Annotated in this window: 50 protein-coding genes and 8 pseudogenes (2 of these 58 cut by a window edge); 42 read left to right on the top strand and 16 right to left on the bottom strand. The window is 66.8% G+C overall.

Annotated elements, in window-relative coordinates; all coding sequences use genetic code 11:
• Window positions 1–65 carry the 5' portion of a LysR family transcriptional regulator gene (locus OHB12_RS08315; protein ID WP_327117715.1) on the bottom strand. The gene continues 904 nt to the left of window position 1, outside the view, so the window shows 65 of its 969 coding nt (coding positions 1–65); the start codon lies at window positions 63–65; its stop codon lies beyond the left edge, outside the window.
• Window positions 66–186: 121 nt separating this feature from the next.
• Here OHB12_RS08315 and OHB12_RS08310 point away from each other — a divergent pair, with 121 nt between their 5' ends.
• Window positions 187–1,473, top strand: coding sequence for an MFS transporter (locus OHB12_RS08310; protein WP_327117713.1), 1,287 nt, complete (start codon window positions 187–189; stop codon window positions 1,471–1,473).
• On the opposite strand, the pseudogene OHB12_RS08305 reads toward OHB12_RS08310, so the two are convergent.
• Together OHB12_RS08305 and OHB12_RS08300 are read right to left on the bottom strand one after the other, a co-directional pair.
• Window positions 1,440–1,619: pseudogene (locus OHB12_RS08305) on the bottom strand (ATP-binding protein); the annotation flags it as partial. The gene OHB12_RS08310 and the pseudogene OHB12_RS08305 sit on opposite strands and share 34 nt — an antisense overlap.
• 83 nt (window positions 1,620–1,702) lie before the next feature.
• Window positions 1,703–2,809 (bottom strand): fatty acid desaturase family protein, encoded by a 1,107-nt coding sequence (locus tag OHB12_RS08300; protein ID WP_442799991.1) that lies wholly within the window; start codon window positions 2,807–2,809, stop codon window positions 1,703–1,705.
• A gap of 604 nt (window positions 2,810–3,413) precedes the next feature.
• Here OHB12_RS08300 and OHB12_RS08295 point away from each other — a divergent pair.
• Window positions 3,414–5,423, top strand: coding sequence for a polyprenyl synthetase family protein (locus tag OHB12_RS08295; protein WP_327117709.1), 2,010 nt, complete (start codon window positions 3,414–3,416; stop codon window positions 5,421–5,423).
• 226 nt (window positions 5,424–5,649) lie between these two features.
• Here OHB12_RS08295 and OHB12_RS08285 read toward each other — a convergent pair.
• Window positions 5,650–6,273 (bottom strand): annotated as a pseudogene (locus tag OHB12_RS08285) (FAD-binding protein); the annotation flags it as partial.
• 18 nt (window positions 6,274–6,291) lie between these two features.
• Complete coding sequence (locus OHB12_RS08280) at window positions 6,292–7,176, bottom strand: class I SAM-dependent methyltransferase (protein ID WP_327117707.1); 885 nt, start codon at window positions 7,174–7,176, stop codon at window positions 6,292–6,294.
• Between the two features lie 718 nt (window positions 7,177–7,894).
• Here OHB12_RS08280 and OHB12_RS08275 point away from each other — a divergent pair.
• From OHB12_RS08275 to OHB12_RS08205, 15 genes are all read left to right on the top strand, one after another.
• A complete protein-coding gene (locus OHB12_RS08275) occupies window positions 7,895–13,351 on the top strand; it encodes an ATP-binding protein (protein ID WP_327117705.1) in 5,457 nt (1,818 codons plus the stop codon).
• A 414-nt stretch (window positions 13,352–13,765) separates the two neighbouring features.
• On the top strand, window positions 13,766–13,918 hold the full coding sequence (locus OHB12_RS08270; protein WP_327117703.1) for a hypothetical protein: 153 nt from the start codon (window positions 13,766–13,768) through the stop codon (window positions 13,916–13,918).
• 43 nt (window positions 13,919–13,961) lie between these two features.
• On the top strand, window positions 13,962–14,189 hold the full coding sequence (locus OHB12_RS08265; RefSeq protein ID WP_327117701.1) for a hypothetical protein: 228 nt from the start codon (window positions 13,962–13,964) through the stop codon (window positions 14,187–14,189).
• Entirely contained in the window at window positions 14,186–14,614 is a 429-nt protein-coding gene (locus OHB12_RS08260; RefSeq protein ID WP_327117699.1) for a nitroreductase/quinone reductase family protein, read from the top strand. Before OHB12_RS08265 ends, OHB12_RS08260 begins: the two co-directional genes overlap by 4 nt.
• Window positions 14,615–14,733: 119 nt before the next feature.
• Window positions 14,734–14,892: a hypothetical protein gene (locus tag OHB12_RS08255; protein WP_327117697.1), complete on the top strand. Its 159-nt coding sequence runs from the start codon at window positions 14,734–14,736 to the stop codon at window positions 14,890–14,892.
• A gap of 178 nt (window positions 14,893–15,070) precedes the next feature.
• Window positions 15,071–15,193 (top strand): hypothetical protein, encoded by a 123-nt coding sequence (locus tag OHB12_RS08250; RefSeq protein WP_327117695.1) that lies wholly within the window; start codon window positions 15,071–15,073, stop codon window positions 15,191–15,193.
• A gap of 288 nt (window positions 15,194–15,481) precedes the next feature.
• Window positions 15,482–15,655 (top strand): hypothetical protein, encoded by a 174-nt coding sequence (locus OHB12_RS08245; RefSeq protein WP_327117693.1) that lies wholly within the window; start codon window positions 15,482–15,484, stop codon window positions 15,653–15,655.
• The gene (locus OHB12_RS08240) at window positions 15,648–16,211 is read left to right on the top strand and encodes a hypothetical protein (RefSeq protein ID WP_327117691.1); all 564 of its coding nucleotides are present in this window, start codon (window positions 15,648–15,650) and stop codon (window positions 16,209–16,211) included. Before OHB12_RS08245 ends, OHB12_RS08240 begins: the two co-directional genes overlap by 8 nt.
• Entirely contained in the window at window positions 16,148–16,897 is a 750-nt protein-coding gene (locus tag OHB12_RS08235; RefSeq protein WP_327117690.1) for a bestrophin-like domain, read from the top strand. Before OHB12_RS08240 ends, OHB12_RS08235 begins: the two co-directional genes overlap by 64 nt.
• Before the next feature lie 37 nt (window positions 16,898–16,934).
• A complete protein-coding gene (locus tag OHB12_RS08230) occupies window positions 16,935–17,771 on the top strand; it encodes a hypothetical protein (protein ID WP_327117688.1) in 837 nt (278 codons plus the stop codon).
• 346 nt (window positions 17,772–18,117) lie between these two features.
• Window positions 18,118–18,282: a hypothetical protein gene (locus tag OHB12_RS08225; protein ID WP_327117686.1), complete on the top strand. Its 165-nt coding sequence runs from the start codon at window positions 18,118–18,120 to the stop codon at window positions 18,280–18,282.
• 302 nt (window positions 18,283–18,584) lie between these two features.
• Window positions 18,585–18,800 (top strand): hypothetical protein, encoded by a 216-nt coding sequence (locus OHB12_RS08220; protein ID WP_327117684.1) that lies wholly within the window; start codon window positions 18,585–18,587, stop codon window positions 18,798–18,800.
• Complete coding sequence (locus OHB12_RS08215) at window positions 18,797–20,698, top strand: RiPP maturation radical SAM C-methyltransferase (RefSeq protein ID WP_327117682.1); 1,902 nt, start codon at window positions 18,797–18,799, stop codon at window positions 20,696–20,698. Before OHB12_RS08220 ends, OHB12_RS08215 begins: the two co-directional genes overlap by 4 nt.
• Window positions 20,695–21,282 (top strand): DUF5825 family protein, encoded by a 588-nt coding sequence (locus tag OHB12_RS08210; protein WP_327117680.1) that lies wholly within the window; start codon window positions 20,695–20,697, stop codon window positions 21,280–21,282. Before OHB12_RS08215 ends, OHB12_RS08210 begins: the two co-directional genes overlap by 4 nt.
• A 443-nt stretch (window positions 21,283–21,725) precedes the next feature.
• Entirely contained in the window at window positions 21,726–22,073 is a 348-nt protein-coding gene (locus OHB12_RS08205; protein ID WP_327117678.1) for a hypothetical protein, read from the top strand.
• A gap of 542 nt (window positions 22,074–22,615) precedes the next feature.
• On the opposite strand, the gene proS is transcribed toward OHB12_RS08205, so the two are convergent.
• Window positions 22,616–24,055, bottom strand: a complete 1,440-nt coding sequence (proS, locus tag OHB12_RS08200; RefSeq protein WP_327117676.1) for a proline--tRNA ligase — start codon at window positions 24,053–24,055, stop codon at window positions 22,616–22,618.
• A gap of 297 nt (window positions 24,056–24,352) precedes the next feature.
• On the opposite strand from proS, the gene OHB12_RS08195 reads away from it, so the two are divergent.
• On the top strand, window positions 24,353–25,156 hold the full coding sequence (locus OHB12_RS08195; protein WP_327117675.1) for an aminoglycoside adenylyltransferase domain-containing protein: 804 nt from the start codon (window positions 24,353–24,355) through the stop codon (window positions 25,154–25,156).
• A gap of 401 nt (window positions 25,157–25,557) precedes the next feature.
• On the opposite strand, the gene OHB12_RS08190 is transcribed toward OHB12_RS08195, so the two are convergent.
• Window positions 25,558–26,985 (bottom strand): short-chain fatty acyl-CoA regulator family protein, encoded by a 1,428-nt coding sequence (locus OHB12_RS08190; protein ID WP_327117673.1) that lies wholly within the window; start codon window positions 26,983–26,985, stop codon window positions 25,558–25,560.
• Between the two features lie 154 nt (window positions 26,986–27,139).
• On the opposite strand from OHB12_RS08190, the gene prpD reads away from it, so the two are divergent.
• From prpD to OHB12_RS08150, 8 genes and pseudogenes are all read left to right on the top strand, one after another.
• Window positions 27,140–28,645: a 2-methylcitrate dehydratase PrpD gene (gene prpD, locus OHB12_RS08185; RefSeq protein ID WP_327117671.1), complete on the top strand. Its 1,506-nt coding sequence runs from the start codon at window positions 27,140–27,142 to the stop codon at window positions 28,643–28,645.
• Window positions 28,642–29,556, top strand: coding sequence for a methylisocitrate lyase (gene prpB / locus OHB12_RS08180; protein WP_327117669.1), 915 nt, complete (start codon window positions 28,642–28,644; stop codon window positions 29,554–29,556). Before prpD ends, prpB begins: the two co-directional genes overlap by 4 nt.
• The gene (locus OHB12_RS08175) at window positions 29,556–30,680 is read left to right on the top strand and encodes a bifunctional 2-methylcitrate synthase/citrate synthase (protein WP_327117667.1); all 1,125 of its coding nucleotides are present in this window, start codon (window positions 29,556–29,558) and stop codon (window positions 30,678–30,680) included. Before prpB ends, OHB12_RS08175 begins: the two co-directional genes overlap by 1 nt.
• Window positions 30,681–30,757: 77 nt before the next feature.
• The gene (locus OHB12_RS08170) at window positions 30,758–33,727 is read left to right on the top strand and encodes an AfsR/SARP family transcriptional regulator (RefSeq protein ID WP_327117665.1); all 2,970 of its coding nucleotides are present in this window, start codon (window positions 30,758–30,760) and stop codon (window positions 33,725–33,727) included.
• 371 nt (window positions 33,728–34,098) lie between these two features.
• On the top strand, window positions 34,099–35,412 hold the full coding sequence (locus tag OHB12_RS08165; RefSeq protein ID WP_327117662.1) for a S8 family serine peptidase: 1,314 nt from the start codon (window positions 34,099–34,101) through the stop codon (window positions 35,410–35,412).
• A 10-nt stretch (window positions 35,413–35,422) separates the two neighbouring features.
• Window positions 35,423–35,656, top strand: coding sequence for a hypothetical protein (locus OHB12_RS08160; RefSeq protein WP_327117660.1), 234 nt, complete (start codon window positions 35,423–35,425; stop codon window positions 35,654–35,656).
• Window positions 35,657–35,686: 30 nt separating this feature from the next.
• A pseudogene (locus OHB12_RS08155) lies at window positions 35,687–35,938 on the top strand (SDR family oxidoreductase); the annotation flags it as partial.
• Window positions 35,939–36,111: 173 nt separating this feature from the next.
• A pseudogene (locus tag OHB12_RS08150) lies at window positions 36,112–36,487 on the top strand (enoyl-CoA hydratase-related protein); the annotation flags it as partial.
• A gap of 73 nt (window positions 36,488–36,560) precedes the next feature.
• Here OHB12_RS08150 and OHB12_RS08145 read toward each other — a convergent pair.
• From OHB12_RS08145 to OHB12_RS08135, 3 genes are read right to left on the bottom strand one after another with little or no spacing between them, the layout of a single operon-like run.
• Complete coding sequence (locus OHB12_RS08145) at window positions 36,561–36,689, bottom strand: hypothetical protein (RefSeq protein WP_327117658.1); 129 nt, start codon at window positions 36,687–36,689, stop codon at window positions 36,561–36,563.
• A 56-nt stretch (window positions 36,690–36,745) separates the two neighbouring features.
• Window positions 36,746–37,807, bottom strand: coding sequence for a tartrate dehydrogenase (locus OHB12_RS08140; protein ID WP_327117656.1), 1,062 nt, complete (start codon window positions 37,805–37,807; stop codon window positions 36,746–36,748).
• Window positions 37,804–39,276: an NAD-dependent succinate-semialdehyde dehydrogenase gene (locus OHB12_RS08135; RefSeq protein WP_327117654.1), complete on the bottom strand. Its 1,473-nt coding sequence runs from the start codon at window positions 39,274–39,276 to the stop codon at window positions 37,804–37,806. Before OHB12_RS08135 ends, OHB12_RS08140 begins: the two co-directional genes overlap by 4 nt.
• Before the next feature lie 200 nt (window positions 39,277–39,476).
• Here OHB12_RS08135 and OHB12_RS08130 point away from each other — a divergent pair, with 200 nt between their 5' ends.
• Both OHB12_RS08130 and OHB12_RS08125 read left to right on the top strand, forming a co-directional pair.
• Window positions 39,477–40,718, top strand: coding sequence for an aspartate aminotransferase family protein (locus tag OHB12_RS08130; RefSeq protein WP_327117651.1), 1,242 nt, complete (start codon window positions 39,477–39,479; stop codon window positions 40,716–40,718).
• A 10-nt stretch (window positions 40,719–40,728) separates the two neighbouring features.
• Window positions 40,729–41,226 carry a DUF3830 family protein gene (locus OHB12_RS08125; RefSeq protein WP_327117649.1) on the top strand — a complete coding sequence of 166 codons (498 nt, stop codon included), beginning with the start codon at window positions 40,729–40,731 and terminating at the stop codon, window positions 41,224–41,226.
• Window positions 41,227–41,521: 295 nt separating this feature from the next.
• Here OHB12_RS08125 and OHB12_RS08120 read toward each other — a convergent pair.
• Both OHB12_RS08120 and OHB12_RS08115 read right to left on the bottom strand, forming a co-directional pair.
• A pseudogene (locus tag OHB12_RS08120) lies at window positions 41,522–41,923 on the bottom strand (LuxR C-terminal-related transcriptional regulator); the annotation flags it as partial.
• Between the two features lie 221 nt (window positions 41,924–42,144).
• Window positions 42,145–43,689 (bottom strand): MFS transporter, encoded by a 1,545-nt coding sequence (locus OHB12_RS08115; protein WP_327117647.1) that lies wholly within the window; start codon window positions 43,687–43,689, stop codon window positions 42,145–42,147.
• A 329-nt stretch (window positions 43,690–44,018) separates the two neighbouring features.
• Here OHB12_RS08115 and OHB12_RS08110 point away from each other — a divergent pair, with 329 nt between their 5' ends.
• The gene (locus OHB12_RS08110; protein WP_327117645.1) at window positions 44,019–44,672 is read left to right on the top strand and encodes a hypothetical protein; all 654 of its coding nucleotides are present in this window, start codon (window positions 44,019–44,021) and stop codon (window positions 44,670–44,672) included.
• Between the two features lie 81 nt (window positions 44,673–44,753).
• Here OHB12_RS08110 and OHB12_RS36195 read toward each other — a convergent pair.
• A pseudogene (locus OHB12_RS36195) lies at window positions 44,754–44,903 on the bottom strand (nSTAND1 domain-containing NTPase); the annotation flags it as partial.
• A gap of 445 nt (window positions 44,904–45,348) precedes the next feature.
• Here OHB12_RS36195 and OHB12_RS08105 point away from each other — a divergent pair.
• Window positions 45,349–46,245 carry a hypothetical protein gene (locus tag OHB12_RS08105; protein WP_327117643.1) on the top strand — a complete coding sequence of 299 codons (897 nt, stop codon included), beginning with the start codon at window positions 45,349–45,351 and terminating at the stop codon, window positions 46,243–46,245.
• A 473-nt stretch (window positions 46,246–46,718) separates the two neighbouring features.
• A complete protein-coding gene (locus OHB12_RS08100) occupies window positions 46,719–47,555 on the top strand; it encodes a glutamate ABC transporter substrate-binding protein (protein ID WP_327117641.1) in 837 nt (278 codons plus the stop codon).
• A gap of 204 nt (window positions 47,556–47,759) precedes the next feature.
• On the opposite strand, the gene OHB12_RS08095 is transcribed toward OHB12_RS08100, so the two are convergent.
• On the bottom strand, window positions 47,760–50,354 hold the full coding sequence (locus OHB12_RS08095; RefSeq protein ID WP_327117639.1) for a DEAD/DEAH box helicase: 2,595 nt from the start codon (window positions 50,352–50,354) through the stop codon (window positions 47,760–47,762).
• A 640-nt stretch (window positions 50,355–50,994) separates the two neighbouring features.
• Here OHB12_RS08095 and OHB12_RS08090 point away from each other — a divergent pair.
• From OHB12_RS08090 to OHB12_RS08075, 4 genes and pseudogenes are all read left to right on the top strand, one after another.
• A pseudogene (locus OHB12_RS08090) lies at window positions 50,995–51,501 on the top strand (zinc-binding dehydrogenase); the annotation flags it as partial.
• A 43-nt stretch (window positions 51,502–51,544) separates the two neighbouring features.
• Window positions 51,545–52,372, top strand: a complete 828-nt coding sequence (locus OHB12_RS08085; RefSeq protein ID WP_327117637.1) for an SDR family oxidoreductase — start codon at window positions 51,545–51,547, stop codon at window positions 52,370–52,372.
• A 320-nt stretch (window positions 52,373–52,692) separates the two neighbouring features.
• Window positions 52,693–56,121 carry a protein kinase domain-containing protein gene (locus OHB12_RS08080; RefSeq protein ID WP_327117635.1) on the top strand — a complete coding sequence of 1,143 codons (3,429 nt, stop codon included), beginning with the start codon at window positions 52,693–52,695 and terminating at the stop codon, window positions 56,119–56,121.
• Between the two features lie 37 nt (window positions 56,122–56,158).
• A complete protein-coding gene (locus OHB12_RS08075; protein ID WP_327117633.1) occupies window positions 56,159–56,446 on the top strand; it encodes a hypothetical protein in 288 nt (95 codons plus the stop codon).
• Between the two features lie 231 nt (window positions 56,447–56,677).
• Here the strand turns inward: OHB12_RS08075 and OHB12_RS08070 are convergent.
• Window positions 56,678–58,057, bottom strand: a pseudogene (locus OHB12_RS08070) (IS1380 family transposase).
• A 108-nt stretch (window positions 58,058–58,165) separates the two neighbouring features.
• On the opposite strand from OHB12_RS08070, the gene OHB12_RS36190 reads away from it, so the two are divergent.
• Window positions 58,166–58,546, top strand: coding sequence for a bifunctional DNA primase/polymerase (locus tag OHB12_RS36190; RefSeq protein WP_442799990.1), 381 nt, complete (start codon window positions 58,166–58,168; stop codon window positions 58,544–58,546).
• A 47-nt stretch (window positions 58,547–58,593) separates the two neighbouring features.
• Entirely contained in the window at window positions 58,594–58,878 is a 285-nt protein-coding gene (locus tag OHB12_RS08065; protein ID WP_327117631.1) for a helix-turn-helix domain-containing protein, read from the top strand.
• 27 nt (window positions 58,879–58,905) lie between these two features.
• On the opposite strand, the gene OHB12_RS08060 is transcribed toward OHB12_RS08065, so the two are convergent.
• Window positions 58,906–60,555: an IS1182 family transposase gene (locus tag OHB12_RS08060; protein WP_327120843.1), complete on the bottom strand. Its 1,650-nt coding sequence runs from the start codon at window positions 60,553–60,555 to the stop codon at window positions 58,906–58,908.
• Window positions 60,556–60,645: 90 nt separating this feature from the next.
• Here OHB12_RS08060 and OHB12_RS08055 point away from each other — a divergent pair, with 90 nt between their 5' ends.
• The 5 genes from OHB12_RS08055 to OHB12_RS08035 all read left to right on the top strand — a co-directional run.
• Complete coding sequence (locus OHB12_RS08055) at window positions 60,646–61,494, top strand: IS630 family transposase (RefSeq protein WP_327117629.1); 849 nt, start codon at window positions 60,646–60,648, stop codon at window positions 61,492–61,494.
• A 445-nt stretch (window positions 61,495–61,939) separates the two neighbouring features.
• Window positions 61,940–63,490: a hypothetical protein gene (locus OHB12_RS08050; protein ID WP_327117627.1), complete on the top strand. Its 1,551-nt coding sequence runs from the start codon at window positions 61,940–61,942 to the stop codon at window positions 63,488–63,490.
• A gap of 41 nt (window positions 63,491–63,531) precedes the next feature.
• Window positions 63,532–63,891, top strand: coding sequence for a hypothetical protein (locus OHB12_RS08045; RefSeq protein WP_327112622.1), 360 nt, complete (start codon window positions 63,532–63,534; stop codon window positions 63,889–63,891).
• A 3-nt stretch (window positions 63,892–63,894) separates the two neighbouring features.
• Window positions 63,895–64,386, top strand: a complete 492-nt coding sequence (locus OHB12_RS08040) for a YbaB/EbfC family nucleoid-associated protein (RefSeq protein ID WP_327112624.1) — start codon at window positions 63,895–63,897, stop codon at window positions 64,384–64,386.
• Between the two features lie 146 nt (window positions 64,387–64,532).
• A protein-coding gene (locus tag OHB12_RS08035) for a GNAT family N-acetyltransferase (RefSeq protein ID WP_327117624.1) crosses the window boundary here: on the top strand, window positions 64,533–115,343 show its 5' portion. Its footprint extends 46,539 nt past the window's final position; 50,811 of the gene's 97,350 nt are visible here — the first part of the coding sequence; it begins with the start codon at window positions 64,533–64,535; its stop codon lies off the right edge, out of view.

Below are 115,343 nucleotides of genomic sequence, written 5' to 3'. Positions count from 1 at the left end.
GCCGCGTGTTGCAGCTGTCCGAGCTCGGCCGCGCGGACGAACGATCGCACCGCCTCGGTATCCATTGCTCCAGCTTACGCATGCCCAACTGATCGTTGTGGCTCGCCGGGAGTTGGTTGTTTGATCCCGCGACGATGCGGCTGATGTGATTCAGAGAGCCAAACATCGGTTGTCGCGAGGAGTCGCATGCACGTGCAGTTGGGGCGCAGTTTCGGTTGGCTGTGGTCGGCCTACGCCGTCAGTACCTACGGCACGTGGATTGCCTTCGGAGCGCTCCCGCTGATCGCGGTTCGAGTGCTGCATTCGCCGGCATTCGCCGTTTCGCTTCTGGAGGCGGTCGGGCTTGCCGTCGCGGCGATTGTCGCGGTCTCGCTCGGGCCGTGGGTCGAGCACCGGGCCAAGCGTCCGGTGATGATCGCGATGGACCTGACCCGGTTCGTCGCGATGGTGAGTGTTCCGATCGCGTACGTCCTCGGCTTGCTGTCCTACGGCCAACTGCTGGTCGTCTCGGTGATCTCCGGGACCGCGAGCATCGCCTTCACTGCCGCATCTGGCGCGTATCTGAAATATCTCGTCCGTAGCGATCACCTCCTTGTGGCGAACGGGAGATTCGAGGGCACGAGCTGGGTGGCGACCGCGGTGGGCCCGCCCCTCGGTGGCGCACTCATCGGGTTGCTCGGCCCGGTCATCACTGTCATGGCCGACGCCCTCAGCTACCTGCTGTCCGCGCTCGGGGTCCTCCGCATCCGCGGAGGCGACGTCGCAGCACCCCGCGACCGGGCCACCAGGTTGCGCGGAGCCGACTTTCTCGGCGGCTGGCGGTTCATCCTCCGCGACCGCGCACTACGGCGCCTGTTCCTCAACTCGATCCTGGTCGGCGGCCTGATCATGGCGACCGTCCCGCTCCTGTCCGTCCTCCTGCTGGGCCAGTACCACTTCCCGGCCTGGCAATACGGTCTTGCCTTCGGCATCCCGGCGCTCGGCGGCTTCGTGGGTGCCCGCCTCTCCGCCCGCCTCGTGACCCGCTACGGCCGGCACCGGGTCATGATCGTCTCCGGCTGGCTGCGATCGCTGTTCCCACTCGGTCTCGCGTTCATCCGTCCCGGCATCCCCGGATTTCTCACCGTGATCATCGTCGAGGGCCTGCTGATCACCTGCATGGGCATCTTCAATCCGATCTACGCAACAGAACGCCTGCAACGCACTCCCGCGGATCGTGCTGCCCAAGTCCTCAGTACCTGGAGCGGCAGCAGCAAACTGCTACAAGCTGCCCTGATGGTGGTCTGGGGCATCCTCGCCACACTCACCAGCCCGCTCGCCGCGATCACCATGTCTGGCGTTCTCCTGCTCGCCACCCCGCTCTTGCTGCCCAAACGGACACACTTGTCCGACCATGAGCCCGCAGCGTCGGCCGAAGACGTCCGGGCCGCACGACTCATGCCGAGCTCGCATAAAAGATCCACCCGGTCGTAGCGGGCGATGGTTTTGGTCAGCTGCTTCTCGTCGGCGGCCTCGACAAGTTCGTTGACCAGCTTGGTCGCCAACGTGCACTTCACTCGATATCCGGCCATCGCGGTCTCGGTACCCAACGCGATCAGAAGGTGGCTTTTGCCGGTGCCCTCACTGGCGCATGGCGGTAGCACCTCAAACCTGCAGAGCCGCTACCACAGGTCGTCGCTCTGTCGCGAGATCGCTTGAAAGCTCATCTTTTCTCGGTTCTGTCTGTGGTTGTGTCCAAGTGGGATTCACCCGGTTGGACCGACCGCGTCGCCGACTCGGTGTGCTGGTCGATCAGCCGTATCGGTGGGGTGAGCCGGCCGACGGCATGGAGGTGGCGCAGCGCATGGGCGTAGGAGTCGAGGAGGCTGGTCTGGCAATAGGGCAGCCTGAGTTCGGCGCAGAACTCTGCGACCATCGGCTGGGCTCGGCGCAGGTTGGGCCGCGGCATGGATGGGAAGAGGTGATGTTCGATCTGGTAGTTCAGGCCGCCGAGGGCTGCGTCGACGAGTCGGCTGCCGAGGACGTTACGGGACGTGAGCACCTGACGGCGCAGGAAGTCGGTGGAGTCGCCGACCGCCAGTACTGCCATCCCTTTGTGGTTGGGTGCAAAGGTGCAGCCCATGTAGAACCCGAACAGGCCCTGCTGCACAACGATGAAGGCCACCGCTTTGGCCGGGGAGAGGACCAGGAGCACCGCGCCGAGGTAGCCGGCGGCGTGCGCGGCGAGCAGCACCGCCTCCCAGGTGCGGTGTGGGATCGCCCACCGCATCACCGCGCGGACACTTGCGTAATGCAGGCTACCGGCCTCGAGGAACAGCATCGGAAAGAACAGCCAGGCTTGGTAGCGGAAAATAAGCCGACGGATACCCTTTCCGGTCCGTGCTCGATCGCCGGAATGGGCCAGCACCCCCGTGATGTCGGGGTCCGAACCCTCGGTGTTGGGGTGGGCGTGGTGCCGGTTGTGATTGCTGGTCCACCAGCCGATGCTCAATCCGATACCGAGATTGCCGGCGATCACACCGAACAGGTAGTTCGCTCGCCGGGTGCCGAAGATCTGTCTGTGCCCGGCGTCATGGCCGAGGAATGCGATCTGAGCGAACACCACCGCCAGGAACGTGGCGGTGCCCAGCTGCCACCACGAGTCGCCGACAAAGAAAAATGCCGTCCACCCGGCCGCCAATGCCCCTGCGGTGATCGCACTCTTCCGACCGTAGTACCGCAACCGCCGGTCCAGCAGCCCGGCCTGTCGCACTCGACGCAACAGCATCGCATACTCGCTGCCACGCACCGGGACGGCATCAGACGTCACCTGCAGCCAGCTCTCTGCCGTCGACATCGGAGGGAGTTGCACCGCTTTCTGCCGGTCCGGATCGATGCACTCGACCGCATCTGCGACCGCACTCGTCGTGGAAGCAGATTCCTGCGTCACGCGACCGGTAGAACTTTCCGATACCACGGGGCGCCTACCGTCCTGCTGTCACTGTTGTTCGGACTCTCACTGTTGTCCTCCAAACCTTAGCTGACTACAGGGAGTCCCATAAAAAGCCGGCGAATGGCGGGCTCGCCTGTCTCGACTACAGAATGCCGCGACGAGACCACCACCAGGTGAACGGGTGCGCGGATCGGTGACACGTCTGCGTGACGATTCCGCCCTGGCGAGCCGACAGATAGACGGTTCCGACGTTGCTCACGCTCAATTGCCGCCACTGACCCGGTCTGCGTCGCTTCACACGCCGACATCATCATCGAGCCGAACAACCCGCGCGATGTCCGCGATGAACTCCCGCGGCCTGGTTCAGTGACGGTGACGTCAGAATTGGCCGATATCAATATCTTCCGCGTATCGGTGGTGTCAAATTTCACTGATCGACGGTGTATGTAGATGACCGATGTACCCAGTCAGGAGTGCCCGCGTGCCACGTGAAATCGATTTCGCTGTCTTCCCGCACCTGGATGCGGACCTGGACCGCGTCCGTGACGTTCTCGGACCCGTGCAGTTCCGGGGCAGGCCAGAGCTGACCGCACTCACCGACGAAGGGGTGGACACCGCTCGCCGCCTGGTCCGTCCCACCTTGACCTTGCTGTCGTACTACCTGCTTACCGATCCCGCGGCCCCGGCCGACGACCGTACGGTACGCGCCGCTGCTGGGGTGGAGTTGGTGCACCTGGGCTCGCTCTACCACGACGACGTCATCGATCACGCCTACCAGCGTCGAGGCATCCCCAACGCCAACGCGGTGTGGGGATCGCACATGGCCGTATTGGGTGGAGACTCCGTGACGTCCTCGGGCACGCGCATGCTGGCCGAACTCGGCCAGCGCGAAGTTCTCGTGGGGGCGATCGCGAGTGAGCAGATGTGCGAAGGCATGGTGATCGAAGCCGCCGACCTCTACGTGGCCTCCCGCAGCGAGCAGTCCTACCTGGACGCGATCGACGGCAAAACGGCGGCGCTGCTGTCGCTGGCATGCCGAGTTGGCGCGATGCAAGCCGGCCGCCCCGAGGATCAGGAAGAGGCGTTGGCCCTGTTCGGCCGCCACTTCGGGCTTGTCTACCAGCTGTATGACGACATCCTCGATCTGACCTCGACCGCCGACGAAATGGGCAAGCCCGTCAACACGGATCTGCGCGAGGGCATCTACACACTTCCGGTGATCCGCGCGGCTGCCCGCGACCAAAGCCTTGCACGCCTGCTGCGCAGGGCGATGACGGGTGAGCAAGCCACCCGCGCCCGCGAGCTTGTCATCGCCTCGGGCGCCGTGGACGAAGCACAGGCGATGGCCGATGAATTCATGGACCAGGCTGCCGGTCAGCTCGCCGCTGTGCCTGCTGACTCGCGCGCCCGCCACGCGATGATCGCTTACGCCCGGTCCATTCTCGATCGGCGAACTCCTGGTCCCGCGGTCCTCCCACCGGCGACACCGCCACCCGAGGCCCACCGCTACGCGCTCCCGCCGGAGGTCACGCGATGGGTGAGTAGCTGGATGGTGGACACCGGCCTTGTCCTCTCCCCAGCCGAGTTCGACCACCACCATCGATGGGCAGGAGTGCTCCGGTTACAGTCGGCACAGATCTTGGCCCCGGCGGACGCGGCCCGTGAACAGACCACCGCAGGCCTTGCCATGCTGTCCTTGGTGTGGGACGACCTCTTCGAGGATCCGCGGCTGAAGGACCCGGAAGCTGTCACCGCGCTGAGGCGTGGCCTGGTGGCGACGCTGCGCCAGGACCCGGAGACACCGTGGAGACCCGGCGCGATCCCGACGGCGTGGGCGAGTTTGTGGCCGCGCCTGCGCGAGGGCCGGACCACCCGCTGGCAGGAGCGGTTTCTCGGCAGCTTCGAGGAGTGGTTCGAAGCCTGCGAACGCGAAGCGCACCATCGCATCAACGGCTACATCCCCGCCACGGCCGACTACCTGCCGCTGCGGATGTCGACCAGTGGGATGGAAATCGCCATCGCCTGCATGGAGGTGCATCAGGACCGGGAATTGCCGTCGAAGCTGCGCAACCACCCCGTGATCCGCCGTCTCGAGGAGCTCGCCTTCTGGGTGACCTTCGTGGAGAACGACCTGGTGGGGTTGGATCAGGACGAGGCAGACCAAGTCCCCTACAACCTGGTGCGGGCGGTCCGTCACGAGACCGGGTGCACCCGCCGCGAAGCCGTCGAGCAGGTGAAGCGCCAGGTGGCCGAGCATCGCGCCCAGATCGACGAAATGATCCGCTACCTCCCCGTGCTCTTCCGCATGATTCCCGGCTTGTCGGGCCGGGGGAAGGAATACCTGTCGATGTACGAGATGACAAGCGTGGCGCTCCGAGGGCATCAGAGTGATCGGTACACGCAGATCTCTGCTTCCGCAGCGCCGGACTTGGAACGCCTGCGCCGTGAGATCTACTACCCGGCCGACGAACCGGCTACTACCGCGCCGTAAGCCTCGCAGTCGGCAAAGCAGGGTGTGTTCCGCGCGATCCATAGTGGTGGGTCGCGCGGAACACACTTTTAGTCCCGCGTGCTACACGGAAGTAAGCGGCCGTTCTCGAGCCGATGACAGCGCCGCCGTAGCAGGCCACGATGATCAACGCCGCAGATGCTCATCCGGCAGGACCACCGGTACGACACCGTCCCGTCGAGGTAGTCCTTGATGTAGTTGAGGCGATCTCGATATTGGCGTTGGTGGTGAACGGATACACCCGGCCGCAGATACCAGTGCACACGATGACAGCGCTGGCGAGAATGGTTTCGACGCGTCCGGTGGGCAGTTCTATGGCCACGACGCCGCACACCTTGCCGTCGTCGACGAGCAATGTTGTGGCGAACCACTCGTCGTACCTGACGATGTCCTGATACGACAGTGCGGTCTGGAACAGGGTGTGCAGCAAGTGAAAACCGGTCTTGTCGGCTGCGAACCAGGTGCGGTTGTTCGTCATGCCGCCGAACGCCCGTACCGCGATGTGCCCGTCCGGCCTGCGGCTCCATGGGCAGCCCCAACGCTCCAGCTGGAGCAACTCCCGCGGTGCTTCCTCGACGAAGGCCTCGACAGCATCTTGGTCACAGAGCCAATCGCTGCCGGCGACCGTGTCGTATGCGTGTTCTTCGAAGCTGTCGGCGCGGCCGACGACTGCGGCGGCGCCACCCTCGGCGGAGACGGTGTGGCTGCGCATGGGATAGACCGTGGAAACGATCGCGATACTCAATCGCGGGTTGTGCTCCGCGATGGCGATGGCCGCCCGCAGGCCCGCACCGCCCCCACCGACGATCACAACATGGTGAAAAGCGGTCACGGTGGCACCACCCGGGCGCTACGAGGCAGGGCTGTCATTTCGTTCGCGTTTGCTGCCGAGTGAAACGGCCCGCACCACATGCGGTCCGGCCTCGCCGCCGGTGCTCGGCGCGGGCCGCTCGAGGTAACGCGCCACCAGGACCGCCCCTGCGTGGTCCTCGACTTCGTCGAAGCCGAGTGTCCGCAGCTGGTCGGCGAATTCTTCGGCGGTGAAGAAGCTGAGCCAGGGTTCGCCGATCGCGGCGACCCGGTCGACCCTGGCCTGCTGAGCCGGATCGTTTGTGGGCGGGTACAGGTAGTCGATGACCACTCGCGTCGGCGCCGACTGCCCGGCCATGAACCGCAGGATGGCGACCGTCGAGTCCTTTGTCAGGTACATCACCACGCCGAGCCAGACGAACACCACCGGCTGACTGCGATCGAATCCGGCTGTGGCCAGCCCCTCGTCGAGGGTTTGGCTTTCGAAATCGACCGGAGCGAAGGTCAGCGAGTCCGGAATGTCGATCCCAGTGGCGGCTAAGCGTTCGCGCTTCCACGCCTGCGTGTCGGGGTGGTCGACCTCGAAGAGCCGGAGGCCGTCGTAGGGGTTGCGATAGGCGAAGGTATCGAGCCCCGCGCCCAGAATCACAACCTGCTGGACACCTTCTGCGACAGCTGTGGCGAGGGTTTCCTCGGCGAAGCGGCTGCGCGCGGCCAGGAACATCCGACGTCGACGTTGCAGGATCGGGTCCATCCCGGCCTCGTCGAGGATCGCGGTGCAGCGGTCGATCAGTTCGTCCGGACTGGCGCCTGTGATCCGCACAGCCAGTGGATCGACGAAGATACGCGGCTCCGGGGCGATCTGGTGGTACGCGCGGGAAAATGCAGTAGCCAGCGCTGTTCGGCTGGGTTCACCGACCTTCATTCGTACGAACCTACCCCGCTGACGGGACGTACGCGCCTTTGCGGTCACGCGATTCGGATCACCGCAGCGACGAACAGCATCTCCTCGTTCGTCGTTCCGTAGGCGACCCGCGACAGTCACCCCACCCCGAAGAAGTCGACGTTCATCTGTCGGTCCAATTTCGCTTTGTCCGTGTAGATTTCGCTGCCGGCCTACGCGCGTCGCACCTCAGCAGCACGTTCGGTGGAGCGTCCACCCGTGTCTGGGTTCCAAGCCCGCCAGCAGCCCCGCCACACACTTGCGCGCCCGGACCCGCGGCTCCGACGCTGCCATCGGTAGCAGCGCCGCGCCGGACGGGAAGGCGCGGTAGCCGAGGACTTGCTACAGGTACAGGTTCAGGAAGGAGCACATCGGTGCCCACACAACAGCTGAGCGATATTGGTGGCGGCCGGATTCGGCGCACGGAAGATACCGCACCCAGCAGATTGCCACATCGCCATCGCCGTGCGCGAAGTGGTGCGGTTCGTTCCGACCTGGTTGGGAAGGCAGGGGAGCAAGGGCTTAGCCTGTGGGTTGTGGGCAGCTCTTGTAACGCATTACGCGGCGGGCGATACCACTGTCGGCGAGCGCACCCCAGCGACCTCATGACAAGCTTCTCCAGACAAATTCGCCAGCGGGGCGCGTGGGATGTGTCGCGTCGGCCGACCGGGCTAGTGCATTACATAGGAAGGGCTGTCGAGTGTTCAGACGTATCGTGATCGTCAACCGAGGTGAGGCCGCGATGCGGCTAATTCACGCTGTCCGGGGCCTAGCCGCGGAGACCGCGACATCGATCGAAACCGTCGCCCTGCACACCGACGTCGACTGCAATGCCACGTTTGTGCGAGAGGCGGACATCGCCTACGACCTCGGCCCCGCGTCCGAGCGCCCGTACCTGGACCTGAAGGCGCTTGAGCTCGCGCTGGTGGAGACCGGGGCCGACGCCGCGTGGGTCGGCTGGGGCTTCGTGGCGGAGGACCCGGCATTCGCGGAGCTGTGCGAGAGGGTCGGAGTCACCTTTGTCGGACCGAGCGCGGAGGCTATGCGCAAGCTCGGCGACAAGATCGGTGCGAAGCTGATCGCCGAGAAGGTCGGTGTGCCGGTCGCGCCGTGGAGCCGCGGTGCGGTCGCGACCTTGGAGGACGCGATGGCCTCGGCGGCCGAGATCGGATACCCGCTGATGTTGAAGGCGACCGCGGGTGGCGGCGGACGCGGCATCCGCGTGATCACGAACGAGGCCGAGCTCGTCGACGCCTACGAACGCACCAGCCAGGAGGCCGCGCGGGCGTTCGGCAGCGGCGTCGTGTTCCTGGAGCGCCTGGTTACCGGTGCCCGGCACGTCGAGGTCCAGGTGATCGCTGACGGCGAGGGCACCGCGTGGGCGCTCGGCGTCCGCGACTGTTCGGTGCAGCGGCGTAACCAGAAGGTCATCGAGGAGTCGGCATCGCCGGTGCTCAGCCCGGTGCAGACGGCCGAGCTCAAGGCGTCGGCCGAACGGCTGGCCGTCGCGGTCGGCTACCGCGGTGCGGCGACCGTCGAGTTCCTCTACCACCCTGTCGACAAGCAGTTCGCGTTCCTCGAGGTCAATACCCGCCTGCAGGTCGAGCATCCGATCACCGAGTCCACCACCGGGTTCGATCTGGTCAGGGCGCAGCTGTGGGTGGCATCCGGTGGCAGACTCGAAGGTGAGCCGCCGGCGGAGCGCGGGCACGCCATCGAAGCCCGGCTGAACGCCGAAGACCCCGACCGCGACTTCGCGCCCTCCCCGGGCCGCATCGTGCGCTTGGACCTGCCCACCGGGCCGGGCATCCGCGTGGACACCGGCGTCAGCGAGGGCGACACCATCCCCGCCGACTTCGACTCGATGATCGCGAAGATCATCGCCTACGGCCGCGACCGCGACGAAGCCCTCGGCAGGCTCCGTAGGGCGATGGCGCAGACCACGGTGATCATCGAGGGTGGCGCGACGAACAAGAGCTTCGTGCTCGATCTACTCGATCAGCCGGAGGTGATCGACGCCAGTGCCGACACCGGCTGGATCGACCGCGCCCGCGGCGAGGGCAGGCTGGTCTCGCATCAGCACTCCGCCGTTGCGCTGGCGGCAGCCGCCATCGAGGCGTATGAGGAGGAAGAACGCGTCGAGCGGCAGCGGCTGCTGTCGACGGCGTTCGGTGGCCGCCCGCAGGTGCAGCACGAGAGCGGACGGCCGCTCGATCTGAAGCTGCGTGGCGTTGGTTACCGCGTGCGCGTCGCGCGGGTCGGCGCGCATCGGTTCCGCGTCGGCGTCGAATCGGGTGGCGACGTCCGTGCCGCCGACGTCGAGCTCGAGCGCTTCGACCGGCACACCGGGCGGATCGTCGTCAACGGCACCCGATACCGCCTGCTCACCGGCACGCACGGGCCGATCCACCTGGTCGAGGTGGATGGCGTGACGCACCGGGTCAGCCGAGACGAGGGCGGCGTCGTCCGCTCGCCGGCGCCCGCGCTGGTGGTCGCCACGCCGCTCGAGGTCGGCGCCGAGGTCGAGGCGGGCGCCCCGGTGCTTGTGCTGGAGAGCATGAAGATGGAGACGGTGCTGCGAGCGCCGTTCAAGGCTCGGCTGAAGGAATGTGCCGTGTCTGTGGGCAGCCAGGTGGAGACCGGTGCACCGCTACTGCGGCTGGAGCCGCTCGTCGACGACGACACCGAAGCCGAGGACACTTCAGCCGTCGGGTCCGTCGAGCTGGACCTGCCCGCCGCGTCCGGGAAGATCACGGTGCGGGAGCGCACCTCGCGCGGCCAGGAGGACCTGCGCAGCCTGCTGCTGGGCTTCGACGTCGACCCGCACGACGAACGCCGGGTGCTCGACGACTACCTCGTCGCGCGCCGCGCGGCCACGGATGAGGGCCGCCGGCCGCTGGCCGAGGAGCTCGAACTCCTCGACGTGTTCGCCGACCTCGCCGAGCTGAGCCGCAACCGGCCTGCGGGCGAGGACGTCAGCGGCCACGTGCACAGCGCCCGCGAGTACTTCCACACCTACTTGCAGAGCCTCGACGTCGAGCGGGCCAGGCTGCCGGAGTCGTTCCGGGCCAAGCTCGCCAAGGCGCTCGGGCACTACGGTGTCACCGAGCTGGACCGTTCCCCCGAGCTCGAAGCCGGAGTGTTCCGGATCTTCCTTGCTCAGCAACGCGGGTTCGCCACCGCCACGGTGGTCGCGACATTGCTGCGCGCGTGGCTGCGGGAACCGATGCCCGACGAGACGCTGCGTGAGCCCGCCGGTCTCGCGCTGGAGCGGCTGGTGGCCGCAACGCAGGTCCGCTACCCTGTGGTCTCCGACCTCGCGCGCGGCGTGGTGTTCGCCTGGTTCGGCCAGCCGTTGCTGCGCCGCAACCGCGCCCGCGTCTATGCCGATGTCCGTAAGCATCTGCGCCACCTGGATGCGTACCCGGACACGCCGGACCGCGCCGAGCGAATCGCCGAGATGGTGCGCAGCACCGAGCCGTTGGTGCGGCTTCTCGGTCAGCGGCTGATCCGCCACCACCTGGACAGCGCGGTCATGCTGGAAGTGCTGACCCGGCGGTACTACGGCAACAAGGGGCTCACCGGCGTCTGTACCGCAGAGGTCGCTGGCTGCACGTTTGTGGTCGCCGAGCGTGTGGGCTCGCGCGTGGTCTCCTGCGCGGTGACCTTCGAAGCGCTGGGCAGCGCGCTGCGCGGGCTCGCGGAGCTTGCGGGCGGCGGTAACCCCATCGACGCCGACATCTATCTCGCCTGGGAGAAGCAGCCGGAGGACTCCGACGCGCTGGCGGCTGCGCTGCACGAGGTCGTCAGAACGCATCCGCTGCCGAACCAGGTGCGCAGACTCACCGCCACCGTCGCGGGCCGCGGCGCCGCGGTGATGCACCACCACGTCACCTTCCGCCCGTCGACGACGGGGATGACCGAGGAACGACTGATCCGCGGCCTGCACCCGTACATCGCGCAGCGGATGCAGCTTGATCGGCTGAGCAAGTTCGACCTCACCCGGCTGCCGTCGCTGGACGAGGAGGTCTACCTCTTCCAGTGCGTGGCGCGGGAGAACTCGTCGGACGACCGCCTTGTTGCGTTCGCACAGGTGCGCGACTTGACCGGGCTGCGCGAGCACACGGGCAGGCTGATCGCGCTGCCGACGGCCGAGAACACCATCGCTACCTGCATCGACTCGATCCGCCGCGCGCAGTCGCGGCGGCCATCGAAAAAGCGCTTCAACACCAACCGGATCGTGGTCTACATCTGGCCGCCGAGCGACCTCACCCGCGCGGAGCTGGAGATGATCACCGGGCGCGTGCTGCCGACGGCCGCAGGCGCAGGGCTGGAGGAGATCCTGTTCATCGCGCGCCAGCGCGACCGGAAGACCGGCGAGCTGACCAAGCTCACCGTGCGCATCTCCTTCGACGCGACCGGCGGCACCGAGCTGACGGTCGGAGAACCGTCGGCCGAGCCGGTCGAGCCGGTTGACGACTACCGACAGAAGGTGCTGCGCGCGAGCAGCCGCAACACCGTGTACCCGTATGAGTTGACCGGCTTGCTCGGCGACTTCGTTGAGCACGACCTCGACGACCACGCGCTGGTGCCGGTTGACCGGCCGAAGGGCCGCAACACCGCGGCGCTCGTCGCCGGCGTGGTCACCACGCCCACCCTGCGGCACCCGCAGGGCGTCACCAGGGTCGTGTTGCTCGGCGACCCGACGAAGTCGCTCGGCGCACTGTCGGAACCGGAGTGCCGCCGTGTGATCGCGGCACTGGACCTGGCCGAGCGGATGCAGGTGCCGCTGGAGTGGTACGCGCTGTCCTCTGGCGCCCGGATCTCTATGGAGTCGGGCACGGAGAACATGGACTGGGTGGCCGCGGCGCTCAAGCGGATCGTCGAGTTCACCCAGGACGGCGGCGAGATCAATATCGTGGTCGCGGGCATCAACGTCGGCGCGCAGCCTTACTGGAACGCTGAGGCGACGATGCTCATGCACACCAAGGGCATCCTGGTGATGACGCCAGACTCGGCAATGGTGCTCACCGGCAAGGAAGCGCTCGACTTCTCTGGTGGCGTGTCGGCCGAGGACAACCTCGGCATCGGCGGCTACGACCGGGTGATGGGACCGAACGGGCAGGCGCAGTACTGGGCGCCGAACCTGGCCGCCGCGCGGGATGTGCTGATGTCGCACTACGACCACACGTACATCGCACCAGGCGAGGAGGCGCCGCGGCGGGCGAAGACGACCGACCCCGTCGACCGCGACGTCTCCGACTTCCCACATGCCGTGGTGGACAGCGACTTCACCACCGTTGGCGAGATCTTCTCCGCTCAGGCGAACCCGGACCGTAAGAAGCCGTTCGACATCCGGACTGTGATGCGGGCGCTCTCCGACCAGGACCACCCGGTGCTGGAACGCTGGGCGGGCATGGCCGACGCGGAGACCGCAGTGGTGCAGGACGTGCATCTCGGTGGCATGCCGGTGTGCCTGCTCGGCATCGAGTCACAGTCGGTGCCGCGGCGCGGTTTTCCGCCCACCGACGGCCCGGACACCTACACCGCGGGCACGCTGTTCCCGCGGTCATCTCAGAAGGCCGCGCGGGCGATCAACGCGGCCAGCGGGAACCGGCCGCTGGTGGTGTTGGCAAACCTGTCCGGCTTCGACGGCTCCCCGGAGTCGATGCGGAAATTGCAGCTGGAGTACGGCGCCGAGATCGGCCGCGCGATCGTGAACTTCCGCGGGCCGATTGTGTTCTGCGTGATCTCGCGGTACCACGGCGGCGCGTTCGTGGTGTTTTCGAAGGCGCTGAACCCGAACATGACCGTGCTTGCGCTGGAAGGCTCGTTCGCCTCGGTGCTCGGCGGCGCCCCTGCCGCCGCGGTGGTGTTCTCCGGCGACGTCAACGCCCGCACCGCGGCCGACCCGCGCGTGCGGGACCTGGAGGCCCGCGCCGCGGCCGCCTCCGGGGCCAACCGCGGTGCGTTGACCGCGGAGCTCGACGAGCTCCGCTCGTCGGTCCGCGCGGAGAAGCTCGGCGAGGTGGCCGCGGAGTTCGACCGCGTGCACAGCATCCAGCGCGCCATCGAGGTCGGCTCCGTCGACGCGGTCATCCGTGTCGCCGAACTCCGCCCCCGCATCGTTGAGGCCATCGAGTCCCCTCTGCGTTAGCCCTGGGATCATCCGACGCCCGAGCCGCCCGCCCACGGACTTCCCGAAGTCCCTGGGCGGGCCGGCTCGGTACAGCCGTGAACGCGTTTGCCGTGCTCGACCTCGAAGGCGGTGGGGTCGGCTGCTGGTCTCGGTGAACCGAACCGCGGCGCCCTGACGGATCACCAAGTGCCGAAGTCCTTGTGCCACATGGGTTTTCCGACTCCGACCGGTCGATGGAGAACTGCCGATTCACCGACCTGATTCCACCTCGACGCCGAGCGAGAGACCATCAAGATCGGCGGGCACAGCTATCGCGGTCAGGAACGGCTCTACATTCGCCACCTCCGCGTCAAGCCGCACGCGGCGTTCGTTGTCGACGACCTCGTCACCGAACCGACATGGGCACCCCGCGGGGGGACTATCAAGGGTGAGGTGCTCATACAGGAGTCCGGCGGCGAAGTCCTCGGCGGCGGCTTCGGCCCACGCTGGATCGAATTGATCCCGAACTGGGTCAACTCATGGGGTATCGATGCAGACCCGTTCACGCCGACGGACCCGCGCAAACGCACCCCGGACAATTCCTGAACTGGGGTCCAGCCGCAAGGTCGGGCCCCTCCGGCACATCGCCGTGCTGCTCCGCCAAGCCGACGCGCCGGGCGACTTCACGCTCACCGCCCAGTTCCTGCTCGCCGGCCTCGACGACAACTCGGTACTGCGTCAGACCCGCACTCAGGACATCTCTCTCGAACAGATCGCGGACAACTGGGAACCGTCGTCTGTAGCCTCACTACCCGGTGAACCCACGAGCGTGCCGAGCACCGCACGCCCTGCCGTGACAGGAGAATGCACAACATGACCAAGCCTCACGACTGGAACACCAAGATCATCGCTGAATTCCGGGCAAACCAGGGCCGGGTCGGCGGCCCGTTCGAGGGCGCCCCCGTTGTGCTGGTACACAATCGCGGTCGCAAGACCGGACGCGAACTGGTGAGTCCGATGATGTACCTGCCGGATGAGCAGGATCAAGATGTTATCTATGTTTTCGCCTCCAAGGCAGGAGCGCCGACCAACCCCGACTGGTACTACAACCTGATCACGGCCGGCACGGGTGAAGTGGAACGCGGCACCGACACCTACCCGGTGGCCGTCACCGAGGTGACCGGAGCCGAACGGGATCGGATCTACGCCGAGCAGGCTCGCCGCTACCCCGGCTTCGCCGGTTACGCGCAGAAGACCGAAGGCATCCGCACAATCCCCGTCCTGGCCCTGCGCCGAGCCTGACCGACGACGCTACGGACTTACTCCCGGACCTGGCAGCTGCGATATTCCGATGCGGGACGTGGCGCCCGGTGTAGCGGCCGGGCGCTACACCATCACGCCCGGGACGGAGCTCAGCGTCGATGCTCATAGGCACTGTGATCAGCGCTATGTGGATGGTCCTCGAAGGGCACCAAACCTGGCGGGAGGCCGGGGCGGCGCTGTGGACGCTGCAGATCGTGCCGGCCCTCGTCTTCGCCGCGGCCGGCGCGATCAAACTCGTTCAGCCTCGCGAGCCATGATCGGAAACCGCAGGTTGTGCCATCTGCGCTGGTTCCCGTGCTACATCTCCGACCTCGACATCGAGGGAGCCGAACTCGAATGCCGATTTGCCTACAACGCGGACTCCGAAGTGTGTCGGCATCGGATGTGCGTGAACCGCTCTACGGGACATAATCTTCCCCGTTACGGACCGGTGAAATGCCCGGCGTCGTGGAGGGTTTCGCCGCAGCAGCCGTCCGGGCGCGTGAGGCCGGCCGCGAAGGCGTCCAGATCTACGCCGTGCACGGCTATGTTCAGGCGTTGTGGCAGATCTTGACTTGACGGCATGCAGCAAGGCCGTCGACAGCAGTTGGTCGCCCGGACCGCCTGTAGTTCCTGCGAAGTCTGGAGCAAGTTCTCGCCGTGTCCACGCAGAGCTGATGTCACACTGGGCGTGCCGGGCCGATCTTGTTGGGACAGCACGGTGTCGAATCGTTCGCACGGTATGGGGAGCGTGATCGTTTGTCGCAACAGTCTTTTCAGTCCGGATCTCGAGGCGATGACGCCGTGCTCTTGGCGGCCGGTCCAGCGGATTCAGCGAGGAGCCGCGTCGGCCCGGTGGTGGGCCGGATGCGGGGGCTGCTGCGGCGGTCGGATGTGGTCGGGCTGGCGGGCGACGCGGAGAGGGATTTGAAAGCGCGCGGTCGGCTGGCGCTGGACCGGTATGCCACCGTGCCGTCTGCCCACCTGGAAATCCTCGCTCAGCGGGTGCTGGCGCGACGCGCTGCTTCCGGCGATGTCTGATCGATACGATCCGGGTGCGTTCAAGGTCCGCATCGACGCCACACTCGGTGACTTCGTCGCGCAGGAGAACGACCAGCTCTTGATGATCGATCCCCGACTCTTCTACGCCTGGCGCGTCGTCGGCGCCATGCTCGGGGTCGATCAGACGCACGCGCCCCAGAACCTGGAATCCGCCGGGCAATTCCTCGATACATACCCGACGCGCTACATCGGCCCCAGCGAAGAAGGCGCCCACCTTACCCGCCAACTCACCGATCTCTACGAGGACGTCGTCCCGGGCGCCCTCTTCGAACTCAGCTCCCTGACCCGCGGTCGAGTCATGCGCTACGCCATTCCCGAACATTTGAAGAAGACTTCGGCGTCTCCTCCGCCCGGCTACGCGCCCGCCGCTGGACACCCCCACCCGCCACATGATCGTCGTCATCTATTGTCCCTCAACATAAGTCGTGATTGCATATGGGCGAACGGCTGCCCCGGGATAAGGAGCATCACATGGTTCTGCAATGGGCTCTGCCCGTTCTGTCCGCGCTCGTCGCGGTGTCCGTCCTCGTTCTAGCGAACCGGCTACGCCCGGAGTCGTGGCGTAAGAATGAGGAAGAGGGTGCCGACGGATTGGTCCTCGAGATCATCAGTACGTTCTTCACTGCGGTGGTCGCGTTGGTGGTGGTGATCGGCTGGCAGAACTACGACAACGCACACAGCCACACTGTTGCCGAGGCCAAGGCGCTGGTCGAAGTCCACTCTGCCGCGGACAAATTGCCGCAGGCGGAACGCGATCGGATCCAGGGGCTCGTGCGCGACTACACCACGCAGGTGTTGGGCAGCGAATGGCCGGTCATGGCCGAGAAACGCCAGCTGAGCGAATCGACCCAGCAGACGTTCGACAAGCTGCGCGCCGAGGCGGCGGCGCTGCGCGACGCGGACGATGAGCGCTCCAGCGTTTTGGCCGGGCTCGGCAGAGTCGCGCAAGCCCGGTACGACCGGGCGATGGATGCGAGCTTGTCGATACCCGGGTTCCTCTACGCCGCCCTGTGGTTCGGAACCGCTCTGTTGCTGTTGCGCATGGTGCTGGCAGACCAGGAAATCACCAGGCGGAGCATGCTCATGACCGCCGTGCTCGGTGTCGTCGTCGGTTGGGTGATCCTCGCGATCTACAACCTCGATCGGCCGTTCTCCGGCGGCAGCGTTGTACCGCGGGACGCCTTCGAACTGGCGTTGACCCGTTTCCGAAACGGGAGTTGACCAGCCTCCCGGTACGAGACAGATGAGGTATGCACACATGGCATCGCCGATCGACATCACGCGAATCCGTAGGGTCACCGCAGGATTCGCCTTCCTTCCACTGACTGCCGCAGCTGTTCTGGTGGCGCCACCTGCTGCCGCTGATCCGACGGCCTGGCCGTCTCTCGGCGATCTCACCTCCGGAAGTGCGACGGGCGGGACCTCGGTCACCGCAGGTGCTGACGCGGTCGGCACAGAGTTGGCGCTCGCACCGCCTGCCTATGCCGTGTCGGCTGCCACCGGAAGTGCGGTGCCACAAACGGTTTCGAGTGGCAGCTCGGAAAGTGCGGGCAGTCCATTGGCCCTCGGCCCGGTGCGGCCCGAAGCGGGTACCGCGGCGGTTGGTTCGAGCGACGCGCTCGGTCTCGAGTCCGGCAGCGTACAGGCGGCATGTACGGGCAGCGCCGCCTCCGGGAGTGCATTGATGACACTCGGATCGGCTACCGGCAGCTGGTGGTCCGAATCCGCACTCGGGAGTGCGGTCGTCGGCAGCGCGGTCACCGGAAGCGCGCTGCTGACCTGCTTGTTGCTGCTGCCGGGCGCACCGCTCCCTGATCCCTACCCTGATATCCCGCTACAACTCGGCCCGCCGCAGCCGGGTTCACCAATGCTTGCGGCACCCCCCGCGCCATCGCCCCCCGCTCCACCACCTCTACCGCCGACCGAGCCGCGGACTCCGGCCGTCATCGCAGGGGCCTCCACATACCAGCAACCGTTGGCACTACCGGTCCACAACCCGGTGGCTTGGAATGTGCTGCAACTGATCACCGTTATGGTGGTGGCGGTTCTCACGGCGGCGTGTGGCCGAATCACGCACGCTCGCAATCGTTCCTGAATCGGCTCCGACAATCGCGAGGTATTGGCGGGGAATGCCGCATGCGCAGCTTTGCTGGCACCGACGTTGGCGACCGCCGGGCTGGCCACCCAATGACTCAGGCCGCTGGCGGCCGAGATGGCATGGGCTGGGACGAACCAGGTGGGCTCGAAGATGCCTCGGCGGCGGTTCACGACGCTGGAAAGGACGGACCATGCCTCAGCTCTCACCTCTCGACAGCAGCTCAGAAGCCAAAGCGTCAACCGTCACATGAGACTCGACAAACTTCTATCGGTGATTCAACGCGCGATCTTGTGGGTAAGGCGGGGAGTTCTTATGATCATCTGACCCACGAGAGGAGTGTCCCATGACACATCATTCAGAAATCTTCGATTCGGATGCCCAGCTCGACGTCCCGGATCAGGCAGAGTCTGTGTTGTCGGTTAAAAAGATCCAGCAGCTCAGCGTCAAACCGACGACGCGCATCCTCGATTCGGATGTCCGACTGAAGAAGGACATCGAGACAGCTTGATACGGAAGCTCTCCGGCACGCGGGAGGGATGCGCACCATCAGGGCTTCCGCCGTGGCTGGAGCCATCCCTTCCGCTTCTCGGGGCGCTCACTGACGAGCAAGCTTTCGTCGCGGTGCAAGGAATCCGCGCGATCAGCTGGAAGTGGCGGTTCTGGTCGGTAGTGCGCAGGCCGCATCTACTCGGGGGCCTTGGGCGGCGTCACTATGGGGTCGCTGCTCAAGATGTAGACGACCGGCTGAGCGAGGCCATTCCCGGCATCGTGGTGTGCAGCCATGGAATGCGTTGCCCTAGGCACAGCGGCGTGGGCGGCGAATGCACTGGACGACTCAAGGTGCACTACGAGTTGGTGGCACTGGTCGTGCTGGCCGCAGCCCGGCACTTCAACAGCACGTTAACCGAGAATCGGGTGGACGCGCTGAGTAACGTGCCTCGAGTCCCGTCACACGCAGTTGAGGACTACTGCTATCACACGATCGCCACAATCCACCGCGCCGCAGTGCAAGGCGGTGACGTGTGAGTGTCGAGAGTTCGTCGCGCACCGTACTGGTGTGCATGCCGTGGCACGAGTTGAGCCGCCCGTCGCTCGCGCTCGGCGTGCTGAAGGCGAGTTGTGTGGAGCACGGCATGGCCGAACCCATCGCCTACTACGCCAATATCCGCTGGGCCGAAGTACTGCTGGACGCTGGGCTGACGGTGCCCGACTATCTCGAGGTCTCTGATGGCGGGTTCGTGCACGCGCTCGGCGAATGGGTGTTCGCCGGCGCGTTGAACGGCCAGGCATTCGGGATCGAGCAGATGGCGGACTACGCGCGGCGGCACCGGATCGCCCTCGATCCGATCTCACGAATGCGGGAACTCGCGGACGAATTCGTCTCCTCGGTCGCCGACGAGGTACTGGCCATGGATCCGGAAATAGTCGGGTTCACCTCCACGTTCAGTCAGAGCGTGCCGAGCCTGGCCGTGGCGAAACGGATCAAGCAACGCGCACCGGAAGTTCGCACCCTGCTCGGCGGCTATAATTGCGACGGGATCATGGGCGTCACCCTGCACCGGGAATTCGAATTCGTCGACCTGGTGCTGCGCGGCGAATCCGACGAGACATTTCCGGAATTGCTCGGCGCGCTCCGCTCGGACCACGGCGAACTCGGGTCGATTGCCGGACTGTGCTGGCGGGACGCCGATGGCGCGCAGCGGGTGAACGATCACAGGGGCACCCCGGTCGGTCCCGCCGACATGCGTGTCCCATTGTTCGACGATTGGTTTCAGACTTACGACAATAGTGTGGTCAGTGAGTTCACTGAACCGGAGTTGGTGCTGGAAAGTTCGCGTGGCTGCTGGTGGGGCGAGAAACATCATTGCACCTTCTGCGGCCTGAACGGGTCAACGATGACGTACCGGGCGAAGGAACCGTCCCGGTTTGTCACCGAACTCGACCACTTGGTGCGCAAACATCGCACACTGGACGTTACCGTGGTTGACAACATCCTTGATGTCTCCTACCTGCGTACCGCGCTCCCGGAGATCGCCACGATGGACATCGACTTGCGACTGCATTACGAGATCAAGGCGAACATCACCGCGGAACAGGCAGCGACTCTGCGGGCGGCGAAGGTGTGGCGTGTGCAGCCCGGCATCGAGTCTCTTGTGGATGATGTGTTGCGGAGAATGGACAAGGGTATCGGTGGAGTCCGCAACGTGCGCACGTTGCGGGACTTGGAAACCGAGGGGATCACCGTGGAGTGGAACTGGCTGTACGGATTTCCCGGCGAAAGCGCGGATGACTACCGCAGGATAATCGAGCAGGTTCCGGCGCTGGTGCACCTTCAGCCGCCAGGCGGAACCGCCCGGATCTTCCTCGAAAGGTTCTCGCCGAATTTCGACGATCCGGCCATCGGCTTCACCGAACGCGCTCCCGCCGAGCGATACCATGCAGTGTACGACCTCGACCCGAGGGTGCTCGCCGACCTCGTCTACGAGTTCGACACTCCCGATCAGGGCATCACCGACGAGCAGGTTGCCCCACTGGACGCCGCAATTGCTGTATGGCAAGCGCGTTATCCGGAGAGTTCCTTGCTGCGTAGCGATATCGACGGCGTGCTGATTATCAGGGATCGCCGGTTCGGTTGGGCAGCACACGACTACGTGTTCACCGATCCGAGGGAGCGGGAAACCTGGGCCGAATTGGAGCATGGCCGCACCATTCCCGCGTTGCATCGCAATCTCGCCTCGGCTGGATTCCCTTGGAATCAGGCGGAACTGGCGGAATGGCTCGCCGCGCAACTGGCCAACGGGCTGGTTTTCACCGAAGGTGGTCGCTGGCTCGGAGTGGCGACTACGCCGGGTGGGATCGAACGCTCGATCGTGCGGCCGGAACAACCGGAGCCGGTGCTGTTGCGCATCGAGGAGCCGACATGACCGATCCACTGGCACGGTGGCCGGAAACCGTCATCGCCGACCTCACAAAGCCGGACGAGACGGTCGCCGCCGCCCGGCGGCTCGGGCAGGTCGTCACCATCGCCGATCCGGTGCGATTCGGTGGTGGGGCGGACGACTTCGCAGTGCTGCGGTTGCTGGGTGCGGCGATGGAGGCCGGTGTTCGGATCGACTGGACACTCGGCTCTGCGGCGCCGCACGGACTGGACGGCGTTGTGCATTTGCCGCCACCTGCGCACGCGGAGGGCTACACCGCGAAAGAGACGCTGGCTCGGTGGCGGGAACGCCACCAGGTCGGCCTGTGTTCTTACCGGTACGGTCCGGATTTCGTCGCTATCAGGGACATTCGCCGAGCCGAAGCGAGCTTTCGCGCCACACTCGATGAGCCGCACACCACCCGGTTCCGTGCGCTGGCCGCGGCAACCCATGTCGATGCGCTGACCGGCGATGAATTGATACTGCTGGCCGCCTTGCGGGACAACGACCTTGTCTTCATCGACGGTGCGCATTTCCTGTTGTCACCATACCGAGTCCGAACCTTCCCCATTCCGTGTACCACCTTCTGAATTGACGACAAGCTGAATCACCCGGTGAGTCCGGCGGCTTACTCGCCTGGATCGACATCCAGCAAATGCTCGACTTCTTCGGCGGGCGGGGCGGCGACGTTGCCATATCCCCGGGCTCGGGTGCGTTTGTCGCCTAGCCCGTTGGCGAGGTCAAAGCTGAGCTTGATTACGAGTCGACCGGTTCGGAACCGATGAGCAAGCACCGTGCGCACAAGCACCCGTTCATCGTCCCTGAAACGTGGGCACGGCCGCCGACCAGGGGAAAGCGCTGGCGGCAGTTTGCGCTCAATCTCTGGTAGAACTATTGAGTCACAACAGGTTTCGTATCTACGAGCCAGGTGGTCGACAGTCGTGGCGCGGAAGCTCAGTGTGCTGGTAACGATTATTCGCCAGTCGTCGACAGCAGGGAACGAACCCTATTCCGCCAGTTAGGAGCAGAATTGATGCGTTCCGCCGTCCGCCGAGGACTCAGCGCTGCTGCGATTATCGCTGCGGGAATCACCGCGCTCGCGCCGGCTGCCGCCGCCCGGCCGACCTACTACGACCCGGTGATCACCCCGTGTAGCCACCTGTTCCGCGCGCCTCTCGAAGCGCCCCGCCCGCGTACCGATGTGTATTGGAGCCCGTTCGGCACCGCGAACATCGTGTGCTACGACGACGGAAGCGGGACAGAGAATTACTACCAGCGCGACCTGTGGGGCGGTTGGCACGACATGAACGAACTGGCTCCTGGCCAGTTCTTCTACGTGATCTTCAACTCGACCATGCCCGACCAAGCGACCTGGGGATGAGGGGCCCATCTGATGTCCGGCTCCTATAGCCACGCCAGCCGTCGACTCAGCCGTCGACTCAGCCGTCGACTCAGCCGTCGACTCAGCCATCGTCGCGACACTCGCGCCGACTGTGCTTGGTGGTAGCGCAGGTTCGGCGAGCGTGGAGGTGCGGGGAGGCGGCTGTTCCGCTCCCAATGCCCCGTAATTCCAATCGTGCCGCCATTCCGTGGCTGAACCCGCTCGACTGGCTGAGCGCTGAGTGGACCCGGCTGCCCAGACGGCGCTCGATCGCGTCGCGCACGGGTTGCGGCAGATCCTTCCATATGATCCGATTCGCGGTTTCCTCTGTCCTGGCCACCGCACCATCGTGGTGCTCGAGCGCCGGGTATCTCCAGTCGTTTTCGAGATGCACGGTGACGCGTGGCTACTTCTGGAGCCTGATTCCGTCGCCGTTGACGACCGACCTCGCGTTCACCAGGATCGTGCGAAAGCACCGAAATCAGCGCCACCACACCACGATATGCGCGGCGTCCGACCGAGATCAGGTGGGACGAACGTGATCAGTAGGCCCGCCCGAAGATCACCCGCTTGCCGTACGACGACAGGTTCGCGCACCGTACGCACGTCCCGGTCTCGGGTTCGCCGTCGAGCGGAATGCAACGTGGTGTTGCGGCGGTGACGGATTTGATGTCGTCCTCGCAGGCAGCGGCACCGCAGTGCAACGCCCGCGCCCACCCGGTGGACACGGCCGCCGTGAACTCGTCCCAGTCGTTCACCGACGCGGTGTGGCTGTCGCGGAACTCCGTCGCGCGCGCCAGGAGGAAGGCTTGGAATTCCTCCAGAATTCCCGGCATCGCCTGCGGTAGCGACGTCAACGGCATAGGCCGCTTGCGGTCCTCGCCGAGGCGTTTGACCATCATCGCCGACCCGGCCTCCAGGTCACGCGGACCCAGCTCCAGCCGGACCGGGACACCACGCATCTCCCACTCGTTGTACTTGAAGCCGGGTGTGATCTGGGGGCGGGCGTCGACATGAACCCGTACCCCCGTCTCGCGGAGCCGGGCAGCCAAATCCTCTGCCGCCGTGACCACCTCGGTGTTGCCGCCGCGCATGATCGGCACGATCACCACCTGATAGGGCGCCAGTCGAGGCGGAAACACCAAACCCTTGTCGTCGCCGTGGGTCATCACGACACCACCGATCATGCGGGTACTCATGCCCCAGGAGGTGGTGTGGCACCACTGCTGCTGCTCGGCATCATCGGTATAGCGGATACCGAACGCACGCGCGAAATTCGTACCCATGTAATGCGAAGTGCCTGCCTGCAAGGCCCGCCCGTCGCGCATCATCCCCTCGATGGTGAACGTCGCTGCCGCCCCCGCGAACCGCTCGCCGGGAGTCTTCTCCCCAGTGATCACCGGCATCGCCGCCAGATCCCGGGCGACCTGCTCATAGATACCCAACGCGAGCATCGTCTCGCGCCGGGCATCGGTCTCATCGATGTGGGCGGTGTGGCCTTCCTGCCACAGGAACTCGGTGGTGCGCAAAAACATCCGGGGCCGAAGCTCCCAGCGCACCACATTGGCCCACTGATTGAGAAGCAATGGCAGATCACGATGCGAGCTGATCCACTTGGCCATCATCTCGCCGATGATCGTTTCCGACGTCGGCCGCACGACCAACGGCTCCTCGAGCTCCTTGCCGCCGGCGTGGGTAACCACCGCAAGCTCAGGGGAGAATCCCTCGACATGCTCGGCTTCCCGGCTCAGATAGCTTTCGGGGATCAGCAACGGGAAGTAGGCGTTCTCGTGACCGGTGTCCTTGATGCGGCGATCGAGCTCGGACTGTAGTTGTTCCCAGAGCCGGTACCCATACGGTCGAATGACCATGGTGCCTTTGGCTGGGCCCCGATCGACGAGGCCGGCCTTGAAGACCACCTCGTTGTACCAGGTTGCGAAATCCTCACTCTGGGCGGTCACACCGCGCTCGTCCCGTGCCATGTTCTGAGAGGCTACCGGGAGGCGCCGCGGCATGATTCCCACCTTCATTGTGCACGGCGATCGCGATAGCGCCGTGTCCTACGAGATCGCCGCCGAGCGGCCTGAACCCGAGAGACCACAACTTCGCACACGGTCGTCGTGTTCGACTTCCGAGACCGGGAGGACGAAGCGATCGGGAAGACGGTCGTCGGCAGGCCGAGCAGTGCGCCGTGATCCATCGAGGTCGGTTCGGTTGTGCGCACTGGTCCGATTCGGTGCCGCAGTGGCGGTGGGGGAGCCCTGCTGGATACTGGCCGAATGACCGGCACTCTCGTGGACCCACAATCCCTCCCCACCGAGCTGCGTCCTTACCTGGCAGACCTTGTTCAGCGCACCGGCGCCGTCTGCGGGCCTCATCTCGTCAGCGTCTTCGCGGTCGGGTCCATCGCACTCGAGGACTATCGACACGGGCGCAGCGACGTCGATGTGACAGTCGTCGTCGACCCGTCTCTTCCCGGGCAGGCTGTGCGCGAACTGGCCGAATCACTCGCCCATCCCGCCCTGCCCTGTCCCGCGGCCGGGCTGGAGTTGGTGGTTTACGACTCGGACTTCGTCGTCCGTCCGTCCGATGAGGCCGGGTACCTCCTGGATCTCAATACCGGCCCGCTCCTGTCGAACCGCGCCAGCTTCGATTCGACGCAATCACCACCCTTCTGGTACGTCATCGATCGCTCCATCGCTCATCAGACCGGGTGTCTCCTCTACGGGAGCCCCGTGCGGCAGGTGATGGCAGAACCGAAACGGCGCGACCTCTTCGCCGCGATTCTGGCGTCGGTTCGCGAGCACACCAACGGGGAAGGCCACCTGCCCGACAACCAGGTGCTCAATGGCTGCCGCTCGGTAGCGTTCTGCCGCACGGGCCGCTGGCTGGCCAAGCGCAAAGCTGCACAGATGATCGCGACGTCCGAGAGCGATTTCCAGCCCCTCATCGAAACCGGACTACGCAGCTTCCAGCGCCCCCGCACGGCGGCACTCGCGCTACCCACCGCCGACGTGCGAACCTTCCTGCTCTGGGTAGGCGAACGTGTCGAAGAAACCGCCGCCGAAACAACCGCCACCTGACCGGACCACTCAGCAATGTTGCAAAAGTCTGGGTTGCTGTGCCGAAGTTGGTGGAGACCGATGCTGAATGCCGTAGACGAAGTCATCCAGAAATCTCATCAGGAGCGGGCCCGCGCGATGGGAGCGCTGGATTGGGAGCAGTGGTGGGCGACGGTGGCCCTCGACCCGGGTTTGGCCGAGGAAAACGCGGGTCTTCGGGTGATCGCCAGCCGAGTTTGTTTTGGATGCGTTGGGTGTTGGACCAGCCACGGATGTAGGCGAACAGGGCGTTCTCGGCGCCCTCGGGGTGCGGCGGTAGACCAGTTCGATTCGACGATCGCTCCGCGTGCCTTTCTGGGTCGTCCGGGCGATCGAGGACGACGCATCAGACGTCTGAGGATGTAAGCGCTGCGACGTTCTGGTCAGGGCCGGTGATCGGTCGGTGTGTAAGGAATGTTGAGGGCGTTGTTCTCGTCGACCCGGATGGGTCTGCCCAGTTGCGGAAACGCACGTTGGGCGCAGTCGAGGCGTTCGCATACTTTGCAGCCGGGACCGATCGGGATGGCAGTGCTCGGGTCCTCGATCGGCAAGCCGTGGGAGTAGACGAGTTTGTGCGCATAGCTGAGATCGCAGCCCAGCCCGATAGCGAAATCACGCCGGGGTGAGAGGTAGCCCGGTGTGCTCTCGTCGGTGGTGCGTGCCAGCCACACGTATCGGCGGCCGTCGGGCATTTGGGCGATCTGTGTGCGAATACGTCCCGGTGTCGCGAAGGCTTCGTGAACGACCCACAGCGGGCAGCTGCCACCTACCCGTGAGAAGTGAAATGCAGTGGCGGACTGACGTTTCGAAATATTTCCCGCGCGGTCGGTGCGGACGAACAGGAACGGCACACCGCGCTTGCCGGGGCGTTGCAGTGTCGACAGACGGTGGCAGACGGTCTCGAAGCCGACCTCGAACTTCGCCGACAGCAGGTCGATGTCGTAGCGCAGCGCCTCCGCGGCGTCGTGGAACGCGGTGTAGGGCAGGATCAGCGCACCAGCGAAGTAGTTGGCCAACCCGACCCTCAGCAGACCACGAGACCTGGCGGCCAGCGAATCCGCCTGTGCGATAACAGCATTGATGGTGTCGGATCGGGTCAGGAACGCCAGCTGGGTTGCCAGCTGGAATGCGCGCTGGCCCGCCGAGAGCCGTCGGGCCAGGGTGAGGATTCGGGTGTCGGGGTCGAAGGTGCGTTTGGGCCCAGGCCGGCTGGGGTCGTCGGTTCGGATCGCGACCGCGATTTCGTGCTCCTCCCGCAACAACCGGGTCAGCTGCAGATCCAATCCGCCCAGTGTGAGTCCCCTTCGCGCGAAAAGCTCTTCGGCTGCGGTATCGAGTTCGGGGATGTGGTTTCGGTGGTCGTAGAAGAAGTCGCGGACATCCTCGTACGGCATGGTGGTCGTCGAGTCGTGTGCCGAAGTATCGATGCCTGCCGAGACGCGTTCGAGTTGATCGATGGCGCCGCGTAGTCGGCGGTGCATGCCGACCAGGACCCGTGCCGCCGCCGGGATACGGGAGACCAATTCGTCGATCTCGGTGGTCGAGATGGACGCGCCTTCGGGGTCTTCGGCGAACACCTCCTGCAGGTCGGCCAGCAGACGCGCGTCGGTGTCGGCGGCAAAGAACTGCATATCCAGATCGAAGGTCGAGTTCAGTCGCAGCAGCACCGGCACGGTCAGCGGCCGCTGATCGTTTTCGAGCTGGTTGACGTAGCTGATCGACAGTCCGAGCGTTGCGGCCAGCGCGGTCTGAGTCAGTCCACGTTGCTCGCGCAGCGCACGCAGCCGTCCACCCGCATACATCTTCTGCATAACCCGAAATCTAGCACCACCGACTTACACAATTTTCACAACCTTGCTGATTCGCTTCCGCAAAAATAGGCATTTGCGAGGTGTTTCCGCAGCGATTAGTTGTGTGTAGCGTGCGAAATAGGTCACATGCATCGATGTCTGGAGGATTCCGACGGTGAAGAATCATCTCGTTCGCACCCACCGCTCCGCCGAGCAGTTCCCCCGCGAAGAACACCTCGCGTGGCGCGTCGCCGAGGTCGCCACCGACCCGGTCGAGGTGGGGCCGGAGACCGCGGAGATGATCATCAACCGGATCATCGACAACGCCTCGGTCGCGGCGGCGTCGCTGACGCGGCGCCCGGTCGCCAACGCCCGCGCCCAGGCGCAAGCCCACCCCTACCAGCCGGGCGCGGCGGTATTCGGTGTCGGCGGCAGCTACTCCCCGGAGTGGGCGGGTTGGGCCAATGGTGTCGCGGTGCGCGAACTCGACTTCCACGACACCTTCCTGGCGGCGGAGTACTCCCATCCCGGTGACAACATTCCCCCGATCCTGGCTGTGGCCCAGCACACCGGGCGCAGCGGCGCGGATCTGATCCGCGGCCTTGCCACCGGCTACGAGATCCAGATCGACCTGGTGCGCGCGATCTGCCTGCACGAGCACAAGATCGACCACGTCGCCCACCTTGGGCCCTCCGCTGCCGCGGGGATCGGGACCCTGCTCGGACTCGATACCGAGACCATCTACCAGGCCATCGGGCAGGCGCTGCACACCACCACCGCGACCCGCCAGTCCCGCAAGGGCGAGATCTCCAGCTGGAAGGCCTACGCGCCGGCATTCGCGGGCAAGATGGCCGTCGAGGCCGTCGACCGCGCGCTGCGCGGCGAGGGTGCGCCGTCGCCAATCTGGGAGGGCGAGGACGGTGTGATCGCATGGCTGCTCGGCGGCCGGAACGTCGAGTACTCGGTACCGCTGCCGGGTCCGGGCGAGCCGAAGCGGGCGATCCTGGACTCCTACACCAAGGAACATTCGGCCGAGTACCAGAGTCAGGCCCCGATCGATCTGGCCCGCCGCATGCGCGACCGGATCGAAGATCTGGATCAGATCGCTTCGATCGTGCTGCACACCAGCCACCACACCCACGTCGTCATCGGCACCGGCTCGAACGATCCGCAGAAGTTCGACCCCACCGCCTCCCGCGAAACCCTCGACCACTCGGTGATGTACATTTTCGCGGTCGCCCTACAGGACGGCACCTGGCATCACGAGCGCTCCTACGCGCCCGAACGCGCCGAGCGGCCCGACACCGTCGAGCTGTGGCGCAAGATCTCCACCGCCGAGGACCCGGAGTGGACGCACCGCTACCACTCGACCGACCCGACCGAGAAGGCCTTCGGCGCGCGCGCCGAAGTCACCCTGAAGAGCGGTGAGGTCGTCGTCGACGAGCTCGCGATCGCCGACGCACACCCCCTCGGTGCCCGGCCGTTCGCCCGCGAGCAGTACATCGCGAAGTTCCGCACCCTCGCGGAAGGGGTGATCGCGCCTTCCGAACAGGACCGCTTCCTCGACCTCGCCCAGCGCACCGCCGAACTGAGCGCAGCCGAACTGTCCCAGCTGTCGTTCACGGTGTCCGACGAGGTGCTCGCGCGCGCACCTCGGCTGCCGAAGGGGCTGTTCCGATGACCGGGATACTCGCCGCGGCGACCTCGGCCGCCGACAAACGCACGGCATTCCGTGCGGGCTTGGCCTCGGGCACGATCCAGCGGTTCCCCGGCGCGTTCAACCCGTTGGTGGCCAAGCTGATCCAGGAAATCGGGTTCGACGGCGTCTATGTCTCCGGCGCGGTGGTCTCGGCCGATCTCGCGCTGCCCGATATCGGGCTCACCACACTCAGCGAGGTCTCCGCGCGCGGGCAGCAGATCGCTCGGGTCACCGACCTGCCGGTGCTCATCGACGCCGACACCGGTTTCGGTGAGCCGATGAGCGCCGCGCGCACCGTGACGATCCTCGAGGACGCCGGGATCGCGGGATGTCATCTCGAGGATCAAGTCAACCCGAAACGCTGCGGCCACCTGGACGGCAAGGCCGTGGTGCCCACCGAGGAAATGGTGCGCCGGCTGCGTGCGGCCGTATCCGCGAGGCGGGATCCGAATTTCGTGATCTGCGCGCGCACCGACGCCGCCGGGATCGAGGGCATCGACGCCGCCGTCGAACGGGCAAAGGCCTACGCCGACGCGGGCGCGGACCTGATCTTCACCGAAGCGCTGTCGGACGAAGGCGAATTCGCGAAGTTCCGTGCCGCTGTTTCGACTCCGTTGCTGGCCAACATGACCGAGTTCGGCAAGTCCGAACTGCTCACGGCGGCCACCCTGGAATCGCTCGGCTACAACGCGGTGATCTACCCGGTTTCCACGCTGCGCCTGGCGATGTGGGCCGCCGAAGCCGGTCTGCGCGAAATCTTCGCCGAAGGCACCCAAGCCGGCTTGCTCGATCGGATGCAGCACCGCAGCAGGCTCTACGAACTGCTCGACTATCAGCATTACAACGAGTTCGATTCCGACATCTTCAATTTCAGCCTGGGAAGGAACCAGTGATGACGGAGACTGCCATACCGACGATCTACAAGGGTCTCGCCGGTGTCGTCGTCGACACCACCGCCGTCTCCAAGGTGGTGCCGGAAACCAACTCGCTGACCTACCGTGGCTATGCCGTGCAGGATCTGGCCGGACATTGCAGCTTCGAGCAGGTCGCCTATCTCCTGTGGAACGGCGAACTGCCCAATGACGCTCAGCTGGAACGGTTCTGCCAGCAGGAGCGCGCCGCCCGCCGCGCCGACCGGTCGTTGCTGTCGCTCGTGGCGAAGATGCCAGAGAACTGCCCTCCGATGGATGTGGTGCGCACCGCGATCAGCTACCTCGGCGCCGAAGACCCATCCGAGGACGACAACAGCCCGGCGGCCAACCGCGCCAAGGCATTACGGATGATGGCGGTGCTGCCGACCATCGTCGCGGCCGATCACCGCCGCCGCCACGGTCAAGACCAGATCGCCCCCCATTCCCATCTCGGATTCGCCGAAAACTTCCTGAACATGTGCTTCGGCAAGATCCCGTCTCGGGAATTGGTGCAGGCGTTCGAGGTGTCGCTGATTCTGTACGCCGAGCACAGCTTCAATGCCTCGACCTTCGCCGCACGGGTGGTCACCTCGACGCTGTCGGACATCTACAGCGCGGTGACCGCGGCCATCGGAGCGCTCAAGGGTCCGCTGCACGGCGGCGCCAACGAAGCGGTCATGCACGACATGCTCGAGGTCGACGATCCTGCCCTTGCCGAGCAGTGGCTGCGCAGCAAGCTCGCCAAGAAGGACAAGGTGATGGGTTTCGGGCACCGGGTCTACAAAAGCGGTGACTCCCGGGTGCCGACGATGAAGAAGGCCTTCGTCGACATCGCCGCCGCCACCGACGGCCACAAGTGGGTTCAGATGTACGAAATCCTCGAACGTACGATGAACGAGGCGACCGGCATCAAGCCCAATCTCGATTTCCCGACCGGTCCCGCGTATTACCTGCTCGGCTTCGATATCGAGGTATTCACCCCGATCTTCGTGATGAGCCGGATCACCGGTTGGGCCGCGCACATCATCGAACAGGGCGAGTCCAACGCGCTGATCCGGCCGCTGAGCGAATACGTCGGCGTGCCACAGCGATCGGTCGTCGCCTGACCCCTGCCCCCTGCCCCCTGCCCCCTGACCGCGGTCGCGGCCGGCCGGTCCGGCCCCCGGCCGCGATGTCTCGAGGCATGCTTGTCGTTGTGGATGTGCTGGTGCTGGGGCCGGTGCGGGTGGTGGCCGCGACAGCGGAAGTCACCCTGGATCGTCCGTTGGAGCGTGCCCTCCTTGTCCGATTGGCATTGGCGGCCGGGACTCCGGTTCCGGACGGCCAGTTGGCCGAGGACCTCTGGGGGCGGGATATCGAGCGGCCCGTGCAACGGCTGCGGGTGGTGGTGTCGCGGCTGCGATCCGCGCTGGGCCCGCACGCCGACCTGGTCGGGCGCACACCCGCCGGATACCACACCACGGTGACGGCCCGCGACCTAACCGTGGCACGGGCGGCGGTGGAGCAGCTGCACCGTGCCCGCCGCTCGGGCGACCACGCCGCGGCCGCGGCTGCGGCCGGGCAGGCGTTGGCACTGTGGCGTGGGCCGTCGCTCGGCGATCTGCGGGCAGTGCCGTACGCGGCAGCGGAGGGCGAGCGACTCGACGACTGGCGGCTGGAGCTGACGGTCGCTGGGCTGGATGCCACCTTGGAACTGGGGGCAGGCGGGGAAGTGCTCGCCGAACTGACCGGGCTGGTGGCGGGGCACCCACTGCATGAACCACTGTGCCGGTTACTGGCCCTGGCGTTGTATCGAGTTGGCAGACAAGCAGATTCGCTGGAGCGCCTGGCGCGGCTACGCCGGACTCTCGCCGACGAGTTGGGGGTGGATCCGGCTCCTGCCACCGCGGAGTTGGAGTTTCGGATCCTGAACCACGATCCGGATCTGATGCCAAGAACACGGTTCGTATCCACTGCGCCGGGGCCGCCGCCCACGCAGAACGAGGAGACGAACGACCGGGACAGGTCGGCCACCGGCTTCGTCGGGCGGGCGCACGAGTTGGCCACAGTCGCGGCCCGCGTGAGCGTTCCGGGGTTGACGACGGTGGTCGCGGTGGCGGGTGCGGGGAAGTCGCGGCTGGCCGTGGAGATCGCGCGCATCGCCGCCCGCGCCGGGCGCACAGTGGTATTCGTCGAGCTGGCACCGCTGCGTCGCGCCGAGGACGTGCCGCATGCGGTATCGGCGGCGCTGGAGGCGAGCGGTCTGGCCGTGACGGACAAGAGGGCAGGCGCTGATCCTGTGGCGGCCATGACCGCCGCCGTGCACGGCCTCGACCGCCCACTGCTGGTGATCGACAATGCCGAGCACCTGGTCGAGCCGCTCGCGGAACTCGCCGCCGCGCTGCTCGGCCATGGCGAGAATTTCGGTGGAACAACGGGACCGAGTCTGCTGGTCACCTCACAGCGGCCGCTCGGGCTGTCGGGGGAGTCGGTGTATCCGCTGGGCCCCTTGGATCGCGGTGTCGCCGTGGCATTGTTCGCGCAGCGAGCGGGCTTGGACAGACTGCTGACGGCGCAGGAGCGTTCCCAGTTGGTGACCATCTGCGCGGCTGTGGACTGGCTTCCCCTCGGCATCGAGCTTGCCGCGGGTCTCACCCGGGTGTTGACGATCTCCCAGCTGGCCCGGCGCATCGACGATCGGGTACGGCTGCTGGTGGGCGGACCACGGGACGCGGTGGCCGGCCGACACAGCAGCCTGCGGATGGCGCTGGACTGGAGTCATGAGCTGCTGGATGACCGGGAGCGGATGGTGTTGCGCGGGCTCGGCGTCTTCGCCGGGGGCTGCACGCTGGAAGCGGCCGAATCGGTGATACCTGACGGCAAGCTCGAAATCGGCGATATTGCACCAGCATTGGCGCACCTGGTGAACCGTAGCCTGGTAACTGTGCACGCCGATGGCGAGAATCGACGGTTCCTGTTGTTGGAGACCGTGCGAGACTACGCGCAGACGCAACTTGCCCGTGCTGGCGAGACCGAGGCGGCCCGAAGTCGACATCTCGACTGGTGTCGGGAGCTGGTGCGGGACATCGGTGAGCCGGAGGATTTCGCCGACGCGGCCGATGTGGCCGCCGTGTTCGCCGAATGGGCGAATATCTCGGCGGCACTGGAGAATTCCTCGGGCACCCCACGCGCCGCGGACGGCCTGCGCCTGGCGCTGGACATGCACGTGCCCTGGCTGGCCCGGGCCTGGTTCCGCGAGGCCCGGCGCCATTACGATGCCTTGGTCGACGCTCCCGGCGTCACCACCGCTGAGCGCGCACATGCTCTGAGCCACAACGGGTTTCACGCACTGATGGTGGGTTCATTGGACACCGCCGCGGAACTCCTGGACCGAGCCGAACAGCTCGCCGAACCGTCGGATGACGAGGATCTTGCCCAGACCGTGCGTTACTACCGGGGCATTGTCGACATCGAGCGGTGCAAACTGCCCGAGGCGGTCGCGAGGTTGCGCGAGGGGGAGCGGCTGTCTCCGCGCGCAACCCAGGCCGCGTCCTTCTCCGACGCGCTCGGCACGGCGCTGCTGTATGCGGGGGATTCGGCGGGTGCGCTGGCCGCCTATCGCCGGTCCATCGCGGTGGACCGGGCTCACGACGACGAGCACGGGCTGTCGCGGGGTCTGAGCAACGAAGCCAAGGCCCTGCTCGCGTTGGGACGGACCAAGGACGCGTTGGCGGCCGCTGCCGAATCCGACACCTACGCACGGCGACTGGACGATCGGCAAATCCTGCCGCTCAACGACCTCACCCGGGCCGCCGCCGCCTTGGCCGGCGGGGAGTTCGACGCCGCGGAAAGCTACTGCCGAGCCGCCCTCGCCCACGAGGAAGAGGCGATGGGACTGGCGCGCGTCGACCTAGCCGATGTGCTGCTGGCCGCGGGGGAACTGGTGCGGGCGCGCAAACACCTGGATGAATTCCGCGCCGCGGCACACAGTCGGATGGGTGAGCATTCGGTCGGTGTGGCCTGGTTGGCGCATCGAACGATCGAGGTGGCGCTGCGCCGAGCCGAGGGCGACCCCACCGCCGAACAGCTCGCCGACGAGGTCCGAACCGCGCATGCCACGGCAGGATTCGGCTGGCAGCGCTACACCGACAGATTGGCCCCGCCACCTCGGTAACTCGCGGCCCAGCCCGCCATCCCGGCGCGTGATCGAGTTTCTCCACCCGGTCCGCGGGCAGCAGACATGTGAGCCAGTGCCGCGCAGTCCGGTTCGGTAGGCGAGGCCAGTAGCCTGGTCCCGGCGGCCGAGCCTGGGCATGCGATCTAGGACGGACAGTAGCGCGTCGGTCTTGTCGGCGGTGAGGAAAAGGGGGATGGGCCGCTCGTGTCGTCTGGATAGACCCGGCCCGGACTGCCTGCCGGTGGTCGAGCCTGAGTTGCGGGTGTGCGGTGCGCGCCGCCGCAGTCGTCCGCACCGGTTTCATCCGGTTGCAGCGAGCTCCCGCAGTTGTCAGGAATTTCTTTGCCCGCAACGGCAGTATCTCAGTCATGCGCGTTTTGATTCAGCTTCGTCCCGCTGCCGAACTGGTTGCCGCAGTGGCCGATCCCGCTGTCACTGTCAGTCCTTCCGATGTCATCGACGAACTGCCCGGCTTCGTCCTCGATCGATCCTTCGCGCCCGTCGCGATGCCGCGGCCGACCGGCACCGATCAGCTGTCCTACTCTCTGGCACCGACCGACGCATCGGTGCTGGTGCGTGGCGAGATCGCCGATGACGAGGTCGCGGCGTTGTCCCGATCCCGCACGGTCACGGGTGTTTTCGCGGATCCGGTTATCCAGACCAGTCTCACCTGCGGAGACAACGCGGCGGTAGGCAACTGGCACGATGTCGGCTCGCTGCTGCACGTCGAGGACCTGGCGGCGGCCGGATTGACCGGCGCAGCAGTCGCATTGGCCATCGTCGACACCGGCATCAACGCGAAGCGTGTCACGGAAGTCCGCAGCGGGCCGGTGAACATCGACAAGAAGCGCAGTTGGAATCCGCCCGGAGTCACCGGGACGGCGGGCGAATTCCCCGTCGAGCACGGGACGATGTGTGCCTTCGACGCACTCGTCGCGGCACCTCAGGCCGCGCTGCTCGACATCCCGGTCATGCGCAGCGTGCAACGCGGAAAGTCCGTCATGGAGGGTTTGCTGTCGGACGCCGTCGCCGCCTACGCCCATTTGCGCACGGTTCTGACCGATCAGCCCGCCGCATCGCGAGCCCTGGTGGTCAGCAACAGCTGGGGATCGTTCTCACCACAGTGGGACTTTCCCGTCGGGCAGCCCGGCAACTACTCCGACAATCCGTCGCATCCGTTCAACATCATCATCGGCTCGCTGGAAGCCGCTGGTGCCGACATCGTCTTCGCCGCGGGTAATTGCGGACGTGACTGCCCGGACGGTCGCTGCGCCTTCCCGGACAAACCGATCACCGGCGCCAACTCGCATCCGAGCGTCCTGTCCGTCGGCGGCGTCGACACCACCGGCACGCGTGTCGGCTACTCCTCCCAGGGCCCGGGCCGCCTGACCGACCGCAAGCCCGATATCTGCGCCTACACCCACTTCCTCGGATCGACGGCGTTCGGCGCAGACGAACCGGACACCGGTACGTCGGCGGCCTGCCCGGTCGCGGCGGGCTTGATCACGGCGATCCGCACCGAATGGCCTGCGGCGAAACTGGCGCCGGCCCGACTGCGCGCGCTGCTGCAACGCACCGCGACCAATCGCGCCGCCGCCGGGTATGACTACGACTACGGGTACGGCGTCGCCGACGCCGACGCGATCCTCGCGGAACTGCGGCGCACGGCGACGCGCGCGTAGCGTTCAAGGTATGCCGTTGCTCACGATTCGACTTCCGCGGGATGCGACCCTGACCGCGGCGGTTCAGCAGTTGGGACTTGCCGTGAGCGATGTCGACGTCGCTTACGGCTTGGTCGCCCTCGATCCTGCTCGGGATCTCTATGCCCTGCGGGTGACCGACGCCATCGCGGCGCGTTTGGCGGCGGCCGACGGCGCGGGTATCGCCGTCTTCGCCGACCCGCGCATCGAGCCGAGCGCCGAGTAGCCGCCCCGGACTCAGCCGAAGTCGATTCGGGTGGACCGAACTCGGCTGTCACGGGGCCGTGGCTGTCACCGAGAGCGGACCGGTTCGAGCCGATCGCGGCGAAGTACCGAAGCGGCGTTGGAGTCGTTGACACGCACCTGGGCGGCCGAATTCGGCCCGGCGGGCGTCCGGGTCAACGCCGTCGCGCCCGGCCCGACTCGAAGCGAAATGTTGTTGGCCGTGGTCGGTGAACAGGTCGCGGCGCGAATGGCGGCCACCCCGCTCGACCGGCTCGCGGCACCGGGCGAAATCGCCCCGGAGCTGAGCATCTACCGCGTGCGGCAGCGCACCCTCTGCGGTAACGCTCTCGCTGTTTGTTTCCGGGCATGGCGTAGAGCACGTCACGCCGGTGTCGGGCGAGGGTCGGTCACCGACCTGCTCCAACGTCGAGGCCATCATCTTGGACGGGAACGGCGCGCGGCATCTATCCGTTCGGCAGCGCAACCATCCGCTTCCCGCGAGCCGCGGGTTGGGGAAACGCCATGTGGTGGATGCTCACCGCCGAGCAATTCGACACCACCGAGGCTCGCCGGATCGGCATCGTCCGAGCGGTGGTCCCCGACGATACCCATGTGCGCCGCGCGATCGAGATCGCCCAGGTTATCGCTCGACAAGCACCCCTCGGAGTCCGAGCCACGTTGCACAATGCCCGTCTCGCCCAGCGGGACAGTGTCGCGGCGGCCGAAGCCGAACCTCGTGCCGACCGTGCGGAAACTGTTCGGAACCGAGGATGCCGGAATCGGAGTGCAAGCGTTCCGCACCTGCACCCGAGCACACTTCGTCGGACGCTGAGGACGCCCATGAGAACAATCAACACTGAACGCACTCGTCGGAACCGAGCTGGGCGCCAGCCCCTGGCAGCAGATCACTCAGGAGCAGGGGCGACCAATTCGCCGATGCCGCCGGTGACCATCGGTGGATTCACGTCGAGGTCGACCAGAACGGTCGGCTGTCCCGTATCAGCACCGCGGCGCAGGAACACCTCAGTCGCCATGTCGATGACAAATCACCACGGTGCCTCCCGGGCTCGGACCAGCAAGCACATGCGGTTCAGCGGTCGGCCAGTTTCCGGGCGCGTTCGGCGATTGCTGTGCCGAGTTCGGTCGTAGTGTTGGTGCCACCGAGGTCGGGGGTGCGGATCGAGGCTTCGGCCAGTATTTCTGCCACGGCGTGGTCGATGGCGGTGGCGGCTTTGGTTTCACCGAGGTGGTCGAGCATCATGGCGGCGGCGAGGATCTGGGCGATGGGGTTGGCGATGCCTTGGCCGGCGATGTCGGGTGCGCTGCCGTGGACGGATTCGAACATAGACGGTGCGGCGCGGTCGGGGTTGATGTTGCCCGAGGGGGCGAGGCCGAGGCCGCCGGTGACCGCGGCGGCGAGGTCGGAGAGGATGTCGCCGAACAGGTTCGAGCCGACGATGACATCGAGGCGGTCGGGGTGCAGGACGATCTCGGCGGCGAGTGCGTCGACGTGCATCTGCCGGGCTCGTACGTCGGGGTATTCGGCGGCGATGCGGTCGAAGACGCTGTCCCAGTAGGGCATCGAGTGGATGAGCCCGTTCGATTTGGTGGCCGAGCACAGATCGCCGCGACGCTCGCGGGCCCGGTCGAACGCGTAGCGGATGATCCGCTCGCAGCCCGCCCGGGTGAATACGGACTCCTGGAGGACGAACTCCTCGGGCCGTCCGAGGTTGTGGATACCGCCGATCTCGGAGTATTCCCCCTCGGAGTTCTCCCGCACGATCAGGATGTCCAGATCCTCGGCGCGGCGGTCACGCAGCGCCGATTCGATGCCGGGTAGTAGCCGGACCGGACGCAGGTTCACGTATTGGCCGAAGGCCCGCCGCAGCGGGATCAGCAAGCCCCACAGCGAGATATGGTCGGGCACGCCCGGGAAGCCCACCGCGCCCAGCAAGATCGCGTCGAATCCGGCGAGCAGTTGCACCCCGTCCCGCGGCATCATGGCGCCGGTGCGCAGATATTGCTCACACGACCAGTCGAATTCGGTCCATTCGATGCCAAGGAGTACGGCGTCCAAGACCTTGACAGCCTCGGTGGTCACGTCGACGCCGATGCCGTCGCCGGGAATGGTCGCAATACGGTACGAGTTCACAGCTGTACCCCGATGTACTTGGTCTCCAGAAATTCGTCGATCCCGAGTAGGCCGCCTTCGCGGCCGAGCCCGGATTGCTTGACCCCGCCGAACGGCGCGGCGGGATTAGACACCACACCCTGATTCAACCCGACCATGCCGGTCTCGAGCGCCTCGCAGACGCGCAGGCCGCGCCGCAGACTCTCGGTGAACACGTAGCCCACCAGTCCGTACGGGGTGTCGTTGGCGCGGCTCACCGCCTCGCTTTCGGTGTCGAAACCGGTGATGCTCGCGACCGGTCCGAAGATCTCGGTGCGGCACATCTGCGCGTCATCGGGCACATCGACCAGAACCGTCGGGGGATAGAAGTTTCCGGGATCGTCGATCGGATCACCGCCGAGCAGTACCCGGGCTCCGCGTGCGCGGGCGTCTGCCACCAGACTGGTCACCTTCGTGACGGCGTCGGCGTCGATCAGCGGTCCGACGACGACACCCGGCTCGGTGCCGCGTCCCAGCGGCAGCGCCGCCATCCGTGCGGCGAGCCGATCGGCGAAGTCGTCGATCACCCCGCGCTGCACGAAGATTCGATTCGCCGCGGTACATGCCTGGCCGATATTGCGCATCTTCGCCGCCAGCGCTCCCTCGACGGCCGCGTCGAGATCGGCATCGTCGAAGACGAGAAACGGCGCGTTGCCGCCGAGCTCCATCGACGTGCGCATGACCGTCCGCGCGCACTGCTCGAGCAGCTTCTTGCCTACTGCGGTGGAACCGGTGAACGACAGTTTGCGGGAGCGTTCGTCGAGGATCATGGGCGTCATCAGGCGTTCCGGATCCGAGGTGGTGACTACGTTGACCACCCCGGCTGGCACTCCGGCCGCGTGCAGGATCTCGGCGAGCGCCAGGGTGCACAGCGGTGTCTGCTCGGCCGGTTTGATTACGCAGGTGCAGCCGGCCGCCAGAGCGGGCCCGATCTTGCGGGTGCCCATGGCCATCGGGAAATTCCAGGGTGTGATGAGCAGACTCGGTCCGACCGGTTGCCGCGCGACCAGGAACCGGGAGCCGCCTGCGGGCGCGGTCATGTAGCCGCCGTCAAGTCGCACTGCCTCCTCGGCGAACCAGCGGAAGAACTCTGCGGCGTAGCCGATTTCGCCGCGCGCCTCGGCGAGCGGCTTGCCCATCTCGAGTGTGGCGATCAGGGCCAGCCGGTCGGCGTCGTCGAGCAGCATCCGGTGCGCGCGCATCAGGATGTCGCTGCGTTCGCGCGGCGGGGTGTGCGCCCAGTCGTGCTGCGCGGCCGCGGCGGCGTCGAGTGCGGCCATACCGTCCTCCGGCGAGGCATCGGCGACCGCGCACAGCTCCCGTCCGGTCGCCGGGTCGATAACAGGCATTGTCGTCGCCGTCTCGCGCCACCGGCCGCCGAGGTAGAGGCCGGTCGGCACGCTATCGATCGCGGCGCGTTCGGCCGGGGTGAGCTCGACTTCCGTGAGCATGGTGTTCCCTCCTGACAACGGTCGGCATTGCCCGACCCCTCCACGTCATGCTATAGAGATTGTCAACAATCCTACAACGGTCGGCGGCGGATGCGGTCGCTCGCGGTGAATGCCCGAGCCGCCCGTCCCGTCTCCGACACGCAGGCGATGTCTTCGGACACCAGTCAGACACTCGATTTCGCTCCGGAAGGCGGATCACGATGACGGCACTTTCCCCCGTTCTGAAGCAGGCCACGCCGATCACCGTCGACCACGGCGAAGGTTGCTACCTCAACGCCACCGACGGCCGCCGCTACCTCGACTTCACCGCGGGCATCGGCGTGACCAGCACCGGCCACTGTCACCCGCGGGTGGTCGAGGCTGCCCGCGCGCAGATCGGCAAGCTCATCCACGGCCAGTACACGACCGTCATGCATCAGCCACTGCTCGCCCTCACCGAACGGCTCGGCGACGTCCTTCCGGAGGGCCTGGACTCACTGTTCTTCGCCAATTCGGGCAGCGAGGCGATCGAGGCGGCGCTGCGGTTGGTCCGGCAGGCCACCGGCAGGCCGAATGTGGTTGTGTTCCACGGCGGTTTCCACGGACGCACGGTCGCGGCCGCCACCATGACGACTTCGGGCACGCGGTTCTCCGCGGGGTTCAGTCCGCTGATGGCGGGCGTGCACGTCGCCCCGTTCCCGACCGCCTTCCGATACGGTTGGAGCGAGGAGCAGGCGACCGACTTCGCGCTGCGTGAGCTGGACTACCTGCTCACCACCCTCAGCGCGCCCGCGGAAACCGCGGCGTTCATCGTCGAGCCGGTGCTCGGCGAGGGTGGCTACGTCCCAGGCAACACCCGCTTCTTCCAGGGCCTGCGTGAGCGCGCGGACGCGCACGGCATTCTGCTCGTCTTCGACGAGATCCAGACCGGATTCGGCCGGACCGGAAAGTTCTTCGGCCACCAGCACTTCGAGGTGCGACCCGACGTGATCACCATCGCCAAGGGCTTGGCCAGCGGCTTTCCGCTGTCGGGCATCGCGGTCTCGCGGGAGCTGATGGCCAAGGCATGGCCCGGTTCCCAGGGCGGCACCTACGGCGGCAACGCGGTCGCCTGTGCCGCCGCCCTGGCGACCATCGATGTCATCGAATCCGAAGGGTTGGTGGACAATGCCGCCGAGCGGGGGCGGCAACTGCTCGACGGCGCCCGTTCCCGCGCGACCAAGGCCGTCGGCGACGTGCGCGGACTGGGACTGATGGTCGGGTCGGAATTCACCACCGCGGCAGGCGAACCCGACGCCGAAACCGCCGCGGCGGCACAACGTCTCGCTGTCGACAAGGGCATGTTGCTGCTGACCTGCGGCGCGTACAGCAACGTGGTCCGGATGATCCCGCCCCTGGTCGTGACACCCGATCAGATCGACGAGGCGCTCGTCATCTGGTCCTCGGTCCTGGACGAACTGTAGGAGGAACCTGATGGCCCGCCATATCACCATTACGCTCACCAAGGCTGGAGTGAGCTGCCGTGCCCGACTGCTGGACGACGAGGCCCCGCTCACGTGCGCGGCGGTCTGGGACGCGCTTCCGCAGGAGGGTGACGCGTTCCACGCCAAATACGCGCGCAACGAGGTGTACACGCTACTGCCCCGCATCGTGGCCGCGCCACACCGGGAAAATCCCACGGTCACACCGATTCCCGGCGATGTGTGCCTGTTCGACTTCGAACCGTGGGAGATCGGCAACCCGGCCTACGGCTATGAGCCGGGATCCGCCGCCCATCACGCCCAGGGCGCGGCGGATCTCGCGGTCTTCTATGGCCGCAATAATCTGCTGATCAACGGTGACCTGGGTTGGGTGCCCGGCAACGTATTCGCCACCATCGAAGACGGGCTCGCCGAGCTCGCGGCCGCATGTAACGCCCTGTGGCTGCGCGGCGTCGAAGGCGAAACACTCGCCTTCGCGCGTGCAGAATGACGTGTCGGGCATCCTCGGCAGGCGAAATCTCCGCGGGGGCGAGCGGCCGATTCGGTGGACGTACGTGAGTCTGCTCTGGGACGAGTAAGTGACGCTCGCCTTCGCCCGCTACGACCATCTGAGGAAGGTCACGCGGTACAACATGCTCGTTCCGAGCGGCGGATGGCTTATCGGGGTGGTTCGACACGCACCAGGCCTGATCGATAGGCGATGACCACGAGTTGGGCGATCGATAGGCGATGACCACGAGTTGGGCGCGGTGGCGGGCGTCCAGTTTCGTCATGGCGTGTTGGACGTGGGTGCGTACGGTCAGCGGGCTGAGATACATCCGTTCGGCGATTTCTTCGTTGGACAGTCCCTCGGCGACTTGGACGAGGACTTCGCGTTCGCATGCGGTGAGGACGTCGAGGGCTCGAGCCGCCGTGCTGTGCCGTTCCGGGTGCGCGAGAAAAGCGAGCGATGAGCGCCCGGGTCGCTGTGGGGACAGCAGGGTTTCTCCCGCGGCGATTGTGCGGATGGCACGAAGCAGCTCCGCCGGTCCGACATCTTTACCGAGGAATCTGCTCGCGCCCGCGCGGAGCGCTCGAGCCACATACTCGTCGAGCTCGAACGTGGTGAGGATCAGGACATGCGCGGCTCGCAGAGACTCGTCGCAGCAGATCTCCTTCGTCGCGGCCAAGCCATCGAGACCCGGCATCCGGATGTCCATCAACACGACGTCCGGTTGCATGGCTCGCACGGTTTTCCGTCTTCCGCGACGCCGACAACCTCCATATCGTCGGCGGAGTCGATCAGGAGTGCGACTTCGATCTGGCGTCGTATTCAGGCAATCCACCGATGCCCGCTGTGTGCTCTGTTCTCAATGTTGTTGCGGCCGAGGGCAAGCTGGATATTGCGGTCGAGAAGGTTACCTGCGATTTATGTGATGTCTGCTCGGTGGCATGCCGCATCGAGCGCTGTGAACGCCGCCGCGGCGAGGATCAACGCCGCCGAAACCAGCAATGCCACATCGAGTCCGTGGTGGAATGCCGTCTTTCCGGTATTGAGCACTTCGGATACCTTCGACAGATATTGGAGATACGGGGTGATGTCTGTGCCCTCGGGTATACGGCCACGTTCGACGGCGTCGATAGCGTTGGGCTGCAGGGCGGTCGGCAAACCCAGTTCGTTCATCCGCGCCTTCAAATCCGAGGTGAGGAACGAATTCACCAGTGCCCCGAGCACGGCGACACCGAACGCCGAACCGACCTGACGCATCGTGTTGGTCACCGCGGCGGCCATGCCCGAGTGCTCCGCAGGCACCCCGGACAGCACAGCCGACGTCAACGGCACTACAGCGATCCCGAATCCGGCCCCCGCCACCGCCATCGCCCCGGCCAGCGGAAGGTCGTGCAGTGGGCCGGCGAGAGTATGGCGGGTCAGCAGAATCCCGCCGGCACCGACCGCACAACCGATGATCATGGGAGTCCGCGCGCCACGACGCGCCACCCAGAAGCCCGCAGCCAGCGATCCGATGACGATCGCGGCGGCCATCGGTGCGAAGACCGTGGCCGTGCGTGCACCCGAATACGACTGCATCACTTGCAGATACAGTGCGGTGAAGAAGAAGATCGAGAAGATGCCGAAGTAGACGGCGAAGGCGACCACCAGCGCACCGCGCACCGCCGGCAGGCACAGATATCGAAAGTCGAGCATGGGAGCGCGGGCCCGTGCTTCGACTGCGACGAAAGCGACGAAAGCGATACCACCGAGCGCAAACAGCGCGATCACCGAAGGCGCGGTGTAGCCTCGATCCTCGCCGCTGGTCGCGGCGTAGATCACCGACCCGAGGAAGGTGGCGCCGAGCAGGAATCCGGCCCAGTCGATGGGCCCTGGGCGCGGGTCGGCGCTTTCCGGGACGGACCACAGCGCGGCAGCGAGCGCCGCCGCCCCGATCCCCAGGTTGAACCAGAAGATCGAGCGCCACCCGTACGCGTGGACCAGCACTCCGCCCAGTACCGGTCCGGCCGCCAGCGCCAGGCCGGACACCGCCGCCCACACGCCCAGTGCCCTCGCACGAGCTCGGTCATCGGGGAAGATGTGTCGCAATACCGACAGGGTGCCTGGTTCCGAGGCGGCTGCTCCCAAGCCCATGATCGCGCGACCGGCGATAAGCACCGGCACACTGGCCGCAAGCGCCGCAATCACCGATCCGGCACAGAAGATCGCCAATCCGACGATCATGACCCGCTTGCGACCCCAGCGGTCACCGAGTGATCCGCCCGCCAGCATGAGGGCGGCGAAGACCACGATGTAGGCATTGACCACCCACTGCAGCAGCGTCACGTCAGCACTCAGCTCGTGCCGGATATCGCCGAGCGCCACACTGACGACCGTGGTGTCGAGGAAGGTTACGAACAGTACGGCGGTGACCGCTGCCAGTGCGATGCCCGGTCGTGCCGCTGTCCTCGGTGCATTGTCCATCCGCCCCACCGGCACAGGCTACTGGCCGAGGCCGTTGGGTGCACAGCTATCGCTTCGGGTGAGTGTTCCGAGCTGCCTGGCGTCGGGTACCGGAATGCGACCCGTCGGGATGCAGTGAATCCGCGCTGTTCTGGAGTTGTTGCTCCGATAGGGTCAGATCGGTTATCGGCGGCCGAGCTTCTTCAGAACTTGTTCGCGGACGCCAGGTATGGGCACTTCTCCTCCTCTTGGCTCAAAGGTGCCCCATCGACCACGCCGACGTGACATTTCCGCGACCGTTTCGTAATGTAACGGTGACCTTTTCTCGACAGTAACCGGTGATCGACATAATGCCTGGTCAACATCGCAAACGGACCGCAGCCTGGAAGCTCACTCCCCTGGCTGTGTGTGGCATCGTGGCCACTGTCGCCGTCGTGCTGTGGGTGGCGATCCGACCGGGCCCGGCTGCTCAGCATGCCGCGGCTGTCGATTCGCCGCCGTCGTCTGCCGTCGGAACCGACCCGGCCCGTACTGCCGTGCCGTCAACGACTCGGTCGGCGCCTGCGCCACCAGCGGCCGCAGTCGATCGACCACCACCATCGGCCAAGAAGGCCGTACAGCACCTGCCGCCACCGCCTCCCTCCGTCCCGTGCTCGACGGAACTCGTCGGCGCACAGCCGCACGTGGCACAGGTGGGCAACCTGCTCAAGAAGACGTTCGGCGTCACCGACATCGGCGGCGCAGTCGGTCGTGGCGACGGCGATCACGGTGCCGGCTTGGCGCTCGATTTCATGACACCCGATTCCGCGCGCGGCGACGCGATCGCCGACTTCGTGTTGGCCAATCAGCAGCGTTTCGGAGTGACCTACGTGATCTGGCAGCAGCGGTACAACGACGGCGGCGGTTGGTCGTACATGGAAGACCGTGGGAGCCCGACCGCCAATCACTACGACCACGTGCATGTGTCCTTCGATAAGGCTGCCGACGTGAACATAACCTGCTGATTGCGCGCCACCGCCGATATCGTCGACGTGCGCCTCTGCGGGCGGCGGCAAAGGCACGAAGCAGGGGCCACGACGGTCCTCGTCGATCCAACTGCGCAACAGCGGCCAGGCGCGCAGCGGCGCATCGTGTGCCAGTTGCGCAGAATCCTGATCGACCGTGATGAGTCTGCGCGCGAGCAGGACTGGCCCGCAGCCGTCGACTTGTGCGGGGAGTGGATCAGCGACCGTGATGCAGTGACTTACGCGCGTGAGTTTTGTCTCTTCGGAACTGCTGACGAGGTGAGAGCGAGAATTGCCCGCGCGGCCGATGCGGGTGCAAACACGGATTCTGCTGCAGCACGTCGGCTCCTACGACCTGCCGTACGAGATGATGGATAGCTTCTCGCAGTCCTGCATGTCATGAGGTAGGAAGCGTCGAGGTGGGATCGATAGCCTTTGCGCGCCGCACCCCTGCCACCGGTTGTAAAACGCTCGTGGTCGTTGACTTCATCGATCCCGCGATTACGTTGAAGTGGCCTTCCTGAGAAGAACGCTGCCTGCGATGCAGAATCACCGTGGTATCGGCGCGCCAGTGGCGATAGACCGGCCTTCAACTCCTGGTGATGTGGCCGCTGCGGCGGCCGTGCCTCTGAAAGCCATTTTTCGAGAACTGGATACCGAGAGAGTGAGGACGAGCGTGAAACTGCATTTCCGCAAGGAGCGGCGTGGTTGCCGCCGTGTAGTCACGGCACGGGTAATGGGTAGGGCGCTGGCCACGGCGGTAACGGCCCCGTTGGTGCTCGCGGCTACGGCGGTCGTTCCTGGCGCCGGTCCCGCCGTTGCGGGCACCTCGGCGGACACTCTTTACATCGCCGAAGAAGGCAATGGTCGAGTGGTTTCGGTGCCAGCGGCGGGCGGCACGCCTACCACCATGGCTTCCGGCTTGAATGATCATCGTCCGTACGGGGTTGCGCTCTCGGGTACCACCGTCTATATCGCCGAAGCCGGTAGCGGCGTGATTCTTTCGGCGCCGACGTCCGGAGGCACGGCGACCCCGCTGAACATCCCAGGCTTGGTCGACGCGGTGGGTATCGCCGTTTCTGGCACCACTCTCTACATTATCGAGAGCGCTGGCACCGTGCTTTCGGTGCCGACGTCCGGCGGCATACCCACCACCCTCGCCTCAGGGCTACCCAACCCGCAGGGCATCGCCGTTTCTGGCACCACCCTCTACATCACCGGAAACGCCGGCGGTGGCAGCGTGACTTCCCTGCCGACGTCCGGCGGCATACCCACCACCCTCGCCACCGGCCTGCCCAACCCGGCAGGTATTGCCGTTTCCGAGACCACTGTGTACGTCACCGGGAGGATCGACAACGTCACCGGGAGCACCGGCACGGTCGTCTCCCTACCGACCATCGGGGGCCCACCCATTACCTTGGCCACGGTCAATGTTCCTGTGGGTATCGCCGTTTCCGGAACCACCCTGTACATCACCGAGAGCAGCGGCAACGTGGTTTCCCTGCCGACCATGGGCGGCGCACCCACCACCATCGCCACCGGCCTGAGCGGGCCTGCTGGTATAGCTGTCTGACCCTGTCGGCTCGGGGTGCTGTCCACAGGATCCCGCGGCAAGAAGTAGATCCCACGCGTACGGCGACCCACCCGAGACGGCCGTGTAGTACGCCTGGGCATCGGCAGGCAGCAGCGAATTCACACCGTCGCGAGGTCCCTCGACCCAGTGGTGGCGCCTGTGCCACCACCGTGGAGGGACGGCCGGCATCGTAACGATGATCAGCCCATGGCCGTGCGGATCGTAGGCGGGATCGGTCGAGAAGCGCGAGCTGAGTACGCCGCTTCGGCGTGGTCGATTCCGGCGAGTTCGCTGACGTCCGGCGGCAACCGGTGCGGAGCTGCGGATTCGGCATTTACGAGGGCGAAACCTATTTTCCACTGGCGGGAAGACATTCGATACAGGCGCTGGGACGCCCGGGAAAAATGACGTGCCGTCAGCACCTGGGCCTCCTATCCGGCCCGAGAGCTCACCGTGAGAGGGAACCGAATTCGATGAGGATAAACCGACTACTCCGCCTCGGTATCGGGGCGATCGCCGTCACCCTGTTCGCTACCGCCTGCGGTGGCGGCAGCGACGCCGAGACCACCGAGGATCACGTGAAGGAGGGCAAACTGACCATTGGCATCAAATTCGACCAACCGGGACTCGGCTTTCGCGACACGGACGGCTCGTACCAAGGGTACGACGTCGAGATCGCCGAATACGTGGCTGGAAAGCTCGGCGTGCAGCCCGACGGCATCACCTTCAAAGAGGCGCCGACGGCTCGACGCGAGACGATGATCATGAACGGCGAGGTGGACTTCATCGTTGCCACCTACTCGATCACCGACGAACGCAAGGAGAAAGTCGACTTCGCCGGGCCGTACTTCGTGGCCGGGCAGTCCCTGCTGGTGAAAAAGGAGACCACCGATGTCATCGGTGTCGAGTCGCTGACCGGCAACAAAAAGCTCTGCTCGGTCAAAGGCTCCACCCCGGCGCAGTACGTCAAGGACAACTACGCGAAAGAAGTTCAACTGGTGGAACTGGACACCTACTCGCGGTGCATCGAAGCCCTGCGCAGCGGTTCGGTCGACGCGGTGACCACCGACGACATCATCCTCGCCGGTTTCGCCGGGCAGGCGTCAGGCGAACTGAAGCTGGTCGGCAACACGTTCACCAGAGAGAAGTACGGTATCGGCCTGAAGAAGGGCGATCAGCAGACTCGTGCCAAGATCAACGATGCGATCGAGGAAATGATCGCCGACGGTTCTTGGCAGAAGGCGTTCGAGGAAACGATCGGTCCGCTCCGCGACTCGACGCTGACCCCGCCCACGGTCGACCGGTACTGATCGGACCCCACCGATCCCAACGCTGGCGCAAACCATCCAAGTTCGATCTCCGGCGCGCTGTCGGAGTAGGCGTCGATTGCAGCGTGCACGCATGGTGGCTCGGCATTCGACCCGCCATGGTCGCTCAATAAAACCCGCACGATGAGGATGCGACGTTGGCCAGCCGTCACCAACAATTACAGGCGGTCACATCGAAATTACATGCTATGCCAGAGCGGACGCGTGATCTGACGTGACTTGACACTGTGAGTACACGTCGAGCCAACCGAGCGCACGATAGTCCCCCCGCCACGTGAATATTGCTGCTCCCCGCTCTTGCGCATCACCTATCGGGAAAGCGGCTGTCGCCCTTCCCTGTGTCGTTGCGCTGACCACATAGTTTGCTCCGCACCACACAGCGAGCGCAGCTGCGGTCGAGCTGGTCAAGCGCGTCTTGTCCGATGCGGTTTCCAGGACTGTGTTGGTCGCGCGATCGCGCAGCAGCCCTGCGTATTCTGGCTGGTGTAGCCGGCATGCCTGTGGTCTGCCGGTTTCCGACCAGTCCGGATGGGTGAGCGCGCGACTCCTGGCTGCCTGCCAGAGGGTCGGTACTACGTCCTCGAGGTGGGCGGCTGTGGCCATCTGTTCGCACATCCACAGTAGACGACCGGCACCCCGAGGTGGCTGGCACCGGCGCCATCGGATCCGTCTGCTCAGATCAGCGGCAACGATCGCTACCCACGGGTGCACGGTACCCAGAAATCCCTGGCAGCCCAACCAATGGAGGTAGCGGGGCGCTTCCTCGAGTATCGGATACATTGTGGAGTAAGGAATCCCGCCGATGGTGCGGGCGGCTTGATGGAACTCGGTCGGAGAGTTGGCAATAGTCAGCATCGCGGCGCTCGCCAGGTCACCCGGGCTGTAAGCGGAGGCGCCGTCCGGCGAGCGCGCCAGTTCGTTGTTGCTGAGATGTGCGACCACTCCGCGGGCGAGCTTCAAGCTGACGGCGAGTGGCTTGAGGTCCTCGCTTATCCCCGCCTGAGCAAGTTTCGGCACGTGGGTGGCGACTGTCTGGATCAGGAGGTTCTCCGCTGCTTGTGCGGATTCCGGCATGCCGAACTCGGCCAGGGTCGTGCGCAGTTGGTGGCACACCTGTGGCGAGACCATCAGCCGTGCCGTCAGCATGCCCAGTTCGGAGGGCGCCAGCTCGCCGTCGGATGTTTGTGTCTCTGTGAGAAACTCGCCATCGATCAAGAATCGGACGGCATGTCGAAGCGGGGTCATATTTCGGCTGCCCTGGTGGTAGGCCAGCGTTTGCACCCACCAGTGCTCGGCCTCTGCCACTGAACTGATTCGGCCTTGGACGGCTTCGGCCAGGAGGTGTTCCGGCAGGTTCGACTGGATCTGCGAGTCGACTCGAAATCCCGCGAGTAGTTTGCGTTGCCAGGTCGCGCGTTCGGTCTGGTCGACGATAAGGAATGCCCACCCCTCGTGCTCCCCGGCACCGACACGCCCCGCGCGGCCGAACATTTGTTGCACAGTCGCAACATCTATGGCCTTGAGCCCCACCTCCGTATCTTGCACGATTACCGCACGAGCAGGCATGTTCACCCCGGCAGCCACGGTCGAGGTAGCCACAAGGACATCCAATTCGCGTGCACGGAACGCTTTTTCGGCCTCCCGCTTGCGCTCCCAGCCCTTGTAGTGCAGGCCGACACCCACTGCTGCGCAGATCTTGTGCACAACGTCGGTGTCGTCGGGGTTGATGCCGAAGACGTTGGCGCCTCGACTGGCTGCGACGATCAACGCGGTGCGGCGGACGTTGCGTTTACTGCCGCAGAATACGAGCACGCTACCGCGGTCAGCCGCCACCATGTGAACGATGGCAGTAGTCAGTCGCGCCTTGGCTGCTTCGACCAGACTCCAGTCGGCACTGTTGGGAACGGTAGGTAGTTGCCAGGTCAGCTGAGTGGGGCGCCAGGCTACCCGTATCGTCCGTGCGTGCATCCATTCTGCGAGTTGGTCGGCGTTGGCGACGGTGGCCGACAGTCCAATGATCCGGATCAATGAGTCCGTACCGCGCACGCGAGCCAGAATCGCCTCCAGGAACGGTCCTCTGGTCCCGTCTCCCAGCAGATGGATCTCGTCGACAACCAGACAGCCGACCTCGGCCAGCGCCTCCTTGAGCGAGGAGGTCCGGCAGATGGCCTCGAATTTCTCGGTAGTTGTCACCCAGAGGTCCGCGTCTCGAATACGTTGTGCGTCAACCCGATACTCACCAGAAAGCCGTTCGACACGCAGACCGCGTCTGCGCCAGCTGTCGAGTTCATCGTTCAACTCATCGGTGAGCGAACGCTGTGGGACCAGCCAGGCGGCCTTCCTCCCTTGCTCCAAGACTGTACGCAGGACCGCGACCATGCCCATGACGGTTTTGCCTGCGCCGGTCGGCGCCACCACCATCAGGTGCTCATCGCTGCCGATAATGTGCGGAATCGCCTCGGCCTGTGCGGGATTCACAAGCGGATGGGGAAGGTATCTAACCCAATCGGACGGCACGATGTGCTCTATCGGAAGTGGACGGACTACAGCGCCATCGGCAGCTGCATGGTTGTGCCACATCAGCTCGAACGCATCGCGCGCCGCTTCGGCGGCGGCTCCGGTGATGGGGGCACGCTTCTGCGCGGACATCCGTGCCGGCCCGGACGGTGCGACAGCTATGGTGAGGTGACCCTCTCGGTTCAGCGTACTGATGGATTCCTGCTCCAGCAGGTAACCGACCTCACGGAAAGGTACTCGGGCGGTGAGGAGTTGACGTTTCAAGTCGGTGAAACGTCCATCCAAGGGGAGTAGCACCCGAACGTCGGTGCCGGGCGGATATTCCGGGAGCGCGGTTGATGGATCTGCGATCTTCAACCAGAGAAGTACGGGCATACTGCCTGTTGCCGCGGGACTGTCACCTTCGATGTCCATCGACTTGACCGCGACCTCCATGAACTGAACACGCCGATACGCACGATTGCCGATGACTCGGTGTGACTGGACTGAACGATGCCGCCACGATAGCCGACAACGGCGACGACAACCGATCCCCGGTACCAGGTCGGTGGCTCATCCGTAGGAGAACATTGCTGCGCGGCCGATCACGCTCACCGCGGACGACCTGACCGATCTCGGCTGAGACCTGACCCGTCCCCCGCAGGTGTATTCGGCCGGCCCGGTCGTGCCCTGCGCGGAATGGTGTCTCGAGAGCCAGTGTCGGACGAGCGATTTCGGATCGGATCGGATCGGTCGATCCGTCCACGGCTCGAACAGCCGGATCTGTCGCGACGCTGACGGTTGGGCATACTAGCTGGTGCGACGGGATCGTCGGTCGGTGTTGTCAGTTGCGTCGAGGGTGGCGGCCCAGGTGCCGAGGAGTTCGAGTGCGTCGGCGGTAGGGGTGTTGGCGGGCGCGGTGTACGCGGTGGGGCTCATGGCGGTGCTGTCGGCGCGCCAACTCGGTGCGCGGCGGATCATCCTGATGGGACGGCACAAGGACCGCACCGACATCGGCCGCGAGTTCGGCTCCACCGACATCGTCGCCGAACGCGGCGACGCGGGCATCGCCGCCGTCCGCGATCTCACCCGCGGCGACGGCACCCACGTCGTGATCGAAGCCGTCGGTCACATGCCCGCCTACCAGCAGGCCATCGGCGTCGTGCGTTCCGGCGGTGTGATCAGCCGCGTCGGCGTCCCCCAGTACGAGGACGCACCGGTCGGGTTCGGCAGCCTCTTCGGCCCCAACATCACCCTCACCGGCGGCCCTGCACCCGCCCGCGCCTACATCGGCACGCTGCTGCCCGGCGTGCTCGACGGCACCGTTGAGCCCGGCAAGGTGTTCGACCGCGAGATCGGTCTGGACGCCGTACCCGACGGTTACCGCGCCATGGACAACCGCGAAGCCCTCAAAGTCCTCGTCCACCCCTGATGCGCCACTTGCGCGAAGAACAACCGAGTAGAGGAAGACCAGGGTGAGTGAAGTCATCGTCGTCATCGGAGCTGGGCAGATCGGTCAGGCCATCGCCCGCCGGGCCAGCTCCGGCAAGCACGTGCTGCTGGCCGACCTGCACCAGCGCAACGCCGATGCCGCCGCCGAGGTGCTGAGCAACGCCGGGTTCCAGGTCAGCGTAGCGACCGTCGATGTGTCGGCCCGTGAGTTGGTTCACGCGCTTGTCCGCACCGCAACCGCATTGGGCGAGGTCACCGGTGTCATACACGCCGCCGGGGTCTCACCCAGCCAGGCAGCACCGGCAACGATCCTCGCCGTGGACCTCTACGGAACTGCCCTTGTCCTCGAGGAGTTCGGCAACGTGATCGCACGGGGCGGGTCGGGGATCGTCATCGCGTCACAGTCCGGACACCGCCTCGCCGCGTTGACTGCCGAACAAGATGCCGCTCTGGCCACGACTCCGACCGAGGAATTGCTGGATCTGCCGATGCTCGCGCCCGACCAGGTGACCGATTCTCTCACCGCCTACCAGCTGGCAAAGCGTGCGAACACATTGCGGGTGAGGGCCGAGGCCGTGCGGTGGGGCCGACGTCGCGCGCGGGTCAATACGATCAGCCCCGGCATCATCTTCACCCCGCTCGCGAAAGACGAGCTGACCGGGCCCCGCGGCGAGGGATACCGGCGCATGATCGAGCTGTGCCCGGTTGGTCGCGGCGGCACTCCTGATGAGGTCGGCGCCCTCGGCGCGCTGCTCATGGGTCCCGACGGCACATTCATCACCGGCAGCGATTTGCTTATGGATGGCGGGGTGACTGCCTCCTGGTTCTACGGCGAACTCGCCCGTCGGTGAAGAGGGTTTCACGCCTCAGGAAATTCCTTGTCGCCCATGCTCTGGCAGGTACGCGGCAGCCACGATGGGCGGGGTATCGAGGCCGCCGCTCACCGATGCTGCTGTGACAGGTACGTCACCCACTCGATAATGAATCGCGTCGACAACAGTCAAGGTGCTCGCATAGCGATCGAGTCTATGATCAAGAGTAGTCAGGGTTTCTGCTTACACGAGGTGATCGCATGGTTACCTACCTCCACACCAGGGATGAAGTCGTATTTCGGCGACGGTCGGCAGCGCCGGATCACGCGGATCCGGCATGGTGACCTAGGGAGCGTGCCATGTCGGCATCCGATCCCACCACAACCCAGCCTGACCTGCGGGTTGGTCTCACGGCGGAACTTGCCGCGGTCGGATTCTTCGACGCCGAAGAGATCGGACGTGGTGGATTCGGCGTCGTGTACCGCTGCACCGAGCAATCACTGGACCGCGCCGTCGCGATCAAGGTCCTGACTTCGGACCTCACTGGTGAAGACCGACAGCGCTTCGTCCGCGAGCAGCACGCGCTGGGCCGTCTGTCCGGGCATCCCAACATCGTGGAGATCCTGCAGGCCGACATCACGGCCACCGGCTGCCCCTACATCGTCATGCCCTTCCACTCCCGGGGCTCGCTGGAAAGTCGGCTGCGTTCGAAGGGGCCGATCCCCTGGGACGAGGTACTGTCGATCGGAGAACGCATCGCCGGAGCCCTGGCCGCCGCGCATGCCGCCAGGACCATCCACCGCGACGTCAAGCCCGCCAACATCCTGGTCACCGACTACGACGAACCGCAGCTGGCCGACTTCGGCATCGCCCGCATCAGCGGTGGCTTCGAGACTGCCACCGGGCGCATCACCGCTACCCCGGCATTCACCGCACCCGAGGTGCTCGACGGTGAGCCACCCGATCCGGCCTCGGATATCTACAGTCTCGGTGCGACGCTGTTCTGCCTGGTGACCGGGCATGCGGCCTTCGAGCGCCGGACCAACGAAAGCGTCATGGCGCAATTCCGGCGCGTCATGACCGAACCGATCCCGGACCTGCGCGGAGCGGAGATTCCAGCGGAGGCTGCCGCCGCGGTCGAGGCCTCGATGGCACGCGACCCGCGGGCACGCCCGGAATCCGCTGCCGCCTACCAACGTCAGTTGCGGGACGTGCTGGGCCGGTGCGCCCCGGCCACGGTCCCTCCGCGGCAGTCCGGGCCTCCGGCACCGCTGCAGTGCGTTCCGTCACGCGCGAGCGCAGTGTGCCAGACCACGCCTCCGCCGACGGCGCTGACCAAGTTCCGGCCGCCGACACCGCCGCGGGCACGCGTGGAACGTCCTCGGCTGCTGCGGATCCTGCGGGAGGGCAAGCAGCGCCGGTTGACGGTGGTTCATGCCCCGGCCGGTTTCGGAAAGAGCACGTTGGCCGCCCAGTGGGCGAATGCGCTGGCAGCCGATCAGATCCAGGTCGCCTGGCTCACCATCGATGCCGATGACAACAACGCCGTCTGGTTTCTGGCGCACCTGGTCGAGGCGGTCCGCCGCGCGCGACCCTCGCTCGGCGCCGAACTGGGTCAAATTCTCGAGGAACGAGCCACCGACGCCACCCGCTACGTCGTCACCGCGCTGATAAACGAAATTCACTCCAGCGGAGACATATTCGCGATAGTGATCGACGACTGGCATCGGGTAACCAACCGCGCAGCGCGCGCGACCATGGAATTCCTGCTCGACAATGCCTGCCACCACCTGCGCATTATCGTCGCCAGCCGAAGCACCGGCGGGCTCCCGCTCAGCCGGATGCGAGTATGCGACGAACTTGTCGAAATCGACTCCGATGACTTGCGATTCAACGAAGCAGAAACCAACTCCTTCCTGGTCGATGTCAATCGACTGGACTTGGCTGCGAGCGACATTGCCGGTCTGCAAGAATCGACCGAGGGCTGGGCAGCTGCACTGCAACTGGCGTCACTATCGCTGCGCGGCAAGGACAATCCCGCGGAATGCATCGGGCGATTGTCCGGGCACAACTACGCCATCGGCGAATACGTCGAATCGAACATCCTGGACACGCTCGACCCCGCCTTGCTCGACTTCCTGCTGTCGACGTCGGTGACCGAGACCGTCTGCGGCGACCTCGCGGATGTGCTCGCGGGCGTGGGCTACGGGCAAGAGATGCTGGAGGAAGCCGAGCATCTGGAGCTGTTTATACGCCGTCTCGACCATGACTCCACCTGGTTCCGATTTCACCGGCTCTTCGCAGATCTGTTGCGACACAGGCTCGCCCGGCAGAACCCCGACCGGCTTCGACGGCTGCACCAGACCGCCTCGAACTGGTTCGCCGATCACAAGATGCTCAACGAGGCCGTTGATCACGCCTTGGCCGCCAACGACGTCACAGGCGCGGTCGGCATCGTCGAAGAACGCGGGCGAGAACTGCTGGAACAGGCGAAGATGGCGACAGTGCTCGGCCTCGTCGCGAAACTGCCGTCGGCGTACGCGACGACCAATCCACGGGTACAGCTCTTGGTGGCTTGGGCTGATGTCGCATTACAACGAGCGTTGGCGGCCCGCACCGCACTGGATCTGGTCGACGCGCTGCTGGATTCGGGTGTGCCGGACGAGGCCGCCGCTGCCATGCGGGTGGAGGCGTCCTTGATCCGCACTGGTGCAGGGAACTTCACCGACAACTACGGTCGCCTACCGGACGTGGTCGAGGGGCTTTTGCATGCCAATGGTGGGGGAGAGCAGCTGGACCCCTTCTTCGCTATGGTTGCCGCCAGCACCGCGTCCACATGCGCGCTGAGCCGCTTCGACTTCGACGAGGCGCGACGCTGGCAACACTGGGTCGCACCGTATCGCCCACAGTGTAAAGGGCCATTCGCGGTCGTCTACGGGTACTGCCTGGCCGCGATAGCGGCCTACGAACAGCTCGACATTGCGGCGGCCGAATCCGACCTGCGGACGGCGCTCGCACTGGCACAGACGATCGGAACCCGCACCCACGGCGCTACGCTGGCATCGGCACTTCTCGGCGCGCTGCAATACCACCGCGGCGACCTCGTCGGCGCCGAGGAACTGCTCGACGACAGCGCCGCACTCGGCCCCGAAGGCGCACTCGTCGAATTCATGAACGCCACCTACGGAATCGGGGCCCGGGTGAAGGCGCTGCGCGGCGACGGGGACGCGGCGGAGGCCCGGCTGGCGGAGGGAGCGAAGATCGCAGCCAACCTCTCCCTGCCCCGACTGGCCGCGCGCATCGTGAACGAATGCGTGCGCATCGGACTACCGATCGATCAGGATGACCGAGGTGAGTTCATTCAGCCGCCCTTCGATCTCCATCAGCCGGAAGGGCTACACACACTCACCGCGGAACTCCAGCAGGACACGGGGATACGGCTGTTGCTCGATGAGCACTCGCCCGCTGCGGCCGAGCAGGCATGTACGCGCGCCGAGCGTTTGGTGCGCGAAATCGCCACCTCCTACCGCCCCCGCGCGGCGACGTCGGCCGAACTCCTGTGGGCGGCAAGTCTTTCCGCGGCCGGACGACAGGGCGAGGCGATCACCCTTGCCGTCCCTGCGCTCACGCGGTGTGCCGAGCACGGATTGATCCGCTTCGCAACCGACGAGGGCTGGGCAATGGATCGGATACTGGCTGCCCTCGATGCGGACCCCACGCTGGCACCCGGACTGCCGCAGTCCTTCCTCCGAGAAGCCCTGGCGGCGCCCCACTTCGACAGACATTGACGCTCCCGCGCAGCTTGCGCGACGCAGCGGCCTGCATGTGCTCGATCTCGACCAAAGCCACGGCCAACGACCGCCCGAGCAGTGGGCCGACGCCACCAGCGGGCGCGACGTTCTGCGACGGCTGACCGACGCGGCTGACCGGCCAATCCCGTTGCCGACGTATACCGGCGCCACACCGTCCGTTATCAACGGGTCGGTTCGGGTTCTCTTCAACGGCATCAACGACTGGAACCAGTGGGCCTTTGCCTCGTTGATTCATTGCTATCAGGGGGTGTGCAACAACGAATACCGAATGCACCGGGTCGCCGGATCGGAGGATCCATGATCAGGAATTCCGCTCTGCTCCGCGCCGCTTTGGCTGCGGCAGGCCGTGGTTGGAGCGTTAACCTCGATCTTTCTTGCGGGTGACGTGCTGGCCCGATCGCGTTCGGATTTCGGTTTTTGGCGGGTATCTGGGCTGGTGGGTGTGGCTGGCCGTCCCGTGTCAGCGGGTGGCTGCCGGGTTCCACGGACCCGGTGGTGGTCTTTCTGGTCTCGTAGGGGCGGTTTGTGCTGGTCAGGTCGCTTCGAGGCGGGTCATCGCGGCGAGGAGCAGGCTGGTGGTCGGGGCTGATCGGGGTAGATGCAGCCGGGTTTTGCGGGCGTGGCGGGCGATGCGGCCGGGTAGTGAGAACAGGTGCAGGCGAAGGGTTTTCGGTTCCCATCGGCGGGCGACCTGGCCGGTGAGTGCCAGCATCTGCATCCAGGCGGTCAGATCGAGCGCGAGCGCGACCAGCGCCAGCCAGATCTGGTTGGCCGCAAAGGATTTGAACGGTAGGTTACGCATTCCGGTGTCCTTACCAGCGCGGATACGATCCTCGCAGCGAGCCCGGCGGCGGTGGCGCAGCTCGAGATCGGGGATCTGCCCGCGGCGGGTGTTGGTGACGAACGCGGTCAGCCGCAGCCCGTCGAGGTCGGTGAACCGCAGCTGGGCACCCGGATGCGGCCTTTCTTTCCGCACGACCAGGCGCATCCCCGCTGGCCAGCCGGATAGGTCGACCATGCCGGTGATCTCGGCAACCCACGCGCCGTCACGAACCTTCCCGTCGGCGTCGTAGGCGGGGGTCCACACCTTCTTCGGGACCTTGTTGACCGCGTCGACGAGGGCGTCGGTGAGGGTGAACCCGAGCGAGTACTGCACCCGCCTCGCGTGGCAGTACTTCACGAATTCGTGGGTGCCGCCGCCGGCGTCGGTGCGCACCAGCACTTTTCGACCGACTCGCCACGAGGGACGCCACGGCAGCTGGGCCAGCGCGTCAGCGAGAACCTGTTTGTGGTCGGCGGCGGTGTTGGCGCCGGAGTTCCCGGGCCGCAGCAGCATCACCGCGGGCTCGCCGGTGCCGTCGGGACCGTGGTCGATGAACGCGCACAACGGGTGAAAGCCCTACCCGCGCTTGAAGGTTGGGGCGGCTTTCTCCTTCTCGCTGTGCGCGTCGAGCAGGGTGGCATCCAGATCGATGATCAACGGATTCTCCGCGTCGATCCCGTGATCGGGTGCTGATTCTCCGGCGCGTTTCCACACCGAGGCCCGCGCCGCGGCCCGCGCTGATGCAATGGCGGACAACGCTTTCGGTACGTCCTCGGCGAGGGCGGACACCAACCGCGACACCGTCGGATCCGACGCGACCGGCCCGAACATGGCTGGCTGGGTGCGCAGCAGCGACACATCCGCAGCGCAGTCACCCCCGGCCGCGACCGCGATGGCCAAGTCCAGCACGATCTTGCCCGGATTGTGCGTAGACATCGGTTTGCGCCACGGCGCCAACGCCTGCGACAGGCCCTTGACCAGTCCGATCTTCTCCGCGGTGCGCACCAGTAGCAGCGTTCCCGCCTGCGACACCAGCCCCGACCCATCCCCGTCCGCGGCCAGCCGCGGATACCACGTAGACTCACGCACCGAAAAGGTGTTTCCTTCTTCTGCTGATTCGACTCTCGACAAGCCGAATTGTCGCAGGTCGGAACACCTTTTCACATATCCAGGGTGCCGACAACTCAAATACCGTGAATGGCGCAGGTTAATCCGTTGGTCCCGCTCGGGAAGACTCCCGCGGTGCGCGGTTGGGACGAATGGGCGACCACCGATCCCGATTGCATCCACCGGTATTGGGCTGACGGTGGGCGCAACAACCTCGGCATTGTGACCGGAAGGCGGGCCTTGTTGTCATCGATCTCGATGACGGCCGTGGCGGTCACGCGCCCGAAGAGGTCTGCGGGTGCACGCCACGGTCGAGATGCGTTGGCGCTGTTGGCTACTCGTGCTGGCGAAGAAGCGCCAACCGACACGTACGCTGTGGCCACACCTGCGGGGTTTCACCTGTATTTCCGGGCATCGTCCGGGCTTGCGCTTCGCAATACGACGGCCAAGCTGGGGTGGCGGATCGCCTAGTGCCGCTTCAAGGAAGGTTGCTTCGGTAACCGAGTGTCGGGTTGATCGTGGGTGGTCGGCCGGTGATGCTGCTGGCGGAGGTGATGCCGGTGGCTCGGAAACCGGAAGTGTTCGTGCGGTCGGTGACCCCGGAAGAGGGTCGGCGGTTGCAGCAGATCGCGCGGACGAGTAAGCAGCCGGTGCGGATGCGGCGCGCGATCGTGGTGATGGCCTCGGCTCAGGGACAGCCGGTGCCGCTGATCTGCCGGTTGATGCAGGTCTCGGAAGGCTATGTGCGCCAAGTGATCCACGATTTCAACGAGAAAGGGTTCGCGGCGCTGGACCCAAAATAGACACCGTTGGCGAATTCCGGCCCGCTGTCAGGCGGCGGGCCGGAGGGCTGCGAAATGTGACGTTCGGGTTGGAGCGAACGGCGTTGTCTCCCACCAGGTGTTGAGTCGGTTGAGGTTGAGTCCTGCTGCAGTCAGTAGGTGTTGAAGACTGGTCTTGGTCAGGCCGCGGTAGCGGGATCGGCGCAGACCGCAGGATCGGATGCCTTGGGCAATGGTGCCTTCCACGCCCGCGCGATGCTGGTAGCGCTGTTGCCACTGGTCGGTCTGCTGTTCGGCGCGAGCCAGCTGCAGGGCCTGGTGCTGGGCACGATGCCGAAGAGTCAGGCGCCGACCTGTGCTGGAGCGGGTGCAGTGTTCGCGTGCCGGGCACTGACGGCACTCTGCGCTGGGGAAACGCACCCTGATCACGGGTGTCCCGTCCTGGGAGCGGTCTGCTTTCCAGGAGTTGGAAACGGCGCCTTGCGGGCAGGTGACCTTCTCGTTCTCCCAGTCGATCGTGAAATCGGGCAGGGTGTAACCGCCGTCGGCTGTGGCTTGCCAGCCGGTCGGCGCCTTCGCCGGGCCGAGAAGTTCGACGCCGTGGTCTTGCTGCGCGGTGATGAGCAGGTCGGCATCGACGTATCCGGCATCAACCAGATGCACGTCGGGCAGCAGATCCCGCTCGGCGAGGCCGGCGTGGATCGCTGCGGTCATCGCCATGTCCGGAACCGGGGCTGCGGTGGTGGCGACGTGAGTGATCAAGTGCGGTGCGTCGGGCTCGCAGGTCTCGGTGAGGTGGACCTTGTAGCCGTTCCAGGACGCGTCGCGTTTGGTGCCGGTGCGAGCCTGCTCGTCATACGGCGAGCAGTAGCGGATCGCCGCCGGGGGCAGATCCTTCTTGTCCCGCCAGGCCACCGTCCCGTCGTCGATGACGTAGTACTGCTGCACCCAGACCCGACGCAGCAACTCCACCGCCGGAAGCTGCCGCAGCCAGGCGGGTGCCTTGCCGGCCGTGACCGCGCACAGCACAGTCATGCCGTCGGATCCGACCTGGTTCGCGTGGGCCGCCCGTGCGGCCCAGCGGCTCGGGAACCGGGTGTCTTCGCAGCGCGCGCTGTAGCGGTCGAACCAGTCGGGTTCGGCGATGCCGGCCAGCCAATCCGGTGCCGCGGCGGCGAGCGCGTTGAGCGCGGCACGCAGCGTCTCGGTCACGAACTGCAGCCGATTGAGGTCACGCACCGCGGCCAGCACATGCGTGGAGTCGGATCGCTGCCGGCCACCCGCCTTCAACAGCCCGGCTCGACGCGCCGCCTCCAGCACCGCATCGAGTACCCGCTGCTCCAGCCCGCCGACGATCAGCCGGGACCGGAACTCACTGAGCACCGAGTAATCGAAACCGGGATCGCTCAGCTCCAATCCCAGCGCGTACTTCCAGTCGATCCGGGACCGAACCGCTTGCGCGGCTCGACGATCGGAGAACCCTTCGGCGAACTGCAGCACCGACACCAACGCCAGCAACGCCGGCGAGATCGCGGGCTGACCGCGACGCGAGAACACCTGCGTGAACTCGTCATCGGAGAACACAGGCCCCAGAACGTCGCGCATCCGCATCGCCAGACAGCCCTCCGGGAAGACAGCCCGGGCAACCCGGGCCGTCTCCACCGGAACCACATCGCACCTACACGGACGCAACGACACCACGACCTCCACCAACCCCGGACCCGAAATACCCGTGTCGATCTTGCCGGATGAACGCTGCCCCAACCGAATTCGCCAACGGTGTCCAAAATGAGCGGGGGCAGGCCGAGCAAGACCGACCGGGTGACGCGTGAACGCATCGGTCAGATCGCTCGGTGCTGTCCCCGTGACCTGGGCTGGCCGTTCTCGGTGTGGAGCCTGGCTAAGCTGCGTGATGTGTTGCGCGAGAACGAGATCGCCGATATCAGCCATGAGACGCTGCGCAAGATTTTGAAGGCCGAGGGCGTGTCGTGGCAGGCCACCAAAACGTGGAAGGCCGGCAAGGACCCCGAGTTCGCCGCCAAGATGGCCCGCGTTCTCGACCTTTACGATCACCCGCCCGCCGACGGGCGGGTGATCTGCGCCGACGAGTTCGGTCCGCTGAACCTGCTGCCGCGGCCGGGTCAGGGCTGGTATCCGAAGCGGCGACCGGCCCGGTTGCGGGCGACCTATCGCCGCACCGAGGGGGTGCGGCATCTGCTCGGTGCGCTGGATCTGGCCACCGGCCAGATCTACTACCGCATCCGGGATCGCAAGCGCTGGCAAGAGTTTCTGGGCTTTCTCAAAACCCTGCGCGCCCGCTGGCCCGGCCAGCGACTGTATGTGATCGTGGACAACTTCGGTCCGCACAAAAAGGCCGAGGTCCGCGCATGGGCCGCCGACAATGACGTGGAACTGGTACTTCTGCCGACCTACTCGTCGTGGCTGAACTGGATCGAGTCCGAGTTCGCCGCGCTGCGCTACTTCGCGCTCAACGGCACCGACCATCGCAGCCACGGCGAGCAGGACGACGCCATCGGCGCCTACATCCGCTGGCGCAACCAGCACGCAGAACCCAAACGCGAGTTCGCCGTCAACTCCAAGATCCGGCTGCCCGATTACCTGCCCTACGTTGCTTGAAGCGGCACTAGCGCCGTGAGCTTCCCGGCAGGGTTCACCGCCCTGGAAGCCACCCGCGCCGAGTCCACCGTCACGTACTCGCCGATCAATGCCGAAAGCCCTGTCTGTTCAGCCAATTCCATGACAGGCACCAACCCAGCTGCCGACGCGAGATTCCTCTCGTCGAGACAGCCACCCCGCAGCGAACATGTGCGATGATCTCACTGAAACTACCTCTCGATTCCTGCACGATCCTTTGGCAACGCCTCTGGCACGCCGTCACGCTCGCACCGGCGCCCGCCTGACAATCAACCCACACCACTACGACCGAGAACTAACCCCTACCGGGGTCAGATCCGCGGTTAATCCGACACTCCCTCCCTCCCTTCCCTGTCGTGGGAGTTGGTTGTGGGGAGGGGATAAGTGAAAATATCGGGGTGAGGTGGATGACGGGTGGGAGCGGGCTGTGAGCGATCACAACAAGGACGACCCGGCGGATGGGGTAGGCGAGAACAGCGAGCCGGATGTCGGTTTCAGTTTGTCGCCGGATGCCCCGGATGCTGCGGATGCGCCGGATGTTGCGGATGTAGTTGAGGGTGTCGTGGTTTCTGAGGGGGGTGGTGAGGCGGCTGAGGGCCGGGATCGGGTGTTGGCGCGGGAGATCGCGGATGTGTTGGCTGGGGCTGCTCCGGAGGGGTGGCGGCAGTTGGATGCGGTGTTCGCGTTGACCACGGTCAATGGGTATGCCGAGGTGGTTTATACCGATGGTGAGCGTTCGATGCGCGCGGAGCCGCCTGCGGTGGTGTTGGAGCGGGTGCGGGAGCATCGGGGGTTGGTCGCGGAGTTGGATGGGGAGCCGTGGTGGCGGTTGCTGGTCCGGTTGAGTGCGGTGGGGGAGTTCGAGGTCGATTACGACTTCGGTGATGAGCCGTTCCCGGATGGGCAGTTGTTCGAGCCCGAGTCTTATCGCGCGGATGTGGAAGTGTTCCCGCGTGAGACGTTGCCGGTGTGGCTGGCTGCGTATATCGGGCATGGTGGGCGGCAGGCGCGTACCCCGCAGGACGCGGCGGTAGGGGCTCGGGCCGACCGGGCGGGCAAGGTGTGGCCGTCGTTGGCGGAGAACGAGTTTCCTGATTTCCCGGAGATGTGGGCGCGGTGGGCGTGTATTTCGGCGGCTTTCGTCGCGGCGGGTTCGGATTGGGGTCCGCGGGTGTTGCCGTCGATGGGCTGGTTCGAAAGCTCGCGGCGTGGTGGGTGCACGTTGTATTCGCTGCCGGGTGGTCGTGCGGTGTTGTCGGGTGGGGTGTGGGAGTCGGCGAATCTGGATGCCACCTATAACGATGGTGCGCCGATGCCGAGGTTTTATGCGGGCGCACCGGAGTGGGTGGCTAATCCGGTGCTGAACCCGCGGGCAGCGACGGGGTTGATGTCGTTTGTTTATTGGTGGGAGGGTGGGCGTTGGTATCGGGGTGAGTCCCCGTCGGCGGAGCAGTGCGCTACGGCGGTGCCGGGGGTGTGGACGGCGAACACGGTGGTCGGGATCGTCGCGGGTTTGGCCGCGCAGCCACCGAGCGCGCAACACCGCAGCGCCGCGGCGGCTTTGGTGTCTGCCGCCGAGGTGGGTGTGGTGACCCGGGACACGGTGGTGAACCTGTTCGCCGAGGACGACCGGTTCGATATCGATGGCGCGATGTATCAGTTGACGCTGGCGGGGGTGGTGGCGTCGCTGCCACAGCAGATGCCGGAAGAGGAAGCGATCTTCCGGGTCCGTTCCTATGTCGAGGGTCGTGGTTTGGACACGACGGGTTACCCACTCGATCAGCTGGTCGGTGACCGGTTCAGTTGCGGCTGGATGGTGTATGTGCCGGTACCTCGGGGTGAGATCGCGATCGGCCGGGCCATCTTCTATATCGCTGATGACGGAGTGCTGGAGCACTCGTCGTCCTCGATCGCTCCGACCACGTTCGTGAAGGGTTTCGAGCAGCGTTTCCAGCAACGCCAAGGCGCGCAGGTATGACCAGGTCCAGCTCGGTTACGCGGGAAAGATGAGGGTTGCGCATGACGCAGAACGAAAGCCTCGACGTCGACACCACAGCTTTGAAAGAAGCCGGCGGTGCTCTCGCCGAGGCCCAGGAAGCGTTGATCAACCACAGCAGGACAGCGGCGTCGTTGTGGGGCAAGTTCCTGACCGTCGCCGCGGGTGATGATTTCAGCGAGGACTTCATCCGAGACAAGGGCGGGCAGCAAGGCCTGCGGACACAGTTCACCGCGGTGCACGACGGAAACAACAGTGCCGCCGAGGTGGTCGGTGCCGCGTCCAAGGGGCAGGTCGATGCGGCGGATTCGTTGAAGAATGTCGATATCGGGTCCGGTCACACCATCGCCAACACTGTCCCGAACGTCACGGTGAAGGGTTGAGGCATGGCGGATGATTTTGCCGACGCTTCCTTCGCGGAAGCGATGGATTCCTTTACCCAGCAGATGCAGTTGATTTCGGGGTTACAGCAGCAGCGGGCCCGGTTGACCGCGTCGGCTTCGGTGCGGGATCGGCGGGTCACGGTGACGGTCAACGCCGACGGTGTGGTGATCGAGACCAAGTTCTCCTCGGATATCGACGATTTGGATTACGACGAGATCGCCGCGGCGATGACCCAGGCCGCGCAGCAGGCCGCCGCGGAGATCGCTCGCCGGACCGACGAACTCCTCGCGCCGTTGACCGAGCAGAAGATGACGATGCCCAAGTTCTCGGACCTGGTCGAGGGGTTCCCCGACGTGCAGGGACAGATCCCCGCCGCGCCGGTCGTGTCGCTGGCCCCACCGAACGCGGTGGAACGTCAAGAGGTAGCCGACGACGAACCGGGTCGGGTAAGGCCGTCGGATCGGTCTTCTGGAGTTTACGATTCCAGCTGGTGACCTGAGATGGGTTGCCATGTCCGCTGATTCGGTGCTATCGAATTTCGATGGGGTTTCGGTAGCGCGTGTGTGGTGTGGTCGGTCCGTCCCTGAGTATTTCGGGCTGTGTGTCCGATCTTATTTCCGTCGGGTCCGGGTGATCTGACATGGGTATTCCGTTTCCTCCTCCGGGGATGGCGTGGCTCAGTTATCTGGTCGGTGTCAAGCTGCCGACGATCGATGAAGACGACGTCGGCCAGGTGCAGCAGGGTTTCGAGCATCTGCAGCAGAACATCAACGGCACGGTGATTCCGGTGGTGGCCATGGCGCGGAACAAATCGCGTCGGGCGTATCCGGAGGGTGACGGCGCGGATGGTATCGACAAATATTTGGCGCGGATCATCTCGCACAACAAAAGTGTCGCGGGTGGCTATGGTGAGCTGGCCAAAGGGATTCACAGTTACCGCGGTCAGGTCGTCTCGGCGAAGCTGAACGGTATCTTCGGGCTGATCTGGATGGGCACCGAGTTCGCCAGCAGTAGTCTGTGGGGTCCGGGTGCGCCGTTGCAACAGGCGTACGCGGTCGCCTCGACCCGGATCTTCTTCCGCTGGCTGGCCTCGCGTGTGACACAGGAAACCGCGGAGATCCTGGCGCGTATGGCCACCAGGATCGCGATCGAGGACACCCCACGGCTGGTGCAGTGGATCACCAGTGACGTGGCGAAAGAAATCTTCAAACACATGGGGAAGGAAGCGTTCCAAGAGTTCTACCAGGGGACCGGGCAGGAGCTTCTCGTCGAGGCCGAGATGATCCGTGAGGGTTATCAAGAAAAACTGGACTGGGAAGCGATCAAACAGAACGCGGTGATCTCCACCATCGCCGGCGGTATCGGCGGTATCGGTGGGCTCGGTATGCAGAAGCTGACCCAGAAATTCAACTGGAACAGCGGCGCCCGCTGGGACCGGATACGAACCGGTGTCGTCGTCGGTGGTGGCGCGGGGCTCATCGGCCAGGTCGGAGCGATGGTCTCCAACGGCCTGATCTACAACAACTGGCAGACCGATATCTACGCGTGGTCCGGTGGCGTCGCCGGTGGCGCGGTCCCCGGAGTGATCGGCGGGTTCCGCGCACCCCGGGTCGGTGAAGGCCAACGGATGCGCCGCAGCGACTTCACCCTCATCGCCGGACAACCCGATATCGGTGACGGCACCACAACCAGCAACCCGACAACCACCACCACAACCCCCCCGATAAACACCAACACCGGCACCAACACCGGCACCGGCACCGGCACCAACACCGGCACCGGCACCGGCACCAACACCGGGGCCGGCACCGGGGTCGGGGTCGGGAACGGTCGGGCGTCCGGCGATACCTCGCCGACAGCGAACACGACCACGAATCAAGGGCACAGCAACACCACCACCGAGCCCGGCCACGCCGAGGGGAACGGGTCCGATACTGCGGCGGCATCGAACACCGCCGAGGACGGATCCCCACAAGCATCGCAAGCCTCGGCGTCGACCGCGCCGCCTGCCGCGGCAGCCACCACCACTACCGAGACCGGTGCCGGACCGGCTGGTGGTGCGGTAGGCACCGACCCGCACGGTGGGGCGCTGGTCACCGGAACCCAGCACAGCGAACCCACAGCAGGCCTCGGATCCACCGGGAACACAGCCGCAGACCCCACCCCGGTCGACGGGCAAGCCACCACACACGCCGACACCCCTGCCCCCGCCACCGACACCCCTGCCACCGGCGCCCCTGCCACCGGCGCCCCTGCCGCTGGTGCTGGTGGGTCTGTTGCTGGTGGGCCTGCTGCTGGTGGACCGGCGTCGGGGTCGGGTGCGGGCAGGAGTTCGGCGGCAGTGCCGGGTGGCTCGAGCCAGGCCGGTAGCGGTAGTGCATCGAGTACTGCCGGTGCCGGGCGCTCGTCGTCTGCCGCGTCGGGTCGGCGCGGTACGAGCGCGGACCGGTCACGGTCGAGCGCGGTACCGGATACCTCCGATACCGAGCCACGAACAACGCCACGCGCTGCCGGTGCCGGGGCCGCCGGATCCGACGCAGCGGCCGCTTTCCGCAACATCATGAGAGACACCACCGGAATCGTCGCAGAAATACAAGCGGCCAGCGCGCCCAGCCACGCCACCAGCGACACCACCAGCGACACCACCAGCGACACAGCTGGCACCCAGGCCGAATCAACCGCCACCCCCGAATCGGCCGCCACCCCCGAATCGGCCACTATCCCCGAATCGGCGGCCGATTCCTCGACCGCGCAACCGGACACGAGCGAGACCGGCGGGGGGCTGGCAGATGACCAACAGGCCCCAACCCACTCGCCCGACCCCGCCACAACCACCCAGTACAACGGCGAGACCGGACCGGAATCCCACGGTGAGCCTCGGGCTGGTTCGGACACTGATGGCGGCACTCGGGCTGATGGCGCGACTTCCGATGACCCGGCCAGGGGTGGTGATTCGGATTCGCGCACTCCGGATGACACGCGGTCCGATGGTGAGGTCGGTCCGGAGTCCGAGGGTGAGTCTCGGGCTGGTTCGGACACTGATGGCGGCACTCGGGCTGATGGCGCGACTTCGGATGACCCGGCCAGGGGTGGTGATTCGGATTCGCGCACTCCGGATGACACGCGGTCCGACGGTGAGGTCAAGCCGGAGTCCGATGGTGAGGTCGGGCCGGAGTCCGAGGGTGAGTCTCGGGCTGGTTCGGACACTGATGGCGGCGCTCGGGCTGATGGTGAGTCTTCGATTGATCCGGATGGTGATTCGGATTCGGATTCGCGCACTCCGGATGACGCGCAGCCGGATGGTGAGGTCGGTCCGGAGTCCGAGGGTGAGTCTCGGGCTGGTTCGGACACTGATGGCGGCGCTCGGGCTGATGGTGAGTCTTCGATTGATCCGGATGGTGATTCGGATTCGGATTCGCGCACTCCGGATGACGCACAGTCCGATGGTGAGGTCGGGCCGGAGTCTGATGGTGAGGTCGGGCCGGAGTCTGATGGTGGGTCTCGGGCTGGTTCGGATGGTGATTCGGGTTCGGGTGGTCGGGGTGATGGGGTTGGTCCGGGTCCGGAGGTGGGCAGTGTCGATTTGACGGGGCAGTGTGCTGCTCGGTCGACGAATGTGTTGGCTGCGCAGTATCCGACTGCGGGTATTCGGCCGGTGGGGTCGTCGGATCCTGCTGGTGTGGGTTCGGATGTGTATCAGAGGCAGATCGGTGCGGAGTTGGTCCGGTCGGGGAGTGGGTTGGCGCCGAGTGCGTCGTTGGAGTCGAAACGGTTGTATAGCGAGGCTGCGGCTGAGCGTAACCGGTTGCGGGAGGAAGCCGAGCGGGTCAAAGGGCAGCAGCGTACGCGTCAGAAGAAACGCACGAGGCGGGTCGGGCGTGTGCAGGGGCGGTTGGAGACCGCGTTGGCGCGGGTGCGGGACGGGCAGCCGATCGCTGCGGGTTTGCAGCAGCAGTTGGATCGGGTGTCCGCGCGTACCGGTCGAACCACCGAGCAGGTGTTGACACAGCGTATCCAGCAACTGCAGGACCGTGCCCAGAGCCGTGAGCGGGTCGAGGGGCAGCGGACCCGGGAGCGTGAACAAGAGCTGGAAACCAAGGCCGGTACGGAAAGAGACCGGCTGCTGAAACTGTCTCGGGATACCGGGCAGGTCACTGGTGAGCGGTGGCGGCGGATGTCGCGGTTCGATCAGCTCGAACACCAGACGATGGTTCTGGGTGAGGGCGCCACCTTGGTGACGGTGCTGGCTTTCGATACCTCCGGGGACAACACCGTCGGTGGGCATGTGGTCCATTTATCTGTTGAGCATGGTGTGGTGATGATCTACGACCCGGAGACCGGGTTGAAGAAGGTTTTCACTCCGGAGGCGATCCCGGAGGTCACCGACAAGATCTGGGTGACCGCGATCCGGTTCGACGGCTCGAAGCTGACCCCTTACACCGTGAATGTCGTCAACGGCGCCGACGACGAAGACGAGCGTGACCGGGTGCGGCGGTTCCTCGACGCGGATGAACAAGACCGGTTGAAACGGCAACTGGATTACGCGTTGGACCGGTTACGCGCCGAGCATCGCGATACCCGTACGCAATTCGATGACCTCGCGCGGGCGGCGGGAGTCAGCGACCCGGACGTGCTGGATGCGTTACGCGACCCCGACCGCTACACCGATGCGCTGGCCCGGCTCCCCGCGCCCGCGCTCACCGAGACAATGACCGTCGCGGAGCAGGTGCGTCTGCTCGAGGCACGGGACCGGTTGCGTGACAGCGTCGCTCACCTGCACAAGGTCGAGCAGACCATGGACTCGTTACAGGAAGCGTTGGGGCAGCCACCGGACCCGACAGCGACCCCCGCCCAGCAGTCCCGCCACCAGCAGCGGGTGGTGGGGCTGCTGGGCGCGGTCACCGACTGGGTCGGAGCGCTCGAGGATATCCGGACCTTGGCCGCGGGCGTGCCACAAGCCCAACTACACCGGTTGCTGGCCGGAGACTTCGAAGCAGAACTGGCCTGGCTGAACGAGACCAGGCCCGACGAGACCAGGCCCGACGAGACCAGGCCCGGTGAGCGGTTGGGTAGGTTGGCGGCGGTGGTGCGCCGCGCCCCGGTGATGGCCGAGAACCTGCAGACCGCCCAGGAGTTGCTGGCCAGGTTCGCGAACCCGACCCCCACCAGGCAGGCCGGGGCCGGGCAGGCCGGGGCCGGGGCCGGGGCTGGGGCTGGGGCTGGATTGCAGAGTCAGGTGAGCCGGCAGGTGGGTTTTGTGCTGGCGCGGTTGAACCAGCAGTTGGATACCGCCCGTAGGCAATTGAATACCGCGGCAGCAGGGTTGGGTGTGGACGAGGACACCCACGCGGGGTTGCTGTCCCCGGAATTCGAGACCACGCTGGCCCGGTCACCGGATTCCTCGCAGTGGCGGGTGGTGTCGGCGAACGCGCACTACTACCACGAGCTTTCCGCTATCGCCGACCAATGCACCGGGCTGCTGTCGCGGATCAACGACCGCACCCGGCATTCCCCGCAATGGCTGACCGATACCACCACCTACGCGACGCAGGCACTGGCATGGGCTGCGGCAGTACAGGCCATGCACGAGGCCACGACCTACGGCAGACCCCAACCCACCCCGGACGCGGCCCCGGACGCGGCCCCGGATGCGACCGGTCCCGACGGGCTGCCTGATGCGCGGGGGCAGGCCCGCACCCCGCAGGAGCTTCGTGCGGAGATCGCGCGGTTGGGTGAGCTGCGGGAGCAGGCACGCGCGCGGCTGCAGACCGAACAGGAAAGGTTGGGAACCGCGATCGCTCAGGCCGCCGCGCAGATCACGCAGCGGGAATCCGACCTGGCCGCGCTGGATTCCGACCGGACCGTGTCGGCTACCCAGCATCGCCGGTTACAGGCCGAACGTGACCTCGCGGCAGGGGGGCCCCGGTGGCGCGACGGGCCGGCGTTGTCGCCGCAAGAGCTGGCCCGGCGAGAGGGGCAGTTGGCCCGCCAGCAGCAGCAGCTGGGTGAACGCCAGCGGATGCTGCAACGGCAGCGGGATAGCCTTGCCCGCTCCAGACAGCGGCTGACCACGCAACTGCGTGCACTGGAAGAATCAGAAACCCAGCAACAGATCAACGAACTCGGACACCGGATCGGCCAGCTCCAAGCACAACTACCCGTCCAACCACCCCCGACCCCGGCCACCGACCCCGATTCCGGCCCTGATACGGCCACCGGCCCCGATACGGCCACCGACCCCGATTCCGGCCCTGATACGGCTGCCGGCCCTGATACCGACCGTGATGGTGGGCTGCGGGCGTGGGGTGGGCGGGTGTCGGAGGCGGAGATGGGCAAGCTGATCCGTCGGGTTTTCGATTGTTCTGATGCGTTGGGGGATTCGTGGCAGAAGCTGGAGCGTGAGCAGCTGGATCTGGGTTCGGTGGCCGGGGTCACCGACACGAACCAGCAGCGTGACGCCGATCGGGGTGTGATGGTCGGTGAGGTCGTCATGGTGGCTGGTCGCCCGTTCCGGTTGGCGGTCACTTCGGCGGGGGTGCCCGACAGTGTGGAGGGGTATCGGGCGGCGCCGGTCGCGGCCGCGGCGGCGCGGGACAGTCTGCGGACCTCGTTGCAGGAGCATGACCCCGCGACACCGGTCACCGAATCCGATCGGGCCGAGATGGTGCGTGCCGCGATCGATGCCGCGCAGGCCGCGGTCGTGCGTTTGACCCGCCGAGATCACACCCGCCGGATCAGTGAGGCGCTGACCGCGGCGCAAGCACAACTGCCCGAAGACGCTGACCCGTTGAGTGAACCCGCCCAAGCGCAGATCCGTGCGCGGGTGCGCCGCCAGATCGACACCGAACTACTCGAGGGTGTTCGGCCACCACAGGCCAGTATCGCGGTGGTCGTGTTGGATACCGGGATCGATGGCCAGCCGGGACAGTTCACCGCGGGCTCGGTCGGCGGTGACCGGGTCCAAGTACTCGACCCGAACAACCCGGACAACTCCCACACCATCACCACCGACACCGACACCGACACCGACACCGACACCGACACCGACACCGATGTTTCCGGGGTCGGTCACACCCTCGGCTTCAGTGTGCCGGACCTCAACAACACCGACACCGGTGCTGGTGCTGGTGTTGTGACTGCGGGTGGACCGCCGACCGATCCGGGCCGCTACATCAGCAGTGGTGTGGTCACCGACTCCCAGGTGTTGTTGCTGCATACCGCCGGGTTGGGGGGGACCTCGCGTTCGGTGGCGTCGCTGGCCGGGGAGTTCGCTAGGCATCCGGATGATCTGAGCACGGCGATGACCGCGCTGGCCGACAACTCCCCGCAAGACCGGGCTCTGGCCGGTGTCGCGGTGTCATGCGCTCCGACCGAACCACAACCACCCACCACACCACAACCACCCACCACACCGCGACCACCCACCACACCACAGCCACCCACCACACCGCGGCCAGGACCGGGGTCGGGGCGGATGGCTGATGCGGTGCTGGCGGCGGGGGTGGCTGATCTGGCCGGGTATCACCTGGCCCGCCAAGATTTGAACGAGGCAGCCGAGGCGCTGCGTGCGGCGCGGCGGCTGGATCGGGAAGCCGGACACCGGCCGGGGGATGGGCCCGGCCGGCGGGAACGGCAGGCACGCACCCTGACCCGGCACGCGGCCCGCAGGCTGGCACAGTTGCAGACCCGGATCGATGCACTGTTCGACACACTCGACGCCCACGCCGACGCCGACGCCGACGCCGACGCCGACGCCGGTGTGGGTGTGGGTGTGGGGCTTTCGCTGTCGCGGCAGCAGCGGTTGCGGGACTTCGGTGTGGTGGTGGCGCGGTGGAACCTGGTCGATACCGCGTTCCGGGCCGCTGATCCGGTAGACGAGGCCACGAGGCGGTCGCATCAGGAGGCCACCGGGGCGGTGCACGCCGCTGCCGCGCGGCTGGCCGCTGATCCGGTGTTACGCCCGATCGCGCAGGTGGACGGTGGTTGGGGCCGAGTCGAGTTCGCTGATGACGCCACCATCGCCGAGGACATAAATGCTGCGGTCGCGCATTTCGATATCGATCTGGGTGAGGTTTTCGGGGTCAGTGATCAGGGTGCGAACGCGGCCCGGCCCGATAACCAGGACTGGATGGACTGCGAGGTTGTGCATACCCCGGTCGGGCCGATCCGGATTTCGGTGGTGTGTCACGGTGAAGACGCCACTACCGATGCGCGTCGGGCTGCTCGGGTGGCCGCGCGGGTAGCCCGGCAACGGCTGGCGGGTTTCGCTGTTGAGGAGCAGGGCGAGTTCACCGCGGAGCAGGCCGGCCAGGCGGTGCGTGATGCCATCGACGCCGCGCAGGCCGCGGTGGTGGCCTTGACCGACAGTGACTACGCGCAGGACCCGCATCCGCCCGAGACCACGATCGCGGCGGTGATCGTGACACCGGGTCGGGACGGGAAACCGTCCCGGTATGCCGCGGGCAGTGTCGGTGATACCCGGGTCCACATATTGCGGGCCCGTGGCGAGTCCGAGACGGTGACCGACGAGGACCCGAACGCGCTCGGCCGTGACGGGGGTCCACGCGAGCGTGACGATCCGCTGCACGGGGACTATGTACACACCGGTGAGCTGGCGGGCACCGATGTGGTGGTGCTGGCCACCCGCGGGTTGTGGGTAAACAACCCCGACCCCGACGAGATGGATCTCGTGCTGGATGAGGGGGCCAACCGCGACCTGCGGGATATGGGCACCCGACTGGTGAACCGGGCACTGCTCAATGGTGCGCCGGGCAATGTCACCGTGGCGCTGGTGTCAGCGACTACTGTCGAGTCGACTCCGCGGCAACTGCCCCCGCCTGCCACGCGGATCCCGGTCTGGTTGCGTCGCTCCTACCGGGTGTTGTCGCAGGAATACAGTCACGCCCACGACGAGTTGTGGCGATTGGCCACCGAGGTGGGGGTGGACCCGGAAACGGTGGTGACCCCGCAGGGATCGGCCGCGGTCATCGCGGAGCTGACCGAGGCGGGCCTGGTCCGGGGGGTGCGGCTGCGTCTGGAACTGGCGGCGAATCATTTCCACGACATCGACACCCGACAACGTCAACTACAACGGTGGCTGACCCGCCCGGACACCCACCCGACACCCGAATTCTCCGACGAGGACACCGACTACCTGATCGCGTTGTCGAATTGGGCGGTATCCCGCCGCGAGCTACACACCGCGATACTGGCCGCGGTCGACGAGTCACTCCTACAACAACGCGGTGAACACACACAACTGCTGCTACAACTACCACAACTCCTCAACAACCCCGACCCCAACAACCCCGACCCCAACAACCCCGACCCCAACCTCAACAACCTCGACCCCAACCACCCCGACCTCGACCTCGACCACCTCGACCTCGACCATCCTGCCGGTCTGGGTCGGTTGCCGGCCGGCCCGGCAGTGGCACTCGCGGTCGGCCGCTACCGCGAGGCCGCCGCCGATCTGACCCGCCACCGAAGCCGGCTATCGGACACCAGCTCCCGCGACGGGAGCTTGGAGATCCCGCCCGGGCTGCGCCGCGGCTACCGGATACTGGTCGCCGAACACGACAACGCCCGGCAGCGGTTGAGCGGGATACTCGGCTCGCTACCGGTCACGATCACCGATCTGACCGGTGCCGACCACCACACCGCGCTGGAAGCCCTACGCGAGTTGGCAGCCGAGGCCAGCACCGAGCAGGACGTGCTACGACAGTTGGCCCTCGAGGTAGCTGCCGACCCGCAGCAGCTACAACAGGTCACCACCGAGCTAGCCGCCTCGCAAGAACTGGTACGCCGGATCGAATGGGTACAGGACCTCACCGAACGCTATCACCGGGCACACAATCAGGTGCTGGCGCTGGAAGAGCGCATCGAAAATCATCGTGGCGGCATAGACGCGGTGCACGCCCAGCCACGTCGGACGCTGCCGGCTATCGACCCCGAGCCCACCCTCGAAGAACAGGAGCGGGCACAGCGGCGGTGGCGGACGATCCAGAACTGGGCGAGGTCGCCGCAGGATTACGCGTTCGGCTGGGAGTGGACCGACGAGCGGACCCGGCGGGCGCTGATCCAGACAATGCCCGAGGTACTCGCTGGCACCGAGGGCCTTCCGCGCTCGGTGCGCGACGAGGCGACGCGTCTGCTGATGCTGCGCATGCGCAGCCGATCGACGCAGCAGTCGGCCGCCCACCTCGACCCGCAGCAGCGACAGCAGCTGCAACAACAGCAAGGCGTGTGGAACTTCCGGACCGACATGGTCACCGCTGCCGAGAACTGGGCGGCGCAGGTACCCGGGCATCCGGCGGTGACCTTGCTCGGGCTGGGCGGTTCGCTGATGGTGATCGGCGACCTGGACAATGCGCAGGAAGTCAGTTTCCACGCCGTGCGCGGCAACACCGCCACCACGATGCGTGCGACCGCCGCCGCAATCGACGATGTCGCGACCGGCACCGCGAACGGAGTGCCGACCGCAGCGGTAGTGTGGGCCGGCCCGGACGCACCGACCCTCGCCCAGGAAGTAGCCCGTTTCCTGAAAGACCGGGTCTCGGCCGACCAGCCGCTACCGCTGGTGCGTCTGGTCGGTCACCACGACCTCGATACAACCGACACCGCCCGCCGGCCCGAGCCGGGCGTGGACCTGGTAGCCGCGGCACTCGATCACGAAGACCTGGCCAACCACCGAGACGAAGGCCGGGTCGTGGCCACGGCGCCGGAGCAGGGGATCGCGGGCTGGGTGATGTCGCATTCGGTGGACAGCCTGGTCAACGTTTGTTTCGCCGAATCCAGCCGAAAGGTGTTGGAGCAGGCACGGACGACGCGGTTGGCGCTCGGACGGGACACCGCGGAGGTGGACGAGCGGCTGGCCATTCTGAACCTGATGGCGACACCGGAGAACGGGATCTCCGGTGAGCAGGCCGCCATGCTGGCCGGTGGGGACTGGGAAGGCTTCGCGGGCTTCGCCGAGATGCGCGACGCGGTGCCTGAGGGCGGGATGATGATCGGCTCGGTGGCCTTCGACGGCTTCCAGCGCCGCGGCGTGGTCGGTGCGCACGCGGTGGCCATCTTCCGGGTGAACGGCCGGGTCATGGTCCTCGACGGTGACAATCCGCCGGTGGACTTCGACACCTGGGCAGCTGGGCTTTCCGGGGTGATCGGTTGGCACGGTATCGCTTTCACTGCCGACGGGTCCCCGGTGCACGAGCTGGACGAGCACGGCCGAACCCGCGGCGAGGCGGGCAAGGCGTTCGCGGTGGCGAATATGGGGTCGCGGACCATCCGCGGGCCCACCCTCGTTCCCGAAATCGGGCCGCAGTCGACGCCAGAGCTGTCCCGGCTGGAGGGCGAAGCGGATTCGCGCAAGTCGGGGCTGGTTGCTGGGGTGCGCGGTCCGCTTGCGGCACGGCGGGGGGTGCTGACCAGCGACGGGGAGTGGCTGGACCCGGAGCTTCTGCTGGATCCGCGATCGCCGGAGCGGACGGTGTGGAACCGCCGGATGCGCTTGGCACGGGTCGAACTGGCCAGGCGGCTGGGGATCTCGCTCCGGGTGCTGGAAGATCCGGTATTGGTGGCCCAGGAACTGGCCGACCTGCGCGAGCGCACCGACAAGTTGCCGGAACTCGAGCAGGCGGAGCGGCAATTCCGCTGGCGGTATGCGGTCGACCAGAACCTTCAGCAGCTCGATCGGCTCGAGCGGCGCGCCGGGCAGATCGCCGAAATGCGGCGAAAGCTGGACGTTGCCCGCGTGGTGGCTCGGGGTGGCGGTGACACGGCGAACTTCCGCCGGTTGGCGGCGCAGGTGCACCGGCTCGAGCAACTCGCAGGGGAGCGGGAAAGACTGGACTTCGGGTCCCCGATCCGGGGCAAGCACCTGAGCCGGATGGTGCTGCAGCAGCGGCAGGCCGAGTTCGGCGAGCCCTACAACTGGGCCGGACTGAAGCTGAATACCCTGCTGGACGGGGATGTCCCGGCGGAGCACATGTCGCGTGCGGAGCTGGTGGCGATGACCCGGCTGCCGGAGGACCTGCGCAAACGCCCGCCGGCCGATGTCGATGAAGAGATGCTGGTCGAACGAGCCCGGCTGGCAACGGAATTCCTGGAACTGCGGGACAAGCTGGAATGGAACCGGGAGCTCGACGGGCACCAGCTGACCGCCCGGGTGCTCGACGAGCTGATCGACAGCGGGCTCCACGAGGCGCTGCGTGACTCGGAGAGCACCCAGGTCCCACCTCGCCGCGGCGAGGTGGGACCGGAGCTGACCCGTGCCCGCCGTGACGCGGCCGGAGAGCGGGTGGGATACCGGCAGGCCCAGATCGCACAGAACGATGGCGCCGCACCCGGGCCCGCCGGCCCGGCGGATCTCGATGCCCTGAAGGTAGGGCAGCCACAGCCGGACGAGGCGGTTCGTGCGATGTTGGCGGCCATGGGTCTGGATATCCCTCCCGACCCGGATGTTTGGGGCGGATTCCGGCAATTGCGAAGCTGGGTAAGGGAACTCGCGCAGCAACTCGACCTCGGACCGGCCGAGGAGGTGATGCAGTATCTGCAGCAGCTGCGCGACCACGAACGTGCCGTGCGGGCGATGGAGCGGCATATCGCCGCCGCGGACCGGATCGACGCGATCGAGACGTTGTCCGCCGCGCTGAAGCAGGCGCGCAGCGAAAACGGTGCTGCGGATATGAGATTCGCCGAACTGTGGCGGACCGCGATGGGCGGGGCCGATCAGGAAGTCTTGGGACCGCGGTGGATGTGGTCGGACGCCGGGCATCGGGAGCGGCAGCGGGAACTCGCACAGCGGATCGCCCGCACGGAAACCGATCCGGACCGACTCGCACTGTCCCGGAATCTGATCGAGCTAGCCGACACCGCCGATGCGCGCGCACACTGGGCGCAGCGACTGCGCACCCTCGAATCGCAGCGGCAGGTACTCGACGAGTTGGCCGGCGAACTCCGCCTGGCCCGGGAAGAACGCGACACGCTCGCCGACCGGCACCGCGGTGATCACGCCGCCCTGACCGCCGGCAGACAGGAATTGGCCGGCCGGATCGCGGAACTCGACAGCGCGCTGAACCGCGAACTGCGCCGGGCCAAAGCTGATGTCGAGCAGCAGCAGCGGACGGCACCCGCGGGCAGCGCCCGCCCGGTCCCAGAACTGCACGTACGCCGCAGGCAGATTCCGGGCACGCTGCCCGCCGACGGTGTCGACGGCACGACTGCGCCGCGGCGGCCGAATATGCCGCAGATCCTGCACCTGATCGACGCGCCGAAACTGTGTGCCGCCGAGACGCTCTGGTTCGGCGCGAAGAAGTTCGGCCTGACGGTGAAGCCGCCGTCGCCGCAGGACCGCGAGTTGCAGCTGCACGGTTTGGACCCGGCCACGGCCGCCTTGGCCGCGGGCGCGAAATGGCAGCCGGGCGGATTCGAGTCCCTCGACGAGATGTATGCCATCGCCTCCCAGGGCGGTGTGGTATTCGGCGCGGTGGACTTCGGCGACACCGGCGCGCATATGTTCATGGTGTACCTGGGCGACGACGGCGAAGTGCGGGTGCACGAATTCGTCGACAACAAGGTCGTCGACGTCACCTTCGACGAGTGGGACAAGCCTGAAGGGCCGTTGTACGGCATCGTTTTCGTGCCCGACCCGGACGAGCCGGGGAAGTTCGAGTCACTGCACCGGCTGGCATCGGGCGAGATTCCGCCGAACAACCCCGGCGAGGACCACCCGGAACGCAACCTGGGCAACCGGTTCGGCTTCGACCGAAGCGAACCGGAACCGCCGCAACCGCAGGAGCCGGACCTGCCGCTGGGCTTGGGCTCCACTCTGATCCTGACCCGGCAGATTGCGCGCGACCGGTATGCGGAACTGCGCCAGGCATATCCGGATCTGTTCCGGGGGCAGGTCGATATCGGCGCCCTGCTGGAGGAGCAGTCGGTCGTGCTGGCCGACGAGCAGGCGCTGCTGAACGATGTGCTCGACGAGGAGAATGCGCCTGCGGAATTCCGGCTGCCGCGCGACCTCGGCGACGTGGCCGAGGTGAATCGGGTGCTGGCCTATCTCGGCGGCCGTGCCGGCAAGTCGGACCAGCTAACCGAGGCGGAGCGTCGGTTCCGCGAAATGAATGATTGGGTGAACCAGCTGGCTGAGATCCGGCGGGTCACCTTGTGGGACAGCCGGATTTCCGCGCTGGAAGAAGCGCTGCACGCCACGTATGCCCTGCCCGACGGTCAACAGGCATACCTGGAACGCGCCGCCGAGGCGGTGCGGCTGGAGGACAGCGCCGACGCAATGAACCAAGCTGCCGCCTCGGCCCGCCAGAAACCGCCACTGCAGGCAGTGTTCGCCGAGCCGGTGCGGCTGGCGCATCACCAACTGGAACCCGAAGACCTGCCGTGGTTGGCGCAGCCGGGGCTGCTGGCCAGGTTGGAGCGGGACCAGAGGCTGACCAGGGCCAAACTTCGGGACATGCTCCTCCTGGGAGACCAGGAATTCCCATCGGTCGGCGATCTGCAGCGGATGGTGCGGAAGAAGTCGGAGCCGGTGCGGGAAACTGCCCGGGAATACGCCGAATTGGTGTCCATCCTCGCCCGGTACACCGAGAACAGGGACCGGATCACCGCAGCCGAGCGGGAGCGGCGGACTTTCGATGACACCCTGGCCGCAGGCCCGGCTACCCGGACCCTGCCCGATGACCGGCTGAGTCCGGCATTGAGCGAGTTCGCGATGGACATCGCCGTGCGAAGCGCGGAACGCGAGCAGGAACTGGACAACGCAGCCCGGGAGCTGGCCGATGTATCCGAGGGACAGCCGCAGCCCGACCTGCGGAACATCGGTCCGGACACTGAGGCCTGGCTGGTGCGCGAGCTGACCCTGGCCAAATGGGCGGTCGCCGAAGCCGAACGGCTGCCTGCGGGTGCGGTGAACCGGCTTCGGGTACACCGGATCCTGGTCCGGGAGCAGCCGGGCCGGGCCGTAGAGCCCGCTCGGCTCTACCAGGCGCTCGACCGCATGTTGGTGCTGGTGCGTGAGGCGCGCGGGATGGCGCCCTGGACCGGTGGGCTGACGGCGCTCGCCGCGGCCCGGGCGCAGGCACATGTCGAGCAGCGCATTGCCGACGACCGGTACACCGCGGCCCGTGGGGCGTACCACCGACGCTTCCCGAACGCCGCGGAAACCCCCGATCTGCCGATCGATCCCCGCAATCCCTCGGGCCGGGAGGCTTTGGCCCGGCTTCGCCGGGCACGCACCGGACTTGCGGCACAGTGGCGGGAACTGCGTAGCCGCCCGTGGCGGGCGGACAATGACGAACTGGCCCAGCATTATTGGGCGCTGACGACGCTGGTGGATGCCGCGGGCCAGTGGCAGGATTGGTCGAGGCGCGCGGATGCGCTGGACACCCAGCTGAACCAGGCCGAGAGCTTCGCCGCGGACCGTGCTTCGGCCCGCGCCCGGCGCGCGAACGCCTACCGGACACTGCTGGACGCAGTCCGCGACAGCGGGTTGCAAACGCCTGCGCCGGTGGATCCGGCGCTCTGGCAGCAGCAGGCGATCAGTCTGCGCGACGAGATCATCCGCGAAGAGTTCCTGCTGCAGAACTCCCAGCCCAGCGCAACCGTCACCGAGCGACTGCGCCGGTTGGAAGTGGCCCGGCACGCGGTCCTCGAATTGCTCCGGGCCGCGCAGCATGTCGACGGCGTCGATGCGCAGCTGACGCAGGGCCTGGTGCACCGGACTGCGGAGGCGGTGCTGGCCGCGGTGGCCGACGGCGCAGGCCCGGGGGTACTGACCTACCAGGACCCGGACACCGGGCATCCGGGCACTCCGCCGAGTTCGATACTCCCGCATGAGTTCGGCATGTGCGCCGATGCTACGCACGGTGATATCGCCGGGTTCTTCGAACGCCCGATGGATGGCTTCGACCCGCAGTCGGAGACTGCGGGTCGATACGTCAGCCAGTCGGAACAGCGACTGGGCCGTTACCAGGCGCTCGAGTTGGCCGATGTAGACGAAGCCATCGACCTGCTGCGCAGGCACGCGGCCCTCGAAGAGGCGAAGCCGGACAGCAGCGGCAGCCCGGTCGGAGCGGTGATCTACCTGCCCGGCGAGAACGGGCTCGGCCACATGTACTGGCTGGTCCGCTGGGTCGATAACGAGGGCACCGAGCACATCGACCGACGGGACATCGGATCTGGTTTCGTGGAACCTGATTTCAAGGTTGCGCCGGAAGATGTCGGCCGACCAGTGCTGGCACTGTTCCTGAACCACAGGGGCTACCCGGTGCCGTACGTGAAGCGCGAGGACGGATCCATCCCGCGTTCCCGCGGCCACCGTGATTTCCGGGTCGGGGCCACCCCGGATTCGCCGGCCGAACCCGGCCGCAGCTACGACCCGGTGCCGATCACCCGGCCGCATCGCAGCAAAATCGCGCCGGAGGTGTACCGGCTGCGGGTCGAGAAGGTGGGCGGTGAGCTGCTGTTCCGCACCCCGGATCGTCTGCGGTACACGACGCGGGGCAAGCGCAATGTCTTCGCGATGGACGCCGACGGCGGCGGCTACCGCGCTGCGAACCAGGGCGTGCACGGCGATCTGGTGGACACCTACGGTGCCGATGAGGCGGGGGCCGCTGTCCTGTGGCTCGGGAAAATAGTCGCCGGCAGGCTCCGTGAGGTCGAGGTCTACAGCGGCGCGGCGCGGCTGGACGGTTCCGATCCGAAATTCGCGGCCATACTGCGTCACAAATTGCGCCACGACGGCATCGACCTGTCAAGGGTGGACTTCGATTTCGAGGGCCAGGGAGCGCTGTGGCTGGACGGCGCTCCCGGAATTCCGGTGGGCGGGCTGCTCGATCAGCGTGGCAGTGCAGCCGAGTACACATTTACCGGCTACGGCGATGTGGACGGCGACGACGACTTCTGGGTGGATATCGTCGCAATGGAGTTGACGTCGACCGGTATGCGGATCGAGTTGGCGCTCAACCCGGTTCTCGGAGCACCTGGCCGGGTGGTGCTGGAATTCGAACGTCTCGACGGGCAGATCACGGTTCGCTACCGGGAAGTGGACCTGGGGCCGGAAGCCGCGCTGGTCGCATCGGTGGCCCGGGTGCTGCACGACGGGCTGACCGGGTGGCTGGGCCGGTCGGACGCGGTCTGGGCTGAGGACAGTGTGTCGGCGCCGAGCGAGAACCGGTCTGCCCCGGATACTGCCGTGTCGGAGCCGGAGCAGGGCGAGTCCCCGTGGCGGTTCGAGCTGACTATCGGCACGGAGAAATGGCCCGCCCAAGCCGGAGAAGCCCGTGCGCGGGTACAGGATTGGCTGTCATCGCAGCTGCCGGCGGAGACGAGCCGGCACGCGCTGGCTGAGCTGGACGCCATGATGGCCTCGGTGCCGTATCTGGAAGCGGACGGGGACAAACGGCGGATCGAGCTGGAGATCGCCGACGGCAGGCTGCGGGTCCGGCTTTGGGACACCAGTCGCCAGGTCGGTCCGCTTCCGGAACCTGGTGGCACCGAGCACGCCGTCGGACACCGTTCCGGGATGCGTCGGGTGACCGGCGACTGGCGGAAGGTCACCTGGTTCGAACTCGACATCACGCCGTCCTACGTCGAGCCGCGGCCGACCCTCCCGGAGTTGCCGAAATCCGGGATGCCCACGGCGTTGCTGCAGGCTGCGGGGCAGGACACCTGGCAGTGGTTCCTCGGGCGGGTGGAAGCCGAGCTGGATCGGGTTGCGGCCGAGCAGTTCCCGGAGCTGACCGAGGCGGAGGCGCGGGATGCGGCGCGGGCGCAGGTGATCGGGGAGCTGTGGCACCGCGACAGCGAGGAGTTCGACGACGAAACCCGGCGGCTGTTGCTGCACACCATGGGCGACCGGATGTACCTGGCGGACCTGCCGGATTCGGTGCTGGACCAGGTGAACCGGGCTCGACTGGATCAGGCCCGGCAGAGGTTGCGGGCAATACCGGTCGCGGAACGGACCGTGGACGCCGCCGCCGTGCTGGCGGAACTCGATGCGCTGGTGGACAAGCTGACCGTCGCACAGCGGTGGGCGACCCAGCTGCCCGGGATTCCGGCAGTGTTGCTGCTGTCGTTCGACCTGCCCGAACGGCTGCTGCCCGCCGAGCTGCGCGATGAGCTGCAGGGGGTGTCGAGCCCGACGCTGATCGGGTTCGGCACGGTGCGCACCGGCGACCGGCTGGATGTGTATGTCACTGCCCGGACGGAGCAGGACAGCGCTGCGCTGCCGGTCGACGAGGACGAGCGTGCCGCGCATCCGGATCTGGCCGCGGTCCTGAACGATTTCACCGGAGCCGCGCTGTTGTGGATCGCGCCGGCCGGTGTCGATTCCGAGTCCGCGGTCGAGCTGCTGGCGGCGGATCTGGATGTCACGCTGACCCTGCGGGAAGAGACAGCCACTGCGACACCGGAACTGGTGTTGATCGGGAATGGCTCGGACGGCGCGGACATCGCCACGGCAGCGTCGCGCCTGCTGGCGGGGCAGTCACACCGGGTCAGAACGGCTGCCTTCGACGCCTACGAGGCGCAGATTCCGGACCTGGCCGGTGACGAGGATGCCGTGCTGCGGGCGGCCTTGCGGTGGGCCGGGTTCGAGGTGGACGGCCGGGACCTCGACGACGTGGTCCGGGACATGCTGTTGCCCCCAGGGGCCGAATCGCGGGCGGTGCGGGCACGGGCCGCTGCCAATGACCTGACCTGGCGGCAGTGGCCGGCATACGTGCACACGGTGTTGCGGAAGCGGTACCCGCGGGTGCTCGCCGAAGCGCCCGGACTGTCGGCTGGGGTACGCAACGCGGCCGGGCGCGTTGCGCTGGGCAGCGAGACCTCCGTCACCACAACGCAACTCGCCGCCGAAGACGCGCAGCAGGTCGACGAGCTGCTGACCGCGGTCGAGTCGGAGCACACCCTGATCGGCGCGGGCCGGGTGTACTTGCGCTCCGTCGGCTACACCACGGACGGGCGACCGCAGGCGACGCTGGCATTCGGGAACCCGGACACCGCCGCCCGGGTGCACTACGTCGTGCTCGACACCCAGCACCTGGGGCGTGCCTGGATGCAGTTGGCCGAGTTGCTGCACAGCGGACCGCACGACGATCCGGATGCGGCGGTCGTGGTGCTGGTGCGCCAGACCACGCGGCCGGACGGAACGACAACGGACACGCGGGCGGCGGTGGACGGAATCGATCTGGCCGGCACCGTGGCCGCGGACACGGCCAGGCGCAGGCAGCGCGATCCGTTCGGCCGGCGTCCGCAGACCCATGTCGATGCCCGGTTCGCCGCTGCCGACACCGATGTGCATGCGCGGGCCGCCAGGCTGACCGATGATGTCGACTCGGTGGTGGCGGAGGACTCGACCGACAGCTGGTACCGCAACCCGGAGTGGGAAGTCCGGTTGGCGCTGAAAAACGCCCGCGGTGCCCAGGAGGTGTTCGCGGCGCTGATAGCGCAGGAACTGGATCGGCTGCAGGCCGGGAGCTCGGTCACCCTCACCCCGCAGCAGCGCGAATCCGGTGCGCTGTTGTCGACGCTGCGACAGCTGGCGCGGGTTATGGGCCCCGATGCCGAGCACGCCATCGGCCACGCGGTCGAACTGACCACCAGCCTGCTGCGCGCCGAGGCCCAGATACGCCATTACGAGCAGTATCTGGCCGCCGGACGCGAGAGCGACCACTGGGAGTCGCTTTCCGACGCGGATATGAAGCTCGCCTTGGTCACCCAGACCATCGACAACCTGATGGCAGACATCAAGTTCCGGAACGAGCTCGGAGTGTTGGCGGCCGAGATCTACGGCAGTGACTCGGACGAGGTGGCCTTCGACCTAGATCTTCCGCTGGCGATAAACACCGTGAATGCGGGGATGTTCGGGACACTGGCGAACCGGACGGACCGGGATGCGCTGCTGAACCGGCTGAGCGAGCTGTTCGGGTCTGCTCCGGAGGGCACGATCCGGAGCGCTGAGATCCGGTACCTCCGACGGCAGCTGCACCTGAGTGTGCTGACCACGCTCGATACGCTGCTGCGCGAAGCGGACACCGAGCGGGCCATGGCCCGGCGGGAGCTCACCGAAAACACCGGGGAGAATCCGCCCGATCCGCGGCAGCTGCGCCAGTGGCGGCGGGCACGCGCGAAGCTGCATCGGGACCTGGCCGATGAATTCGACACAGAGCGATCCCGGCTTACTCCGCGCTCGGTGCGGGACACTGTGGCCGATCCCGAACTCGGCCCCGAGTTGACCATTGAGCAGAGCGCTTTGGCCGACCGGTACCTCGCGGTAGCGGAACTGATCGAGTTGATGGAGAACTACCAACGGGCCGCGGACCGCTACAACTGGCTCGAGGAACGGGCCGATAAACTCGATCTGCTGCTGCGCTCCGAGCGGGCCACCCTGGCCGGTGAGCCGGTCGACCACGCCGATATGGGTGCCGACTACGACGCCAGGATCTCCGAAATCCTGGACCAAGTCGCTGCGCGTTACGAGTCGGTCGATCCGACCTCGTACTACCAGCCGGTCACCGACCTGCTCCACGCGGTCGACCCGATCTGTGCTGCGGTCGGACTGAGCAATTTCTGGAATTTCCAGGTGGATCGTGGTGCATTGGACCGGATGCCGACTATGTCGAGCGAACTGGCCCACCCGCGCCTGCGTGGTGTCCCCGAACACATGGTTGCCGATGCGGCGCAAGGGGATTGGCAGCAGTTCGCGGACCTGGCCGAACTGGTGGCCCATATCAAGGAACACGGCGGTGCGGCACTCGGAGCCATGGTGTTCGCCGGTGCCGAGCGGGTCCGCGCCGGTCACGTCTTCGAGGTAGAAGAGCGTCTGGACGGCACCGTGGTGGTGCATGAATGGGTCGACGGTGTGGAGAAGGTGTTCGAGGACCCGGTCGCCTGGGCGGCGCGGCGGCAGCGCGAACTGGGTGTGCTGAGTGTGCACGCCATTGTCGCCGATGCCGACGGCAACGTCGTGATCCCGTTCGTGGAAGGACCGGATCGGATCGCCAAGGGCGACGACCTCCCGCAGGCATTGCTGGCCGGGCTGCCGTCCGGCAGGGCGCCGCCGAACTGGGCGTATGTCGAACCCATTCGCCGGGAAGTGGTCGACGAGCGGGCCGCTGCATTGGCGGCAATCACTGCGGTGGCTGCTATCGCGAATATCGATGTGCAAGACCTGATCTCCGATGACACGGAGCGTGCGGTCGGGGCTTTCCGTCGGCTGGTGTCGAACTTGACCATGCCGGACCAGCTTCGGTTGGCGCGGACCGTGGAGGTCGAGACGCGGCGCTACCACGAACTCGCCCGCATGGAAATGCGCCTGGGCCAATTGTTCGACGAGATGTCCGATTCCGAGATGTCACCGCAGCTGGCGCAGTTGTGGGACGAGTATGTGCTCAAAGTTCGGGACTGGGTGCACCAGGTGAACGACTTGCGTGCGCTCGCGGTCCGGGCAGATGCGGATCCGATAGCGCTGCTGTCGGAGGAACAGGCCGCTGCCGAACTGCAACGATTGCGCGAGCTGCCGGTTGCCGACCCCGAGCTTCTCGAGGATCTGGCTAGGTCGGTGTGGATTGTCGAGTCGGCCATCAGGGACGTGCACCGTAGAGACCAAATTGTCGACTCCTATCAGTCGACGTTCGCTCATGTTGTCCCGCTCGACGAGGCTGTGCAGACTATCCGGAAACTGATGGACGCCAGTGGAAATTCCCGGGATCCGGTCGACTTCACATACAAATTCTTCCGCGGCGACGTGGTCTATGCCGAGGCCACCGCGGTAGTGCTGAAGCAGAAGCTGCGGGAGCTGGGCTGGAATGATCCCGACCGGATCGATACGGCAGTTGCGCTGGTGCGTGACGGCGCCCGCGGTGTGCTGGAATACATGGAAACCTATCGGCGGCAGCTGGAATCGCTACCCGAAGAGCGAAAACTCGCCGAAGAAGAAAAGATGTCTGCGCAGGTGCTGATTCGGATATCCACCGCCGATGACGGATCCCGTTCGCTGCACATATCGGTCGAATGTGATCAATATCGACCACGACGCTATAGGGATGCCCCTGCCTGGTCTGCTGATCTGCACGCATCGAGTGAAATCTCGGAAGACATCGTGGCTCGGCTGGAAACGGCAGATCGGTGGGGTGTCGAACAGTGGGGTGAGATCTGGGCGTACTTCAAGGAGTCGGTGCGACCGGATGCATTGGTCGCAGTGGCGTCGGCACCGCCCGCAGAGTTGTCGGATTTCGACAAGAAAGTGCGACTCGTCCGAAAGCTGTACGACGACCACCACATCCGATTCTTGGGAGGATGGGTGGCGTATTCGTTGGAAATCCTCGAAGCGGTGGTTGAATCGTTGCGGGACAAGATTGCCGAACATGGCACCCGGTACAACCTGAAATACGTGATCTTCGAGCCGATGTCCGGCCGGACCATGGGTAAAATGCGCGGTTACGGTACAACCCGGAAAGATTTCTATCAGACGATTCGACTCGATCAGGATTCGGCGTCCAATTTTGTGGACGCAGAACAGAGTTCTCTGCAAGCCATGGAAACCCATTTCTGGGCGTGGTCGCGACGCAGGGCCTTCTACAAGATCACCGGTCATGAATTCGATCATGCGGTGGACAATGAATTCCTCTACAGTCTCAGCCTCGATTTGCCCGAGGTTCTCGAGGTCGGGCACCGTTACTATGCTAGAAACGGGGTTCTCCCGGATTCGGATCAGGTGGTCGAAGAGTGGCTGAAGAATATCCCGCTATACGGTCATGTAGACGGTGACCCGGACAAGGGGTTGCGACCGGTCGAAGCATTATCGGAAGGTGGGCAAGCCGGAGCGCACGATGTGTTGCTGCCGCTGACCGATCCATCACGACTTATTCATTGGCACATAGTCGACGACGGTTCACGCCCGGAAGTCACCTTGGCCCGGTGGGCGCAGTGGTATGCGGATACGAAGCCGCCGGGATTCCTGTTCCTGAACCGGCTGCTGCGGAAAGCCGGAGCTTCGATGCCTCGGGCGATAACAACCTCGCCCACTCTGGACGACGGCACCAGGGGCCACCCGGCCCGGGCGAAGTGGGCCTATGAGCTCGGAATTCCGGGCGGGTTGTTGGTGCTGCGCGATGTTTGCACGGAATATAAGCGTCACGATATCGAAATTCCGAGCAAGATCGGGCTGGCCGGCATCCGAGTCAGCACTTACGAGAAGGCTTTCGACGGGAAAACGCAGGAATTCGCCGATACACACACGGTGGCCGAGCAGCTGCGCGCCCGGGGCAAGGCGATGGATGCCGATCGGCCCGGCAGCGGCGTGAACATCGGGGCTTTGGTGTTCGAGGAGGGCGCCCGCGGTGGTCGACGTGTCTATTTCCTGATCCGCAGGGTCGCCGACAATGGCAGAGTTCGCATCGAACAGCGTGATCCCGACCAGGGAATATTCAAACCTAATTTCGTGCCTGCCCGGGAATCGATGGGGCAGCAGGTCGACGCTCTGTTCCTGGACAACCTCGGCAACGCGATGGAAGCGGGACCGGCCCGTCCGGCGCCGGAACAGCCGTGGGTGCCCGAGCCGGCGGTCACCAGGCCGCTGCGTGGGCGTCCAGCAGCAGATGGGGATGCCGTCGAGTCGGCCATGGTCGGTCCCGACCACGCTCCGGCCGACGACGAATCCGCGCAGCCGGCGGTGGGCGCGGCGATCACCGCCTACCCGGCGTACTTGGACGCGGAGCGTCCGACGGCCCGACAGGTGCCGTCCGACACCGAAGCGGCCCAGGAACTGGCCGAGTTGGAGATCCGTCGGCTGGTGCGGCGGCAGCGGCTGCTCGACGATATCCGCGACCTGGACCGTGCGGTCGCCGCGGACCGCGATGTGTCGTACGACGCCGATCCGCGGCTGAGCGAGGCGAGTGCCGCCGACCTGACCCCGGAGCTGCTGAACAGGTTGCTGGATGCTCCGCTGAGCCAGGGATACCGCGAGCTGTTGTTCATGTTCGCAGGCGAATTCGCCGAGATCGCCATCATGGACACCGAGATCGCGCACCTGCGGTTGCGGGCTTCGCGGAACCTCGGTCTGGACGCCCTGGTGAACCGGTGGGAAGCCGTGCAGCAGGCGCGCGCCGCCGCGCAGCGCACTCTCCGCGGTGGCCGGGTTCCGGAACTCACCGATGCGCGGGCGCTGCGCCGGGCCCGGCGAGACCGGGCCGGACTGTACCGGAAACTGCTTGTCGCATTGGACGAGGCGACCGGAGAACCGGTGTCGTCGGCCGAGTTGACCACCGAGGAGATGCTCGAGCGGGTAGCCGAGCTGGAGGATCAGGATTCAGTCCTGGGCTTGGTGCAGCGCTACCAGGCGCAGCGCGCCCGGGTTGCCGCGATCGACGAATTCCTGGCCGCCGACCGGGAATTGCGCCGGTTGGCGGATCTGTTCGCGCAACTCGCCCCCCTCGCACAGAGCCGCGCCGCACTGGACCGGGACACCGAAGCCGCGCGCCGAACCCCAGTCGACACACAGATCGCAGCAGTACTGGACGAGATCGCCGACCGATTCGAACCAGTGGCGGTGACCACTGCGCTGCCGCAGCGGACTCCAGAGCAGGGCCCGCAGCCGTGTGCCCTGGTGGTGAACCGGTTGGTGGATTTTGTGGAACGCCGCCAAGAGCTGCCGTCCAGATCGCTGCCCCGGTTGACCCTGGTGGCGGCCGAGGGCCTGGCCGGTGTGCCGGAAGGACCGATCGCAGAGGTGGCCGACGGTGACTGGCAGGATGTGCCCTCGGTGCGCGAGCTGGTCGAACGCATCGGCGAGGAAGGCGGGGCCGCGGCCATCATGCTGCAGCGGCGCGGCGGCTGGCACCTGGTCGAGGTGGAACGTGAAGACGGCCAACTGATCCTGCACGACATCGACGAGAACGACGTCGAACGGATCCTCGACGATGACGAGCAGATCCAGCGGTGGCTGCACGACCTCGAATTCAGGCACCGTCCGCGGCAGGCGAAGGCCATTGTTGTGGATGACAACGGGATTCCCGAGGTGCCGTTTGTGAAGCGGGACCGGATGGCCGTTCCAGCGGACCGGCCGGACGGGTTGGCGGGCAATGCCGACGTGCTGCGCACCTTCGGTCGCGACGACCTGCCCGAGGATGACTCCGAAGAACGCGACCGGGACAACCGCGATGCGCTGCACCGGCAGCAGAACCAGTTGGGGGCCAGGTTCGGTGACAGTAAGAGTCAGCGCGCCCTGGAGCTCGACGCATTGGAGTTTCTGACCGGGGACGCCGACTACTTCGTCGCCGAGTTCGATACCAGGAGCGAGCAGACGGGCCGTAACCCGCTCGGCCCGGTGCGGTTGTTGCAGTACAACAAGGATGCGCACCAGGAGCAGCTGGGCCGGATGGTCTTCCAGTACGGCGACCCGATGACTGCTCCCGTGGTGCTCGGCATCGTGGTCGAGGCCACCACCGACGGCGCTGCGCTGTTTGCACAGCCCAGGAAGATCCTCGCGCAGCTCGAGGCCGGGCGGGAAGCGTTCGGTGACGTGGCCGCGATCGTTTTGCACCGCCACGACGACCCCGACCTGGCACAGGGGCGGGGCACACCCGGGACCGATCTGGACGAGTCCGACTCAGTCGCGTTGGCCGCGGAGCTGGTCAGAATTCACCAGGTCCGGGAACGGAATAAGCCGCGCATCGAATTCGTGAGTTGGCGCGATGGAATCGGGGTCGCGGACGAGGCGCAGCTCTGGCTGCGGGACGAGGGGATCGACTCCGTTGTCCAGGCCCCACAGGAGCCAAGCCAGTTGTCGCCCAGCCAGGCCCATTCGGACCTGGTCGATTTTCTGAACATGCTCCAGGACGACCCGGACGAGGCGGCGCGATGGGTTGCCGGGCTGTCGGATCAGAACAAGAAACTGCTCATCGAGGCGGCGCCGGAGCAGGTGGCTGCGCTCGGTGTGGATGGGGACAGCGTAGTGGGGGCGGAACGGTCCGAGCTGGTGAAGTGGCGGCTACACACACTTGTCGAAGTAAACCGGGACCCTCGGTTGCGGGCGACGCTCGATGCGGTGCTTCGGGCCGAGCGTCGCAGCTATGCGGCGGCTTACCAGAATGTCGAGCCGACTGTCCGGCCGCTGGCGTTGCCGCTGGAGCTGACGCCGGACAGCCGGTCCTTCGTGCTGCTCGACGGCAACGTGGACCCGACCGAGATCACCGTTTTCGTCACCGCCGAACAGCCCACTCCGGAAGCGTTGCGGGCCGGGCTGTTCGAGGCACACGACTTCGCCGGTGCGGCGATCGAGGAGCAGCTGCAGCGTGGGGACCGTGGCCGGCTCACCAGAGTGGTCTGGCAGGGCACCGACCCGCACCGGCTGGCCGGCGACCTGGACACGGTCGCCAAAGCCTATCCGCGGGCCCGGATCAACTTCGTCACTACCGGGGATGCCGACAGCGTCGCTATGGTGCATGCCGCAGTGGCCGAGCCGATGATGCAAGCGCACCAGGAGCGGCTGCAGACCGATCCTGAGGGTGGCGTCGAGGTGGCGCGCCGACGCCCGGTACTGTCCGCGACCGAACTCGGGCGATGGCTGGCCATGACCGAACAATTGGGCGAGCTGGCCGCGCTGCGAGACTGGATGCAACAGGCGCCCACACCCGCGGAGCGGCCGGTGCTGCCCGAGCCGGCGGAGCTGACTGCGCAGCAGCGGGAAGCGGCCGAACAGCTATGGAGCCGGCTGAACAGCGGCGAGAAGGGCTGGGCTGAGTTCAGTCTGGAGCAGCACAAGCTGCTGGTGGCCGCCTACCCGAGCGAGCTAGCCGACCGGGCCGAGCTCCCGGCCCGGTGGCGCGACCGGGCCAACCGGATGTACCTGGCCAGAGAGCTGGCTTTCTACGAGGAGCTCGAGGATTCCGGCCTGCTCGAGTTGGACCCCGCTGGAGTAGACCGGTTGGCCACGCTGCGGGCTCGGGTGTCGGAGCTGAAAGAAGCCGAGCGGATCGCCGCCGGTCTGCCCGGACACCCGCCGGTGCAGGTGCTGACTCTCGGCCTGAATACTGAACCGGGACAGCAGCGGATGGCGGTCTCCTTCGGCGACCTCGACACCAGCCGCCGGGTCCAGCTGCGGGTGGGGACCTCTGCCGAGGGCCTGTCCGGCATTGTCATGCGCACGGCGGCAACGGCATTCGTCCCGCATGGAAACCAAGCCGTACTGATGTATGTCGGCCCGGCCACGCTGGTCGAGCAGGCCGCGAACTTCCTGAACGCCGACCTCACCGACCTGCTGGCCGTGCACCGGAACTACCGCGTGCGAAACGGGTTGGCCCCGGCCGAATTCGACGTGGTCGCACACCCGACGGCCGAAGAAATCGTCGATATCGCCGCGCTGAACTGGACCGGAACCCGCGCCAATGTGACCTGGTTCAACGAAGAGGCAGTCGATCGGGATGCCCTGACCCGACACCGATTGCCGGACACCATCACCCACGAACTACCGCTGCTACGCAGCCTCCTGGAAGGCAGCCCGGCCGAATGCACCACCTACGTCGGCCGCTCCCAGCGCGAGCGCTACCCGAACAAGCAGTGGCCGGCGCTGACCGCGGCAGGCGTGCACGGCCGCACCGATACCGAATTCGCCACCATGCAGAACGCGGGCTGGTACCAGGAGTCGTTCCCCGCGTCGGTGATCAACGGCCGCACCGCCCACGACCGCATCGCCGACATCCTGTGCGCAATGGGCCCTGGTGCCTCCGCCGTGGTGGTTGACGAATACGAACATTTCGATCGGGAGAACCCGAATAAGATCGGCTCGCACACCTACGAGATGTACGTCGGTGACGACGGTGAAGTGTATGTGCGCGACTGGCTCCAACAGGACACCGGCGACGCTATTGCGCTGGACAACGCCCACCGCGAGATCGAAGGCCGGGTCCGCGACAGCGTCAAGGAAACCTTCGTCAGCTTCCGCGACGGCGACGGCAACCCCACGGTAGAACTGACCCCCGACACCGCCCGCGTCCCAGGCGACCGCAAGATCCTGAGCAACATCGGGGGACAAAAGGGGCCGGGGAGCGGCCAAGAGAGTCAGGGTGTGCCGGAACAGCATCCGTCGGGCGAGGACACCCGGCCGAAGCAGGACGCCACCACCCGCAGGGCCCGGACGCAGCGCGATGACCTGGCCCGTGCGCTGGAAGTCGACTGGCGGCAGGTTGATGTGGAAGTGGCGCAGATCCGGGCGGAGCTGGCCCGGCTGCTCAGGATCGAAGACCCGGCGGTGCTGTTGTGGCCGGGGGTGCTGCGGGAGGTGGTGGAGCAGGTCGGGCACGAGCTGTCGGTCCGAGCCAGTGGTGTTGTCATGGCTGCGCGGTCGCGGCGGGTAGGTGAGCTGCTCGGGTGGATGGGCGAGCAGGTCATGAAGGGAGCGGGTATTCGGGCCGGCCGGATGTCGGTGGCCGAGATGACGGTGAATCCGGTGGGACGGGCCATGGGCAAGCGGACCTTCGCAGCTCAGGAACGGCGCACGTTGGTCGAGGTGTTGGGTCTGGAGCGGGTCGCGGCGGGGTCGCGCCCGGCCAAAGCGGATCCGGTGAGCCTGCTGCAGGCGCTCGGGGAGACGGTCGGCCAGGGCCGGGACAATCCGCTGACCGAGCTGGCCACGGCGGTGAACCGGCTGGCCGAGCTGACTCGGTTGGCCGGGTTGGTGGACGATGCCGATATCGACGGTGTCGCCCGGAAGCTGGACCGGGAGTTGCGGGCGCGTGTCGAGGCCGGTGCGGGCGTGCCGCAGACGACGGAGGAGCTGCGGCGAGAACTCGCCATCAACCGGTTGAGCCGGATCCTGACCCGGCGCGGGCCAGGGGTGGTGTCGGAACCGACTTTCCAGGCACTCTCGGACGCCGGCAAACATGCTGTGGCCCGGGCCGAGATCGCCAAGGGTGTAGAGACTTTCGACAACCCCGCGGCGGCACGCCGGTACGCGGACGAGACCTGGGGCCCGGCGATGCAGGGGCTCACGGTGAACAATGTCATGGCGCTGGCCGAGACCCGACTGTCCGATGTGTACGGGGTGTACGACGCCTTCGATGTGGCCAACCGCTTCTTGCGGCTGCCAGCGGAACAGCGCTCGATCGACGATCCGGGGTTCCGCCACTTCCAGCTGGTGGACCCGCTGCAGCAGGAAATCCGGACCACCGATCCGGTGCTGATGGTCGGCCCGCTGCCCTCGGAGATGGCGAATACCGCTGTCGGACACGGCGATACGGTGAACCACCCCGGCTACAACGGTATGGAGCTGGATATCGACGGTGTCCCGCCGAGCCGGATTCCCGGTGCGGTCTGGCACGCGCATGTCCCGGCCCGAGTCGGTCTGCTCTGGGATGCCGACCGGAACGCGGTGCACCTGCGCCGGGATCTGAACAGCTTCCCGCCGACCCGGGATTTCCTGGACGAGGCCGGCCGCCGCCACGTCTACACCGTGCTCGAGGCCCCACGACCGTTCGGCGATGTGCTGGTGACCGGCCCGCGGGTCCCGACCCTCCCCGAACCACACCCGGTCTTCCCGACACTGCCGGATGCCCCGGATGCGGCGGCCCTGGCGTGGGCGGAGTTCCACGAGCAGGTGGACGCCGATACCGCTCCGCTGCTGTCCGGAATGGAGCCTCCGGCCGAGCCGCGGGTGCGGATGGAACAGCGGGACCGGCAGTGGCAGAACACCAGTGCCGAGCAGAAGGCGCTGATTCTGGCGCACCTGGCCGATCCGACTGCGCGGCAGCCGTTGCCCACCGCCGCGGAGCTGCCGTCGGCGATGGCCGACGGGCTGAACCGGATCCGGCTGCAACAGCTGCAGCATGAGCTGCTGGACGGCGAGCACACCCCGGAGAACGCCGAGCAGCTGCGCGAGGTTCAGAACTGGATCGACCAACTGCACATGCTGCAGCGCTGGGCCACTCATCTGCCCGGCAACCCGCCGGTGCAAGTGCTCCGACTGGAACTTGGCCGGCCGCGGGTGGTGGTGATCAAGGTCGGTGCCGATGTCTCGGCGCAGACGGTGCATATCGGCCACAGTGGCACCGACCAGGCGGTGGCCGGATTGGCAACCGCCATGCACGAGGTGGCCCAGGGCACGCCGGAACAGCCACGGGCCGCGGAGTTCTGGTTCGGGCAGGATGCTGCGGATCTGAAGGACTTCCTCGCGGACCGGGCGGTGGCACTGTCGCCGGCCGAACTGACCGTGATCCGGCACGGCCCGAACATGTTGGAGCTACTGCGGCAGGCCGAGATCGGTGAACTGGGCATCGAGGTGCGGCAAAGCCTCGATCTCGCGCAAGTGGACCCGGCCCCGATGCTCGCGGGCAACCCTGAGGTGATTGTCCGGGATGCTGTGGCATGGCTGGGGATACCGCAGATCGGCGCCATGGTGCCTGCACCGGATGCGTCCCTGTTCGCGGTGGCCGAGGCGGCCGCGACGATCGCGGCGGCCTGGCCCGGGGTGCCACCCTATGCGCAGCAGCTGCTGGTGCGGCAACACCCGGAGGTGCTGGCGGTGGCGGTCGGCCTGCCCCGGGAAATCCGACAGCAGGCCCGCGACATTGTGCGGACCCGGCTGGAGCAGGCGGCGGCGACGGACCGCGGTCTGAACTACGAGCAGGGACAGCGGCTCGCGGACTTGGAAATGGTCGACGAGACCATGACACAGCTGCACCAGGTGCGGCGGCGGGAGAAGGCCACCGGCATGCCGGTCGCGGAGGTGCTGTCCCACCACCGCGCGCCGGACGGCGCGCTGGAGCTGACCGTGGTCTGGTCGGTGCCGGACCCGTTGTCCGCGAACCGGGTTCACCGACTGGAATTCGAGGATATCCCCGATCCCGGGGAGGTGGTGAGACAGGCGCGGCAGTTGCTGTCGCGCAAGGAAACCGATGCGGTGATCGCGACGGTCCGGATACCCGGTCCGGGGCGTGCGCCGGTGGCGCCCGGGGAGCGGGCGCAGGCGGCCGCCCGGCGGTTGGCCCGGCAGGTCGCGGCGGACACCGGTGCCGCCCGCGGACTGCTCCCGTACGGACAGCGGCCGGAAAACCACCTGCACGCCCCGGAGTCGGCCGCACCGACCCTGCGCGCGGCGATGGCGCTGCTGACGGTGACCGGCCTGGTCGACCGGGCGGAAGCCGGAACCGAGTTCACCTGGTTCCCGGATCCGTATCTGGAGATCACCAGCGCTGGCGTGCGCATCGGCACCGAGCTCACCCGGATCCAGAGTGACATCCGTGAGCTGATCCGCGAGATCCTCCCGCCCACCGAGCGGATGCCCGCGGTGACCCCGGACCAGATCGGCCTGACCCTGCTGGAGCTGGCGGTCGGGTTCCCCGAGCATGCGAATACCCACCGGCTGCTGGCCCGGCTCGCGGAGCAGCTGCGGGCGGTGGCGGCCGTCCGAAGCCAGTTCGGTGAATACACGAAGGGCAGGCGCAACTCGGCGTTCTGGGACCAGTTGGCCGACCGGGCCCAGACCCGGGAAGCAGCCCGCGTGCTGGCTCGGCGGCAGCTGCTGGTGGTGCGGATCACCGAGGCGGCTCAGCGGCTGGCCACGGACAACAACGACCCGGTGCTTGCGGCGCAGCTGGCCGCCGAGGCGCCCACGCTGACCGCGAGCCGGGTCCGGGAATGGGTGATGCTGCTGCTGGATGCGGCCCGGACCGAACCAGGCCGCTACGAGCTCGACGGGATCGTCGCACAGGCCGCGCAACTCGCTGTGCTGGCGGCGGAGGCCCGGCATCTGCGCGATCACACCCGGGAGCCAAGGCTGGATGTGCTGGCGGCGGCGCTGCCGCAGGCCTTCGTGCTGCGGGCAGAGCTCCGGGCCGAGGTGGAGCGGCAGCGTCGGGCACACGACGTGACTGCCGAATTCCTCACCGGTCCTCACCGGCTGCGCGAGCTGCGCGAGATTCGGGCCATCGCTTCGCGCCGGCTGGAGGAGCTGCGGGCGCATCGGGATCCGGCGGATGCGGACGTCGTGACTGCGCAGGCCCGCTACGACGGCCTGCGCGAGCTGGTCCAGGTGGTGGCCGAACTGGGCAGGGTGGAACGGGATTTCGCCTGGCTGCACAAGAAGGCGACCTTGCTGGCAAGCCTGCCCGCGGACGGTCCGGCAGGCACGCGCCGCACCGACGACGTATTCGCCGGTGTCGCCTGGGAATTCGGTCCCACCGTGCTGTCGGCCGGGATATTGGCCGACACTCTGGCCGAGATCGCCGACCGTTTCGGGTCGGACACCGCCCAGAGCGAGTACGACTACACCGCGAACCGCACGCCGGAGCGGTTGTGCGCGGTGCAGGTGGAGAATGTGGTCGCTATTGCGGCCGGTCCGGCCGCCGGGATCCAGGCCCGGTCCGCGGAGGATGCCGATGCTGCGCTGGAAGGCCTGGCGGACACGGTTTTCGCCAAGGATGTGCGGGCCGACTGGCACCCGGAGCCGGTGCCTGGTGGGCCTGCGGAGCTGATCGGGCTGGTCGGCGATCCGAAGAACGATGTGCGCCTGGCCGTGTTGGTCACCGAAGGCGGCAACCGCTTCGGCCACGTCGCCGTGGTGGTGCGGGCGAATGCCCGTCTGGCCGAGGTATTCCCGCAGCTGGGCGGCCGCAACCGCGGCAGGGTTGCGATTTTCGACCCCGCCGACCCGGTAGCCGACGAGGACGGCTGGATCGTCGGGGACGAGGCGGTAGCCGGCTGGCCGGTCCGAGCCGTTCGGGGTGTGGTCAGGCAGCATGTGCAGCTGTTCGACGAGGCCATCACACCGAAACTGCCGCTGGCCGGGGGCCAAGAGCCGACCGGTGGCCCGGAGCTGCCGCTGGGCGCACGGGAGGAGTGGCCGGGCCTCGACGAACCGGCTGGGCAGATATCGCGCGGTCCGCACACCTTCGAGCAGTTGCGGGCGCTGCAGGTGGAATTCGCCGAGTTGCTCGGCACTACACCGGATCAAATGGTGCAGGAGCAGGTCCGGTGGGCGGCGGTCGTGCTGCAGAACCAGCTGCAGAACCTGGGCGCTGCCGAGTTCGAGCAGCTGGCCGGGGACGGCCGGATGCCCGAGCTCATGGCCTGGCTGGGCCGGCGGGCATTGTTGCCTGCGGGCGGCCCGGACACCGAGCTGGACCGCGAGTTGGCCGCGCTGCTCGGTCTGCCGGAACTGCACCAGCCGATCTGGCGGCCGCAGCACACCTCGCCGCTGACCCAGCTGCGCCTGCTGGCCGACAGTGCCGACCCGGCACCGGAGACCCGCCGGTTCCTGGAGATCACCGAATGGTTCCTGGGGCTGGATCAGCGGGAGCTGTCCCGCACTCCGAAGGTTACGGACATGGTCCGGGTGTCCGGAGTGTCCGGCTGGACCGTCCGGCGCATCATGGCCGGAGAAATCATCCGGTCGGATGAGCTTGCACAGCGGTTCTACGCGGCCGCGCAATGGATGGGCGTGGAACTGCCCGCGACGCATCTCGGCCGGGTCGACCCGGACTATGCCGCGGCGAATTTCGTGCCGCCGCACTACGCGGGGGAGCAGTTCGTGCCGGGCCGGATGTTGTCCGCCATATCGGCAGAACCGCCCGCCCCGATGCAGGCCTTCGCGGAGATCCGCGCGGTCCGGATGGAGCTGGCCGAGCTGCTGGGCGTGCGGCCGGAGGCCGTGGACCGGGCCCGGGTGGCCGCCGAACTCGACCGGGTCGCTCAGGAAGCCGACAGCCCGCGCCGGATCCGGTTCACCGCGGCGGCGGAGCGGTTCCTGGGCTGCACCGACCAGGAGCTGCGCCGCAGGCCCACCTTGCTGGATGTGGCCGCGCTGGCCGCGGTATCGCACCCGTCGGTCTCGCATGTGTTCGCCAGGAACCGCCCGGTCTCGCCAGAGCTGGTACAGCGGGTGCTGGCCGCCGCCCTGTGGCTGGGCTACCCGGTCCCCGCCGAGGTGCGCGGGCGGGTGGACCCGGAATTCGCGACCAAGCGATTCGTGCCGCCGCAGCTCGCGGATGGCCGGGTTGTGCCGGGCTCGTTTACCACACGGCAGGTCTCCAAGCGGGCGATGATCACCGCGGCCGAGGTCGACGAGCACGCCTTCAAGCGGGTGCTGCTCGGGATCGAGCAGGATGCCGACGTGGTGCACCGGGTAGTGACCACGGTCGCCGACGCCGGGTACTGGCACCCGCGGAACAGCCACCCGGGACTGCCGGATTCCGCCCTGGCGGACAAGATTCTCGACGAGGACGGCACCCAGCCCTGGCTGCACCTGATGGACCTGTGCGGTCCGATGACCCTGGCGGATATCGCGGCCGCGTTCGGGGTCCGGTTCGACGCCATGCCCGAGCGAGGAGAATTGGCCGGCACCCTGGTCAGCGACCTGGAAACCGCAGTGGGCGGACAGGTTTCGCAGGTGGTCGACGATGTCGCCGCGGCGAAGGAACGGCTGCTGCAATGGGGCGCCGAGCTGGATGCGCAGCAGCCGGGCAGCGGCAACGGTGTCGGGGTGCTGGTCTTCGACCCGACGGTGCACGGCAGCGGCGTCAACGGCGAGCTCGGCCACACCTACTGGCTGGTGCGGCGCGTGGACGAGAACGGGAATGTTCGGGTCGAGCGGCGTGACCCGGGGATGGCCGAGTTCGAGTCGGACTTCACCCCGGCGCCGGAGACGGCCGGTTGCGAGGTTGTCGCGCTGTTCCTGCGCAAGCCGGTCGCCGGCGAGACGAACATCGGGACCGTGGTACCGGACGCAGACGGCCGGGTTGTGCTGCGCGGGGAGGATTTCCGGGTCGGCACTTCCCGGACCGGGGGTATAGACCCGGACGACGACGGTGGACCATCCGATCCGGATCGGGTGGACGACGTCGAAATCGAATTCGGCCCGGCACTGGCTCGGTTCCGAAACCGGATCGAGCAGAGCCGCGAAGCGATGCTCCGGGACGAGGTGGTCGCCGAACCCGGGGTGGTGACCGAGGCCGAGAACGAAGCCCGTGCCGTCCTGGTTGCGTTGCTCAGCCCCGAGCAGCGGCAGGCGTTCGCCGACGATGCCCGGTTGGCCGAGCTGCTGGTGACCCTTGCGATGAACGAGGACACCGACGAACAGTTGCGGGATGCGGCGGAAAACTACATCCTGGCGCACCATGGGTCCCGGATGCTGGCCGATGCGGATCAGCTGCGGCGCAGGATGGTGGCGATCGACGGGCTGGCGGAGCAGTTGCACGCTGGATTCGAGGCACTGCGCGGCAAAGGCGGTTCGGTCGAGCGGCTGCGCACGCTGATCGCGGCCGCCGATCGGATCGACGAACTCGCGGCCCAGCTCGTAGCGGCCCAGAACAGGCAGGTTCGGTCGACCTGGGGATATTTGGAAGCCATCGACCTGGTCAACGACTCCGATCCCGCGCGGGCATGGAAGACCGAATTGGCCGCGGCTCGGCTGGGTTGGCAGCTGCGCCGGATGCGAGCCACCCTCGGCGAGCAGCTGCGCGAGGAGCCGCTGCCGCTGAGCGAGTCGCAGCTGCGCGACCGGTTGGTCGGGCTGAACATCGACCCGGATTCCATCGACGTGGCGGCCTTTGTCGAACTCCGGGACATGGTCGACCAGCTCGACCGGCGTGCCGAGGATCGCCGGAGGTCCGATGCAGCGCTGGAAGAGGCGCTGGGACAACCGTTGGCCGCCGGTGCGGCGGCCGCCCCTGGGCTGGGCGGTGCACTGCGACACTTGCGCAGGTTCTTCGAAGCGAAGAGTGGCTCGCTGGCCGGGCAGTTGGCGAACAGGGGCGAGCCGCATGACATCCACCCGGACACCATCACGCCCGCGGATATCGACCGGCTCCACGACCTGGACGAACCGGAGATCGCCGAGCTGGCCGTGGAATTCCTCGATCTACGAGTCCGGGTGCTGTTGCTGGACCGGTTGGCAGCGGAACTGCGGGACAACCCGCAGGATGTGGAACTGCAGCGCCAGGTACGGGCGTTGGAGGTGTTGGTCCGGCGCCGGACCAACACCGAGCGCGACATCGAAGCGGTGGACGTCGAACTTCGTTCGCTGGCAAAGCAACTGAACAACCCACGGTTGGCCGAGCTGGACGCGCAGGCGTTGCGAGACAGGCGTGGCATGGCGTCGCTCGATGCGATTCTCCGGGCTGGGGAGTTGGACCCGACACTCGTCGCCGATTTGTCCGATGACCAGGAATGGGACCTGGGGCAGCGGCTGCTGGCGGTGCGGGATGTGGCTGCCGATGAGGTGCAGGAGCTGCTCGAGGCGCTCGGTCGGGTCCGAATTCTGGGCCAGATGGTCGAGTTCGCGAAGCAGCGGGAGAAACCCGAGGCAGCCTTCGATGAGTACGACACTGCGCTGTTGAACGGGCTGCTCGCGACCTGGCCGTGGGGGCGTCCGGACGCCCGCGGGGACCTGTCGGATTCGGACTGGAAAACGCTGAACGTGATGCGGGGGTTGGCCGATGGCACGTATGAGCCGGAGTCGCCCGATGCCGCAGCGGAGGTCCAGGACAGCGAAGGCGACGCCGCGCCGAGGCGGGTGCCGTCGCCAGTGGCGCGGAATGCGTTGAACTTGATGCAGGTGACGGACGGGATCAATGCCCGAGCGCGGCCACCGGTCACCCAGGCGAAGACACAGCGCGCGCTGGTGCTGGAAGCGACCTTGGCCGTCGTGGAGACATTGCAGGAACTGCTGCAGCGAGCGCAACCGCCGCTTCCGGTCTACCTGCTGGCCACCGGCGATCCGGACGGGGACGAAGCCGACCGGGGACGGATCGTGGTGCAGATCGGCGACCCGGACACGGCGAGCCGGGTGTTCGGATATGTGTCGCAGACCGTGTCACGCCGGGTGGGGCCGGAGGCAGAGGCCGACGCTGCCGCGGGCTTCTTCCAGGCCGAACAGCTGCTTCAAGACGGTCAGGTCGAACAGCTGCTCCGGGACGGTGCGGCGATGATTGTGTCCATCCCGGTGGACCTCGACGAGGTGTCGTTCGATCGTGCCGCGCCCGATGTGGATCCGGCCGAGCGGGACGGGCAGGCGCTGTTCCGACACCTGGCCGCGGCGATCGGTGACGGGCAGCCGGACGTGGTGTTGGTCGGCCGGGGTGACGGGATCGCGGCGGCGCAGGTGGCGCAGCGGTTGCTCGGCGCAGACACGGTGCGGGAGCTGCCCGGTCCCGCGCCCGCAGGCCAGCCCGGGTTCGTGCTCGCGGACTACGAATCGAGCACGACCGAACCCGGGCCCGGTTCGGCGTTGCGGCCGATGTTCGGGGCCGGGCTCTCGGCGCAGACGACCGCACGGCTCTGGCAGGGGCTTACCAAGCTGGAACGCAGTGAGCTGGCCAGGGATGCCGCGGATCTGGTCGCCGGGCTGGATGGCATCATCGATGCCGATCGTGCCGAAGCCGTGCTGCGCGAACTGGCGCGGACGATGCACGACCGGCCCGAGCGGACGCCTCGGTCGGCGGCGTTCTGGGCGGCGCTGAACCGCGCCGACCGGCTGTTGTTCCTCGACTGGCAGCAGCATCTGGTTCGCCCGATTGCGCTTCCGCTGACTGGAAATCCGACGCAGGACCGGACTTTCGTCGGAACAAGCACGCTGACCGATGCCAATGAGATCACCGTGTTGGTCACCAGGGGCGAGCCCACCCCGGGTGTATTGCGCATCGGGATGATGAATCTCGCCGAAACCCTGCTCGATACCCAGGGTCCCGGTCGGATGGCGGTGGCGGTGTGGCAGGGCACCAACCCGGAGCGGTTCGCCCGGGACATGGAAGCGCTGGTCGAAGCCCGCCGGATCGGCCGCGGACCCGAGCCGAGGATTCGCATTGTCGTCGTGGACGAAGCCGGAAACGCGCTGCTGACCGCTGCCGCGGCACACGCCGCCTTCCCGGCACACGGTGCGACATCGAATGTCGCCCTGGTCCGGCGGGACGCCGCGCTGCCTGACCGGCCTGCGACCGTCGACCCGGCGCTCTCGGCGAGCGAACCCGAGCCGGTCGATGTGGTCGCCGACAGTGCGCCACAACCCGATGCCGTGAACCCCGCCCGCGTTGTCGAACCCCGACCGGTCTTCCTGCCGGAGCCGGATGAGACTCGGCTGAGCGAGGCAGCGGCGCTGTGGACGCGGTTCCAGGAGGATGTGAGCGCCGAGCTGGACGCCCGCTTCGCCGGGATGGACGAGTCGGATGTCATGAGCGCCATGCCGCGGGTGCGCAGCGAAGTACAGGCGCAGCAGTGGCAGCGGTGGGATGCCGACACCCGGGCGCTGCTCCTGGCGCACTTGACCGATCCGATCGCGCAGGCGTGGGCCCAACTGCCCACTGCCGCGGAGCTGCCGGAGGCGATCGCAGACGAGCTGAACCGGGAGCGGTTGCGGCAGGAGCGGGATGCGCTGGGCGCCAACCGCGATTCGACTCCGGCGGACACCGAGTGGCAGGCCGAGCTCGACGACTGGGTCAACCAGCTGAAGATGCTGCAGCGCTGGGCTTTCCACCTGCCCGGTCACCCGCGGGTGCGGGTGCTGCGGGCGGAACTTGACGAGCAGCGGCAGCTGGTGGTCGCAGTCGGGGACGGTCCGGCCGTGACGCTGCAGGCCGGCGACCGCAGTGGCGCGGACATTTTGGCTGCGATGATGGCCGAGGCCCCGGCCGGCGTCGACCCGGACCACATCATTCGGGATGCACTGGGCTGGTTCCTGATGGTGGACATCGCCGATATGCGCCCAGCGGTGACCGCGTCGCCTGCCGATCTGGCTGGGATGGCGGGGGGCAATGCCGAGGCGTGGCACGGCTGGCCGCCCTATGTGCGGAAGCTTCTGCTGCAACGGCATCCGGATGCGCTGCGGCACGCGCTCGGGCTGCCCGCGGCGGTGCGATTCGAGGCGAATATGGCAGTGGTCCAGGCCGGCCTTGCGCAGCCGGTGGACCTCGGACCAGAGCAGCGGGGGCTGCATGATGCCCTGCGCCTGGTCGATTCGGCTGTCTCGATGTTCCCGACGGTGCAGCAGCAGACCGGCACCCCACCGATGGTGCTGCAGTCCTATCGGCACACCTGGGACGGTGTACTGGAACTGAACGTTGTGTGGGGGGAACCGAGTTCCGCCGGCCGGGTGGACCGCCTGGAATACGACAGCACGGCGGATCTGGAGGCGGTGCAGACAGCCATGACGGCCGCCGGCCGGCGAGCACAGGCGATGGCGGAGACCTGGGAAGGCCGGGCTGTGGTCGCGGTGATCCGGGTGGCGGCAGTCACCGAGGAAACCGCCCCGACCGTACGTCCGATATCGCCGGGGCGACGGTTGGCGGGGCAGGTCGCGGCCGACACCGGAGCGCACAGCCGGCTGCACTCGCATGACCACGGGCCGGAGAACCACCTGCATGCCGAGCCGGCGCGGGCTGAGACGCTTCGCGAAGCGATGGAGATCCTCAGCCCGCTGAACCTGGTCGATTCGGCCCTCGCGGGCGAGGAATTCCGTTGGTTCCGCGACCCGAATCGAGATCTGCGGCATGCGATCGACGAGTTCGGTGTCGAATTCGCCAAGGCGAAAGCGGACATGCAGCAGCTGATCAGCGTGTTGCAGACGGCAAAGCCCAATTCCGGCAAGCGGTTCGACCGGTTCTCCCCGAACGAGATCGACCAGATGCTGCAGGAGCTGGCCGTCGAGTATCCGGAGCCGGAGCACGCGACCACCCATGCCGAGCTGGCCGGGCTCGCGGCGCGCAGGCTGGCGATCTACCAGACCCAGGAGCGTTTTCGGCAGTACCAGGATGACGACCGCACCGCGGAGTTCTGGGCCGGGCTCGACACCGAGACCAGGCTCCAGGAACTAGCCCGGGTGCTGTCCCGGCAGCAGCTGCTGATCGCATCGATCGCCGATGCGGCCCTGGCGGCAGCCGCGGATCTCGACCCTGATTTCGCCGCCTGGATCCGGGGCGAGATGGATGGTGTGAACGCACGCCGAGTCCGCGGCTGGGTCGAGCGACTGGCTCGCGCCGCTCAGGATGGCCGGATCCGGGAGCTGATGTGGAAGGCGACGGAACTGGCCGTGCTGGATGCCGAAGTCCGGCATCTTCGGGCGCGGGTCGGCGCGCAGGTCCCGTCGGTCCGCGGGCTGGACCTGCTGGCCGATGCGCTGCCGACGAGATATGCGCGCCGGGAGAACTACCGAGCCCGGGCCGAGCAGCTGCAGTCGAAGCTCGGGCTTTCCACCGAGACCGTCTTCGGCCCGAACCGGCTACGCGAGCTGCGCACGCTGCGGGCGCAGGCGTTGACCGACCTGGCTGAGGGTTTCGGAGTCTCGGCGACCGAGCTGACCCCGGATGGGATCCGGCGGCAGCTGAATGCAGCCCCTGCCTATCGGGTGGCGGAACTGGCAGCACTGCGAGACCGGCACATCGATCTGAGTGTGCTGGTCGGGGCGGTGACCGAATTCGGCCAAGCCGATCGGGAATTCGACTGGCTGAAGAAGCAGGCGCGGCTGCTGGCCGATCTGCCCGCGGCCGGTTCCCAGCCGGTCGACGATTTCGCCGCGGACTTCGGTGTGATCGCCACCGACGCGATGGTCCACAGCCTGGCCGAGATCGGACAACGGTTCGGCCACGATGCTGCCCAGGCCAACTATGGTTTCACCGCGCACAAGCCGGAGCCGCTGTGCGGGGTGAAGGTGGAGAACGTGGTCGCCATCGCGGCCGGGCCGAATGCCACCGGGATGCGCCCGCGCTCGCTGGAGGACGGCAAAGCTGCCCTGAATGGCTTGTTCGGCAAGAGTATGGCCAAGGACCTTGGCGCGAAATGGAATCCGGAGGAGCTCGATCCCGGACCGGCCGGCTTGGCTGATCTGGTCGATCTTGCCCGCACCCGGCCGGATATCGGCCTGGCGATCGGCGCTTTGGAGCTCGGCAAACGCTTCGCGCATGCCATTGCCGTCGTACGGGTAAACCAGGCGCTGGTCGAGGAATACCCGCAGCTGCAAGACTATCTCGACGAGATCCTGGTCTTCGATGACGCCGACCCGGAAGCTCGGATGAACGAAGGTTGGATCGTCGGCCGGGATGCGGTGGACGCTTGGGTGATTCGGGCCGGTCGGGGCGTGCTCGCGGCGCAGGTCATGCTGTTCGACCAGGACATCCAGGCGAAACTGCGATTGGCCGAAGGCGAGGAGCCGACCGGCGGCCCAGAGAAGCCGCTGGGCGCCCGGGAGGACGGGCCAGCCGCCGACGATGCGGCCTCGAGCGATGCCGACGCGGAGCAGCAGCCGCCGAGCCCCCGGGAAGTCTTCGAGGCGTTCCGCGCCGACTTCCCACAGGTGGATCGAACCGCCATGGATCGGGCGCTGACGCTGGTCACGGCGATGACGGATGCCGGGATGCGGCTGCGGATCGAACGCGGCGAGCTGAATCTGCTGGAGGTGCTGGACGCGGACGACTTGCCGCGGCTGCAGGTGCAGGTGGCCGGGGAGGACTCGCTCCTGATCGAGGCGCAGCTGATCGAGGGCGAACCGTGGGCGGATGCTGGGCGCGGGCTGGTCGATGTGCTCTCGGATTGGGCTGAGCATCCGAACCGGGATGTGGTCCGTGCCGCCATGGCGGAGTACCTCGGCGGCAAGCTTGCTCAGGGCTACGACAACGTCACTGTGCTGGTCGATGTGTACGGCGCCGAGGGCCGGCGGTGGATGCAGGTGTCCGTGGTGGATGCCGAGTCGGAGAGCGAATGGTTCTTCTACCGCGAGGAAGACGGGTCTTCGGAGACCCCGAGAACGCTCATAATGCCTACCCTCGAGCCGTTCGAACGGGAGCCGAGCGCACCGGCCGCACCGCCTGCACGGGTGGCGGCGCCCGCGGTGGGTACGCTGGCAACCGGGTCGCTGGAGCCGGGAAGAGGGCTGTTCCGCCGGTCGGCGCCTCCCCTTGTCTCAGCGGTCTCCGGCACGCCGGAATACGTGATCGGCGAATTCTTCACCCGGCCCACGCGGGGCAGGGACGGTGAGCTGGTCACCGAAACGGGTGGGCCGCTGCCGGCCAACGCGCAGCCGGTGCCGCTGGCCTGGAGTATCGACTCGGCCGCCCGGGCGCTCGCACAGACCATGGCGCAGGAGCTGGTGGCCCAGGGCGCCCGGCCCGAAGTGCGGACCATGCTCGACGGCTCGCTGGCCGGGACCCTGCAGCTCGTGGACGAACACGGCACCCGGCTGCTGACGGTGACCATGCACCCCGGGAACAGCTCGATCACCTTCGAAGTGCGGGTGGTTCGCGCCGACCCGGCCCGGCTGGATCTGGTGCGCCGCGCGGTCCAGCTGATCGGCGGGTGGGCGCAGCTGGTGGGCCGCGACGAATCCCTGCAGAACCTGCTGGCTGAACTGGACACGCTGCAGCAGTCGAACTTCACCGAGGCCGCGGTGACCGTCGAGGTGCGCGGCCCACAGCCCAACGATGCGACGAACACCATGGGCAACCGTCGGCTGCAGCTATTGCTGCAGGTGGAGCGCGGCAAGACCCGGACGTTCCGCTACGGCGAGCGCGAGGCGGCCATGGCCGAGCTGGACCCGGACGGCCGGCGCGGCAGCCGGGGCCACTGGAAGGGGACCGAGACGCTGCGGTCCGATCTGTTCAATGCCGCATCGCCGGATGATCCGCAGTATGTGCGGCCGGAGGAGCTCGTCGCCGCAGTGCGGGCCGGTGATGCCGCGGCGGCGCTGTCACTGTTGCAGCAGTTCAAGGCGCGAGTGCAGGCCGAAGGTGTCCCAGCCAGAGTGGTCAGGCACTGGCTGCGCCTGGACCGGGTGGACGTGCTGTCCGACGAGCGGCTGCACCAGGCAGCAAGGGAATTCGGCGTCGACAGGTACCGGACGATCATCCGGCTGGTCGGCTGGCTCGACCGGTATACGCATATCGACCATGGCACCCGGCGCTGGCTGCTGACAGTCTTCTCGGCGCTGCCTGCCGACACTTCCTGGCAGCCGAATGCGCTTGGTGTCTGGTCTTTCGTGGCCGAAGGCATCGTGGTGTTCCAGGTGGACCCGGGCGACAACGGGGTCGAAATCGGGCTGCAACTGGCCGAAACGGACCAGGTGCGCGCGGGTGCGGCGGTCCGGCTGATCGACATGGTCGGGGGCTGGCGGGCATTCGGCGATCGCGACATGGCAGTGGCGGTCATGCGGCGGGTGCTCGGGGAACGGACGGCGTCGGGCTACCGCACGCTCATCCTGAAAGCCGGGGTGACCGGTGCGGAGAACAACCGGCATCTCACGCTGACCATGGAGACCGCCGGCCTCCGCGGCGACACCATCAGGTTCGAGTACGACGAGCGCAGTGGCATTTGCAGCTACCAAGTCAACCAGCGCAACCAGACATTGGTCTCCCCCGATGACGGGTCGGCAATCCAGAATGTCGGTGCCGAGGGTGCGGCCCGAGACCGAGTCACCGAACTGTTCGGCAGCCCCCGTGGCGATGAGCGGTCACTGCCGACCGTACTGCCGGACCCGCCACACCGAATGCGCGATCTGCGCGATAAGACCGAGCGGCGGGCGCGGACTCGGGATATCGACCGGGATGTCGTGGTGCGCTGGTTCGCCGGTGGTGAGGTGGATGCCGAGGCGGCGGTCCAGCTGCGGGCGGCGGTCGAGGAATTCGGGTACGACCAGCCGCAGCTGGCGCTGTGGCGAGCCGTGGCGGTGGATGCCGCGGTGCCGGTGGGCACGGTGCTCTGTGTGCTGAAGGGCATTCCGGTGCGCCCGGAGACCGCGGCCGCGGTGGCCGATGCCGCCCAGGAGCACCGCCTGAATCTGCCGAGCGACATTGCGGTGGATCCGGAGGCATACCCGGATCCGTATCCGCAAGCGACCGCAGCGGAAGTGGCGGCTGCGGCCGGGGTGCCGGTAGCGACGGTGGAGGCGGTGATCTCCCGGCAGCAGCCGGTGGACGACCGCTCCCACCGTCGTGCCCTGGCAGCCGCACTGCAGCTGCGCCACCGTCGCCTGCCTGCTGACCTTGGTGGGGTGCGCAATCCGGGTCGGGTGGCTGCGGTCGCCGCAGTGGCCGAGCGCAGCGAGGGCGCGGTGCGGCTGTTCCTCGACGGCCGGATCGATGTGGAAACCGATGACGGCACAGTGATTTTCGACGCCGTGCAGCAGACCGCGAACTGGGACCTGGACCCGCTCGCCGGAATAGCGGCGATGATCGGTGCGGGCCAGACGCTGCTGCCTGGTCCGGTGGATACCACTGTTCGAGAGTCGGATCCGCCTGCGATCGGGGACGGCAGTGTGGCGACTCCGCCGCAGGAACTCACCGTGGTCGAGATGCTGGAGCGGATCCACCAGCTGCAGGACGAGTCCCGGCCGTCCATCGCCCAGCAGGTCGCGGACGAGGCCGGTGTGCCGGTCGAGCAGGTCGTCGAGCTGCTGCGCCCGGAGGAGGACCGGGTGCCGGTGACCGAGACGGATCCGGCAGCCGCGCGGCGGGAGCAGGTGATCCGGGACGCCGCCGGGCGCCGCCGGATTCCCAACCCGCGGACTCAGGCCGCGGTGGCCTGGGTGGCGGGCTGCTCCACCGCTTCGGTCGGCCGAGTGGCCAACGGCGACAGCACGAACATGGATCCGGACCTGGAGTGGCGGATCCGGCTGGCCGCCCTGATCGTCGGCTACCGGCTCCCGGACCCGGGTACGCCGCCTGCCGAGCTGACGGATGGTCCGTCCGGACGGGGACCCGGGTTCTTCGGGCTGGGCCTCGGCATTTTCATGCTGGGCGCGCAGCTGATGCTGGAGAACCACCGGGGTCCCGGCGGCCGAGGCCGCGGGCGAGTTCCGGAGAGCGGCGATGGCAGTGTCACCCTGCGGCCCGTCGTCGATCTGGCCGACTACGAAAACCCGCCCGCCGAGGACCAGGACGACCTGTCCGGCAGTATCTGTGTCTCGCTGGTGCACGAGGTGCTGCACGCGGTGCTCGAAGGCCCCGCCGCGGACCGGATGCGCCCGGTGCCGCGGCATGTCACGCGCCCTGCAGGCACCTCCGATCTGACCATGGCGGCGGGTGCGGACGCGGACTTCCGTACCGAGCCACTCGGGTTCGGCGCCGAGGGCCTGGCCGCGGCGGTAGCCGAGGTCCGGGATCTCGGCAAACATGCCCTCGCCGGTGTGATGAACTGCGGCGACCGCGGCGACCACGCCTTCGTCGTGACGCGGGTGACCCAGCAGCTGATCGACGAGAACCCGGAATTGGACGGGCCGGTCGATGTCGGCGACATTGTGGTGCACGACAACGGCTTCCCGGGTGCATTCGAGGGCCGGTGGATCATCGGTCCGGCGATCGACGCCTGGATTCAGGCGGCAGGCCGCAATGTCGGCCAGATCGATGCCATTGTCTTCGGCAGTCCCAGCGACGCGGAGATCCCGCTGCACGGTAGGCAGCCGCACGGTCTGGCTGACCGTCGGATCATCGGCACCCGGGACGAGACCGGCCCGGTCGACCGCACCCCCGCCTTCACCCCGGCTATGCCGGATACCAGCTCCCACCGGTACCGGCGCAGCAGGATCACCCTGGCCGATGTGGCCACGGTGGCAGGCGCGACCGGGAGCACGGTGGATAACCTGCGGCTCGGCAATGCCGGAAAGGTGACCGATCCCGCACTGCGGCAGCGGATCTGGGCGGCACTGCGCTGGCTTGGATATCCCATGGACGCGGAGCTGGACGCCGCGCTTGCGCAGTCGGTGCGCGAGGTCGCCGAGGCAGGCCTGCCGGAGTCGGCGACCGGGGCTGTGCTGGAACTGGTGCAGCGGCGCAGGGCGCTGGTGCTGGAGCTCGGGGTGGCGGCAGCGGATGCCGAGGAGCAGTTGGACCGGACCTGGCGGATCCTGGCCAAACAGCTGGGGATCAGCCCGGAGCGCGGCTACCCGCTGCAGTTCATCTTCGACCTGTTCGACCAGATCGACCACCACCTGCTGGTCGCCGATCCGCAGGAGCGCAGGGCGGCAGGCCGCTCCGCGGCGGTGCGCGAGATCCCGATCTGGATCGAGGCTTTCGTGGCCATCCGGACCGGAAGCGGTGCCGTGCGGCATGACAGCGGCTGGCTGCCGATCCCGACGCGCTGGGCAGGCCGGCTGGAATTCGCCCGGGCGCGGTGGGCGCAGGAGCTGATGGCCCGGCTCGGCATCACCGGTGCGCCGGAACTGGTCATGCAGCCGGAAGGCAGCGGGATGCTGCGCGAGTTCGCGCGTATGGCCGAACTCCCGGACCTGCAGGTGCTGGCGGTGCTGGTGGAACGGCTGCGCGGCCTGGCGGAACTGGTCGAGACTGTCGATCTCCTCGACCCCGACAAGCTTGCCGGGAAACTGGACACCATGCTCGCCCAGCGCGACCGCGCTGTGACACTGCGGGATGAACTCGCGGAGCGCTTCGAGCTGTCGGCGACAGACCTGTCCGCGCAGCGCACCCGGCGGACTGTGACTGCGCGGGACGTGTTGCAGGCCGCGGTCGGCACCGTGGTCGCCGAGAAATTCGCCGACTTCGACGCGGAGCTACTGAGCACCGGCCTGGTCGATGCGTGGACCAGAACGCTGAAGGACATCCCGGAGCAGTACCGTCCGGACGGCGTCAGCGAGTTGCTGGCGCAGCGAGACATTCTCGCCGAGCTGGAGCAGTTGATCCGGCACACCCAGGCTGTGACCCGGCTGGATGCCGAGATCCAGCGGCTGACCGAACTGCTGGCGCCGACGGCCGCGGCCGTGACGCCGAGAGCCTTCGCCGAGCTGTCCTCCCGGACCCAAGACCGGTTGGTCGAACTGACCGCAGCGGCCGATGCCCAGCTGCCACCGGTGGTCGGGGACGGCGCCGATGCCAAGGCGGCGGAGCTGGTTCGGCGGTGGCAGCAGACGCAGGAGCCGACCTGGCCGGACCTGGTCGACGGCGTGGATGTGGTGGTGCTGGCCGACGATCCGAGCAATGCGGCGATCGGGCAGTACCTGATCGAGAATGCCGAGAAGATGAAGGCCGCGGGTGTGGAGTTCTTCGGCTTCGACGCCCTGGCCCACGAAGTCTTCGAGAAGCTGAACGACCGCGAGATCAGCGAGATCGACCCGGATGACCATCCCGATGTGTACTGCGGACCCTCTGACCTGAGCCGGGAAATCCTGAATGCCATGGCGGCAGCGGGAATCAAGGTGGTTCCGCTGGGGATGGACCAGACCGGCAGGCCGACCGCGGCACAGGAGCATGAGCACATGCTCGGGGCCGTCACCCGGGTGGTCCCGGCTGATCCCGAGACAACTGCGTCGAAGATGGTGGTGCTGGCCGGCAGCGGTCTGGTCAGCGAACGTCGTTGGGCCAGTGGACTGGTCCCGTTCGGGGAGCGGGTGCGCAATGCCCGCCCGACCCGCACGGTGCAGTTCGCCGGTGGCACCGCATCCGCGGATGCGCTGACCATCGCGGCCAAGCAGGCCGGAGTGGCCGGGCAGACCTTCGCCGTCACGCTGACCGAGAACGACCGCGGCTACGGCAAAGAGACCACCGATGTGGTCCTGCACCTGGCCCAGCTCACCTCGTATCTCCGCGTGGAGGAAATCCGCGATGCTTGGCACGGCGGTGCCCCGGCATATGATCCGGAGGCAGGCGACCGGCCGCCGCGCGATGTCCGCGAGCTGTTCACCGGCCCGGAGGCAGCCTTCTGGCATGCGCTTTTCGACGGCGATCAGAGTGCACTCGAGGAACTGCGGCGGGCGCTGACGCCGAACAGCAGGGACCGTCGTCCGCTGCCGCGCCGCTGGGCGGCCTGGGATGCGGCGGGTGCCGACGGGGGCTCGGCCGTCGAGGTGCCGGACAACCGCCGGGACGACGAGGATGTCGATGAGCAGTATCAGTGCGCGCCGCGGGTGGTGAACCGGATCGGTGCCGGGCGCGCGGATATGGAGCCGATGCCCCCGGCCCGGATGGGCGGCACGCTGATCAGCGAGGTGGAAACCGCGCTGCACGGCACCGGCATGCCGGGGACCGTCCCACTGCTTTCGCAGCATGTGCGCGGGATGCGGGATGCCATCGCCCGCCTGGTCGGCGATGCTGCCGAGAATTGGAACAGGAATGCTCCCGGCAAGCCCAGGGTGCTGCTGGTCACCATGAATGTGCCGGGCCAACCCGGATATCTGGACGAGCTGGTCCTGGCCGAACTGAACGACGACGGCAGCTACCGGATCGAGTACCACAACCACGCCACCGGCGAGGTGACCGAGGACTTCCAGCCGACCGGCCTGCAGGCCGACTGGCCTGTGCTGGCGCTGTTCATCACCGAGTACGGCTACCCGATAACCCTGGCCGACGAAACCGGCAACCTTGGATTCCGGCAGCCGGCCGAGGATTTCAAGGTCGCACACAGCGACAGCCCGGACCAGGACGGCAACGCCGGTGTCCCGGCGAGCCGGGTTCCGGAGGAGAAGACCTTCGCCGAATTGTCGTCGGCCTCGCCTACCACCACCGGCAGCACGCCGCCGCTGCAAGCCGAAACGAGGCCGGATCGCGCGCCGGTCCGGCCGATCACCGGAGCCGATGCGGCGCAAGCGGTTCGGGACCGGCGCACTGCGCTGGCCGCGGAGCTGAGGGTGCCGTGGCAGGAGGCCGATGAACAGCTGCACGCGGTCCGGCAGCAGCTGGCCCGGCTGTTGCAGATCGACCCGGAGCACCTGCACTGGCCGAGCGTGCTGCTGGAGGTCGTCGGCGAGGCCGAGCGCCTGCTGTCGTACCAGGGCGAAGCCGGGTGGCAGCGCGTACTCGCCTCGGCGCGGTTGGGCAAGCTGGTCGCCTGGATCGGTTCCGGGGTGAAAATGGAGACGCTACGGGCAGCCGTCCGGACTGTCTCCCGGAACTTCAGCGGCGCGCCGGCCGACCTGTTCGAGGCAGCGGCGAACCATTGGACCGCAATCACGGCGCAGATTCTCGACATCCAGGGTGTTGGGGAGTCGGAACTCCGGAATTACGACAATCCGCTGCGCTGGCTCGGGGAACAGGCGGGTGTTCCGGAGCTGGTCGAGCTGGTCGAGCTCGCGGCGCGGGCACGGCAGCTGACCGAGCTGGTCGAGCTGGTGGATCGGGCCGATCCGGACCGGACCGCTTGGAAGCTGGCCGGCCTGCTCGGCGAGTCCACGGCCATGGTCGAGCGCGACGAGCAGCTCACCGGCCGCGACTTGGTGGATGCGGAACTGCCGGGCATGAAGGGCCGCACCGAGGCCGCCCGGCAGCTGGTGGTAGCCGTGGAGGCGACGGCGGCCGCGCAGCCGGAACTGGTGGCCGACCTGATCGGGACGACCGCGGACGCGGTGACCGCCGCCAGGGTCCGGGAGCTGTTGCGGCAGCGACGCGATGAACTGCCGAGTGAACTCGTGGACAGCGCCCAGGCTTTCGTGCGCGCCCACGAGCTGGTGGCGCAGACCCAGGCCTACGTGCGTTTCGGCGCCGAAATCGACCGGCTCAGCACCCTGCTCGTCGTCCTCGGGCCGCAGGCGGTGTCCGCGGACACCTTCGACGCGCTGCCGCCGGCCGCCAAGAAGGCGATTGCGTACGCCGAAATCGCTTCGGGGGCAATCGACTTCACCGATAGTACGGACGCCGCCGACAACCATTTCACCGCGCCTGCCGTGCAGAGTGTGCCGACCAGGCAGCCGCTGCTGCTGGTCGGCGAGCTGCCCGCCGGAGGCGCGCCGATCCTCTGGGCGCGCACCGTCAACTGGGAGATCACCCGGGAGTTGTCGCACCGGTTGGACCAGAAGAACCTGTTACACCTGTGGGTGCCCGAGGGTGTGCAGGTCGATTGGGAGACCGAGCAGCTGCAGGTGCACGAGGACCTGCATTGGGCGCCCACCCGTGACTTCACCGACACCACCCCCGAGGGCGAAACGGTCCGGCTCGTCTACGGCATTGCCCGAAAAGTCCCGCCCCCGCAAGCCCCTTCGGCCGAGTCCCGGCAGCTCCAGGAGTTCGGACAGCTATCGACGAGCAGGCCCGTGACGTCGGGCATCGGCGAAACGCAGCGGGTCGCGGAGTTCGTCACGGTACGTCGGCGTGATCTGGCCGCCGGGCACGCTCAGGCGGAAATGCGCAGCCGGGCCGCGAAACTGGGACTTCCGCCGGCCGTACTGGAGCCTGGTTCGGCATCTGGACTGGAGCCGATCGCGGCTTTGGTGGACGGCGGTGCGCTGGACGCCGACCCGGGCTTGGCGCACCGACTGAGCGGCTTCCTCGAAGCACTGGACGAGTATTCGAATTTCAGCACTGACGCCGAACAGCTGCAGGCACTGCACGGCGAGCGGGTGCGGACCGAGTTGTTCCTGGATGACCTCTTGCATCAAGAACAAAAGGTCTGCCGGGAACTCGGTATCGACCCGAAGCGCCGGCCCCGGCCTCTCCCGCCGGCATTGGAAAAGCTGGATGAACAGGTCGACCACGTCATAGCGGAGATCAATCGGATCACCCGGGAGCTGGGGCGGCTGACCGCCGAGTTGGAACCGGTTTCGACGTTGTCGGTCGGCAGCATTGCTGTGCCCGGGGCGGTGGCCACCGCCGCCGCCGTCACCGGTAACCCGGCCATCAGGCCGCTAGCGGCATCAGCCGGTGAGGGCGCCGTTCCGGTATTCGAGCTCGCCGCCGCGCTGGGCGCCCGGCCGCGGACCTTCCACGACGGCGCCGAGCTGCGAACGGCGCTGGAGTCCAACGGTGTGGTAGTGGTCTGTACCGGCGACGGTGAGGTTTTCGTCCTGGTCGGCCGCCCCGGTCTGGTCCGGCGGGTCGATGTGTTCGGCGACTCGATCACCACCTTCGACGAGGAGGATCTGGCTGTCTCGAGCAGGGTCCGAGGTTTCGTGTTCGGCGCCGACGGTGCCCGGGAACGCCCGTTGACCGCACAGACCAGGGCCGAATTGGATTCCCTGGCTGCGGAGTACCGGGAGCATGGTCACAGTGCCCGGCAGAAGGCCGAGATCGCCGACCGGGCCGAGACAGTGCTCGCGGCCGGAGTCGATCAGGCGCCGGATCCGATCGCCGTGGCAATGGAGTTCGATGCGGAATGGCAGCGCTTTGTGTTGCAAGCCGACTTCACGGGGCCGCTGATCGTTGATCTCAATCGGCCGACTTCCCACGGGCATTCCCGGCTTGTGGTGCGGGCAGGCATGCTCGACTGGCAGGCAGTGGAGTGGCTGGCCTGGTCGCACTGCCACTATCTGGCGGGTGCGCTGCACAGCATGACCGGCTGGGACATCATCGCCTTCGACGATGTTTCCAAGGGACAACGTCCCGCGGTGCACAGCGCGGTGCGCATGCCGGATGGTCGCGTCCTCGATATCCAGGGAGCTGCCGACCCCGCCGGAGTCGCCGCCAGGTACGGCGGCGACATCAGAATCCGGTCCCGGGCCGTGCCCGGTGATCTGATGCCAGGCAATGTGCTGTACGGGATAGACACCCTGCGGGGGAATCCACAGTGGTGGGCCGCCGACCTCCCACCC

Source organism: Nocardia sp. NBC_01730 (assembly GCF_035920445.1).
Taxonomy (GTDB): domain Bacteria; phylum Actinomycetota; class Actinomycetes; order Mycobacteriales; family Mycobacteriaceae; genus Nocardia.
The sequence above is the reverse complement of the archived record's forward strand: the minus strand, read 5'-3'. Positions and strand labels throughout refer to the sequence as shown.

Coding starts and splice junctions, on each gene's coding strand:
- OHB12_RS08195 (WP_327117675.1), top strand. CDS start 24,353: ATGACCGGCACTCTCGTGGACCCACAATCCCTCCCCACCGAGCTGCGT.
- OHB12_RS08310 (WP_327117713.1), top strand. CDS start 187: ATGCACGTGCAGTTGGGGCGCAGTTTCGGTTGGCTGTGGTCGGCCTAC.
- OHB12_RS08130 (WP_327117651.1), top strand. CDS start 39,477: ATGACGGCACTTTCCCCCGTTCTGAAGCAGGCCACGCCGATCACCGTC.
- OHB12_RS08100 (WP_327117641.1), top strand. CDS start 46,719: ATGAGGATAAACCGACTACTCCGCCTCGGTATCGGGGCGATCGCCGTC.
- OHB12_RS08135 (WP_327117654.1), bottom strand. CDS start 39,276: ATGCTCACGGAAGTCGAGCTCACCCCGGCCGAACGCGCCGCGATCGAT.
- OHB12_RS08225 (WP_327117686.1), top strand. CDS start 18,118: ATGACACATCATTCAGAAATCTTCGATTCGGATGCCCAGCTCGACGTC.
- OHB12_RS08055 (WP_327117629.1), top strand. CDS start 60,646: ATGAGCGGGGGCAGGCCGAGCAAGACCGACCGGGTGACGCGTGAACGC.
- OHB12_RS08205 (WP_327117678.1), top strand. CDS start 21,726: ATGCGTTCCGCCGTCCGCCGAGGACTCAGCGCTGCTGCGATTATCGCT.
- OHB12_RS08260 (WP_327117699.1), top strand. CDS start 14,186: ATGACCAAGCCTCACGACTGGAACACCAAGATCATCGCTGAATTCCGG.
- OHB12_RS08175 (WP_327117667.1), top strand. CDS start 29,556: ATGACGGAGACTGCCATACCGACGATCTACAAGGGTCTCGCCGGTGTC.
- OHB12_RS08235 (WP_327117690.1), top strand. CDS start 16,148: ATGGTTCTGCAATGGGCTCTGCCCGTTCTGTCCGCGCTCGTCGCGGTG.
- OHB12_RS08255 (WP_327117697.1), top strand. CDS start 14,734: ATGCTCATAGGCACTGTGATCAGCGCTATGTGGATGGTCCTCGAAGGG.
- OHB12_RS08080 (WP_327117635.1), top strand. CDS start 52,693: ATGTCGGCATCCGATCCCACCACAACCCAGCCTGACCTGCGGGTTGGT.
- OHB12_RS36190 (WP_442799990.1), top strand. CDS start 58,166: ATGGCGCAGGTTAATCCGTTGGTCCCGCTCGGGAAGACTCCCGCGGTG.
- prpB (WP_327117669.1), top strand. CDS start 28,642: ATGACCGGGATACTCGCCGCGGCGACCTCGGCCGCCGACAAACGCACG.
- OHB12_RS08145 (WP_327117658.1), bottom strand. CDS start 36,689: ATGGCGACTGAGGTGTTCCTGCGCCGCGGTGCTGATACGGGACAGCCG.
- OHB12_RS08040 (WP_327112624.1), top strand. CDS start 63,895: ATGGCGGATGATTTTGCCGACGCTTCCTTCGCGGAAGCGATGGATTCC.
- OHB12_RS08250 (WP_327117695.1), top strand. CDS start 15,071: ATGCCCGGCGTCGTGGAGGGTTTCGCCGCAGCAGCCGTCCGGGCGCGT.
- OHB12_RS08115 (WP_327117647.1), bottom strand. CDS start 43,689: ATGGACAATGCACCGAGGACAGCGGCACGACCGGGCATCGCACTGGCA.
- OHB12_RS08280 (WP_327117707.1), bottom strand. CDS start 7,176: ATGAAGGTCGGTGAACCCAGCCGAACAGCGCTGGCTACTGCATTTTCC.
- OHB12_RS08160 (WP_327117660.1), top strand. CDS start 35,423: ATGCCGTTGCTCACGATTCGACTTCCGCGGGATGCGACCCTGACCGCG.
- OHB12_RS08045 (WP_327112622.1), top strand. CDS start 63,532: ATGACGCAGAACGAAAGCCTCGACGTCGACACCACAGCTTTGAAAGAA.
- OHB12_RS08230 (WP_327117688.1), top strand. CDS start 16,935: ATGGCATCGCCGATCGACATCACGCGAATCCGTAGGGTCACCGCAGGA.
- proS (WP_327117676.1), bottom strand. CDS start 24,055: ATGGCACGGGACGAGCGCGGTGTGACCGCCCAGAGTGAGGATTTCGCA.
- OHB12_RS08190 (WP_327117673.1), bottom strand. CDS start 26,985: ATGCAGAAGATGTATGCGGGTGGACGGCTGCGTGCGCTGCGCGAGCAA.
- OHB12_RS08245 (WP_327117693.1), top strand. CDS start 15,482: ATGCGGGGGCTGCTGCGGCGGTCGGATGTGGTCGGGCTGGCGGGCGAC.
- OHB12_RS08240 (WP_327117691.1), top strand. CDS start 15,648: ATGTCTGATCGATACGATCCGGGTGCGTTCAAGGTCCGCATCGACGCC.
- OHB12_RS08165 (WP_327117662.1), top strand. CDS start 34,099: ATGCGCGTTTTGATTCAGCTTCGTCCCGCTGCCGAACTGGTTGCCGCA.
- OHB12_RS08110 (WP_327117645.1), top strand. CDS start 44,019: ATGCCTGGTCAACATCGCAAACGGACCGCAGCCTGGAAGCTCACTCCC.
- OHB12_RS08125 (WP_327117649.1), top strand. CDS start 40,729: ATGGCCCGCCATATCACCATTACGCTCACCAAGGCTGGAGTGAGCTGC.
- OHB12_RS08170 (WP_327117665.1), top strand. CDS start 30,758: ATGCTTGTCGTTGTGGATGTGCTGGTGCTGGGGCCGGTGCGGGTGGTG.
- OHB12_RS08210 (WP_327117680.1), top strand. CDS start 20,695: ATGACCGATCCACTGGCACGGTGGCCGGAAACCGTCATCGCCGACCTC.